General features: G+C 48.6%; 78 protein-coding genes, 1 tRNA gene and 1 pseudogene (1 of these 80 only partly in view). 49 read left to right on the forward strand and 31 right to left on the reverse strand.

Features of this window, described 5'->3' with window-relative positions:
- The 3 genes from IC229_RS12000 to IC229_RS12010 all read right to left on the reverse strand — a co-directional run.
- Window positions 1–2,150, reverse strand: the 5' portion of a protein-coding gene (locus tag IC229_RS12000) for a hypothetical protein (protein ID WP_190887220.1). It extends 322 nt beyond the left edge of the window; only the first 2,150 of its 2,472 coding nucleotides appear in the window; the start codon lies at window positions 2,148–2,150; the stop codon falls past the left edge of the window.
- Window positions 2,151–2,248: 98 nt separating this feature from the next.
- Window positions 2,249–3,928 carry a RagB/SusD family nutrient uptake outer membrane protein gene (locus tag IC229_RS12005; RefSeq protein WP_190887221.1) on the reverse strand — a complete coding sequence of 560 codons (1,680 nt, stop codon included), beginning with the start codon at window positions 3,926–3,928 and terminating at the stop codon, window positions 2,249–2,251.
- 38 nt (window positions 3,929–3,966) lie between these two features.
- Window positions 3,967–7,029 (reverse strand): SusC/RagA family TonB-linked outer membrane protein, encoded by a 3,063-nt coding sequence (locus IC229_RS12010; protein ID WP_190887222.1) that lies wholly within the window; start codon window positions 7,027–7,029, stop codon window positions 3,967–3,969.
- 175 nt (window positions 7,030–7,204) lie between these two features.
- Between IC229_RS12010 and IC229_RS12015 the strand changes: the two genes are divergently transcribed.
- Both IC229_RS12015 and IC229_RS12020 read left to right on the forward strand, forming a co-directional pair.
- A complete protein-coding gene (locus IC229_RS12015; protein ID WP_190887223.1) occupies window positions 7,205–8,533 on the forward strand; it encodes a hypothetical protein in 1,329 nt (442 codons plus the stop codon).
- A gap of 18 nt (window positions 8,534–8,551) precedes the next feature.
- Window positions 8,552–8,893: a hypothetical protein gene (locus tag IC229_RS12020; RefSeq protein WP_190887224.1), complete on the forward strand. Its 342-nt coding sequence runs from the start codon at window positions 8,552–8,554 to the stop codon at window positions 8,891–8,893.
- A 26-nt stretch (window positions 8,894–8,919) separates the two neighbouring features.
- Here the strand turns inward: IC229_RS12020 and IC229_RS12025 are convergent, their stop codons facing one another.
- From IC229_RS12025 to IC229_RS12060, 8 genes are all read right to left on the reverse strand, one after another.
- Window positions 8,920–9,117, reverse strand: coding sequence for a hypothetical protein (locus IC229_RS12025; RefSeq protein WP_190887225.1), 198 nt, complete (start codon window positions 9,115–9,117; stop codon window positions 8,920–8,922).
- Between the two features lie 287 nt (window positions 9,118–9,404).
- Entirely contained in the window at window positions 9,405–10,319 is a 915-nt protein-coding gene (locus IC229_RS12030) for a sugar phosphate isomerase/epimerase family protein (RefSeq protein WP_190887226.1), read from the reverse strand.
- 116 nt (window positions 10,320–10,435) lie between these two features.
- Window positions 10,436–11,194, reverse strand: coding sequence for a deoxyribose-phosphate aldolase (deoC, locus tag IC229_RS12035; protein WP_190887227.1), 759 nt, complete (start codon window positions 11,192–11,194; stop codon window positions 10,436–10,438).
- A 94-nt stretch (window positions 11,195–11,288) separates the two neighbouring features.
- Entirely contained in the window at window positions 11,289–12,251 is a 963-nt protein-coding gene (locus IC229_RS12040; protein ID WP_190887228.1) for a Kelch repeat-containing protein, read from the reverse strand.
- Window positions 12,252–12,352: 101 nt separating this feature from the next.
- On the reverse strand, window positions 12,353–15,028 hold the full coding sequence (locus IC229_RS12045) for a choice-of-anchor Q domain-containing protein (RefSeq protein ID WP_190887229.1): 2,676 nt from the start codon (window positions 15,026–15,028) through the stop codon (window positions 12,353–12,355).
- 188 nt (window positions 15,029–15,216) lie between these two features.
- Window positions 15,217–15,939, reverse strand: a complete 723-nt coding sequence (locus tag IC229_RS12050) for a DsbA family oxidoreductase (protein WP_190887230.1) — start codon at window positions 15,937–15,939, stop codon at window positions 15,217–15,219.
- A 250-nt stretch (window positions 15,940–16,189) separates the two neighbouring features.
- Window positions 16,190–16,552 (reverse strand): hypothetical protein, encoded by a 363-nt coding sequence (locus IC229_RS12055; protein ID WP_190887231.1) that lies wholly within the window; start codon window positions 16,550–16,552, stop codon window positions 16,190–16,192.
- A 140-nt stretch (window positions 16,553–16,692) separates the two neighbouring features.
- Window positions 16,693–17,157, reverse strand: a complete 465-nt coding sequence (locus IC229_RS12060; RefSeq protein ID WP_190887232.1) for an Lrp/AsnC family transcriptional regulator — start codon at window positions 17,155–17,157, stop codon at window positions 16,693–16,695.
- A 175-nt stretch (window positions 17,158–17,332) separates the two neighbouring features.
- Between IC229_RS12060 and ald the strand changes: the two genes are divergently transcribed.
- From ald to IC229_RS12085, 5 genes are all read left to right on the forward strand, one after another.
- Entirely contained in the window at window positions 17,333–18,466 is a 1,134-nt protein-coding gene (ald, locus tag IC229_RS12065; protein WP_190887233.1) for an alanine dehydrogenase, read from the forward strand.
- A 120-nt stretch (window positions 18,467–18,586) separates the two neighbouring features.
- Entirely contained in the window at window positions 18,587–19,165 is a 579-nt protein-coding gene (locus tag IC229_RS12070) for a phosphatase PAP2 family protein (RefSeq protein WP_190887234.1), read from the forward strand.
- A gap of 70 nt (window positions 19,166–19,235) precedes the next feature.
- Window positions 19,236–20,177, forward strand: a complete 942-nt coding sequence (locus tag IC229_RS12075) for a ribose-phosphate pyrophosphokinase (RefSeq protein WP_190887235.1) — start codon at window positions 19,236–19,238, stop codon at window positions 20,175–20,177.
- Window positions 20,178–20,278: 101 nt separating this feature from the next.
- On the forward strand, window positions 20,279–20,848 hold the full coding sequence (locus tag IC229_RS12080; RefSeq protein WP_190887236.1) for a 50S ribosomal protein L25/general stress protein Ctc: 570 nt from the start codon (window positions 20,279–20,281) through the stop codon (window positions 20,846–20,848).
- Between the two features lie 231 nt (window positions 20,849–21,079).
- On the forward strand, window positions 21,080–23,086 hold the full coding sequence (locus IC229_RS12085; protein WP_190887341.1) for a glycoside hydrolase family 3 protein: 2,007 nt from the start codon (window positions 21,080–21,082) through the stop codon (window positions 23,084–23,086).
- Window positions 23,087–23,252: 166 nt separating this feature from the next.
- Here the strand turns inward: IC229_RS12085 and IC229_RS12090 are convergent, their stop codons facing one another.
- The 3 genes from IC229_RS12090 to IC229_RS12100 form a co-directional block, all read right to left on the reverse strand.
- Complete coding sequence (locus tag IC229_RS12090) at window positions 23,253–23,693, reverse strand: hypothetical protein (RefSeq protein WP_190887237.1); 441 nt, start codon at window positions 23,691–23,693, stop codon at window positions 23,253–23,255.
- Window positions 23,694–23,933: 240 nt separating this feature from the next.
- Window positions 23,934–24,494 carry an aminoacyl-tRNA hydrolase gene (gene pth, locus IC229_RS12095; protein WP_190887238.1) on the reverse strand — a complete coding sequence of 187 codons (561 nt, stop codon included), beginning with the start codon at window positions 24,492–24,494 and terminating at the stop codon, window positions 23,934–23,936.
- 146 nt (window positions 24,495–24,640) lie between these two features.
- Window positions 24,641–26,503 carry a T9SS type B sorting domain-containing protein gene (locus IC229_RS12100; protein ID WP_190887239.1) on the reverse strand — a complete coding sequence of 621 codons (1,863 nt, stop codon included), beginning with the start codon at window positions 26,501–26,503 and terminating at the stop codon, window positions 24,641–24,643.
- Window positions 26,504–26,636: 133 nt separating this feature from the next.
- Between IC229_RS12100 and pyrR the strand changes: the two genes are divergently transcribed.
- The 3 genes from pyrR to fdhD all read left to right on the forward strand — a co-directional run bounded on the left by pyrR (window position 26,637) and on the right by fdhD (window position 30,830).
- Window positions 26,637–27,176: a bifunctional pyr operon transcriptional regulator/uracil phosphoribosyltransferase PyrR gene (gene pyrR, locus IC229_RS12105; protein WP_190887240.1), complete on the forward strand. Its 540-nt coding sequence runs from the start codon at window positions 26,637–26,639 to the stop codon at window positions 27,174–27,176.
- 122 nt (window positions 27,177–27,298) lie between these two features.
- The gene (locus IC229_RS12110) at window positions 27,299–29,872 is read left to right on the forward strand and encodes a DUF5686 and carboxypeptidase-like regulatory domain-containing protein (RefSeq protein WP_190887241.1); all 2,574 of its coding nucleotides are present in this window, start codon (window positions 27,299–27,301) and stop codon (window positions 29,870–29,872) included.
- Between the two features lie 109 nt (window positions 29,873–29,981).
- Complete coding sequence (gene fdhD, locus IC229_RS12115; protein WP_190887242.1) at window positions 29,982–30,830, forward strand: formate dehydrogenase accessory sulfurtransferase FdhD; 849 nt, start codon at window positions 29,982–29,984, stop codon at window positions 30,828–30,830.
- 45 nt (window positions 30,831–30,875) lie between these two features.
- Here fdhD and IC229_RS12120 read toward each other — a convergent pair whose 3' ends face one another.
- Complete coding sequence (locus IC229_RS12120) at window positions 30,876–31,748, reverse strand: diacylglycerol/lipid kinase family protein (protein WP_190887243.1); 873 nt, start codon at window positions 31,746–31,748, stop codon at window positions 30,876–30,878.
- Between the two features lie 47 nt (window positions 31,749–31,795).
- On the opposite strand from IC229_RS12120, the gene IC229_RS12125 reads away from it, so the two are divergent.
- Entirely contained in the window at window positions 31,796–32,863 is a 1,068-nt protein-coding gene (locus IC229_RS12125) for an App1 family protein (RefSeq protein ID WP_190887244.1), read from the forward strand.
- A 54-nt stretch (window positions 32,864–32,917) separates the two neighbouring features.
- Here the strand turns inward: IC229_RS12125 and IC229_RS12130 are convergent, their stop codons facing one another.
- Complete coding sequence (locus IC229_RS12130; RefSeq protein WP_190887245.1) at window positions 32,918–36,346, reverse strand: HEAT repeat domain-containing protein; 3,429 nt, start codon at window positions 36,344–36,346, stop codon at window positions 32,918–32,920.
- 211 nt (window positions 36,347–36,557) lie between these two features.
- Between IC229_RS12130 and IC229_RS12135 the strand changes: the two genes are divergently transcribed.
- The 4 genes from IC229_RS12135 to IC229_RS12150 all read left to right on the forward strand — a co-directional run bounded on the left by IC229_RS12135 (window position 36,558) and on the right by IC229_RS12150 (window position 43,648).
- The gene (locus IC229_RS12135; RefSeq protein WP_190887246.1) at window positions 36,558–38,129 is read left to right on the forward strand and encodes a carboxylesterase/lipase family protein; all 1,572 of its coding nucleotides are present in this window, start codon (window positions 36,558–36,560) and stop codon (window positions 38,127–38,129) included.
- An 80-nt stretch (window positions 38,130–38,209) separates the two neighbouring features.
- Entirely contained in the window at window positions 38,210–39,847 is a 1,638-nt protein-coding gene (locus IC229_RS12140; RefSeq protein WP_190887247.1) for a carboxylesterase/lipase family protein, read from the forward strand.
- A gap of 325 nt (window positions 39,848–40,172) precedes the next feature.
- Window positions 40,173–41,159, forward strand: coding sequence for an amidohydrolase family protein (locus IC229_RS12145; protein ID WP_190887248.1), 987 nt, complete (start codon window positions 40,173–40,175; stop codon window positions 41,157–41,159).
- 194 nt (window positions 41,160–41,353) lie between these two features.
- The gene (locus IC229_RS12150) at window positions 41,354–43,648 is read left to right on the forward strand and encodes an FdhF/YdeP family oxidoreductase (protein WP_190887249.1); all 2,295 of its coding nucleotides are present in this window, start codon (window positions 41,354–41,356) and stop codon (window positions 43,646–43,648) included.
- A 27-nt stretch (window positions 43,649–43,675) separates the two neighbouring features.
- Here IC229_RS12150 and IC229_RS12155 read toward each other — a convergent pair whose 3' ends face one another.
- Together IC229_RS12155 and IC229_RS12160 are read right to left on the reverse strand one after the other, a co-directional pair.
- The gene (locus IC229_RS12155; protein ID WP_190887250.1) at window positions 43,676–44,137 is read right to left on the reverse strand and encodes a GNAT family N-acetyltransferase; all 462 of its coding nucleotides are present in this window, start codon (window positions 44,135–44,137) and stop codon (window positions 43,676–43,678) included.
- Between the two features lie 247 nt (window positions 44,138–44,384).
- Window positions 44,385–45,152 (reverse strand): class I SAM-dependent methyltransferase, encoded by a 768-nt coding sequence (locus IC229_RS12160; RefSeq protein ID WP_190887251.1) that lies wholly within the window; start codon window positions 45,150–45,152, stop codon window positions 44,385–44,387.
- 137 nt (window positions 45,153–45,289) lie between these two features.
- Between IC229_RS12160 and IC229_RS12165 the strand changes: the two genes are divergently transcribed.
- Both IC229_RS12165 and rlmB read left to right on the forward strand, forming a co-directional pair.
- Entirely contained in the window at window positions 45,290–46,702 is a 1,413-nt protein-coding gene (locus IC229_RS12165) for a GWxTD domain-containing protein (RefSeq protein WP_190887252.1), read from the forward strand.
- 77 nt (window positions 46,703–46,779) lie between these two features.
- Complete coding sequence (gene rlmB / locus IC229_RS12170) at window positions 46,780–47,574, forward strand: 23S rRNA (guanosine(2251)-2'-O)-methyltransferase RlmB (RefSeq protein ID WP_190887253.1); 795 nt, start codon at window positions 46,780–46,782, stop codon at window positions 47,572–47,574.
- 8 nt (window positions 47,575–47,582) lie between these two features.
- Here rlmB and IC229_RS12175 read toward each other — a convergent pair whose 3' ends face one another.
- The gene (locus IC229_RS12175; protein ID WP_190887254.1) at window positions 47,583–49,040 is read right to left on the reverse strand and encodes a BNR-4 repeat-containing protein; all 1,458 of its coding nucleotides are present in this window, start codon (window positions 49,038–49,040) and stop codon (window positions 47,583–47,585) included.
- Between the two features lie 234 nt (window positions 49,041–49,274).
- Between IC229_RS12175 and IC229_RS12180 the strand changes: the two genes are divergently transcribed.
- Both IC229_RS12180 and IC229_RS12185 read left to right on the forward strand, forming a co-directional pair.
- A complete protein-coding gene (locus IC229_RS12180) occupies window positions 49,275–52,097 on the forward strand; it encodes an ATP-binding protein (protein ID WP_190887255.1) in 2,823 nt (940 codons plus the stop codon).
- 260 nt (window positions 52,098–52,357) lie between these two features.
- Window positions 52,358–57,520: an NHL domain-containing protein gene (locus IC229_RS12185; RefSeq protein ID WP_190887256.1), complete on the forward strand. Its 5,163-nt coding sequence runs from the start codon at window positions 52,358–52,360 to the stop codon at window positions 57,518–57,520.
- A 205-nt stretch (window positions 57,521–57,725) separates the two neighbouring features.
- On the opposite strand, the gene IC229_RS12190 is transcribed toward IC229_RS12185, so the two are convergent.
- The 4 genes from IC229_RS12190 to IC229_RS12205 form a co-directional block, all read right to left on the reverse strand.
- Window positions 57,726–58,262, reverse strand: coding sequence for a hypothetical protein (locus IC229_RS12190; RefSeq protein ID WP_190887257.1), 537 nt, complete (start codon window positions 58,260–58,262; stop codon window positions 57,726–57,728).
- The gene (locus tag IC229_RS12195; RefSeq protein ID WP_190887258.1) at window positions 58,259–59,398 is read right to left on the reverse strand and encodes an efflux RND transporter periplasmic adaptor subunit; all 1,140 of its coding nucleotides are present in this window, start codon (window positions 59,396–59,398) and stop codon (window positions 58,259–58,261) included. The genes IC229_RS12190 and IC229_RS12195 overlap by 4 nt, the downstream gene beginning before the upstream one ends.
- Window positions 59,399–59,504: 106 nt before the next feature.
- Window positions 59,505–62,735, reverse strand: coding sequence for an efflux RND transporter permease subunit (locus IC229_RS12200; protein WP_190887259.1), 3,231 nt, complete (start codon window positions 62,733–62,735; stop codon window positions 59,505–59,507).
- Window positions 62,736–62,883: 148 nt separating this feature from the next.
- A complete protein-coding gene (locus tag IC229_RS12205) occupies window positions 62,884–64,278 on the reverse strand; it encodes a TolC family protein (RefSeq protein ID WP_190887260.1) in 1,395 nt (464 codons plus the stop codon).
- Window positions 64,279–64,462: 184 nt separating this feature from the next.
- Between IC229_RS12205 and IC229_RS12210 the strand changes: the two genes are divergently transcribed.
- Both IC229_RS12210 and IC229_RS12215 read left to right on the forward strand, forming a co-directional pair.
- Entirely contained in the window at window positions 64,463–65,140 is a 678-nt protein-coding gene (locus tag IC229_RS12210) for a response regulator transcription factor (protein ID WP_190887261.1), read from the forward strand.
- Window positions 65,137–66,408, forward strand: coding sequence for a sensor histidine kinase (locus IC229_RS12215; RefSeq protein WP_190887262.1), 1,272 nt, complete (start codon window positions 65,137–65,139; stop codon window positions 66,406–66,408). Before IC229_RS12210 ends, IC229_RS12215 begins: the two co-directional genes overlap by 4 nt.
- 126 nt (window positions 66,409–66,534) lie before the next feature.
- Here IC229_RS12215 and IC229_RS12220 read toward each other — a convergent pair whose 3' ends face one another.
- Window positions 66,535–71,217, reverse strand: a complete 4,683-nt coding sequence (locus tag IC229_RS12220; protein WP_190887263.1) for a translocation/assembly module TamB domain-containing protein — start codon at window positions 71,215–71,217, stop codon at window positions 66,535–66,537.
- A gap of 211 nt (window positions 71,218–71,428) precedes the next feature.
- Between IC229_RS12220 and tsaD the strand changes: the two genes are divergently transcribed.
- From tsaD to IC229_RS12240, 4 genes are all read left to right on the forward strand, one after another.
- Entirely contained in the window at window positions 71,429–72,427 is a 999-nt protein-coding gene (gene tsaD, locus IC229_RS12225) for a tRNA (adenosine(37)-N6)-threonylcarbamoyltransferase complex transferase subunit TsaD (RefSeq protein WP_190887264.1), read from the forward strand.
- A gap of 105 nt (window positions 72,428–72,532) precedes the next feature.
- Window positions 72,533–73,402 (forward strand): MOSC domain-containing protein, encoded by an 870-nt coding sequence (locus tag IC229_RS12230; RefSeq protein WP_190887265.1) that lies wholly within the window; start codon window positions 72,533–72,535, stop codon window positions 73,400–73,402.
- Between the two features lie 177 nt (window positions 73,403–73,579).
- Entirely contained in the window at window positions 73,580–74,350 is a 771-nt protein-coding gene (locus IC229_RS12235) for a UbiA prenyltransferase family protein (RefSeq protein WP_223833967.1), read from the forward strand.
- A gap of 85 nt (window positions 74,351–74,435) precedes the next feature.
- Complete coding sequence (locus IC229_RS12240; RefSeq protein ID WP_190887267.1) at window positions 74,436–74,828, forward strand: VOC family protein; 393 nt, start codon at window positions 74,436–74,438, stop codon at window positions 74,826–74,828.
- A 53-nt stretch (window positions 74,829–74,881) separates the two neighbouring features.
- On the opposite strand, the gene IC229_RS12245 is transcribed toward IC229_RS12240, so the two are convergent.
- Window positions 74,882–75,862 (reverse strand): alpha/beta fold hydrolase, encoded by a 981-nt coding sequence (locus IC229_RS12245; RefSeq protein ID WP_190887268.1) that lies wholly within the window; start codon window positions 75,860–75,862, stop codon window positions 74,882–74,884.
- A gap of 301 nt (window positions 75,863–76,163) precedes the next feature.
- Here IC229_RS12245 and IC229_RS12250 point away from each other — a divergent pair.
- Window positions 76,164–76,237 (forward strand) — tRNA-Asp (locus tag IC229_RS12250).
- Between the two features lie 972 nt (window positions 76,238–77,209).
- Window positions 77,210–80,938, forward strand: a complete 3,729-nt coding sequence (locus IC229_RS12255; protein WP_190887269.1) for a right-handed parallel beta-helix repeat-containing protein — start codon at window positions 77,210–77,212, stop codon at window positions 80,936–80,938.
- Between the two features lie 208 nt (window positions 80,939–81,146).
- On the opposite strand, the gene IC229_RS12260 is transcribed toward IC229_RS12255, so the two are convergent.
- From IC229_RS12260 to IC229_RS12275, 4 genes are read right to left on the reverse strand one after another with little or no spacing between them, the layout of a single operon-like run.
- Entirely contained in the window at window positions 81,147–84,278 is a 3,132-nt protein-coding gene (locus IC229_RS12260; RefSeq protein WP_190887270.1) for a right-handed parallel beta-helix repeat-containing protein, read from the reverse strand.
- 26 nt (window positions 84,279–84,304) lie between these two features.
- Entirely contained in the window at window positions 84,305–84,772 is a 468-nt protein-coding gene (locus IC229_RS12265) for a response regulator (protein WP_190887271.1), read from the reverse strand.
- A gap of 38 nt (window positions 84,773–84,810) precedes the next feature.
- Window positions 84,811–86,268, reverse strand: a complete 1,458-nt coding sequence (locus tag IC229_RS12270; RefSeq protein ID WP_190887272.1) for a tetratricopeptide repeat protein — start codon at window positions 86,266–86,268, stop codon at window positions 84,811–84,813.
- Between the two features lie 16 nt (window positions 86,269–86,284).
- The gene (locus tag IC229_RS12275) at window positions 86,285–87,457 is read right to left on the reverse strand and encodes a hypothetical protein (RefSeq protein WP_190887273.1); all 1,173 of its coding nucleotides are present in this window, start codon (window positions 87,455–87,457) and stop codon (window positions 86,285–86,287) included.
- 243 nt (window positions 87,458–87,700) lie between these two features.
- Here IC229_RS12275 and IC229_RS12280 point away from each other — a divergent pair, with 243 nt between their 5' ends.
- From IC229_RS12280 to IC229_RS12385, 22 genes are all read left to right on the forward strand, one after another.
- Entirely contained in the window at window positions 87,701–88,036 is a 336-nt protein-coding gene (locus tag IC229_RS12280; RefSeq protein WP_190887274.1) for a LytR/AlgR family response regulator transcription factor, read from the forward strand.
- A gap of 412 nt (window positions 88,037–88,448) precedes the next feature.
- On the forward strand, window positions 88,449–89,492 hold the full coding sequence (locus IC229_RS12285) for a glycosyltransferase family protein (protein WP_317171558.1): 1,044 nt from the start codon (window positions 88,449–88,451) through the stop codon (window positions 89,490–89,492).
- An 81-nt stretch (window positions 89,493–89,573) separates the two neighbouring features.
- Entirely contained in the window at window positions 89,574–91,031 is a 1,458-nt protein-coding gene (locus tag IC229_RS12290) for a right-handed parallel beta-helix repeat-containing protein (RefSeq protein WP_190887275.1), read from the forward strand.
- 666 nt (window positions 91,032–91,697) lie between these two features.
- The gene (locus IC229_RS12295; protein WP_190887276.1) at window positions 91,698–92,357 is read left to right on the forward strand and encodes a polysaccharide biosynthesis/export family protein; all 660 of its coding nucleotides are present in this window, start codon (window positions 91,698–91,700) and stop codon (window positions 92,355–92,357) included.
- A gap of 38 nt (window positions 92,358–92,395) precedes the next feature.
- A complete protein-coding gene (locus IC229_RS12300; protein ID WP_190887277.1) occupies window positions 92,396–94,696 on the forward strand; it encodes a GumC family protein in 2,301 nt (766 codons plus the stop codon).
- A 79-nt stretch (window positions 94,697–94,775) separates the two neighbouring features.
- Window positions 94,776–95,453: a sugar transferase gene (locus IC229_RS12305; RefSeq protein WP_190887278.1), complete on the forward strand. Its 678-nt coding sequence runs from the start codon at window positions 94,776–94,778 to the stop codon at window positions 95,451–95,453.
- A gap of 29 nt (window positions 95,454–95,482) precedes the next feature.
- Window positions 95,483–96,235: a WecB/TagA/CpsF family glycosyltransferase gene (locus tag IC229_RS12310; RefSeq protein WP_190887279.1), complete on the forward strand. Its 753-nt coding sequence runs from the start codon at window positions 95,483–95,485 to the stop codon at window positions 96,233–96,235.
- A gap of 9 nt (window positions 96,236–96,244) precedes the next feature.
- Window positions 96,245–97,228, forward strand: a complete 984-nt coding sequence (locus IC229_RS12315) for an NAD-dependent epimerase/dehydratase family protein (protein WP_190887280.1) — start codon at window positions 96,245–96,247, stop codon at window positions 97,226–97,228.
- The gene (locus IC229_RS12320; RefSeq protein ID WP_190887281.1) at window positions 97,228–97,572 is read left to right on the forward strand and encodes a cupin domain-containing protein; all 345 of its coding nucleotides are present in this window, start codon (window positions 97,228–97,230) and stop codon (window positions 97,570–97,572) included. Before IC229_RS12315 ends, IC229_RS12320 begins: the two co-directional genes overlap by 1 nt.
- Window positions 97,573–97,605: 33 nt before the next feature.
- Window positions 97,606–99,075 carry a flippase gene (locus IC229_RS12325; protein ID WP_223833968.1) on the forward strand — a complete coding sequence of 490 codons (1,470 nt, stop codon included), beginning with the start codon at window positions 97,606–97,608 and terminating at the stop codon, window positions 99,073–99,075.
- The gene (locus tag IC229_RS12330; protein ID WP_190887282.1) at window positions 99,063–99,971 is read left to right on the forward strand and encodes a glycosyltransferase; all 909 of its coding nucleotides are present in this window, start codon (window positions 99,063–99,065) and stop codon (window positions 99,969–99,971) included. Before IC229_RS12325 ends, IC229_RS12330 begins: the two co-directional genes overlap by 13 nt.
- An 8-nt stretch (window positions 99,972–99,979) precedes the next feature.
- Window positions 99,980–101,152: a glycosyltransferase family 4 protein gene (locus IC229_RS12335; protein WP_190887283.1), complete on the forward strand. Its 1,173-nt coding sequence runs from the start codon at window positions 99,980–99,982 to the stop codon at window positions 101,150–101,152.
- Window positions 101,149–102,411, forward strand: coding sequence for an O-antigen ligase family protein (locus IC229_RS12340; RefSeq protein ID WP_190887284.1), 1,263 nt, complete (start codon window positions 101,149–101,151; stop codon window positions 102,409–102,411). The genes IC229_RS12335 and IC229_RS12340 overlap by 4 nt, the downstream gene beginning before the upstream one ends.
- The gene (locus IC229_RS12345) at window positions 102,404–103,288 is read left to right on the forward strand and encodes a glycosyltransferase family 2 protein (protein WP_190887285.1); all 885 of its coding nucleotides are present in this window, start codon (window positions 102,404–102,406) and stop codon (window positions 103,286–103,288) included. The genes IC229_RS12340 and IC229_RS12345 overlap by 8 nt, the downstream gene beginning before the upstream one ends.
- A 4-nt stretch (window positions 103,289–103,292) precedes the next feature.
- Complete coding sequence (locus IC229_RS12350) at window positions 103,293–104,561, forward strand: glycosyltransferase family 4 protein (RefSeq protein WP_190887286.1); 1,269 nt, start codon at window positions 103,293–103,295, stop codon at window positions 104,559–104,561.
- Window positions 104,562–104,609: 48 nt separating this feature from the next.
- Entirely contained in the window at window positions 104,610–105,497 is an 888-nt protein-coding gene (locus tag IC229_RS12355) for an aldo/keto reductase (protein WP_190887287.1), read from the forward strand.
- The gene (locus IC229_RS12360; RefSeq protein ID WP_190887288.1) at window positions 105,494–107,182 is read left to right on the forward strand and encodes a GMC oxidoreductase; all 1,689 of its coding nucleotides are present in this window, start codon (window positions 105,494–105,496) and stop codon (window positions 107,180–107,182) included. Before IC229_RS12355 ends, IC229_RS12360 begins: the two co-directional genes overlap by 4 nt.
- A gap of 55 nt (window positions 107,183–107,237) precedes the next feature.
- Window positions 107,238–108,506, forward strand: a complete 1,269-nt coding sequence (locus IC229_RS12365; protein ID WP_190887289.1) for a glycosyltransferase family 4 protein — start codon at window positions 107,238–107,240, stop codon at window positions 108,504–108,506.
- Window positions 108,507–108,532: 26 nt separating this feature from the next.
- On the forward strand, window positions 108,533–109,786 hold the full coding sequence (locus IC229_RS12370; protein WP_190887290.1) for a glycosyltransferase family 4 protein: 1,254 nt from the start codon (window positions 108,533–108,535) through the stop codon (window positions 109,784–109,786).
- Between the two features lie 116 nt (window positions 109,787–109,902).
- The gene (locus tag IC229_RS12375; protein ID WP_190887291.1) at window positions 109,903–110,874 is read left to right on the forward strand and encodes a hypothetical protein; all 972 of its coding nucleotides are present in this window, start codon (window positions 109,903–109,905) and stop codon (window positions 110,872–110,874) included.
- A 127-nt stretch (window positions 110,875–111,001) separates the two neighbouring features.
- The gene (locus tag IC229_RS12380) at window positions 111,002–112,705 is read left to right on the forward strand and encodes an IPT/TIG domain-containing protein (RefSeq protein ID WP_190887292.1); all 1,704 of its coding nucleotides are present in this window, start codon (window positions 111,002–111,004) and stop codon (window positions 112,703–112,705) included.
- A 455-nt stretch (window positions 112,706–113,160) separates the two neighbouring features.
- A complete protein-coding gene (locus tag IC229_RS12385) occupies window positions 113,161–113,478 on the forward strand; it encodes a hypothetical protein (protein ID WP_190887293.1) in 318 nt (105 codons plus the stop codon).
- Between the two features lie 83 nt (window positions 113,479–113,561).
- On the opposite strand, the pseudogene IC229_RS12390 reads toward IC229_RS12385, so the two are convergent.
- Both IC229_RS12390 and IC229_RS12395 read right to left on the reverse strand, forming a co-directional pair.
- Window positions 113,562–113,741: pseudogene (locus IC229_RS12390) on the reverse strand (ribonuclease BN); the annotation flags it as partial.
- A 254-nt stretch (window positions 113,742–113,995) separates the two neighbouring features.
- Window positions 113,996–115,255, reverse strand: coding sequence for an OmpA family protein (locus IC229_RS12395; RefSeq protein ID WP_190887294.1), 1,260 nt, complete (start codon window positions 115,253–115,255; stop codon window positions 113,996–113,998).
- Window positions 115,256–115,343: the final 88 nt, after the last annotated feature.

Genomic DNA, 115,343 nt, shown 5'->3' on the forward strand with positions numbered 1-115,343 from the left:
TCATCGATGGCACCGGCCCAGATGGCAGCTTTTTTGTCATCCGATACGATAACGTGCTCATTTTTAGCAGCTACGTTCAGATCGACACCCGTCATGACCAGCAGTCCACGATAGGAAGCGTAGTCGTTGATACGTAGGTTGTGCGACGAAACCGGCCGGATTTTGGCGTAGCCATCAGCATTTTCGGCGGGTAATTCATAGAACGTACCATGGCAATTGAGCAGGTCGCGCTCGGTAGCCACTTCCCGACAGATACGTAATGCCGCCTGATTCGTAAGTTCCGTAAACGAGTTGTTACCTAACGGAAGACGCCAGCGACGGCCTTTGTCATCAACAATCAGCACACTCGATTTATCAATCGTCACTACGTTTTGCGGAATGGCGAATTTGCTCTTAATAAAACTCTGATCCTCAGAACTTTCTTTCCGGACCAGTTTCATATCACTACTCAATTCATAGTAGCCAACATCAGTCGATTTTCCGTCCTGATACGTCTGCGCAGCCAATGCAAGCGCTCGGCGATTTTTTCCGAGCCCATACATTAACCCGCCCAACGTATTGGACGACGCTACGTTACTAAGACCAGCAAATATAGAGTTGGACGTAGTACTGCGTGTATCATTGGCCGAATATGTAAACTGAGCCGATACGTTGGTGGCCTTGTCCGATTTGACGCGAATCCACTCACCCGGTGCGTTTGCGGGAAAAGCGATAAAAGCTGATTTGTTTGCACCAACGCTCGTGGTTTGTAACGTAGTCCAGTCGCCTTTGCCAATTTTGTCAACTTCGAACGTAATGGTTACGTCGGATTCACCATTGTTCTGAACCCAGGCCGACCGATTGGCCCAACCCGCAAACAGGAATGGCTCCGATGGCTCCGCTGCTTTAACATTTTCCTTCAGCCAGACAGCACCTTCAGCCGTGTTAGGACCAAGTTGATCAGGCAGATTAAGCGGGGTAAACCAGAGATTTGAATTCGACTGGCCGGGGCCTTCAATATTGCCTTTCGTTTTCCGTTTATTCAGGAATTCTTTCTGCGCCGAATCGTCGCAGCCAAACACGAGTTGGTTATTCCAGCGCGTAAAATCACCGATTACTTTCAGATACGATGTTCGGGGGCGAATGCCAGCCGTATTTGATGCTGTGAACGTACCAGGAAATTGCCAGAACATTCCGTGCATCGTCATCAGATAATCAGGTTTTTGTTCGGAACCAATGTCACGTATACGCGGCCATTCTGTATTCCAGCCGTGTGCGCCATCGTAGCTATGACTGGCTTTAGGAAGTCGAAAAAAATGCCAGCCAGTTGCCTTATTACGTACGCCCAGCAACACTGATTTGTGGTCCCAGCCGGTAGCCCAGATAGGGTCGGTTTCGGGATTTTTGTTGCCATAAATACCGCCTGGACCCGTCACTTCCACAAACTGATTCCGACGTACCACTTTCCAATCTTTCCCGTCCCATTCCGACAACGAGCCAGCATCAATGTCGAACTGTACCAGTGCCTGAGAACCCGGTTCGCCATTGTTCGAATACACCATAACGCCCTGGCTCGAATACACACCTTTGCCATGGGCCCCCGGTAGTAAGGAGTTTTGTTGGTTATTCGTTACGTCGTCCTCTTTTTTATGGCGAACATTCCCGTCTTCATACAACATAGTCGGTGTCAGACTAGTAACGTCGACTTCATAAAAGCCTTCTTCCATCGTACCGTAATAGATTTTCCCTTTTGGGTCAGTCAGATGGCGGGCGTTTCCGGTGTGTCGACCTGGCATCGTTTTGTACGGAATCGTCCGAACTTGGGCCTGAGCATCAATGGCATAGGGGCCAATAAACAACTGACTACTTTCCGGATGAACCATCCGATTGGCGGGTGTTCCACCAACGCTTTCACTACGAACAATCTGCTTTAAATCGGGAGTGATTTCGTATAACTTATCCGACGATCCGAACGGCAAATGCGGCCCGTACGTAACAACCCAGAGTTTACCTGCCCAGGGAACCACCGCCCCTGTACCGCACTCACCCTCATTGTTATACATGGCCAACTGCGGGTAAATGCCACTGTAGGAAGGCGTTTTTTTTGATTGGGCCTGCACACAACCCAGCAGCCAGCCAACCAGCGAGGCCGTAAGAATATATTTTTTCATCCGAAAATCAGTTGTATAAGTATGATGTAAGGTATAGGATATATAATGCAGGATGTCAATAGGCGTACTACGTCATACTTCCTACATCATACATCTAATCAATAACCGGGATTCTGGGTAATATTGGTATTAACCCGTCGTTCGACGGCGGGAATTGGCCAAAGGTACTGGCGACTTTTATCGAATTTACGGTCAATCAGGTTTTTTACGTCGACCCCGAAGCCCGTGTAACTGGCGATACCGTCATCATCAATCGGTGTAACGCCGGGGAATGGCCATTTGGCGCGATTCTGAGCAGCCGGATCTGGCAGGCCGATTACAGGTGTCACAAGTGCTTTTTCAGCCAGTTGCCAACGTATCAAATCCATGTAACGTAGTCCTTCCCGCACGAACTCAACCCGCCGTTCGCGCCGTACAATCTGACGTAACGTAGCAGCATTTGTCGACGTAACAGCCGGATACGCAGTGGTTTGCCCGATAGCCACACCGTACGCCCGTGCTCTGACCTGATTAATTGCACTCAGCACACTGGCATCCGTTTCGCCCAGCTCGATCTTGGCTTCTGCGTACGTGAGCAATATTTCGGCGTACCGAAAAATGATGGCGTCGTTATCTTCCACCCGGCGGTCTGCCCAGGTTTGGTCAATACCTTTTTTCCAGACAAACCCTGTATAGCTGGCAAACGCGGCTACTGCACGACTATCGTTGTTCGTTACACGTCGCCCCAATTTTGAACTAAAAATCATCAGTGAATCAGGATGTGGCGTGTAATTGTAACCGAGCCACTGCGTATTGAACTCAACCACCGTAGCGGTAAGCCGGGGATCACGATTTCTGAACGGCGCTTTCGGGTCATACAAAGGTGACTCGTCAATGGGCTTCCCGTCCGTACATTCAAATGCATCGACAAGTTCGCGGGTCGGCAGTTGCGCGCCAAAACCGCCCGCATTTCGGGTAATATTATCCTGAACATAAGCGGCTGCACCAAATACCTGTAGTTTTTCATCGCGAGGTATGCTGATAATCAGTTCCCGGCTGGTTTCGCCATCTTTTAGAAATAGCTGTGCAAAGCTGCTGTGCAGGCTATAACCCGACGCACCTAACTGCATAACGGCGTTAGCAGATTCTTTGGCAATCGCCCATTTGCCCATGTAGAGCGCGGTACGGGCTTTAATAGCCAGCGCAGCACCTTTTGTCAGTCGCTTTATGTCGGCGGCAGCGTACGATACGGGCAAATTCGTGGCGGCAAAATCCAGCTCTTTGAACACGAAATCCAGAATTTCGTCTTTACTGGTACGTTTAACGCCGTACGACTCTTCCAACAGAATCGGCTCAGTCAGAAATGGTACGTCGCCAAAATGCGTGATCAATCGCGAATACTGATATGCCCGAATCAGTCGCATTTCAGCTTCCAGACGTAGCAAAATAGTGGCGGGTGTGTTGGCAGCTGCCTTGTCTTTATTTGCCAGAAAAGAGTTGGCGCGGGCGATGGCTTTGTACGAATTGAGCCAGAATGTCTGTACAGAGCTGTCATCCGCATTCATGGTGCCGCCAATAACGGCGTTGGTAAGCTGGCCTCGGTGCCATTCGTTGTCGCTGAACAGTTCGTTGTCATTGCCCCAGAATGCCAGACGATACAAGTCATTCACGGCCAGTTCAAGCTCGGTCTGGTTAGAATAGAACGTACCAGTCGAAGCTTCGGAAGGGGGATTCAAATCCAGCGTATGGCAGGCCGATAATCCGGCCGATAAGGCTAGTAGATAAACAAGTTTTTTCATGTGTGATAAGATCGCAGTAAGTGATACGTAGCGGTTCATTAGAACTTAATCGTAGCCCCGGCCAGCAGGGTCGTCACAATTGGGTAGGCGTAGTTACCAGACTCAGGATCAAGGTATTTAGGAAATTTACTAACCGAGAACAGATCATTGGCCGATACGTAGAGACGTAGCGTTTGTACGCCTGCCCGTTTCATAAGATCGTTTTTCAGCGTATACCCTAACGTAATGTTTTTCGTCCGGAAATAAGAACCATTGATCAGCCAGTAATCCGATAAGGCGTAGTTCGACGCATTGGAGGTACGCGAGAGCCGGGGAAACGTAGCAAGCCGATTTTGCTCGGCTGTGTTGTTCAGGCTCCAGAACTTCCCGACCATGTCGGCGGGCATATTTCCGAAAGCTTCTGCAAACGGTTGGTTGACTTCAGCTGGCAGCCGCGACTGGCGTTTTCCGACGCCCTGAAACGCTACCGAAAAATCGAAGCCCTGATAGTCAAGTCGGATATTTCCGCCATACAGATAGCGGGGCAGCGAGCCGCCAAGCAGTACTTTATCGTCGGTTGTAATCTTACCGTCTTTGTTTGTATCAACGTAACGCACATCGCCGGGTTTGGTCGTTGCCGTCAGCACGGGGGCGCCGGAAAGTTCGTCCTGTGTTTGAAAAAGCCCCGCCGACCGATACCCAAACCATTCGTTGTATTCACTGCCATTTCGCGTAACCATATCGCCCAGAAATTCAGTGCCTTTCAAATCGCCGACAGTCGAGCGAGCGTCCGATAAATTAGCTGCTACCGAATACGTCAGTTTGCCAACCCGGTCGCGCCAGCCCAGTTCCAGCTCCCAACCGCGCACGTTCATGACGCCCGCGTTCTGGTTGGGTTTATCATAGCCGATATAGAGCGGAATGTCGAGAGGCAGCAGAATATTTCGGGTTTGTTTCTGGTAATAATCTGCGGTAACTGTCAGTCGATTATTCAGGAAAGCAGCGTCAAGTCCTACGTCTGTAGTCCGGCTGGTTTCCCAGGTAATGTTTTCAACCGCGTAGACTTGCTGCCCCGCGCCGGTTAGTGGCACTACGCTACCGTTCTGGTAAAACAGTGCCTGCGAAAAATCGACGGTGGCCTGATAGGGATAGTAAGCCGGATTGTTATTCCGGTCAAGCAGCCGTTCGTTACCGGCTTCTCCCCAGGACCCACGCAGTTTCAGGAACGACAGCCAGTTGTTATTCTTCAGAAAACTTTCTTCCGATAACGTCCAGCCGACCGACACCGACGGAAACACCGCCTGCCGATATTGGGAAGCAAAACGCGACGAGCGGTCAGAACGTAAATTTCCCTGAATGAAGTACTTGTCTTTAAAATTGTATTGCAGTCGGCCAAAGAAAGAATGCAATCCCGAAGCATCAGCGCTACCCAAATTGTCCCGCAATTCCGTCGAACCGGCGTTTAAATAAGGGAAATCGGTCAGCGCAAAACCGCCCCGCGACGCGTTTAGCGATTCATACGAGCGGTAGTTTTCTTCAAAGCCAACCAATACGTCCACTGAGTGTACACCCTTGATTTCTCTGGCATAATTGGCCAGTAATTGCCCGTTCACCGAAAAGCCTTCGGTACGTCCTTCCGACAACGTAGTGCGGGCCTGATTGACCACTGTGCTCAACGTACCGTTTGGGTTGGTAAAGCGAATCTGCTTCGAGAAATATTTGCTCTTGTCCAGATCAAAAACAGGTGCGACCAGTGCCGTCAGCGTCAGCCCATTGATGGGTTTGTAGTTAAACAACATCCGACCGCCAATCTGGTTCGAGCGGGTTTGCGAGAAGCCCCCATCCCGAATCTGAGCCAGCGGATTGCGACCATCTTTCCCCAGCGCCAGTCGCCCATCTGAATAAACATCGTCGTAAATCGGTGGCATTACCCGTGCTTCGTAAATGGGGTTAAACGCGTTGCTGGATAAAAGCTCATTCGCGTTGCCATCGTTGTTGGTACGTTTGAAAAATACGTCGAGGTTCACATTTACTTTATCATTTACCTGCAAATCGTTGTTGACCCGAAACAGGTAGCGTTCATACTTCCGGTTGTCATAAAACGCGCCCGCATTCGAATAACCCAGCGAGGCTTTTGTCTTGATTTTTCCCGTACCCATCGTAAAAACCAGATCGTGACGGATACGGGGTGCGGTGCTACGTGTCAGGATTGCTTTCTGCCAGTCGGTATTCGGAAATCGATCAGGGCTGACCCGGTTGCTGTCGAGATACGACGTAATGAGCGCCTGCGAATAGGGACCGGTGCTGGCTCCGTCGTTGGTCGATTGCTCGTTAAAGTACCGCATGTAGTCCTGCACACCGACGTAGCTTGGCTGAGCCGTTGGTCGCTGAATGCCATATTCGTAATTATACTCCAGACTGCTTTGGCCATTTTTGGCCCGTTTCGTCGTTACCAGAATAACGCCTGCTGCGCCCCGTGAGCCGTAAATAGCGGCCGATGACGCATCTTTCAACACCGTAATATTCTCTACGTCGTTCGGGTTTACATTGTCGATGCTGCTCACCGGCACGCCGTCCACAATCACCAGCGGACTATTGGTACCGATGGTGGTAATGCCCCGAATCAGAATGCTGGAGCTGGAACCCGGCGCGGCACTGCTACGTGTCACCGACACTCCGGCGATACTTCCCTGCAAGGCTTCGGAAATCTGAATAGTCTGTCGGCCAGCCACTTCCTGAGAGCCAATGGTGGAGATAGCTCCCGTCAGGTCTTTTTTCTTCTGCGTACCGTAGCCGACTACCACGACTTCTTCCAGCGAATTGTCGTTGGGCTTCAAACTGACGTTTAAAGTGGCCTGATCAGCAACGTTAACTTCCTGAGTTTGATAGCCAACGAAGGAGAACGTAACGGCTACGGGTCCCGCATCCGGAATGGCCAGTTTGTACTGCCCGCTGGCATCGGTGACGGTTCCGCGCTGGGTTCCTTTCACCACAATACTAACGCCCGGTAAATCCTTGGTCGCTTCATCGGTCACCTTACCGGAAATCTGACGCGTCTGCGCCCACGAAGTCGATAAGTTGTACAGAAAAAGCGCACAGAATAATAAAAGTTTGTGTCGCATAATTTTTCGATATTTATGATTTCTTGCTCTCCCGAAATGAAAAGCAATCGAGGAAAAATTGGAGATGACAAATTTAAAATTGGATTATGCCTTGTTCCAGCGAGCCATCCTGACCATTTGTTTAATCAAAATTCTGGACAAGCAAACTAGTTGATAGACAGACTTTTAGAACCTGATGATCGCGGAAAATGGACAAGGTAAAGCGGACTATTACGAGTACCTCGACCGCTGTTGCCAGTTAATCAGTGAGACGTACGGGAAGCCCAATCGGGCTGAATGGACCAACAGCGACTACGTCCGGCTGAGCAATATTCTTTTCCGGACCACCAAAGTGCAGATTAGCCCCAATACGTTGAAGCGTATTTTTGGCAAGATCAAGACCGACTCGCGCTATTATCCGCAAAAAGCCACCCGCGATGCCATGGCCAGCTACGTCGGTTATTCTGGTTGGGATCACTACGTTCAGGTGCAGGAATTAGCCGAGAAAACGGTGGCCCGAATCCCAAAACCGTCCGTCGAAATCGCCATCCCGGCTCTTCCGGCAATTCCATCACGGCAGCCCGTTCGCAGGAGAAATTGGCTTGTGCTGGTATTGATCACTGCTACGTTGGCCGTGGCGCTGGCGATTATTCTGACCATGCAGCAAACCGAGTCGGACGTATCAGCGCAACTCATTTGCCGAAACCCACTGGGCGAAAATCCGCACTCGGCAGTTTTCGAAATTCGCCGGTCTGCTCCGGATGAGTCGGCGACGTACCGAATTCAATTTGGCGATGGGAAACGTCGGAATATGGACGTAGCAGATAGCGTATATACACATTATTACGAGCGCCCTGGTCGCTATTTTGCCATCCTGGAACGTAATGGAAAGCCTATGGACACGGCGACCGTTTATTTGCAGACAAAAGGCTGGACGGTGACCGCCAATATGATGCACGACAGCAGCCGGGTTTATCCGATTGAGGTTCATAACCTTTTTACCAACGGCCAACGTAGCGTGAGTGCGCAGGAAGCCGCCCACGCCGGCGTCGATACCAACCGCACGTTTTTTATGGAGTTTATCAATAGCCAGCCGACAGGTATCGACGGTGATAATTTCGAGTTAATCACCCACGTAAAAACCTCGCCCGACCGAGCAGGCGTTAGGTGTTCGCAGGTTGGTATTACGGTTTGGGGAGAATCATCGCAGCATATGTTCGATGTCATGAAACCCGGCTGTGTACACTGGATCGATCTGCAAACCTCCGAAGTGTTCAAGAGCGGTCAACGTGACGATTTAAATTTTCTAGGTGCTGATTTACGTACGGGCGGAATGATACGTCTGAAAGTCGTCGATAAAAAAGCCCGGATTTTCATCAACAATCGTAAAATTTACGAAGCTCGTTACCAAAAATCACTACGTCGCGTTTACGGCGTTCGGATTCAGTTCGCGGGTATCGGGACGGTGGATTCGTTTGAATTGAGGAATTTGAAAACGAAAGAAGCGTTCCCGGGAAATTTTTAAGCAATCAATTCACTACGTATGAATCTTCCCGAAGACGTTTGCAAATGCCACAAACCGCCCATTTATTACGGTGACTATACCAGTACGTTCGTGGGCGTCGATGAGACCAATGAGCGCTTCGCCGACGTAGCGATTGAAACCTGTCGGCATTGTGGTACGGCCTGGATAACGTATCAAGTGGAATCAGAAGCGTTCGAACGGTCGGGCCGGTGGTTCAGAGGGATATTAACGGCTGCAAAGCAGGAAATTCGACCGGAGGACGTAGTGACCTATCTCGAACAGTTAGATTGGTACATCTACGGCGGCTCCTATTTTGGTTCGTCGGGAACGTATGATCACGGCAAAGTGTGGGTCGATTGAACGTATCACTAGCCTTTATCGGGCAACTATATAGGCTCTCCTTTTAGAATTAATACTACGTAGTGTCCCTCGTCGTCTTTCCCATACATGACGTAATCGACCGTATACGTCATTCCATAGATGGTAGCCCATTGTTTCTCTGTAAACTTCGAAAATGGGAGCGCAAATGGATCCATTAATTCTTCAATACGTACCTGTTCCCGCTCACGGGGTACAAATGGCATAGGTTCAACCCAAAAATCGGGTAGTTCCTCATACTCTGGATTAGACTTTATGTACTCAGAGAAAGTACTAATATTTGTCCGTATCAGGTTCATCAAGTTGTAGAGTTGTAGCTATTTCGCCTTTTCTTTAAGAGCCATTTTTGTCATGCTGAGGCAGGAAGCATCTTAAAATACCCCTACTAGTTTGTCTGGATACATTAAGATGCTTCCTGCCTCAGCATGACAAAAACGCTCATTTTAGTCTTGTGCTTGAAAGTTCAAATATTCTCGAACATAACCTTACAACCCTACAACACCAAAAACTGGCTCAGGTAATTTCGGGCGGTTAGAATAGCTGTTTGCACATCGTCCGGGCTTCCCTCAAAAGCTTTGTCTTCTACTTCAATGCAGACGGGGCCACGGTAACGAACATCAGTCAGCGCTGCGAAGAAATCACGCCAGCGCACGTCGCCCAGGCCGGGAAGCTTGGGCGAGTGATACTCCAGCGGATTCGCCATACTACCAACTCGATTTAGTTTATCGCGATATAGCTTAACGTCTTTTAGGTGGATGTGGTGCAGCCTATCCCGGTACTGGTAAATAGGTTGAATTTCATCCATTATTTGCCAGATCAGGTGGCTGGGGTCGTAGTTGAGGCCCAAAACGCGCGACGGAATAATCTCGAACATTTTATCCCAGATGGCGGGTGTTGTCGCCAGGTTTTTACCGCCCGGCCATTCGTCATCCGTGAACCACATGGGGCAGTTTTCGATGCCGATTTTCACATTACACTCTTCCGCAACTTTCACAATGCCAGGCCAATGCTCGGCGTAGAGTTTCAAATTATCGGCGATGCTCAGCGTTGGATTTCGGCCAATAAATGTATTGACTACCGGAACGCCAAGTTTGGCAGCACCGCGAATCACTTTCTTGATATGTTCCCGGTAAAATTCAGCCTGCTCAGGGTTTGGGTCGAGCGGATTGGGGTAGTAACCCAAACCCGAAATACTGATGTGATGCAGTCGGGTTAGCGTATGAATCTGGTCGATATTCAGGTTATCGACGTCAATGTGCGTTACGCCAGCGTAGCGTCGGGCGTCGGCGTTGCCCGTTGGCCAGCACATGATTTCAACGCATTTAAATCGATGTTCTGCTGCAAATGTGAGAACGCCATTCAGGTCATAATCGGCCAGAATTGCCGATACAAAGCCAAGGTTAAGCATGATTTTAGAAAATTTGCGGATGCAAGGTAAAAGCTATTTCGATAACGTAGCGGTTCGGAATAGTCATTCCCGTTACGTTCATTTTCTGGTTTAATACGTTATAGCCGGACTGATAATCAGTACCCTTTGGTATCGAAAACAGGAGCACCGGAAGCACCGGCACCAAAGCGTCGATACGCTTCTTCCATAATTGCTGCCGTAGACGAAGTTCCCACGCGTAATACACCCATCTCCTTGCCTTTCAGCAACTCATCGAGCGTACGAACGCCACCAGATGCTTTCACCTTTACGTTCGGACCAGTGTGATCGAGCATGAGCCGCAAATCATGTTCGGTAGCGCCCCTGTAGTCGTATTTGCTATCACTGCCTTTCACAAATCCGAAACCCGTCGACGTTTTGACAAACTCCGCTCCTACTTCCGTACAGATTTGACAGAGCTTGATTTTATGAGCATCATCGGGCAAAAAATCGTTCTCGAAAATCACTTTCAGAATCACTACGTTCGCTTTGCAGGCGTCGTGAATCGCCTGAATTTCATCCTGTACAAAACCCCAGTTTTCGCCCAAAACTTTACCAATATTTACGACCATATCGATTTCAACGGCTCCATCCCGGCAAGCCTGTACGGTCTCGGCTACTTTGATGGCGGTTGCGTTACTGCCATGCGGAAAGCCAATTACTGTACCTACCATTACGTCGGAACCCGCCAGCAATTCGGCCGCCAACGGAACAGCGTATGGCTTAATGCAAACCGACGCTACGTTGTATTTCAGCGCCAGTTCGCAACCCTCGCGCAGTTCGTCGTCGGTCAGAGTTGGGTGAAGCAGCGCATGGTCAATCATTTTGGCAATCTCACGAATCAACGTTGCACTCATTGTAGACGTTATAAAGTTGTACGGTTATAAGGTTGTAAAGTTAACGGACGCGCCAGCCAACTCTATAACTTTATAACCATACAACTTTATAACTCTATTTTAAGACTTCAACCGTATTCAGTTCCGGGCCTCCGCCGTGATTGGCGGAACCGGCTACGATGTAGATTTTATTGTCGTAAACGACGGCCTGCGTACCGTGACGCCCCTCTAACATTCTCGGACCTGATGTCCAGCGGTTGGTTTTAGGATCGAGGGCTTCGGCTTCGTTATGCGCTTTTAGCTGAACGGTTTCGCCCCCAATAATCCAGACTTTTCCGCCCTGCGTAACGGCAGTAGCACCGGCCCGTTGCGTAGGTATATTAGACGTAGCAGGTAACGTAGTCCATTTGCCCGTTTTGAAGTCGTAGACATCAACTTCGGCGATGGTCGTTTCCAGCACTTTGTTGATACGTGCCGTCGAGTTACGTCCGCCCGCCAGATACAATTTGTCGTCAACAATGGCTGCGCTGATGTGGTCGCGAGTGCGGGGCGCGTCGGGCAGGCGTTTCCAGGTATTGGTTTTCGGATCGTATTCGTCGAGCCACGCTACGTGTCCGTCGTAATGCCCGTCGGTGATACCACAGGCCACGTAAATTTTGTCTTTATACACCACAACGCCCGCCGAGCCACGTAGCCGCTCTTTCGGAATTTCTGGCCCTTTCCGCCAATTTCCTTGTTTTGGATTGTAGATATAAATGTTTGGAATGGGCGTTTCGTGCGGATATTTGCCCTCAAACGCACACATTACGTATAATTCGCCATTGTACGTAATGGCCTGAAAGTGATTCATTTCGACGGGGGGCGTCGGCAAAACCCGCCACATAAGCGTTTTCAGATTGAGTGCTTCCAGGGGCTTCATGCCCCGTCCGCCAACAGCGTAGAGGCTATCGCCAATCAACGTAGCAGCATTTTCATGACGTGTCGAACAGGAATTTTGAGGTGTAACAGCCTGCCAGGTTTGCGCCTGTATGCCAAAGCTAACAGTCATACCCAGGCAAAAAAGGGAAGTAAATTTCATGGATGTATAAGAGCAAATGTGAACGTACTGTAAACCCGAACCGTTGCCGATATTACTCTATTTCTTTCCTATTTCGCCCAATCATTTTAGTATTTATGCAACTAGGGCTCTATTTGCAGTTTCGCTGCCGAATTAACAGTCAATTTACCGCCCGAATCATACAGTAACGTACCAACCTGCGCCTGATAGCTGGCGGGTATGGTTACTACGTGCTTTAACCGAACGTAGTCATAGAGTGCCGGTAGCTGATTGCCCGACCAGACAGTAGGGTCATTCCACAGCCCGTTCTTCAACGTATAAATTTCGGCTGGCAACTCATAAGCCCCTAAATCAATCTGACCCACAAAACGGGGGCGCCCTAGTAGGTCAACGGGACCTGTTTCAAATGTACTGGTACCAGGATCACCCGCATTGACGGCTGGCGAATTGGCCTTAAGCCGCAAACTACCCGCCGTACCTAAGCCGATTGGTGGCTGATTGACAAAGAGTGGGTTAGTGATACCATTAAATATTCCCGCCCCCAGCGCCATATTTTGTATCAACGTAAACTTATAGTTAAAAAAACTTTCTGCATCGTTATAAATCCCTGTAGAATTTCCCCAGAGTATGCAGTTCAAAAACTCAGACGAAGAATTTAGATTCGCCACCCCCCCTCCATTTGTGGCCGAATTACCCGACAGGCTACAGTTGGTGAAACTCCCAGTAGAATTGGTTTCGTTGCAAACACCTCCACCCTGACTGGCCGTGTTTCCTAAAAATATACTATTATTAATAAAAGAAATGGAGAAGGAAAAATTCAGAATCCCCCCGCCCAGCGACCCTGCCGAATTGCCCTTAAACGTACAGTTATTAATAATGGGTGAGGAAGTCCAGTTGCGCATCCCTCCCCCAAAACTGGCCGAATTACTCTCAAATTCTGTAGTTCTAAAATACAGCCACAATAGCTGGCAATTTAGCGAGTAAACGCCCCCTCCCTGACTGGATGCCGTATTCCCTTTGAACCTGCATCCGTCAACCTCTACCCTACAGGCCTCATTATCCATGGCTCCTCCAACCCCACTTGCCGAATTATTCTGGAACACACACCCGGCAAACTTTGTACTTTCAGTGGAGGAGGAGAAATTATAAACGCCCCCTCCGTTCGTAGCTTTATTGTTAATAAACAGGCAATTCCTAATATCAGGAGTTCCATTTGAATACATACCCCCGCCCATATTGTTGGGGCTACTCCCATTGGCATTCCCTCCCGTAATGACAAAGCCGTCCAACCAGAAAGATTCTCCCGTCAGCATACGTATCACATGGTACGTATTGTCGGTAATGTCGCCTGCGGTTCCGATGTCTCCCGAAAGCGTAGTGGCCGATGGCGTAGTCAGATTTATGGTAGGTCGTTGACTGAGTACGCTTTCATTACCCACAAATCCCCCAATGATACGTACGTTGGGACTCATTGAAAAACTAATGGTGCGGTCGGTGGTCGATGTGGGTTTATACGTACCTCCAGCTACCCAAATCTCTTCGAGATTGCAGGTCTTCGAAACGTAGTTGAGTGCCGATTGCAGATCGGGGAAGGCATTCGTCCAGTTCAGGCCGGTATTGGCCCCTGTTGCCGAAGCCCGAACGTAAAGTCGCGTGGTGGGATCACAATATTCGTAGGCACCCATATCGATGCGGCCTTTAAAACGGTCCGAACCGGCCAAGTCGATTGTGCCTACTGTAGCGGTAGTAGTGTTCGGATCGCCGACGTCAATAGCTGCAGACCCGGCCAGTAGTTGGGTGTTGGTGGAGGTAAGAAAGGGCGAAGTGGTTGTTGTTGCGTTGCCCGAGCCGTTATTATAGCCGATTACTGAGGGTTCAAACAGGCTATAGTTCGCGGAGATAACCGTGCCATTATTCGAGAATGTATTGGCTCCGCCGTTGCCAAAGAAGACACAATTGGTCAGTGTCAGGTTAATAATGCTAAACGAAGTGCCCTCATTCCGAAACGCCCCGCCCGTTCCATTAACTGTATAACTGTTGTTCAGGAAAGAACAGTTGATTACCACCAGATTGACAGTACCAAAATTACGACTATCGCTGTAAATAGCTCCGCCCTGAAACGCCGAGTTATTCACAAACGAACAGTTGATGAGTACCGGGCTGCTGGTGCCATTCGAACTGCTGGCATCTAAATTTGCATCGTTATAAATCGCTCCCCCATACGAAGCGGAATTGTTAATAAAATGGCAATTACGAATAGTAGGACTACAGACGTTACCTGCCCCACTGCCATTGTTGTACATACCGCCCCCCTGATTGTTGGGTTCACCACTAGGGGGAAATGCGACCCCATCCCGAATAACGAAGCCATCCAGAATAGCCGAATTGGTCAACCCAGGCGGATTACTGATAACGTGATACGAATTATCATTTGAGCTGCCTACTACCCCAATATCCCCCGACAGAATCGAATTAATTACCGTCAATCGTCCATTCAGGGAGGTTTCATTCCCGGCAAAGCCGCCGTAAATAGCCACCCCATTTTTCATCGAAAAGCTGATGCCTTTGTTGGTGGTTGTCGTCGGTTTATACGTGCCTCCAGCCACCCAGACTTGATTGCCCGATGCGCTTGCGTTAATTATCGCCTGCAAATTGGATGAAGCATTATCCCAGGAACTGCCGTCGCCAGTACCGGTGGATGTGGGTTTAACGTAGCGAATGGTCTGAGCGAAGGCCGCAACGCTGGTTAACGAAATCAGTAGATATAGTCCAATAAGTCGGGTAGAGGAAAATTTCATAAGAAAGGGTTAGGTACGAGGAATGTTCCAATGTTAATCGCCTGCTACGTTAAGTTCAGGGTCTACAGGGATAAGAAATTGTGTGACCAAGTTAATTAAATACCATTAACCTACTCATTATGAGCACAAAGAATTATTCATCTTACACCAATTCAAGTCGTATCAGTGCGTACTGATACGTTATCCAATTACTTGCTATCCGGCAATACGCATCCTTCCTCTTGTGTACACGTAGCATCGCTCTCGTTGGCAGACACCAGCGTTGCATTTTGTTGTGCCCATTCCGCCCAGGCCGTCTCAAGAGCGCCCTGAAACGTTTCCGGTTGTTGCGCCCCCGAAACGGCGTAACGTCGGTTTATCACAAAAAACGGGACGCCCCGAACACCAAGTTGCTGCGCTTCGTACACATCCTGACGTACCGCGTCTGTATAATCGTCAGAAACTAACATCGCTTCTATTTCCGACGTATCAAGGCCGATCCCTTCCCCCAGTTCAACCAACGTAGCGTGATCGGCGGTGTTTTTTCCTTCGGTGAAATAAGCCCGAAACAAACGTTCTTCAGCGGCATCCCCCAGCCCGTGTTTTTTCGCCAATTGAATGAACCGGTGCGCATCCCATGAATTGGCCACAATTGCCTGATCGAAATGGTAATCCAACCCGACTTCGCGCGCTATATCGGTCACGCGAGCGTTCATTTGCTCGGCTTGTTCCAGACTCCAGCCTTTTATATCGGCCAGGTACTGATTGATATTTTTCGATGGGTCAGTTTCCATAGCCGGGTTAAGCTGAAAACTTTTCCAAGTAATTGTTACGTCCTCTTTATGCGCAAACTGGGCTAATCCAGCTTCAAATTTCCGCTTACCGATGTAGCAGAATGGGCACATAACGTCACTCCATATTTCAACTTCCATAGTAAAATCTAATCGTAGTTCACTACGTAAACACCGATCAGCCGAAATTCATTTTCAAGCCGTCATCAAATGCCCGGTTTCGTTTTTATCATGCTGACGAAGGAAGCATCTTAATGTTTCCTGAATGGCATGTTTGGATGTTTTGAGATGCTTCCTTCGTCAGCATGACAAAAACGAAACGCTTCGGTAAAATTGGTCAAAGCCATTTTACCGAAGCGTTTACTACGTATTGGGAGAACCTGTTACGTCTCTAGCTGACCAAAAAATTTAGCGCCTGTTTCAAGGTGCGTTCATTATGCGTTTCCGGGTCCGTATAGGATCGTTCGCCCACATTTATTGTCAGATTCTTACCGATGAGTTGTTTCGTATCCAGGTCCTTTCCCTCACTTACGGCTATATCAGCCATGTCAAACAAGCTCACAATGGCAGGCATACCTGCCGGTGACTGATAAAAACGTTGCGAAATATACCCCTCGTCGTTCTCAAACCGGACGGCAAAGAATGGAATGCCTTTGTATTCACTTTTCCCTTCTTCGATGTGGGTAATCGTCACGTTTTGCTGCCCATCGGGCAATAGCGTTTTGCTCTGTCCTTCCTCTACTGCAATTTTCATAACAATGAGTTTTATATTTTACTTATATTATTAAACTACAGCAGAAGACAATTGTTTTAAACCCTAGCACTTAGTTTTAGCGCTAAAATGCGTATTCTTCGCTTCCATATAGTTACTTTATATAATATTTATATCATAAACTAAAGTATGGGAATTGCCGTCGAGTTTTTTACCTCGGCCATCACGAAAAAACTGTTGATGTGCATAGCGCCGGGCAGCACCGACAGTTTTTCCTGATAAAAACGGTTGTAGGTTTCCATATCGTGGCTAATCACTTTCAGCAGATAATCGAACGTACCGGACACCCGATTGCACTCCAGCACTTCGGGCAGGTAACGTACCGATTCATCAAACCGGGTAAACGTATCGCGGGTCTGTCGGTCGAGTGTTACCTGGCAATAAACCATCAGTTTAAGCCCTATTTTTTTTCGGTTTACAATGGTTACGTAGCGTTCAACTATGCCCTCGCGTTCGAGCCGTTTGATACGTTCGTGCACGGGCGTTTTCGACAGATTAATCTGCTTACCAATCTCCTGAATAGTAAGTTGTGCATTCTCCTGGAGCGCATGTAAGATTTTAAGATCGGTGTTGTCAACAAATTCCATAACAGAAATTTTTACGGTCTCCTCTTCCTCAGAGGAATACGAATAGGATATTTTCCGATTAAATAGCCAAAATCTATCCGAATTTCCTAAAAAAAATGGTTCTCTTAGAAAACAATATCGTTACTTATAGCTTTGTACTGTTGATAGCGTACTCATCCAACGTCATTCAGGTAATATGGTCATTGGTGTTCCCAAAGAAATCAAAAACAACGAAAACCGCGTAGCCCTGACACCCGCCGGTGTTACGGAACTTCGCAAGTATGGCCACACGGTATACGTGCAGGTAAATGCGGGCGAAGGCAGTGGCTTTGAAGATGAGGAATACATCAATGCCGGTGCCATTATGCTGCCTACTATTGAGGAAGTGTATGGCATTGCCGAGATGATTATGAAGGTTAAGGAGCCTATTACTTCTGAGTATGACCTGATTAAAGAGAACCAGCTTCTATTTACCTACTTCCACTTTGCTTCGTCAGAAGAGTTGACGCAGGCCATGCTGGCGAAAGGAGCTGTTTGTCTGGCCTACGAAACCGTTGAACGGCCCGACCGTAGTTTGCCGTTGCTGGTTCCCATGTCGGAAGTGGCGGGCCGGATGGCGGTTCAGGAAGGTGCTAAGTACCTCGAAAAACCATTAAAAGGTCGTGGCATTCTGCTGGGTGGGGTTCCGGGCGTAAAACCTGCCAACGTACTGATTTTAGGCGGTGGCATCGTCGGAACGCAGGCTGCTAAAATGGCGGCTGGCCTGGGCGCACACGTAACGATTATGGACGTTAGCCTGGCCCGGTTACGGTACCTGTCTGACATTATGCCGCCGAACGTACAGACCATGATGTCGAACGAATACAACATTCGGGAGATGATTAAAGTCTGCGACCTGATTATCGGAGCTGTACTGATTCCGGGTGCCAAAGCACCGCACCTCATCACGCGCGAAATGCTTCAGATGATGCGGACTGGTACGGTGCTTGTCGACGTAGCGGTAGATCAGGGCGGTTGTATTGAAACCTGCCACCCCACCACGCACGAAAATCCAACCTTTATTATTGATGGCGTAGTACACTACTGCGTAGCCAATATGCCGGGTGCTGTACCATATACGAGTACGCTTGCCTTAACCAATGCTACGTTACCCTACGCTCTGCAACTGGCTAATAAAGGCTGGCAGCAGGCTTGCCGCGACAATACCGACCTGAAACTGGGTCTGAACGTAGTGGAAGGAAAGGTAGTCTACAAAGGAGTTGCCGACGCCTTCGGATTGCCCCTGACCGACGTGAGCGAAGTGCTTACGCAGGAAGAGCTATCTGAATAAAAATATTACTAATTCATCGACAGACGGGGCCGCGCTTGAAAGAGTGCGGCTTTTTTATGTTCTTTTCTTTAACCGCATCGCCTACGCGATTAAATTGCTCCAACGTATTAAGTCTCAATCGTGATTAAAAGTCTCAACAAACTCGACACCGACCTGTTCTTGTGGCTCAATAGCCTTTATACCCCCTGGCTCGATCCGATCATGCTCTGGATTACGGAACGTAACAGTTGGTTTCCGTTCTACGTTTTGTTGATTGGCTGGCTCATTTATCGCTATCGCAAACAGTCGATAGGTATCTTATTAACCATCATTGCATCCGTAGCACTGGGTGACCAGATCTGTTCATCGGTGTTGAAACCCCTCACCCATCGGCTTCGGCCCTGTCATGAATTTTCCCTGCAAAAACTAATTCATCCGGTTGCTGAATGTGGCGGTCAATATGGTTTTGCGTCCTCGCATGCGGCTACTACGTTTGCACTGGCAGCCAGTCTATGGTTTTTGTTCAGCAAACATCATCCCTGGCTTCGTCTGGTGTTTTTGTGGGCAGCTATTGTGTCGTACAGCCGCATCTACGTAGCAGCTCACTACCCCCTCGACGTACTGGCCGGTACAGGTATTGGCGTATTATCGGCCTTGCTTTGTGTCACTATTTACAGACGGGTGAAAGAACGCTCGGGCAATTCTCGCTACGTTGCCTAAAGAAACCTGAATCTCTTACTGCGTTTGGCCTATTTTTTCCGTACCTTTGCGGGAAATTTGTCCGGTACCCATGGCTTCGTTTAATCCGGTTAAGATTTTTTCGGGTAGTCAATCCACTTATCTGGCCGAAAAAATTGCGCACTATTACGGCAAAGATTTAGGTGGTTATACCTGTCGTCATTTCAGCGATGGGGAAATGTCACCTAGCTTTGAAGAATCGGTACGTGGCTGTGACGTGTTTTTGATTCAGTCGACACCCCCGCCCGGCGATAATTTGCTGGAGTTACTGTTGATGGTCGATGCGGCCCGTCGGGCTTCGGCTCACTACGTAACGGTGGTGATTCCGTACTTCGGATATGCCCGGCAGGATCGGAAAGACAAACCGAGGGTATCGATTGCTGCCAAGCTGGTTGCCAACATGCTGGAAGCATCGGGAGCCGACCGGTTGATGACGATTGATTTGCATGCCGGTCAGATTCAGGGTTTTTTCGACTTTCCGGTCGACCATCTGGAAGGAACGTCGGTGTTTGTGCCGTACATTAAAAGCCTGAATCTGGAAAATCTGGTGATTGCTTCGCCCGACGTGGGGGGAGCCAACCGCGCCCGTACGTTTGCCAAGCACTTCAACGCCGATATCGTTCTGTGCGACAAACACCGGAAACGGGCCAACGAAATTGCGTCGATGCAGGTCATTGGCGACGTAGAAGGAGCCAACGTAGTACTGGTCGATGACTTAATCGACACAGGTGGTACGATGTGTAAAGCGGCTCAGATTATTCTGGAAAAAGGCGCACAGTCGGTACGTGCGGTGTGTACGCACCCGGTTATGTCGGGGAAGGCGCACGAAAACATTGCGAATTCGGTACTTGAGGAACTGGTTGTTGCTGATACGTTGCCGATGAAGCAAACAAACGACAAAATAAGAGTGCTTTCGGTGGCTGAGTTATTTGCCAAAGCTATCGGCCGCATTCGGGATCATGAATCTATTAGTTCACTGTTTATAAAAAATTAAAGAGCGGAAGAGAAAAAGAGTGAAAGAGCGAAAGACAATACGTCAAACTCTTTTTCACTCTTTCGCTCATTCGCTCTTTCACTCTTTAAATTTTTACACAAATGAAAAAAATCGAGATTGTAGGGTATCAACGAGCGAATCTCGGCCGCGCGGAATCACAGGCGATTCGGGCCGAGGGCAATGTTCCGTGTGTGTTGTATGGGGGAGATGAGCAGGTTCATTTTTATGCACCCGCCATTCTGTTCCGCGAATTGATTTATTCGCCTAATATTTATGAAGTGGCGCTAAACATCGAAGGCGCTGAATACCGGGCTATTCTTCAGGAAGCTCAATTCCACCCAGTTAGCGACTCGCTTCTCCATGCCGATTTCCTTTTGGTAACCGACAAAAAACAGGTTAAAATAGCTGTTCCGGTTCGGCTGGTTGGCACGGCTCCGGGTGTTCAGAAAGGGGGTAAGCTGGTAACGCGCGTTCGGAAACTGCGGGTGAAAGGTTCTATTGACAATATTCCTGACTTTATCGATGTCGACGTATCAGGTCTTGACCTGGGCAAGTCGGTTCGGGTTGGTCAGATTCCCGTTAAAAATATCGAAATGCTGGAGCAGGCGTCAAACCCGGTAGCCAGCATCGAAATCCCACGGGCACTCCGTGGTACGGTTTCGGCCAAGTAATATTGAATACACTAATAGATGTAAAAATCCCGACCATGTTCATGGTCGGGATTTTTATTTACTACGTACTGCAATGCTACGTCCACATGCGTTTTATCATACGAATCAATTCAGTATGATAACCCAGGTCATTTCTTTCTAATCATATCTCCACCGGTGGAGAGAAATTTTCCAGACATCAGATTTTTGACTTCGATGAATCAAACAATTAATATGTGGCTCAGGATAAACATGTTTTTGTTGGGGTGGCTATACGTTACAGGTACGGCCTCAGCCCAGAAACAACAGCAACCCACTTTAGGATACCGCTCCGTGAAGGCGCTGACACAGAATGGGTTAACATTTAAAGACCTCAATAAAAACGGTAAACTGGACCGCTACGAAGATTGGCGCTTACCTACAGAAACGCGCGTGCAGGATTTGCTTTCGCAGATGACGCTGGAAGAAAAAGTGGGCTTTATGCTTATCAGCACGACTCGAATGGCGGGCGATAATGCTTTTCAGCCGAACGCGGCCCGGCCCAATGCGCCCAGAACCGAAATCACAGCCGATTTTAACGAAGAAGACCTGGTTCAATCCAACAATATATTCACCCGCAAACCGCTTCCTGTTCCGATCATGTCAGCAGTTGGAACGACTAAAGGCGTTAATCAGTATCACCTACGCCACTTCATTCTGCGGGCTAATCCACCAGCACGTATCATTGCCGAATGGGCCAATAAGCTTCAGGAACTTTGCGAAACGTCGCGCTTAGGCATACCGGCTATTGTGGCTTCTAATCCCCGAAATCACGTCACGATTGATGCTGCGGTTGGGTTAAGTGTGGGCACAACCGCTTTCTCCAAATGGCCTGGCGAACTAGGTCTGGCTGCTATGCGCGATTATAAACTCGTACACGAATTTGCCGATATTGCCCGACAGGAGTGGGCCGCTGTTGGCCTGCGCAAGGCGTATATGTACATGGCCGACCTGGCAACTGAACCTCGTTGGCAACGTATTGAAGGCACCTTTGGCGAAGATGCCGACGTAGCGTCCAACATGGTTCGCGAAATTATTCTGGGTTTTCAGGGTAAGCAATTAGGTGGTACGTCGGTGGCTATGACAACCAAACATTTTCCGGGTGGCGGGCCGCAGGAGAACGGGCTGGATTCCCATTTCGACTGGGGCAAATGGGCTCATTATCCCGGCGGCATGTTCGACTATCACCTGAAGCCATTCAAAGCAGCCATCGAAGCCGGAACTTCGGCCATTATGCCTTACTATTCCAGCCCGAAAGGAAAGGAGTTTGAAGAGGTCGGTTTTTCGTATAATAAAGCCATTATCCAGGATTTACTGCGGAAGAAGCTGGGCTTCAAAGGCATTATCAATTCCGATACGGGTCCAATTGAAATGATGCCCTGGGGCGTTGAAAACCTTACGCTTCACCAGCGTTATCAGAAAGCTTTATCAGCAGGTGTAGACCTTTTTTCCGGGACGGCTGACCCCACCATTTTACTGGAAACGGTAAAACAGGGACTGGTTAACGAAGCACGTATCAATGAGTCGGTAGCGCGGCTGCTAAAGGAGAAATTCATCCTAGGACTGTTCGAAAATCCGTATGTGGATGCCCAAAAGGCCCAACAACTGGTTGGCAATGCTCAATTCCAGCAGAAAGCGGATTTAGCTCATCGAAAGTCGATTGTGCTGTTACGTAACGTAGCAAAACAGCTTCCGTTACGTCCTAAAACCAAAGTATACTTTGAAACCTATTACGACAACGGCCGGTCAGCCAACCCGATAACGGTTCATAAGTCGGCTCAATCAACCGGCTCGTTTGAATTTGTATCTACCAAAGAGGAAGCAGATGCAATTCTGCTATGGCTTATCCCTGGTACGGGCGGCTTATTTGGGTCAGCTGGAAAACCTATTGAGCTGAACTTATCCAAAAATAAAATTGATGTAGGACACGTCAACGAGTTAATCAAAAGTAAACCGACCATTCTGGCGATCAATTTTACAAATCCGTGGGTGCTGGATGAACTGGATCAGGCTGCGGCTAAAACAATCCTTGCTACGTTCGGAACAACCCCCGAAGCACTACTGGATGTTGTCAGTGGCGTATATAATCCGACTGGGAAATTACCGTTCACCATTCCAGCTTCGCAGCAGGCTGTAGTTGACAACAAGTCGGATGTGCCTGGTTTTCAGGAGGGAAAAAACTATGCCCTGTTTAATTTCAACCACGGGTTGAGTTATTAGGCAACGGAGCGATAAGACTTCAAAACATCCCCTAAAAAAGATAAGGTTCCCCGAAGCGGGGAACCTTATGCTGACTATTCCTAAACCCTTAACCTTTTCTACATGAAAAACTAACTTTTACTCTTTTCTGTTCCAAATACTCGACTAAATCGGTATTTATTTTAAACTACTGAATGTCAAGCGTTTCACTCATCGAATTGTCCACATTCCAGACGTAATTAATCATTCTGGCTGTGTAATTCACTTGATTCATCCAGCGGCTGGCAGCAGCATTTTTCTGGTTTGCCAGTTTATTCGTCACCTGAACTACAGCTTCGTTGAACTTGGTCCGGTCGGTAGCGCTGAAGTTCAGCAGGCTAGCCGGATGTTGGTTATACAACGAGACTACGCTCATAAAGTTTTGCCAGTTGGTAGTGTGCGCAAACTTGGCAACATTTTGTTCGACATAGGCAGTCAACTGCTTTTGCGAACCATTGACAAGCAGGGCACTTGCCGGCTTGTTGGCTGCCGGGCTATCATCAGTGTTGGTGGTGGTAGCCGCGTCTGCCTGAGAAATCGTCAATCCTAATCCAAGAATCAACGATGCAAAGATAACACGCGTTTTCATTGTTTTGTTATATTATGTTCTGTTTATTGAACGCACAAATGTCTATAGAAATTCCTAATCTGCAAAACGCCTTTATGGCCCATTTCAGAATATTATTCCGAATATATTGCTGTATTTATGCCTAAAATCCGCTCAAAACATAATATTTTCACGAACTGCAAAATATTATTTTACACAACTGCTTATTAATATACACAAAATATGGCTTAAAATAATTCAAAAATTCTTTAAAAAGTTATATCATTGGTTGTAATTGTTCATGGCTGTCTGTATTCCCAAAGTACAAAAAGTGAGTACAGCATTACCGGCCTTGTCTAAATAGTCTGGCAATTGAATTAATTCATCCTCTGGAAACTCGCCCAGCACGAAATCAATCTGTCGTCCTCTGGAGAAATTATTACCAATTCCGACCCGTAATCTTGCGTATTCCTGTGTGCCCAGAACCTCATCAATATTCCGCAATCCATTATGCCCTCCCGGCGATCCTTTTGGTTTTAGTCGAAGTTTACCAAACGGCAAATCTTTATCGTCCGTTACCACCAGCACATTCTCAATAGGGATATTTTCCTGCTTCAGGTAATAGTGCAACGCCCGACCGCTCAGGTTCATGTAGGTCGTTGGTTTCACAAAAAAAAGTTGTTTGCCTTTGTATTGCCATTTGGCGGTATAGGCCAGCCGGGTCATCGAAAAATTAAATCCATGCTGAGCCGCCAGCCTGTCCACTACCATAAAACCAGCGTTATGGCGAGTCAATGCGTATTCAGGGCCAATGTTACCCAGCCCGACAATCAAAAATTTCATAGATACTTTCAGGAACGTAGTTGCTGCAAAACTACTTTTTTAGCCACAGAGATGCACCAAGACATACGGAGACGCACAGAGAAATTGTATACTCTGTGCGTCTCCGTACGTCTTGGTGCATCTCTGTGGCTAAAAAAATTTTACTACTAACGTATCACAGTTACATCCTGTCGATATGAGGTTTGACTACCGTCGGGAAAGAGGCAATCGAGTCGATAGACGTACATACCTTCGGGGGCAGAAGTGCCGTTAATTTGGCCATCCCAGAGCGCATCGCCACTGGTCAGCGAAAAATTTGTACGATTATACAATACGTTCCCCCATCGGTCATATACTGTAAACGCTGCTACGTTCAGCGAAGGGAAGCCGAAACGTACCGTCAGTCCATCATTCTGCTGGTCGGCGTTGGGCGAAAAAGCGGTAGGCAGGTGAATCAGATTGGCGCAATCGACTTGAATAGCAACGGATTGCGTAAGTACGCATTTATTGTCGTCGCGCATGGTTAGTGTATACGTACCACCCGTCAGGGCCGAAAACGATTCAGTACGTTGGAAGGTCTGCCCATCGATGGCGTACTCAACCACAGTTGAATTGGGGTTGGGCGTAATGCTCATCGAACCATTTTTCAGTCCACATCCTTCCATTGTGGTTTCAACCGTAACGAGTTGTGGCCCTTTACTGGCAGCTACACTCACGGACTGACTGACCGTACAGCCTGTACTATCACGCGCCACTAATGTGTAATTTCCGCCAGCCAGGCCCGTAAATCGCTCACTCGTCTGGAAGGTCTGATTATCGATGCTGTATCGAATGGGTTTGGTTCCCCCGGCCATTGTCATGGAAGCCTCTCCGTTTGGTTTCCCACATGAAGTCGGGGTTGAATAGGCTCCGAGCACGGCCATCGGCTGCCAGTTCGGAAGGCTGAATGCCCGGTTCACTTCACAACCGTTGGCATCGCGTACCCGAACGGTATAACTCCCTCCCGACAGCTTGGAAAAGACGGGGTTATTTTGAAAAGTTTTTCCGTAATCGATTGAATATGTCAGCGGGGATTTACCACCCGACGTCTGCACACGAACTTCACCATTCGCAGTGGCACAACGGGGTGGAGTACTGGTCAGGTTAGTAATGGTAGGGCCGGCATCGGTCGTGATGGTCACTAACTGCGAACTCTGACAGCCTGCTACGTCTTTGGCCACAACCGTGTAGGAACCCGGCGCCAGCCCCGCAAACGAGGGTGCATCCTGAAACGTACCGTTGTTGAGACTATACTTCCATCCCGCTGCCCCCGTTGCTGTTACTTCGATGGAACCACTGGCTTTATCGCAGCCCGAATTGTTTGACCGGGCCGTGAAGTTTGGTTCAACAACTTCAATCGTAATCGGTATGGTCGGGCTTTCGTTTTTGTAAAGCGTTTGCGTAATATAGAACGTAGTAGTTTTCGTAATAGAGGGATTGAACGTATTACCTCTGCCCAGCAAACTGGTTTTAGCCGCCGACGAATACCAGCGAATATCCTTTCCCGTTACAGTCAGATTTATCGGTGTTCCTTTACAGAATTTAGTACCCGATTTGAGCACAATCCGATACAACTCAACCTTACCGCTACCTTCCTCAGTACACGTAGTCTGATTGGTAATATTTTCGTACGTACCAATCAGGCTCTCGTCGGCTGCATTATAGGTCATCTGCCCACGCCAGTAGCAAAGTTCCTTTTGCGTATCGGTCTTGCCGTTTTTATCGGCTTCGCTGAATGTAACGGTAGTTCCCGATACCCGTCCGGTCACATAAGCTACCCCGGCGAATGGTACGTTCGGATTGGCTGTTTGGGCCGTCCCTCCCAACGTAGTGCCCGTTTGCGTCAGGTCCATGCTATAATTAAAAATCTTCTGATTAGGGTTAGTTGGATACGTAACACCTAACCAGTAACCAGCCACATTCTGTGCGTTACTTTCTGTATAAATACTCACCAGCAGGCTGATAACTCCGAACGTACACCCAATCTTCATCGCTCACAGGGGTCCTGATTCTGCTACCAAAGCTACACATACAGTAAAGCCTTCACAATACTGCATTTGTATGATTTACGGAATGGTCGTCATCAGATGTCTATTATATTTACATTGCCGTTATTTTTACCGTATGAACCAACAGCGTTTAATCCTATCCAGTCCCCTACTTGAAATTGTGATTAGCCGTTTGGCACAGCAATTGATTGAAACTCACCAGAATTTTGCCGAAACCGTGTTGTTAGGTATGCAACCGCGCGGAATTTATTTTGCCGAACGGGTTGCCCGGGAATTGAATCGCACGCTGGGGCATTCGGTGCCACTGGGCTATCTGGATGCTACGTTCTACCGCGACGATTTCCGCCGACGCGATTCTCCGCTACGTGCGAATACAACCCATGTACCGTTTATCATTGAAAATAAACGGGTTATCTTAATTGACGACGTACTGGCAACGGGTCGTATGGTACGAGCTGCGCTCGACGCCATGACGGCTTTTGGCCGACCGCGAAAAGTGGAATTGCTGGTGCTCATCGACCGACGCTATAACCGCGATCTGCCTATTAAGCCGGACTACACCGGCAAGCGCGTCAATACGTTAGAATCGCAACGAGTACTGGTGGAATGGACGGAACAGGGAGCCGATGCCGACCGGATATGGCTGGTTGGCTAAAAAAGTTTCGCGATTTACATCAAACAATTGACAATTAGGGGTTTAATAAATTCATTTTAAGAAGTTTTTAATGTGATAAGTCTAAGTAATTTCCCTATTTTCGTTGTCTGGAAATACCTAAAATGAGACCTCTTTATACCGTAATCTGTACTTTCTTAATTTTCACTTCATTCAGCATCAATGGATTCGGCCAGGGGCAGACTACGTACACCGTTACTGGTCTTATAACTGACTCGAACACAGGTGAACCTATTCCATTTGCCAGCGTGGCGTTGGTCGGACGTAAAAACGGTACGTTAACTGACGAGCGCGGTCGTTACACGCTTACGGTTAAACTGTTGACTGATTCGCTGGCGGTCAGCTCGATGGGCTATAAAACTCTTCGCAAGTTTATCGACAAAGAGCGTGCCTCGCAGGCCGTCGACTTTAAACTGACCTCAGTTGGCACCGCTTTGCAGGAGGTAACCGTTCGGGCGGGCGAAAATCCGGCCTGGCGCGTGCTACGTCAGCTCCGTAAAAACCGATCCATCAACGACCGAACCCGACTGTCGGCCTACGAATATGACAGTTACGTTAAGACCGACATTGGCCTCACACACGTAACCGACAGAATGCGCAAGAACCCACTGATTAAGAAAATTAATCAGGCGATGAGTAAGCACGATTCAATCGTCGACGACGAAGGGCACCGGGTACTTCCTCTGCTGGCTTCTGAATCGGTTTCCCGCTATTATTATCGTGATAATCCGTCGCGGAAGCGGGAGGATATCCGCAAGACACGTATCCGGGGCGTAGCGGTCGATGATGCCGGACTTAGTTCGCAGTTGCTGGGCGGTACAAATCTGGTGAACCAGAACTTTTACGATAACTACATCCCAATTCTGGGGAAAGATTTTGCTTCACCTATTGGCGATAACTGGAGAAACTGGTACGAATTTTACCTAGCCGATACTACTCAAATCGGTGATCACGTCTGCTACGAAATTCAGTTCGATCCAAAACGTCCTGAAGACCTGGTTTTCAAAGGTAAAGCCTGGATCGATACCACTACGTTTGCGCTGTGCATGATCGAAACCAAAATTGGTAGCGGGGCTAACCTTAACTACGTTAAAGGGCTGACCATAGAGCAGGAACTTGAGGCTACTTACGATTCAACGTCCAACAAATCCGTTACTGCCGGCTGGTTGCCCATCAGTATTCACTTAACAGCCGATTTAACCGGTGTAGGTAAACAGTCGCTGGGGTTACGGGCCAACGTAACGCTACGTAACAACAACATCATTGTGAATCGCCCAAAGCCGATGTTGTTTTACGAACAGCCCATCGAACCAAGCGATACGGCGGCTACGGCCAACGATGCCTATTGGGCCAGTGTTCAGAAGAACCTCGCCGGGTCCGATTCACTGAACAAAGAAGATTTAAAAACGCGCGAAATAATCGGTAAGCTCCGGGCCGTACCGGCCGTAAAAGCCGCCGAATCGGTAGGACAAGTGCTGATTACGGGCTTCTACAAAATGGGAATTATTGATCTGGGCCCTTATCCGTACCTGTTTGCGGTTAACAGCATCGAAGGACTGCGCACCCGGATTGGTTTCCGAACGAACGAGTCGTTCAGTCGTAACTGGATTTTTCGGGGTTATCTGGCCTACGGTACGCTCGACAATCGGTTTAAATACGGAGCCGAAATTAACTATGTGTTTTCCCGCCAGAAATGGACGATTGCCGGTGTAACCATCAACCGCGATCTGGAGCGACTTGGACTGACTCCCGAACTGATTGGCGGGAACCGGATTTTTTATGCGCTCAGCCGGTTTGGGCGTTATCGGGGAACATACGATAATTTTCAGAAGGAAGCTTTCTTCAAAACCGAGCCCATTCGGGGTATTTTGCTAACCGCCACCATCGGAAGCCGCGCATTCGATCCGCTGTTTCCGTTCCACTACCGGGAACAGCCTGATATGGGAGATGCCTCGCCGTTACGTTCCGACATATTCGACGCATATTGGTCGATTGAAGCGCGACTGGCCCGGAAAGAAAAATACCTGATGGACGGTAACGAACGTATTACGTTGGGTACCAAACGAGCTCCTATCCTAACGATACGTTATACCCGTGGCGCTAAATCGCTGGGTGGTCAGTTTAATTACGACCGGCTTACGCTGCGGGCACAGCAGTCGCTACGTATCGGCGTATTGGGTCGTATGAACTACTTGTTATCAGCGGGTTATATCCCTTCGACGCTACCTGCTCCGTTACTGTTTCCACACATTGGCAACCCAACTCCTCTGCTTACAACCAATACGTTCAACCGGATGCAGTACTACGAGTTTGTGAGCGACCGTTTTGTGGCCTTACATTTACAGCATCGGTTTGAGGGCCTGTTATTCAACCGATTACCGGGCATCCGTAAGCTAAACTGGCGCTTGATTGCCAATTTCGATGCATTGTGGGGTAGCCAATCTGAAGCGAACAAATCATTGGAAACATCGAAACCGCTGCCAAATGGGGCCCGCTCCATTCGGTTCGGCTCGCTCGACCCCGACACACCTTATATGGAAGTGGGTTATGGCATCGACAACATTTTCAAGCTGATTCGGATTCAGGCCATTCACCGGCTCAATTACCTCAATAACAACATGAATGGCATCCCAACGGATAAATTTGCTCTCAAAGCATCTGCTACGTTGAGTTTTTAATGGCAAAGGGGCAAGGGCATGGGCAGAGGGTAATAGTCGGAACAGAAGACCCTGATCTCTGGTTAAGGAAATGGACGTAGTTCTATTTTAGTAACTGCCCTTTGCTCCTATGTCGTTCGTTTCTCCCGTTACGATTCAGAAAGTTTCCGGCGAAAGCCTGATCGAAACACCTGATTTATTGGCCGTTGAAGAACCGCTTGAAATCCGGCTGGGCTTTGGTCCGACTGATGATCGCCAGCAACGTTCGGTATCAGTAACGATGCGAACACCGGGTGAAGAAACGGGACGTAACGACGAAGAACTGGCTTTAGGCTTTCTGTTTACCGAGGGTATCATACACAAATCTACCGACGTTATTTCGTGCCGTCATTGTGTTCAGGACGCCCAGAAAACAGGCAACGTAATACGGGTAGAACTCCAGCCTGAAGTCGACATCGACTGGTCGCGCCTGACACGTAATACGTTTACTTCATCGAGTTGTGGACTGTGTGGAAAAGCGACTATCGAAGCCGTTACGTCGCTGACGGCGGGGCCCGTTACGTCCGATTTTGCAGTTACTCCTGAAATACTTTATGCGCTGCCCGAACGCGTTCGTATCATGCAAAGTACCTTTGCTTACACGGGTGGCATTCACGCAGCCGCACTGTTCGACGCCACAGGCAAAGTGCCTCTCATTCGCGAAGATATTGGTCGGCATAACGCTCTGGACAAACTCATTGGCGCTACTTTCTGGCAAAATGGGCTTCCGCTTACGCAATTCGGCGTGTTTTTAAGTGGTCGTATTGGAGTCGAACTAGTGCAGAAAAGCTGGATGGCCGGTATCCCATTGCTGGCCGCTGTCGGTGCTCCTTCCAGTCTGGCCGTACAAATGGCCAAAGAAGCGGGTATCACGCTGATTGGCTTCGTCCGCGACCATCGGTTTAATGTGTATAGTGAGGGGCATAGGGCATGGGGGTAAGGGCATAGAGTAAAGCCGACACCAACCCCTTATACCCCTAATGCCCTATGCATTTGGAACCAGCATCGTCAGCGCACCTGGTTCAACGCTGGCTTTAAGCGAAGTGATACGTCCGCAGTATTCGCCGTCTACCTGAAAATAAGCTTTGCGTTGCGTTTCTATGGTGACCGACGTAGCAGGAAGAATTTCGATTTTCTTTGGGTCGAATGGCTTGAAACGCCAGAAGAGTTTGAGGATTTCCCCAAAGGATAATTGTCGGAAAATAACTACTTCAAACTGACCGTCTGACAAATCACCATCGGGGTTGATGACCGCACCGGTACCATACATCCGGGCGTTAGCCAGGACTACCATAAAAGCCGCCCGCGAAACACACGTATCCCCAACATTGATGGATACACGTAACAAACGTGTTTTCCGTAACACCTTAATCACGCTACGTAGATAGCCAAGCTTACCCCGCAGGTTGTTTTGTTCGTAGTGTTTCACCAGTTGGGCATTCAGGCCAATATCGCCCAGATGCAAACAGATATCGTTGTCGTTGATTTTAATAACGTCTACTTTTTTTTGTTTCCCTTCGGTCAGTACCGCCAGACTTCCTCCAACATCTGCCGGAATAGCTAATTCCCGCGCCATTCCATTAGCCGAACCAGCAGGAAGCACACCTAACGTAACGCCTTTTTTAGTAAGCAGTTGTTCGGCCACAATCTTGAGGGTTCCGTCGCCCCCAACGGCTACCACGCAGTCAGGTTTGTACTGGTCGATTTGCTGACGTATCGTTTCGGCATCGGTCTTGCCATCGAGTTGAAGAAGATGGATTTTGTGGGAAAGACTTTTGAAATGTTCTTTGATAGCGTCTTCCCAATTGGATTTGGTTGTTCCACCCGAAACGGGATTGATGGCAAATAAAAAGATCAACTTCTGCGCGTTTTAAAAGTTATACAGGCGAGTATTGTTTACACACTATGGAAACCAGTGAATCGCTCTCTGCCTATAAACAAAATAAAAGCGTAAAGGATAGATTACGTCATCATTTCTTAACGTGGCTCCGGCTGACAAACCAACCCGTTGTGAAACTTTACCGGGGTTTTGGCACCAATGCCAGCCTCACGGTTCATGGCAGCGTTTTCCGCCGAAGCGCCTTACCTCGGAAAACGTATCGCAACAGCATTTTCCTGAATCTCTTCGGGTTACTACGTCTGTTTCTGGTACGTCCGTATCCACACGCAACGGTTCGCATCCTGGCGGGCGATCAACTTGCAGAAACCCAATCGGATACGGATGGTTATTTTCGGGTCGATGTTCCGCTAACAAAATCGCTGTCTTGTGGTTGGCATACCGTTCATGCGCAACTCATCGCAGCTTCATCAGAAAACGTACTGAATGAATGCGAAGGACAGGTATTAGTCCCTCCACATACCGAATTTGGCTGTATTTCCGATATTGATGATACGTTTCTGGTTTCGCACTCGGCAACTATTCTCAAACGACTTAAAGTCATACTAACCCGTAACGCCCATAGCCGCCAACCGTTCGAAGGCGTGGTGGCCCATTATCAGCTTCTGGCCGAAGCGAATAGCGGTAGCAATGCGACAAATCCATTTTTCTACGTATCGAGTAGTGAATGGAATCTGTATGATTATATTCTTGAATTTTCGAAAAAGAACGGTCTACCCGAAGGCGTTTACCTACTCAGCCCACTAAAACAATTTTCGGAGGTTTTTAAAACGGGCCAGGGCAAGCACATGACGAAATTCGCCCGGATCGTACGTATTCTGGAAGCTTATCCCAACCAGCGATTTATCCTGCTTGGCGATGATACGCAGGAAGATCCGAACATTTACGCAGCCCTCGTCAGGCACTTTCCGGAACGTATTGTGGCTGTATATATCCGACAGGTTCATGGCAAAAACGAACCCAAAACCCGCGACATCCTTCGCGAAGTTGAAGTTGCTGGCGTACCCATCTGTTACTTCGCCCACAGCGCCGACGCGAGAAAGCATTCGCTGGAGTTGGGCTTGATAGCGACATAATTGCAGCCTGGACGGGCGTGGACGCTGGTACACCAGCCCGGCCAGGCTACATTTTTACTTATCTTCCTTCAACGTTGCCAGGAAACTAACCACATCACGGATTTCGCGTTTGGTGAGCAGGTATTTCATTTCGGGCATACTCGATGGCGCCGTAGTTCGCTTCGCAATCTGGGTTTTCGGAATGGCCACATCCGGCTGATCGCCCACTTTTACCTTGACTTCAGTTGGTGTTTCCTCCTGAAGAATACCGTTGACGGTTTTACCATTTTTCAGTTTTAGTTCGACCGTACCAAAACCCGGTGCCAGCCGAGCACTCGGATTAACCAGGGCTTCCAGCAGTTGTTCCCGCGTAAGGCGACTGGCAACACCATTCAGGCGTGGACCAGCATTACCCCCCAGATCATCGTAGGCATGACAACGGATGCACTGTGCCGTCTGATGTCGGAAAAAGATGCGACGTCCCTGGTCTGGAACCCCGCCTTGTAAGCTTCCTTTATACGAAGCGGCCAATGCATCGGGCGACAATTTGGACGTAATGGCTTTGTAACGAGCCGTCAGCGGGGCCGAATGTGCACTTTCGATCGACTCCTCCAACTCTAGCTGAAGTTCGGGAGACAACGTACCGGCTGACAGTTTTTTGAGCAAATCATCGAAAACAACCTGCGAATTAGCAATGGGCAATTTCCCCAGTGTCAGCAAAGCAGCCTGTTTTTCTTCAGTTGTACGCGTATTTATCACTTCTGATAGCAGCGACACCATTTTGGCTTTCGGCATGTCAGACTTTGCCAGCAAATCCAGACCGGCAACACGTACCGTTTTTTCATTGTCAGCCAGGGCCGTTTCAATAGCTTTACTCACCTGTTTATCAGACATAGCAGCCAGCGAGCGTAACGCAGACACCCGCACAGCAGCCTCTTTGTCGGTAGTTAATCGGGCAAACAAAGCATCCGATGCCTCGCCCAGATTCAACCGCGTGATGGCTTTGGTCGCTGCCTGCCGTAGAGTCAGTTCGGAATGATTCAGCAGCTGCGCATACATAGCGCCCGACTTCGCTTTCACCACGGCCGGATCTCGCTCGACAGCACCTCGGTAACGCCCATCCACCCGGTCGAGCACCGACGGTTTCGCCCACGTACTGAGCGCATCCATTGCTTCGGCGCGCATGGCAACCGGAGCGCCTTCTTTCTGTGCATAATCGATCAGATTCTGCATAGCTTCGGACGTACCGGCCCGCAAATTGGCGTTGATGGCGCGACGTACCAGCGCTTCATTCGTGAAACTGGTTGATTTTAATACGTTACCCAACTGAGGTAAAGCGCCCGGAATAGACAAGTCATCGTTGATGCCACGAGCGGCTTCGGTAACAATAAATTCATCTTTATCGGCCAGGAAAGACGCAATGCCAGGGTCGCTCATGCGACGTAGCGCCACTACTGCTGCGATACGTACCGCCCGCGACGGATGACTGGACAGGGCAACCACAGGAGCCGGTTTGCCGATACGTGCCAGCGCCAGACTAGCCGCGTGGCGGAGATAAACGTCTTCGTCGTTGTTAGCTTCCAGGAGTTGAATCAGCGGTTGAGTAGCTGGTTCGTACGCGATACGCCCCAACGCTTCAGCAGCAAAGAAACGAGCGCGACTGTTCGCATCTTTCAGCAACGGAAGCAGCGCCGAGCCAGCATCAACGTAGCGAACATCGCCCAGCCACTTAGCCGCCTGCGCCCGAATTTCGGGATCATAATCAGTCAATAATGGCATCAGTAATTGGCCATACTGTTTATTCTGACGTATTAACTGGCTAATACCCCAGATACCGTGAACCCGCGCCAGTTGGTTATCCGTTTGTTTGGTGGAAGCCGTCAATACGTCGACTCCCTTGGCACCCCGTTTCACCAATTCGAATTGGGCTTTCTGTCGAACGCGCATATCAGGATTTTTCAATAATTCCCCTAAATCGGTTTCTGAACGAGCGGTGAATTTTTCGGCCAGCAGGGTTTTGGTACGTTGGCGGTCGGCCCAGTTTGCACCGGCCTGGTCGTCTAGTTTCCAGATACGACCGAAATCTTTTGTGTCCCATCCGTTAATCCAGTCTGCTACGTAGAGGGCGCCATCTGGCCCGAAATCAATGCCAGTTGCCAATACGCCACCCAGAATTTTTTTCTGCTCACCCAGTTCGAATCCGGCACCTTTGGCTTTCAATTTAAATGCATGAATACCTGAACGAGCGGGATTTCCGACGAATTCGGCTAGAAAAAACGTGTTTTTGTAGGCTGGACTCAAAGCCGTTCCGGGATTGTATTTCATCCCCGCCGGTCCGCTGACGAAGTTGGCAATAGTAGGTGTGATGTAAGCAGCCTGACCCTCGAAACGGGGTTTATACATCTGCTCGTCCATCCAGACTTTGTACGTATTGTTGTTCGGATCGCGGTATTTTCCGTACTGCCAGTTGCTGCGCCAGCCTGTATCTGAGCCATTTACGATGTAAACCAGCCGTTCTTTTTCGCCCGGATGGTCACCGTCGTTGTCTTCACTGATCAGGTTACCGTATTCGTCAAATACAAATTCGTGCGTGTTTCGAACGCCGTGCGCAAATACTTCAAAATCGCTGCCATCGGGGTTGGAACGGACAATAACGCCACTGTTCGGATGCGACCATTGCTTGCCATCCTGCCCCTTTCCGTTGAAGCCAATATCCCCAATTTGCCAGTAAACTTTGCCATCCGGCCCCATCACAATGCCCGACATACCGTGACCGCTGAAGCCCACATGAATGCCGTAACCGTGTGAAATAGACGTCTTTGACTCAGCGATACCGTCACCGTCTTTATCCTGCATCCGCCACAAATCGGGGCCGACAGCTACAAACAGATCGTCGCCATATTTCATAACGCCCCCAGCTACATCGGTTACCTCATCGTTAAAATCCTCAACAACAAGTTGTGACAAATCGGCAACACCATCACCGGAAGTATCTTCAATACGGTAAACGTGTTCTTTCTCTATAGCCATATCACGCCAGTCGTGAGAGCCATCGCCATTGATGTCTTTCAGCCACTCATTTTTGGCGCTGTTTTCGGGCGACAGAACCCGGTGCAGGAAAGCTCGTTTATCTTCAATAGTTTGCAGTCGGTTCGACTCAATTTCCCAGTCCTGATGCCCGCGAATATCGAATTCAGAGTTTTTCTGCCGGTTGGTTCGGGTATAATAAAGTTTGCCATCGTCGCCGATATTGATGGCAATCGGATCGGCGACCAACGAATCGACACCCCACAATTTCAGGGTCAGACCGGACGCCATTTCGGGTTTTACGGTGGCTTCTATGGCCTGCGCCAGTTGGGCGGCCTTCGCCGGGTCCATGCGCTTGATTCGGCGGTTAATGGGGTCTTTATCATGTTGGTATCCGACCAGACCAACCACCGCTGCCAGCGCTCCTAGCCAGCCAACTTGCTTTTTTACAAACGTATTCACCTTATTTCTTTCCATGATCAATGATTAGTACGTATCGACGAAACGGTTGACCTCTCCGAAACGTACTGATTGGTACTGCCAACCTCTATACCGATACGTTCTAGTAAAGGCAATTTTTGCCCCATGTTACTTGCTTTTTCTCTGGATACGTATCGGTCAACATAGTACGTATAAGTAAGATTTGATACGTATTCCTTTAGAGTTATGGACTTGCAGATTCGCTCCTATGAAAACGCCGATACCTTTTCTCTCTTCCTCCTTACTGCTTTTGTTAGGCCTAGTTGCCTATACCCCTGCTCCCGTCAGGCTCGACGTAGTACGTGTCGAAGGCGGGCAGATTTCCGGTACGTCCAACAAAGATGGTGACGTAGCAATTTTCCGGGGAATTCCGTTCGCAGCCCCGCCAGTTGGTCCACTACGCTGGAAAGCTCCACAGCCCGTTACGCCCTGGAACGGTGTTCGAAAATGTGATGCTTTCGGGGCAAGTCCGATGCAGGGAAATCCGTCGCCTTTTGGGCCCTGGAGCGCTGAATACCTGATTCCGAAAGAGCCTATCAGTGAAGATTGTCTATATCTGAATGTTTGGACAGGAGCGAAATTGGCTGGCGAAAAGCGACCTCAGGAACGTCTGCCGGTTCTGGTATGGATTTACGGGGGTGGTTTTAATAGCGGAGGCACCGGCTGTGCTATCTACGATGGTGAAGCGACTGCCAAAAAAGGCGTCGTTTTTGTGAGTATCAATTACCGGGTTGGGCCGTTTGGCTTCTTCTCTCACCCCGAACTCACGGCGGAATCGGGTCACAAAGCTTCGGGAAATTATGGGCTGATGGATCAGGTTGCCGGTTTGCAATGGGTTAAAAAGAACATTGTGGCTTTCGGTGGCGACCCAAACAACGTAACGATTGCCGGCCAGTCGGCGGGTTCGATGAGCGTGAATTGTATGGTCGCTACGCCCTTGGCCAAAGGTCTGTTCAACAAAGCCATAGCCGAAAGTGGGGCTGGTTTCGCCAGACCTTATCCTAGCCTCCAGCAGGCCGAAGAAGCTGGTCAGAAAATGGCACAGACGCTGGGAGCGTCGTCTTTGGCAGAATTAAGGGCCAAACCAGCCGACGAGATTCTCAAAAAAGGTCAGGGACGCGGTCCCATCGTCGATGGCTACGTATTACCGAAATCTATAGCCGATATTTTTGCGGCTGGTCAGGAAAACGACGTTACGTTGCTTACTGGCTGGAATGAGGATGAAGGTATGAATTTCGGTCAGATGAAGAACGCGGAAGCCTACCGCAAACAAATTCAGGAGCAATATGGCGACAGAGCTACTGAATTTCTAAAATTTTATCCCGGCACAACCGATACCGAAGCTGCTACGTCACAACGTAACCTGTCGCGCGATATGATATTTGGCGCGCAGAATTATACCTGGGCGAATATTCAGAGCAAAAAGGGAAAGAAAGTTTACGTGTATCGGTTCGCCCGGAAAATACCGGCCACGGGTGAATACGCTAAATACGGCGCGTTCCATACGGGCGAAGTGCCCTATGCGTATGATAATCTGCAATTTATCGACAAAAACCTGCGTCCACTGGAACCTGTCGATCATGAACTGGCCAGGCAAATTTCGACATACTGGGCGAATTTCACCAAAACCGGGAATCCCAACAGAAAAGGACTTCCACAATGGCCGGTCTACGCCACCGGTTCCCGGCAGATTATGCTTTTCGGCGATCAGCCGAAAGCCACTCCCCTACCCGACGGCCCAGCGCTGGATTTCCTGTTCACGACGATGGGGAAACGTTGATTGCCTAATCTGCGGCCTTTTTTTTGTCATGCTGACAAAACCCTATCTAAAATATCGTGCATTATTAAAATCCTAATCCTATGAAAACTAACGTAGTACTACTCATACTATCCATCATTACGTTCCCACTGCTGTCGGTGGGACAGACGCCGAAGGCGGCCACTACGTCGCTCGTAACCGGCAAAGACGTAGCAGTTGTATCTACCGAATCCGGTAAAGTGCGGGGCTATATTCACAACACGGTTTACACGTTCAAAGGCATTCCCTACGCCAAAGCCGAACGCTTTATGGCGCCCACCAAACCCGATTCCTGGACGGGTGTACGTAGTTCACTAACATACGGCCCCGTTTGCCCGTTGATGGACCCTACTACGTCGGTGATGGATGAATCGGAGTTTGTTTTTCATCACGACTGGGGTTTTCCAAACGAGGATTGTTTGCGACTAAATATCTGGTCATCAGGCATCAACGACTCCAAAAAACGTCCAGTTATGGTGTGGCTACATGGTGGCGGACACGTAGCGGGCTCTTCACAGGAATTGCCTTCGTATGATGGTGAGAACATCAGCAAAAAAGGCGACGTAGTGTTGGTGTCGATCAACCACCGGTTGAACATTCTGGGATTCCTTGATTTATCGGCATACGGCGAAAAGTATAAATCCTCGTCCAATACCAGTATCATGGATATGGTGGCGGCTCTGCAATGGGTGAAAGCCAACATTGCCAATTTCGGAGGTGATCCGAACAACGTAACGATTTTCGGTCAGTCAGGCGGGGGCGGCAAGGTTAATACGTTGCTTTATACCCCATCGGCAAAAGGACTTTTCCAGAAAGCGATCATTCAAAGTGGCGGACTTGGGCTTAGTTTCCATGAGTCTGCGCTCACAAAACGCGTTGGAGCTGCTGTACTGGATGAATTGGGCATCAAAGCTAACCAGGTTGATGAAATTCAGAAAGTACCCTTTGAGAAACTAGCCGCTGCGGGTAAAAAAGCCGTACTGAAAGTGCAGGAGCAGGTGAAAGCGGAAGGCAGGCAAACAGGTGTTCTTGGCCTGATGTGGGGTCCCACGCTCGATGGCAGTTTCCTGCCGTATCAACCCACCGACCCGACTGCTCAATCTATTTCCGGCACAATTCCGCTGCTGATCGGGTCCACGAAAAATGAATTTATGGCTTCGCTACGTTTGCCCGACAGCAACGCGCTGACGATGGAAGAAGCTAAAAGTATGTTGCAAAAACAGTACGGCGATAAAACCGACGCCTTCATTGCGGCACTCAAAAAAGCGTATCCAAACGATACCAAACCATCTGATTTACTCGATGTAGACGGCATGTTCCGACGTAGCGCCATCAAAATGGCGAATATAAAAGCTACTTCGTCCGCGCCAGTATACATGTATCTGTTTACCTATCAATCGCCGGTGCTTGATGGACGTTATAAAGCGATGCACTGTACCGAAATCCCTTTCGCCTTCAACAACATAGCTCGTTGCGAAGAGATGACTGGCGGCACAAAAGCGGCATATGATCTGGCCGACAAAGTGAGTCAGGCGTGGGTTAGTTTCGCCCGAACGGGGAATCCAAATCACAAAGGATTACCCACCTGGCAGAAATACACACCCGCCAATGGAGCGACCATGTTGCTTGATAATCAGTCCGTAGAAAAATACCATCACGATAAAGAAGCGCTGGCCATTGGTCCGCAGGTATTGCTATAATTTTTGTCCTGCTGAGGCACGAAGTATCTTAAATCGTCCAAACAAGCTATCTGGGAGGCTTTAAGATGCTTCGTGCCTCAGCAGGACAAAATTCATGCACCGATTTCGTTGTTTAACGTGAATAATGGATTGGCTAATGACGTAACTGCTTATCAATTAGCTATTTAATGCCTTTTTTTGTCATCCTGACCAGCGGGAAGGATCTTAACGTTTCCTAACACTCAGTCAGGACGCTTTAAGATCCTTCCCGCTGGTCAGGATGACAAAAAGGTTCATTCTGGCAAGACGTTATTCACGTTTGTTTATATGCTTAACTAGTTGACCTATGAAAGCGCGTTTTCTTCTGATTGCCAGCCTGTTTCTTTCAGGCAGCGCATTAGCGCAAACTACCCCGCCGAAACGCCCGCTTCCGATCATCGACGTACACGTTCACGCGATGAAAGTGAATCCGAGTTTTGCCATAGAGATGTGTCCGTGGTTTTTACGAGATATGCCCGGTGGTGATCCAAACCAGCAGATGCGTGCGTTTCTAAACACGAGCTGCGTCGATCCATTACAGCCCGCCAAATCTGACCAGGAAATGCAGGACGCTGTGCTGGCTACAATGGAGCGGCTCAATATGACCATCGTAGCCTATGGTGACCCACAGATTTTACGGAAGTGGAAAAAAGCCGCACCTGATCGGGTTATTCCCGGCATTGGCGTCAGTGGGCCTAACGACATGAGCGTGCAGGCTTTTACTGATTCGCTTTCTGGAGGTTTCTACAAAGTGATGGGCGAGGTAGCCCCTCAATATCAGGGACTTTCGCCCAGCGACATGTCGCTTGATGGGTATTTTGCAGCAGCCGAGAAATTAAATATTCCGGTGGGCATTCACATGGGAACGGGTGGTAATGGTATGGCCAATATTTCGCAGGCTAAATACCGGGCGTCGCTGGGTCGGCCGTTTTTATTAGAAGACATGCTGGCGCGGCACCCCAAACTGAAAATATGGGTAATGCACGCCGGTTATCCGATGATCGATGAAATGATTGGGCTAATGGGTGCCAATGCCTACGTGTACGTCGATTTAGCCGGTTTTATCTGGAGCTATCCGCAGGAAGAAATTCACGCGTATCTCAAACGACTGGTGCGGGCTGGCTTTGGTAAACGGATTCTATACGGCACCGATTTCATGGTTTGGCCAAAGTTGTTCGAAGCCTCCATCAGCGTGATTGAGAACGCCGACTACCTTTCTTTCGACCAGAAACGCGATATTTTGTTTAATAACGCCGTTCGTTTTTTCCGGCTAGATCCTGAAAAATTCAAGTAAGCTTTATAATGTGATTTTTGTCATCCTGACGAAGCCGGGCCCGCAACGGCGGACCGTGCCGGAGCGGAAGGATGACAAAAATCAATAAGCCATAAGTCACGTTAAGCTATTGTAAAACCTCTTCCCTACTCAAGAAGTTACCTGAAACGTATCGTCGTGGATGAGCCGCACGATACATATTTCGTTTATATAAAATGGCACAGAACACGCCCCCCGAAACATTAACCGGTAATCTCGACGTAAAGGAGCCTTATGACGAAGCTGCTGGCTTAAAAGCTGTTGTTGAGTCGTTTAGGCATACACTACGTGGTACGGGAGTCGGGCGTGGCTGGAAAGCGCTTGTCAATCTGAACCAGAAAGACGGGTACGATTGTCCGTCCTGCGCCTGGCCTGATCCCGATGGACATCGTTCGGTAATTGCTGAATACTGCGAAAGTGGGGCCAAAGCGGTGGCCGATGAGGTCATGACTAAGCATACGGCCTCACCGGTGTTGTTTCAGCGGTATTCGGTGGCCGATTTACTCCAGAAAACAGACCTCTGGCTAGGGCAGCAGGGACGTTTAACACAGCCTCTCGTGCTACGTTCCGGAGCTACTAATTATGAGCCAATCAGTTGGGAAGATGCCTTCCAACTCATTGCCAATCAATTAAAAGCGCTGGATTCACCCGACGAAGCTATTTTCTATACGTCGGGACGTACCAGTAACGAAGCTGCATTTCTGTATCAGTTGTTTGTGCGACAATTTGGTACGAACAACATGCCCGACTGTTCCAATATGTGCCACGAATCGACCAGTGTGGCGCTGGCAGAATCCATCGGACTAGGGAAAGCGTCGGTCAAATACGACGATTACGAAAAAGCGGATGTCATTATGATCATGGGGCAAAATCCGGGAACAAACGCTCCCCGAATGATGACGCCCCTCGAAGCCGCCAAACGTAACGGCGCCAAAATTATCGCGGTCAATCCATTGCACGAAACTGGTCTGCTACGTTTCAAAGACCCGCAAAGTCCGCGCGATATGCTGTTTGGGGGCGAAAAACTAACCGATCTGTTTTTGCAGGTACGTATCAATTCTGACATGGCTTTCCTGAAAGCGATGTGTAAGCTGTTACTAGCTGAAGAGCAGAAAACACCCGGAAAAGTTTTTGATCAGTCTTTTATTCAAACCTATACATCAGGTTACAAAGAGTTTATCAAAAGCCTGGATAAGTTTGACCTGAGCGACCTCGTAGCTCAGTGTGGCCTGACGATTGAGCAGATTCAGGAAGCCGTTGATCTGATTAGATATACCCGCAAATTCATCATCTGCTGGGCAATGGGACTGACACAGCACCGAAACGCCGTTTCCACTATCAACGAAATCATTAATCTGCTTTTACTCAAAGGCAGTATCGGTATTGAAGGCGGAGGAGCCAGCCCAATTCGGGGGCACAGCAACGTACAGGGCGACCGCACAATGGGCATCTGGGAAAAACCAAAACCTGAATTTCTGGATGCGCTGAAAAAGGTGTTCAAGTTTGAGCCGCCCCGCGAGAATGGTTATGATACTGTTAAAGCCGTCAAGGCCATGCACGAAGGGAAAGCCAAGGTTTTCTTTGCACTGGGCGGTAACTTCGCGATGGCCGTTTCCGATACGAATTACACAGCCGAAGCGTTGAAGAAGTGTACACTCACGGTTCACGTATCGACCAAGCTGAATCGAAGCCATCTCATTCACGGCGAAACTGCACTGATTCTACCCTGCCTGGGACGTACTGACCGCGATATACAAGCCACGGGTGAGCAGTTTGTCAGTTGCGAGAGCACGACCGGCGTAGTGGCTCAATCGCACGGGGTAGTCGATCCGGTGGTTGATACGCTCAAAAGTGAAGTGGCTATTATTGCCGAATTGGCTAAAGCAACCCTGAATGAGAAATCGACCGTTGATTGGGATAGCCTCGTTGCCAACTACGACCGTATCCGCGATCTGATTGGGCAGGTTGTGCCCGGACATGAACACTATAATGAAAAAGTGCGGAAACCGGGCGGCTTTTACATTCCGAACGGACCGCGCGTGCGGGAGTTCAAAACCAAAGATGGAAAGGCACATTTTACCATCAATACGCCCTCGCACCATGACTTACAGACCGGCGAGCTGCTGCTGATGACCATCCGCAGCCACGACCAGTTCAACACCACAATTTACGGCAACGACGACCGCTACCGGGGTATTTACAACGAACGACGCGTGGTGTTTATGCACCGCGACGACATCGCAAATCTGAAATTACAGGAGAAACAGGTAGTGGATTTGCATAGCAAATACGATGGAAAACAACGTACCGCTCATCGCTTTATGGTGATTTCGTATGATATTCCGCGCGGTTGCTGTGCCGCTTATTTTCCGGAAACGAACGTACTGGTCCCTATCGATTCTATCGCCGAAAAGAGCAGTACGCCTACGTCCAAATCCATTGTGATTACGGTAACACCAGCGGAAAATTAATAACGTAGTGCCTCATACGACCGGGCATCACATTCTCAAACGCAACTCAAAGACAAGCTGATGTTTACATTGAATGCCATTTTCCCAAATGGGGTCGGAATATGCTTCCAGAAAATAATTGTAATTAACTCCTATTAAATCAAAACCCTGCTGCTGGTAAAGCGCAATCTGACCAATACCCGAATTCCCTGTTTTGATGAGCAATCGTTGCACACCCTGTCTACCGGCAGCGTCAATAACATGTGCCAGCAATGCCCGTCCAAGTCCTTTACCCTGGTAATCAGGCTCAACAGCAATGTTCATTATTTCGCCAATTTCTCCCCGGTATTGCAAAAGGCAAATGCCCAGACACGTAGTGTCAATACGTAGCAGATAGACCTGGCTCGATGGCAGATATGCATCAATCAATGCCTGATTTTCATCGGCCAGTAAAAGCAGATGATGCGGCAAATCGTCGTCTGGAGAAGCCTCGGTGATAATGTAATTCATTGGAAACGTGAATACTGGCTAGATCAACGTATTGCTGACGCATGGGGCTTCGACAGGCTCAGCCTGACAAACCAGCTTGAGTCAGCAAATTCTAGTGAACTGTCAGGCTGAACCTGTCGAAGCCCCATGCGTCAGCAACAGACTGAAATTTATAGTTAACTTATTATTCACGTTAACGTAGCAATCGTATTCAGGAGCGATTTTGAGAAACGATTCCTGAATACAACTGCCCATTTATGACACCATTTTACTTCGTCGCTACGTAGAAGAAATCAAGGCTACCGGCGGGGTTGGTGCTCACTACGTAGTCGGTGTAGTTGATTTCGGCAGCCAGTCCGTTGGCTTGCAGGAGTCGGTTACGGTTCAGGCGGTTCATCAACTCGTACGGCACCTGCAGCAGTCGACGGGGTAATCGATATTGCAGATTGAAAATATCGAAGCGGGTCAGTTTTTTCACCGACTCTTTATTCTGCTCGTAATACGTCATTACTTTCTCATTGCCGTGAATCCCTTTCGTATCGACTTTTGCAAAATAACGGCTCATCAACTTTCGCAACTCGTCGGCAACGTATTCACGCACGTGCCACGGATTTCGGGTAAGCGAGAACGTTTTATTGACCGTCGTGAGCAGCAGTTTACCACCGGGTTTCAACACGCGATGCGCTTCCCTGATAAACAGATCATCGTTTTCGATATGTTCGATCACCTGAAACGTTACGATAAAATCGAACGTATTATCTGCTAAACCGCTGAGTGGCGGAATATTAGCCGCGATGAACGTAGCATCTGGATACGCTTCGCCAAGTGCCTTGATGAGGGCTTCGTTTTTGTCGATACCGGTGTAGTGATCGGCGGCTTTGGTAAGTAACTCGAGACCCCGGCCCCAGCCGCAACCAATCTCCAGTACGTTGCCGTTTACCATTTTGGCCGCTTCGACGTAAGGAAAAAGAAGTCGTTGGTGAACCGGATTATCCGAAGCAATTTCGGCTGACGTAATTTCAGTTGTCTTGTACATGCGTTTGCAATTCAAACAACAAAATTACTCTTTTGTACAGGCAAAGAAAAATGAGCCACCCTGATAAGTCAATGCGAAGAATTTTTTCGTTATAACAAATAGTGTAGCTGTTCCATGCGAAGACAAGACTTGTTTTTATGCGTACCCTAATTGCTTTACTATTTATTGCGCTGTTATCGGGCTGTGCCAGCACCAAGAAAAAGGCACAGGATCGCATCAATGCGGCTTATGATGCCCGTACGGAAGCACAACGTAACCAACCAAACCGGCCGGCTACTCAGCCTGAACAGGCGCAGAATTCACCCCGTGCTACGTCAGAGCCATCTTCTTCGGCTCCAGTACGTAACGAGGGTACATCAGTAGGCTCTACACCTTCGTCGCCAAAGGGCGTGGGCGACTGGATGGTTACGTCCATCAAAGGAAAATTTCTGGCGATAGACACTACGTCGGTTCGGGTATTTATGAATCTGACGGCAAAAATGCCGGGCGGTCAGGCCGTACTGAGCCCTACCGAATTTGCGGAACATTTTATGATGGCCTACGTCATGTATCCCGATTATAACAGTCGCGAACGGCTGGGTTATGGTACGGTTCCGCTTAGCACACAGAACGTCAGGCAAGAAGGTGATCATCTGATGCTGACATTCGACGTAAAACGACCTAAAGATGCCACCAACGCGATCTTGCTGACCGAAATTACGGAGACAGGTAACGGTACGAAAGCACGTAACGATCTCTCATTACGGTTTAAACCGGCTAAATTTAGCGACCGTGTTACGTTGTTTTCGGCTAATGGGCAACCACAATTGCGCAACTACGTAAACGCTGGCGACACAATCATTCTGCGCGATGTCAACGGCACCAGTAAACCTCTGTTTGGGTTCCGTTACCGACATGATTTCGAAGCGGCATCGTCGCCTATGAATACGTCGCCAAGGGCTGTTTCCAAATCAATGTCGGTCGATTCAACGCTGACCATCGCCACCAACCAGCCATTTGTGATTCCCAAAGAAGGGCTTTACTACTTCATGGAAGACACAACTGACGCCAGTGGAATCGGTCTGGTGGTAACCGATAAACGTTTTCCTAAACTGACCCGTCCCGAAAAGCTTATCAAGCCGGTATTATACATGAGTACCAGTAGTGAAATTAACGAGATGGCGCAGGCGCAGGATACAAAAAAAGCGTTGGACCGTTACTGGCTCGGCCTGATGGCGGGCAACGAAGAGGTTGCCAGACGTACCATCAAATCGTATTACAACCGGGTTGAAGAAGCGAACCGGCTTTTTACCAGTTTTAAGGAAGGCTGGAAAACCGACAAAGGCATGATTTACATCGTACTGGGCCCCCCCGACCGCGTACAACGCAATCGGGAGCGGGAAGTGTGGGTCTACAACCGCCGGGCCAACGTATCAGAAATCAATTTCACGTTTACCAAAAAACCGAATCAATTCGTGGACGACCATTACGAACTGGTACGTTACATTGAGTACCAGCCCATCTGGTATCCGATTGTCGAAGCCTGGCGAACTGGCACCATCCGCGAATAGAGTTAAAGATGTATGGTGTATGATGTATTTTCGCGTCAGCCTTATATCATACATTATATACCATACATCGTTTAATAATGCCCCAACCATTCAATCGCCAACCTCGTCCACGCCCACAGTTTCGTCCCCAGCCCGACGAGATGGTATTTGGTATTCAGTCGGTTATCGAAACGCTACGTTCCGACCAGCAGATTGATAAATTATATATGGAAAAAGGGTTGAGCCACCCTGAAATACAGAATCTGGCTTTTCAGAACCGTGTAACGATTCAGCGCGTACCTGTCGAAAAACTTGATCGGCTGACGCGCAAGAACCATCAGGGAGTTGTTTGCCTGGTGGCGCAGGTTCAGTACGTTAAGTTATCCAACGTAGTAGCCGATGTGTACGAACGGGGCGAAACACCGTTTTTTCTACTTCTCGACCGCATTACCGATGTACGTAATTTCGGAGCTATTGCTCGAACAGCTGAGTGTACCGGTATTCAATGCATTGTGATTCCCGGACGAGGAGCGGCTGCCATCAATTCCGACGCCATGAAAACGTCGTCAGGAGCGCTGAACCACATTTCGGTCTGCCGCGAACCCGATTTAACCGAAACGGTGAAATATCTACAGGAATCAGGAATTACAGTTGTGGCCTGTACCGAAAAATCGAACCGTGACCTCTACGAACGTAGCACCGACCTGACCGGTCCTATCGCCGTCATCATGGGATCGGAAGAAGACGGTATCTCGCCCGAACTGCTACGTATGGCAGACAACCACGTAAAGATTCCTCTGTTGGGTTCCGTCGGTTCACTGAACGTATCAGTGGCTACGGGCGTAGTACTGTACGAAGCTGTCCGGCAACGTAGCATAAAGGTTGATAAGTGATAAACTTATCACTTATCAACCTTCACTCGTTCTGGCTTCGCCATCATTCCGTTCGTCTGACCCGGCAGCCGATATACTTCACCAGCTTTTGTGCTGAAATAGAACGAAGAAGGCGACGGTTCTCGACCGTTGCCATCGGCCCAGAATGCATAAAAGCCTTCATGTGCTCGCACAGGCCGACGTGGGTAGCTGTGATTACGAGGGCTGTTTCGGGTCAGTGAGCTGGTGTGCTGCCAATGTTTCCCTTTGTCGCGGCTAATCCAGACCGATAGTTCGCCACCTGTGTTATACGCCTGTGGTCCCGTGCCCGTCGGCCCGATGATTCGCCAGGTACCATCAGATTCTATGTATAGAGAGCCCATATCGTAGTTGTGGTCGGAAGTCGTTACGTCCAGAATATCCCAGGTTTTCCCCGTCCAGTGGGCGATGTGCCACTCATACGGACCACTTTCAGGACCAGGTTCGGGACCTTTGCTGGTGATATACAGAATGGCTGGATGGCCATGTGCGTCATGTGCTACGTCGTTGATGTAAACGTTACGTCCCAGCGACCGGTATTCTTTCACCAACGCATTATTTTTTGATGCCCGGAGCGGCAATTGCACCGGCTGACCGTCGGCGGTATGCCAGCTTTGCCCGAAATCGGAAGTTTCAACGTAGTACAGATTGGTGCGATAGTCCAGCCCCGCGCCGATTTCAGTATCCGGGTGCATATTGAAAGCCGTACCAACTTTCTTTCCCTGTTGATGACTGGTCTGATAATGACCTTCTTCAATGGCCGCGATATCCTGAAGCGCAGACCAGTGAACACCGTCCCGGCTGGAAATATAACCAATGGTTCGACGGGGTTTGGTAGCTCCGTATTTCAGCATACCCCTCTCGTAATGGGTCATGAGGTGCAGGAATCCTTTTTCGGGGTGGTAGTGGCTCTGGAGATACGAAAAATTGTCGAATGGCACCGTGTTGTTACCCTGCATTCGGGTGGCCGGAATTCGGTCGAAAGCCGATATGTCGTAGGGTTTACGACTTTTATGAATAAACGACGGTCGGTCGGTACCGTGCGATGTAGAAAACAACCAGATATACCCCTGCCGGTCGATGTTCAGTACTGGATTGTCGTGCGCATCGTCGGTGCCTTTGTCCAGCAAGATTGTCGGGCGGGAGACTTGCCCCGTTCGGTGGTCAAAATAAGCGATTTCATGTAGTAAACTGGGCTTGGCATCTTTGGATGCTCCACCATAGCAAAAAAACGTTTTTTGTACGGCGGGCGCATAAACTGCAAATGGGTGATGATTAGCCGGGTAGGTTCCCAGTCCGCCACTGTATTTGAAAGCATATTCGGTTTTGGTCGGACCAATAAAATACCAGATTCCCCTGAAACCATCGTCGGGTTGGTTAAGTGTCTGTATCTGTGCACGGACCGTGCTAGTTGAAATCAAAAAAATGGCAAAAAGGCGAATTATCATTTTTGGAATAGTGAGTTATGACCTTTTCAATTGTTACCAATTTAAATAAAATACAAACTATTAATTTAGCAAGTGAAATTCCCTGAACTTGGCATTAAAAATGTAACTTATCACCTATTAAATCAACTCGTTCCGGTCAGGCTCTTGCGGGAGATATATGACAAATTCGGTTAGTGAATACATCAATAGTATACAAATACCCATACAATAGTAGTCGCTTCTAGTAAGGTAACAATGTTTAACTATTTATCTGTCGTCTGTTTATGGCTTTTGCTTTTATCCCGGGCCGGTGCTCAGGCTCCCACTAATAGGCTGCCTGGAAATCGCTTTACACAACCTGTTGATGTAAACTTTCAGTATTTGGTCGACTCCACGAACCGGTTAGCGCTTGGGAACGTAGTGAATCATCAAAGCGGCTGGCAGACAATCGCTGGACCAGCGCCAATGTTGATTCTGGGATTCACTACGCACCCTGTCTGGTGCAGATTTACGTTACAACAAGCTACCGATTCCACACACACGTATGCGTTCGAGTTAACGAACTTTTACGTCGACAGCCTAACGCTTTATCAACCCGACTCTGTTACAGGATGGCGCATTCAGCATACGGGCGATTTTATACCCTTCGTAAAAAGAAATCCTAAAACACGCTATCCTACTCTATACGTAACACTTTCGGGGAAAAAGCCCCAAACATGCTACGTTCGCGTTCTATCGTCACAGCATCATAGCTATAATCTTCGGGTTTGGGATCAGAACACGTTTGTGTCAAATCGGCTGCCGGATATGGACCGATACGTCCTGTTTACACTGGCGTTTATTATATCGCTGTTTCTGCTATCGTTACTACTCTTCATGCACCGATTTGCGGTGCTACGTGCCTATTCGCTCTGGGGCTTAGCAGTTTGTATGTGCAGCTTGTTTGCGAGCAGCTATTCAAGTATCATTTTCCCCACTTCACCCTATTGGGCACACACGAGTCATTATGTAACTGTAGGTCTACTTCTGCCAACTTTAGCGTATTATGTTATTCAAGCCTGCCAGCTCTCCCTGTATCTGCCTCGTTTAGTCTGGCTTTACAGGGGTTTTGGAGGAATAGGTTTGCTCTATGTAGGATTAAGTTTTTTTGTCCGTCATCCTTACATTACCTGGGGGTTAATAGCCTCACTCGCTATCATGATGGGGTTTACCCTGGCGCTGTTGATTGCTTTATATTCAGGGGGTCGCCGGCCTGCCATCTGGAACGTAATTGCTCTGCTGTTGCTATCACCAATCTATACCTATTTCTATGGACGTAATGCCGGTTTTTTTACCGGCTCATTCAGTGAAGAATCCCTTAGGTTTGTAATGTTGCTGAGTACGATAGCCGAACCGTTTTTTGTGGTGATGATGCTTTGGCAGGCTACCCGCGAACGGATTCGAACGGCTGACAACCTAAGCCTTGAACAAACCCAGCGCGAAAACATACAGGCGCTCGATAAGCTTAAAACCGATTTCTTCACCAATGTTTCTCATGAACTGCGTACCCCCGTTACGTTGCTGTTAGGTCCGCTCCAAACGTTGCACAGCCGCTTTCCTGACAATGAACTGTACGCACTGATGCACCGTAATGCCAGTCGCCTTCAGACACTTATCAATCAATTGCTCGATCTGGCGAAACTCGATGCCCGCCAGATGAAAAATCTGCTGGCACCGGGTAATCTGGCTAGTGATCTACGTACCTGGGTGGCTTTGTTCGATTCCCTGGCTGCCAGCCGCTCGATAACCTTGAGCCTGCACCAAAATCAGGATAGCTGGTCTGCTCAGTATGATGCCGACAAGGTTGAGAAAATTCTGACAAATCTGCTGAGTAATGCGATAAAAAATACATCGGCAGGTGGTTCGGTTAAGGTGGAGGCCATGTATAACTCAACTGGCGTAGTAGTTGAAGTACACGATACAGGTGTGGGCATTGCTTCCGAAGATTTGGGTCATCTGTTCGACCGGTTTTATCAGGGCGTGGGGGCTAATCGGCTCGAAGTAGGGACAGGTGTGGGACTCGCCCTTACGTATGAATTAGTCCAGTTGCTGGGTGGCATTATAACGGTACGTAGTCAATTGGGCGAGGGAACGACGTTTCGTGTATCATTACCAATTCAGGGCGAAGTTGGTCAGCCAGTGCCGAGCGAAAACGGCCAACGGGTGAATCATTACGCATCATCTCTGTCTGTTGATTCGGAACTCATGTATGAAAGTGCAACATTAATTGGTGATGCGCTTTATACTGAAGGCCAGATAAGTGCTGACAAACCACTATTACTGCTGGTCGAGGACAACGACGATCTTCGGACGTATATCCGCATGATTCTGGCACCGCACTATACGTTGCTCGAAGCTAAGGATGGCCAGCAAGGTCTGGCGATGGCGCTTGATACAATTCCTGAATTAATCGTAACCGACCTGATGATGCCCCGGCTCGATGGTCTGGATCTGTGCCGTGCGCTACGTACCGATATCCGCACCGACCATATTTCGGTTATCATGCTAACCGCCAGAGCCGCCATTGAAGACCGACTTGCGGGACTGGAAACAGGTGCCGACGATTACCTGACCAAGCCGTTCCTCCCAGCCGAGTTGCTGCTACGTTTGCAGAATTTACGCCGTAGACAAGCCGCCTTACGAACGTACTGGCAACGAACGCTCATCAATCCACTAAGCGAAAGCATACCAGCTTTTTACGAGGTGCCTGAACAGGAACGCCCTGAAACGCCCGCTTTCCTGAAGCAACTATATGCAGTTCTGGAACAGCATCTCGATGAACCCGAGTTTGAAGTCGAGCAGTTGGCTGATGAACTGGCGCTTAGCAGCCGCACACTCACCCGCAAGCTTAAGGGTCTGCTGAACGTAACAACCCGTGACGTTATACGGGATTACCGACTTCGGCGTGGCAACGACATGCTTGACGAAGGCATTCAGCCTACCCAGGTTGCTTACGCGGTTGGTTTCGGAAGTTTATCCGCTTTTGGGAGAGCCTACAAAGAACAATACGGGCACGCTCCCTCAACCCGGAAAGGGTAAGTAGCTTGAAAATAGCTTAAGATTAGCCCCCCTACCTTCACGTAGTAATTATATCATCTGCGACCCGTCCACCATGACCGGGGATTTATTTTTACAATAAGTTTATTAAAAGGTCGATTTGTTGCCTAGAATATACCTCTGGTCATTTCAGTAGAGTTTTTGTCCGATTCGGTAGAGTCTATTCACTTGGAAAAACTGAGTTTTGAGTCACTGTCAAACCCATAAAGTTTACATGTTTTAACCCCCCAGTTGTACCACTTATGAATAGACTATTACGTACGCTAATCTCTGTTTACTTCTACACACCCTTTCTTGGATTCTTTTTCCTAGTAGTGGCTTCTACAGGAGTATCTGCACAAATTATTACTACAGTAACCGGAACTACTTCAATAGGCGATGGAGGCCCAGCTACTGACGCTAACATTAATACGCCTAACGGTGTAGCAGTCGACGGATTGGGCAATATCTATGTAAGTGATACTGAAAACAACCGCATTCGCAAGGTAAATGTAGCCAATGGCACTATCAGTACTATAGCAGGTACTGGTACGTACGGCTACAGTGGCGATGGCGGAGCGGCCATCAATGCCAAACTCAATTCTCCGAGTGGTTTAGCGTTGGATTTATCCGGGAACCTATATATCGCTGATCGAGGTAACCACCGTATCCGTAAAATAAGTGCTGCCAACGGCACCATCAGTACCGTAGCCGGGACGGGTACAGGAGGCTACAATGGAGATGGAATCCTCGCCATAAATGCTCAAATAAATATCCCTTATGGGGTATACGTGGACGCTTCGGACAATATTTTCATCCCTGATCGGGGAAATCATCGCATCCGTATGGTAAGTGCAGCTAATGGAACTATCAGTACTGTGGCCGGGACGGGTACAGGGGGGTTCAGCGGAGACGAAGGAGCGGCCACCATTGCCCAAATAAATTTCCCTATGGGTGTATACGTAGATGGGTCAGGTAATATATACATTGCCGATCAAGCAAACCATCGCATTCGTAAGGTAACTGCGGCCAATGGTAAAATTAGTACGTTGGCAGGAACAGGTATAGAGGGCTATAGTGGAAATGGCGGAGCGGCCACTAGTGCTACGTTTAGCTATCCTGATGGGGTATGGGGAGATGGGACAGGTAATATTTTTGTCGCTGATCACCATAACCACGCTGTTCGTAAGATAATTGCGGCTAATGGTACCATCAGCACCGTAGCAGGGACGAGTGCACAGGGATACAATGGTGATGGCGGAGCACCCACTGGCGCTCAACTAAATTTCCCCATTAATATATGTATTGATGGGTCAAACAATCTCTACATCGCCGACAAGGAAAATCACCGTATCCGAAAAGTAAGCGCAACCAATGGCACCATTAGCACTGTGGTAGGAACTGGTTCAAGGACTTACAGAGGAGACGGCGGGGCAGCCACTAATGCCCGTCTAAATGAACCCTCGGGTGTGGCGGTGGATGGATCGGGGAATATCTACATCGCCGATCAGTATAATCATCGTATCCGCAAAATAAATGCTGCTAATGGCATTATCAGTACCATAGCTGGTACTACTACGTATGGCTTTAGTGGTGACGGCGGAGCAGCCACCAATGCCCGTCTAACTCAACCTACAGGTGTGGCATTGGATGCAGCAGGGAACCTCTACATTGCAGATCAGTATAATCATCGTATCCGCAAGGTAAATGCGACTAATGGCAACATCAGTACGGTGGCTGGTAATGGTTCAGCCAACTACAGTGGCGATGGCGGAGCAGCTACATCTGCAAGTCTGAATTATCCTACAGGTGTGGCAATTGATGCAGCAGGAAACCTCTATATCGCCGACAAGATGAATCACCGTATTCGCAAGGTACTTGCTGTAAATGGTACGATCAGTACTATAGCAGGTAACGGTTCAGGCGGCTTCAGTGGCGATTACGGAGCGGCTACTAGTGCCCGGCTGAATAACCCAATGGATGTATCTGTCGATGCAGCAGGGAATCTCTACATTGCGGATAAAGACAATCACCGTATCCGAAAAGTGAATGCATCCGACGGTACTATTAGTACTGTGGCGGGCAATTCCACTATCTCTGAAGCCCCCCCCGGTGGTGGAACGCCCGGTGGTGGCCCCCCTGGTCCCGGTGAACCTCCCGGTCCCGGTGGTGGGATGCCCAGTGGTGGTTATAGGGGTGATGGCGGAGCAGCCACTATGGCTGAATTAAATAGCCCGACGGGGGTGTGGGTGGATGGCGCAGGCAATCTTTATATTGCCGACCAGTCTAACCACCGCATCCGTAAGGTGAACGCAACCAATAGCATCATCAGCACCGTAGTGGGTAATGGTTCAAGCGGTTACAGTGGCGATGGCGGAGCAGCAACGGCTGCAATGTTATATAAGCCCGCAGATGTAGTGCTCGATGGGTCGGGTAATCTCTACATTGCCGACCAGTCTAACAGTCGCATCCGCAAAGTGGCTCCGCTTGCTACTAATGTGAATCCTGTCAATCCTCCTGCAATATGCGCAGCCAGTGACTTGAGCCTAACAGCTATTGCCTCTAATTTTAGCCCGACTTCCTTTAACTGGAGCAGTGAACCTGCCGGAATCTCGGCTAGTGGTGCTATTACTCTGTTGACGGCTCCAACGGTGAGTGTTCCTACCATTTTTACGATCACTGTCAACGCTAGCGATGGTCAGTTGAGTGCTGCAACCAGTTTTACGTTAACAGTCAATCCAGTACCTTCCGTTAGTATCAATCCATCAAGTACTACGTTAACCTGTACCATTCCAATGGTAAGTCTAAGTGCAGTGAGTAGTGGAACATATGGCTGGAGTACCGGTGAGAATACCGAGACTATTTCAGCTACTTCCGCAGGCACTTATTCCGTAACAGTGACAAATGTTAACGGCTGCACGGCTACGACCAGCGTCGAAATATTGGTTGACAACAATTCACCTGTAGCAAGTATTAATCCTTCCAGTGCTACGTTAACCTGCGCCAATCCCAGTGCTACGTTAACAGCCAGTGGTGGGGGAACGTATCAATGGAGTACAGGAGAATCTACCGCATCCATTTCAGCCACCGCCGGAGGTACTTATTCAGTGACAGCAACGGGTGTGAATGGCTGCACGGCCAGTGCTAGTGAGGAAGTTATGGAGGATGTAAGTATACCTTCGGCAAACATTACTCCCGGTAGCGCTACGTTGACCTGTGCCAACCCAACGGTCACACTAACGGCCAACGGTAGTGGAACGTATCAATGGAGCACGGGCGAAACTACCGCCCAAATCAGTGTAACGTCCATTGGCACTTACTCGGTGACAGTCACAGGCAGCAACGGTTGTACGGCCACAACCAGTGCGCTTATCGAACAGGACAACAGTGCACCTTCAGTCAGCATTAACGCATCTACCACGCTCCTGACCTGCGCCACGCCGACCATAAGTCTAAGCGCAACAGGCAGCGGAACGTATCACTGGAGCACGGGGGCAACTTCCTCAACTATCGATGTGAGCACAGCCGACATCTACTCGGTGACAGTGACCGGAGCCAACGGCTGTACGGCCAGCACCAGTATCAAACTAATGGAAGATAGTACCCCTCCCGTAGCTAGTATCTCGCCCTCCAGCGCTACGTTGACCTGTGCCATTCCCAGTATTACCTTGACAGCGGGTGGCGCAGGAACGTATCACTGGAGCACGGGCGAGAATACGGGCCAAATCAGTGCCACGGCTATGGGCACCTACTCCGTGACGGTGACAGGAGAAAATGGTTGCACGGCCAGTGCTGGTGCTGAAGTGGTTCAGGACAACACTAAGCCCTCGGCGTTCATCACGCCCTCCAGCGCTACGTTGACCTGTGCCAACCCCAGTATTACCTTGACAGCCGACAGTGGAGGGACGTATCAGTGGAGTACGGGAGAGAGCACAACTGCCATTTCAGCCACGGTCATCGGTACGTATTCCGTGACAGTAACCGGCGCTAACGGTTGTACAGCCAGCGCCAGTGTGGTTATTTCACAGGACATTAATGCAGCTTCGATCAGTATAAGCCCATCTATCGGAACACCGACCGGCGCTACGTTGACCTGTACTAATCCGACCGTGAGTTTGAGCGCAGTAGGCAGCGGAACGTATCGGTGGAGTACAGGCGCTACGTCTCAAGTTATCAGTGTGAGCACAGCAAACACCTACTCGGTGACGGTAACTGGAACCAACGGCTGTACGGCCAGTTCCTCGATTCAGGTTAGTCAGGATAACAGCGCCCCTTCGGTGAACATCACACCTTCCAGTGCTACGTTGACCTGCGCTAACACCAGTTCTACGTTGACGGCGGGTGGTAGCAGCGGTACGTATCGCTGGAACACAGGAGCAACCTCTTCCACCATTAGTGTGAGCGTAGCAAACATCTACTCATTTACACTCACGGGAACCAACGGCTGTACGGCTAGTGCCAGTGCCCAGGTGTTCAACAATGTCAATCCACCTTCGGTAAATATCGCACCTTCGAGCGCTACGTTGACCTGCGCAAGTCCCAGTACAACGTTAGTTGCGAGTGGTGGGGGAACGTATCGATGGAGCACAGGCGAAACCACTGCATCCATTTCAGCCACGGCCATCGGTACGTATTCGGTGACGGTTACAGGCGCCAATGGCTGCACAGCAACGCAGACCGCCAGTGTATTCGCCAACACCGCTACGCCGACTGTAAGTTTGGTATCAAGTGGTACGTTAAGTTGCTCAATTTCCAGCGTTACGTTAACAGCTGGTGGCGGTGTTACGTATCTCTTTAGTGGGCCCGGTGTTGTGAGTCAGTCGGCGAATAAAGCGGTCGTAAACCTGGCAGGAACCTATGCTGTTACTGCTACCGCAGCGAATGGTTGTACGTCTTCTACTACGGCATTGGTTAGTTACCGGAACTGTCCGCCAACCGTTTCGAACGCAATTCCTCCTCAATCGGCGACAATTCTTGTACCGTTTTCGTATACCATTCCGGCCAATACGTTCAGTGATTCTGAAACGCCCAATGACCTGATCATTACTACGTATAGTTTGCCTAAGGGTTTGACGTTTACCGCTCCGGCAACCATTTCAGGAACGCCTTTAACCGAATCAGGGACTATTTTTACGATCCTCGTAACAGCCTTCGATCCGAGTGGATCGTATGTCCAGACCACGCTTAAATTGTCTGTCTACCCCGGAGCGTCCGCCTGTGATATGTCTACAGTCAAAGATGGGGCCTGGAGCGATACGAGTGTATGGTCGTGTGGTCGACTTCCAGTCAGTACGGATGTGCTTACCTTAAAACATGCGGTATCAATCCCAGCAAATTACGTAGGTCAGGCACTGCGAATTCAGTATAATACTGGCGGGAAAATCATATTTAACACAGGAAGCCGAATCAAGCAGGGCATCTTTTAGTTATCCGTTTCTATCCACTAAACGTATCGAGGCTTCAGTCAACTGAAGCCTCGATACGTTTAGAAACTGTCTGCAAACCCCTAAATCCCCTAAAAGGGACTTTGTTCGAGTGCGAGCGAAGTCCCTTTTAGGGGATTTAGGGGTTTGCAGACAGTTTCTAAGAACAAAAAATCAGGCGAAAGAAGAGAGTCTGGAATTGGTCAGATTATTTCAGGCTAAGGCAACTGTCGCAGGCTTCCAGGAGTTGAAAATAGCCTTTATTGTTGATCTTAAACCAGTCGTTTCGGGGTAAGTGGCTCACTACGTTCTGCATACAGGTTTCTCCGGAAAACGCCATGATCAGATTCCGGCGGCTCAGGTAGAGAATGTCGCTATCGGGATTTTTGCTGAAATAATAATGATCGCTGGATGATCCATCGAAGTCAGCCTGACGATAAATCACTACGTTTTTTTCCTGAACGACTTCATAAAAATTGCCCAGATACAGCCGACGCCGGGCTCCACCCGTTTCCTGGCATCCCCAGAGTCCATTCAGTGATGCGGTTTCCAGGCGGCCTAAATCCGTCTTGACCAGCACTTTGTATGGATTACGATGAACGCGAATGGTACGTACTTTCGCTGATTCTACGCGGTAAATACCCGCGTTATCCCGATAGACGAGCTGGTACTGTTTTCGGGTGGTTTGGCAGCCTGTTAACAGGATTAGTGCTATCGGCAGGTAACGTAGTGAGGGCGATTTCATTTTTGTGCGGTGGTTACAGCCTGACCATCCCGAATTTCTTCCGACGCCGACCGAACAATTGGCATACCGGGCTGGAGCTCACCAAAAACTTCGACCAGGCTATCCACTACGTTACCCTTCTGCACCGAAATCCACTGTGCCCTGTTGTCGATTACACGTATCACGAACATTTTTTCGCTGGAATTTACCACGGCTGTCGACGGTACGAACATCGTTTTGCTTGTACGGATCATTGGCATTTGCACCTCGGCATACATACCGGCCTTCAGTTCATGACCGGTATTTGCTACGTCGAACTCGGCCATCATGGAGCGATTTGCTTCGACTAAACTCTGCGCCGAACGGGCTAATTTCGCGTTGAAACGACGTTCTGGCAGGGCCGCTACGGTAAAGGCAACCGAACTCTTTGGGGGTAACTGATTGGCAAATGTCTCAGGAACAGCTACGGTAAGCCGTAGAGTACGACTATCTTCCAGCACGAACAGAGGTTTTCCACTTTCGCCCGCACCAACCAGTGCGCCGGGACTGATGTTCCGCTCAATGACGATGCCATCGAAGGGAGCCGTGATTGTCAGATATTGCCGGAATTGTGATTTGGCCTGCAAATTGGATTGTGAAGCCTGCACCGTGCCACGCGCCACCGCGACCATCGCACTATCCGCCTGCATTCGGGCCTGTACCTGGTCGATTTCGTTGGCGGAAACGGCCCCTTCGGTTTTCGCCGTTTGCAGAATTCGCTGGTAAATGAGTCGGCTGGCGCGAGCGCGGGTGGTTTGTTCTACCAATGTAGCCTGTTGCGCCTGTAATTGTGCCTGTGCCTGATTCAGTTCCGACAGCACTTCGGGGGCATCGAGTTGCGCCAGTACCTGCCCTTTACGCACGGGAGTTCCTCGATCGACGGTAATATCCCGCACGAAGCCTTTTACTTTGGCATAGATACTCACCCGGTTCCAGGGCTTCAGTTCACCGGGTAGTGTTACGTGCTTATTGGGCTGAAGCGATTGCACCGTTGTTGTGACAACCTGCTGAATAGTAGGCTCTTTGCTGGCGGGTTTATCATCGCTGTTTGCCGTTGAACAAGCCGCCATGCCGAAAGCGATTCCCACCGGTATGATAAGCGTTAAAATCGGTTTCATAAGGAAAGTAGTTGAATCTCTTGGTTATCGAATTTTGTAATGTTAAATCTTATATGATACCCGATTCACCCCTAAATCCCCTTCAGGGGATTTAGGGGTGAAGGTTTTATAGACTATGATTTAATTCCTGAGCCTCCTCACGATAGTACTGACTTTCAGGATCTTCCGGGTCAAGCGATATGGACTGGGTCGATGCTTTGCCCTGCAATTGCGTGAATACACACGGCAGTACGAGCAAAGCCGCCAACGTAGAAGCAATCAATCCACCAATAACGGCCTGACCCAGCGGGGCAATCTGATCGCCACCCTCTCCTAGTCCCGATGCCATAGGAACCATACCGGCAATCATGGCAATACTGGTCATGAGAATCGGGCGAATCCGGCTGTTGGCCGCCAACATAGCCGCTTTCCGAGGGTTCTTAATGTCCAGGCGGAGGTTTTCGGCATTCGTCACCATCAGAATGGCGTTCGCTACTGATACACCCACCGACATGATCAGACCCATGTACGATTGCAGGTTCAACGTAGCACCACACGCCAGCAGCATCAGCAGTGCGCCCGCCACCACGGCCGGAATAGCCGCCAGAATGACGAGAGACAACTTAAACGATTGATAGTTAGCGGCCAGCAATAAGAAAATAATCACAATAGCTACCAGCAGGCCCGTTTGCAGGCTGCTCAACGTATCGGCCAGCAGGCTGGTTTGTCCACCCATTTCGACCAGCACACCACGCGGAGGCTCGCCAGCTTCTTTAATGGCGTTCTCAACGGCTTTCTGCGCAGAACCAAGGTCTTTTTTCTGCAGATTCGCCGTGATCGTCACCAGCCGGTTCGGGCCAGCGCGGTCATATTCACCGGGGGCTGTTCCTTCTGAGAACGTAGCAACATCGGACAATAGCGGGCGCATTTCGCCACTTTTCAACGGGATATTACCAATGTCGCTGGCACTGCTCATCTGGTATTCAGGAATTTGTACCTGCACCTGATACGCCAGCCCTTTCGACTCATCGAGCCATAAATTTTTGTCTGTAAACCGGCTCGACGACGTAGCAGCCACCATCGAACGAGCTACCTGCGTGGACGTAACGCCGAGCTGACCGGCCCGTTCCCGGTTCAGCGTTACGTTCAGAATGGGGTATTTCAGCGGCTGAGCAATCTGAACGTCGCGCAGGAAGTCAATTTTCGCCATCCGTTCCCGAATCTTGTTCGCAAACCGACCGGCTTCGTTCAGGTCTTTAGCGGCTACTGTCACCTCGATCGGCGTGGAAGCGCCCTGACTCATGATTTTGTCGGTCAGTTCGATCGGTTCGAATGAGATGCTGGCCGTTGGTAAGGCTTTGGCGATACGTTGCCGAAGCTCCTCCTTCAAGTCATCCATTTTTACATGATGCTCTTCGCTCAGCGACACCTGCAAAACGGCTTCGTGCGGTCCGCTGTTGAACACGAAAATATTGGACGTACCGTAGCTGGATGGAACCGTACCGACGTAGGCCGACGAAATTTCGACACCGTCTTTTCCAACGGCTTCTTTAATAATATCCAGCACTTTCAGCGTGGCCACCTCGGTACGTTCGACCCGCGTTCCGTCGGGAATACGAAGGCGCATTTGAAATTGGTGGCTATTTCCATGCGGCAGAATATCCGTACCAATCACCATAAAACACACGACAATAATCGCCAGACTACCAATCAGATAACCGCCCACTACCAGCCCACGTCGATCCAGAATTTTTTCGAGCGTGGCGGTATATCGCTGCTTGAATCGCTCAAATCCTTTGGCGTTTTCAACCGGTTTCTCGTCCTCTATCATGTGGAGTTCGCGGTCATCGAGGGCCAGTGTGGGCGCTTCGTGTTCGGGGTGGCTTTTGAGTAGCCAGTTTGCCAATACCGGAACGAACGTCTGCGAGAGCAGGAACGACGCAATCATGGCGAAACCTACTGAGAGTGAGAGTGGTAGAAACATCGAACGCGGTACGCCGTTCATTACAAAAGCGGGCGCGAACACGGCCAGAATTGCCAGTAGAATCAGGAATTCAGGGAACACAATTTCCTTACACGCATCCCAGATGGCCGTAGCTTTAGGCTTGCCCATTTCCAGGTGCTGGTGAATGTTTTCGATAGTCACCGTGGCCTGGTCGACCAGAATCCCAATGGCAAGGGCCAGCCCCGACAAGGTCATGATGTTGATGGTTTGCCCGAACAGATTGAGCATAATCACCGCCGACAAAATAGAAATCGGGATGGTCACGACCACGATAATCACACTACGCCAATCGCGCAGGAAAAGCAGCACCATAAGTCCGGTTAAAATAGCTCCCAGAATTCCCTCTGTGACCAGACTTTTGAGGGCGTTTGTTACGTAGACAGACTGGTCAAATTCGTAGGAAATCTTTACGTCTTCTGGTACGGCTGCCTGCAATTCGGGCAGGGCTTTCCGAAGGTTATTCACTACGTCAAGGGTCGATGCGTCAGATTTTTTAACGACCGGGATATACACTGCCCGCCGACCATTTACCAGGGCATAGCTTACCGTTACGTCGGCGCCGTCTTCTACCGTACCAATATCCCGAACAAACACCGTAGGGCCAGAACCAACACGTATTGGAATATTCAGGAAATCTTCGGGGCGTTTCACCAGCGAGTTTACGGGTGTCATCAGCGTTTTCTCCCCAATCCGGATGTTACCGGCTGGCGAAGGCTGGTTATTGGTGACAATCGAACGTATCACTTCTTCGGGCGTAAGCTGGTAACTACGTACCCGTTGCGGATCGACCCGGACAATTACCGTCCGTTGGTTACCACCGAACGGCGGAGGACTGGAAACGCCGGGAATGCGCGAGAACATGGGCCGCACCCGGGACGACGCAAAATCCTGAATTTCATTCAGCGAACGCGTTTGACTTTCAAAAACCAGTTGCCCCACCGGCACCGAACTGGCATCGAACCGGACCACCTGCGGAGGGACAGTTCCTTCCGGCATGTACGCTTTGGCGCGTGATACGTTGTTGGCCACTTCGGCTGCTGCCTGCGCCATATCGGTGCCGGGGTAAAACGAGAGTTTGATCAGCGACAATCCCTGAATCGTTTTTACGTCGATGTCGCGAATTCCCGATACGTAGAGAAAGTGGTCCTGATAGCGCGTGGCAATGAAACCATCCATCTGGTCGGGCGCCATACCACCGTATGGCTGTACTACGTAAATGGTCGGTAAATCGAGGCTGGGGAAAATATCGACCGGAATGGTAAATAGTGACAGGATGGAGAAGAAGAGAATTCCCATCACAGCTACTACCACCGATATGGGTTTCCGAAGCGCAGAACGAATGATGTTGTACATAGGTTTTTACAGGTTTCTATTGTCGTAGGGACCGGTCCGCCGTTGCGGAGGCATGCCTTGTCTCATATGCGTCAGCAACGAACCGTTCGGACTAATAAACTATCCGGGTCAATTGACCATCCGGTCTGAGACAAGGTATGCCTTGTCTCTACAATGCATTCATAAACAGGGATAAATCACCTTCTGCGGCTGCTTTCAGCAATAGAAATCGCCAGACGTTACTGGTGGTAACGTAGCCATCGACTTCGGCGCGATTGAGGGTTACGACACTTTGCAACAGCGTCGGCAAATCGGTCAGGCCACTCTCGTAGCGAGATTTGGCCTGGTTGTACGCTTGTCGGGCGGCTCGTAGCTGAATAGGTGCCTGTCGGGCTTGCTCCAACGCCAACTGATATTGAATGTCGGCTTCCTGATATTGGCGGCTGATCTGGAGCCGTTGCGTGTTGAATACCTGCCGGGCGCGCTCAACTTGAAATTGCTCGGCCTGGAAATCATGGCGGGTACGTAGCATACCAGTTATATTCCAGCGAGCAACCACGCCAAGCAGGTAATTACCAACCTGATAGCCTAAGCCACCCAGTTGATTGGGGAGGAAAACATCGCCCTGATTCGAAAATCCTGAACCTCGCGCATTACCAACACCAACCAGCGAAATCATAGGCAGCCCCGCCCGCTGACTGGCTATGCTACGTGCCGCAGACAGGTTTATTTGTGACTGAAACAGACGTAACGTTGGATTTTTGGGAGACAGTGAATCCGACTTGAAATCGCCCAAAGGCAGAGCGGTATAGAAACGCATGCTATCCAGTTGCAGATCGGGCTGGAGCTGGCCGGTCAGTTCGGAGAGTTGTAAGCGCTGCACCTGTTCGCGCTGACGACTTTCGAGCAGCAGCAGTCGTGCCCGAACGGCTTCGGCAGTAGCGAGAGAACTGTCTACACCCGCCCGCATCCCCGAACGAACACCTGCATCGACAATGCGCTTGAACGCCTGCGCCCGCTCCAGATTGCTCTGCTGAATTTGTACTAATTTCTGACCTATCAGTGTTAGCACATAGGCATCGATGGTACGTACCTGATGCTGAAAAATTTCGTTTTCGTATTCAGCCTGACTACGTTGGTAATCGGCTTTTGCTACGTTCACGTTCGCCCGAACGCGCCCGAACGTAACGGCCCGCCATTCGATGGATGCGCTGGTAAAACTGCCAAAACTTGCCTGCGAAAGAGCCGTTTGGCGAACCCCACCTGACGTAGAGATGTTGATGCTCTCGTTTGGAAAAAAAGAACCGTTGAGGCTGTTGCTGGTCGCGTAATTATACTGATGCTGCGCCAGCATAATCGGCAGAAATTCCACCTCACTAGCCTGAATTCGGCGTTGGGCGCTATTTATATTAGCTTGTCGGGCCTTTAGCAAGGGATACTGCCGAACACTCTGATCGAGAAGCTGATTTAGATTCTGGCGCTGCCCTGCTGCCAGTTGCGGTAAAATAACCGCAATAAAAAATAGCAAACGTAGCGTTACGGAAGTTATGCGTGCAATCATCATAGCTGAGTATCGAGCCCGTCGGAGCTGATTCGTGGTCAACGATGGTCGCAAAGCAAAAGACCAATTCTGGAAACATTTAGGAATTTCCCCGATTGGGTTAATTTTCAGTTAATAACGACGAAAAATCCCTTCCTAAATGTTTCCAGAATTGGGCAATACTTTCGTTTTTATTTGGGAGCGATGTATGAAAGTATTAATTGTCGAAGATGAGCAGGGGCTGGCCGAAAGCATTACCGATTATATGGCCAAAGAAGGTTATGTCTGCGAAGTAAGTGCTACGTTTCGGGATGCTGACGAACGTATTTATCTCTATAATTACGATTGCGTCATCGTCGATCTAACCCTTCCGGATGGCGATGGACTTCAACTGATTCAGAATCTGAAACGGCTAATTGCGACTACCGGAGTTATTATCATTTCGGCACGTAACGCACTGGAAGACAAACTCAAAGGTCTAGAAATCGGCTCTGATGATTACCTGAGTAAACCGTTTCATTTGTCGGAATTGAACGCGCGGGTGAAATCATTGCTACGTCGTCGGCAGTTTGGCGGACATACCGAAATTCGATTTGGTAACATTCAGGTAGTACCAAATACTCGAATGGTCTATATAAATGGTCAGCCGACACCATTATCGCGGAAAGAATATGATTTACTGCTGTATTTTTTGTCGAACGTAGATATTGTATTAACTAAAGCGTCCATTGCTGAACATCTGTGGGGCGATAACATCGATTCAGCCGATTCGTTAGACATGGTATACTCACACATTAAAAACCTACGCCGAAAACTGTTGAGTAAGGGAGCCGATGATTATGTGCAATCTGTTTACGGCATCGGTTATAAATTTGGCTTACGTTGAAACTATTGGCCCAAACCAACCGGATTTACTTCATTTTCTCGCTGGTACTTTACCTGCTGACGGCCTTTGCCATTTACCAGATTGTCCGATTATTGATTTATGACGAAGTCGAGAGCCGTCTGAAGGTTGAAAAACGGGATTTTGAAGCGTATATACGTACCCATAATAATTGGTCAAGTATTCCCTATTTTGTCGAGAATAAAATTGAGGTTACGCGTGCGGAGCCAACAACGCAGGTTAAGGAAGTTTTCAGTGATACGTTGATTCTTAATCGATACGACAACGAATTAATACCCTTTCGTCAGCTTACTTTCTACGAATCCATCGACGGCGTGATACATCGGGTAGCCATCCGAAAGTCGCTCATTCAATCATATCGGCTCATCGAAGCGGTATCGCTGACGATGGTGCTCTTTTTAGGCGTATTGCTGCTTGGCATGTTTTGGTTTCAGGGAAAGTTGTCGGAACGTATCTGGCGTCCATTTTACAATACGTTAGCACGTATCAAGCAATTTGACTTAAGTCATAACGCATCTCTGAACCTCGAACAGCCGACGATCAATGAGTTTCGGGAGTTAAACCAAGTGTTGCAGAAAATGGCCGATAAAATGCAGCACGACTATCGGAATCTGAAAGAATTCACGGAAAATGCCTCGCACGAGATGCAGACTCCCCTTGCGCTGATCAATGCTAAAGTCGAACAATTAATTCAGTCGGAGAAGTTAACGAACCAGCAGACGCATTGGATTGACGGGATTTATCAGGCTTCCCGACGGATGTCGCGGTTAAATCAGGGGTTATTGTTGCTGGCTAAAATTGAAAACAGGCAGTTTGCTGACGTTCAGCCTGTTGACCTGACAGATGAGCTAATTCAGCGGCTTATGGACGTAGAGGAAATTCTACTGCACAAGCACATCAAAACAACTATCGAATTAGAAGCACCGTTTCAAACCCTGCTCCCTCCCCTACTGGCTGAAAGTCTGCTTAACAATCTGGTTAGCAACGCCATACGGCACAATCAATCAGGAGGTTGCATCCAGGTACGTTCGTCTGCGCACCAGCTTCAATTAAGTAACACAGGTCTTGAGTTGCAGACCGATCCTGAAACGTTATTCAAGCGTTTTAAAAAGGAGTCTGGTGAACATGAGTCGGTTGGCTTAGGGCTCGCCATCGTGAAGCTGATTTGTGATACGTATCAGTTATCTGTTACGTATCAGTACGAGGCAGGAATGCACACGCTTACGCTCGAAAAGGTTCATCAGGTGTGAAGAGTTGATTGAGGTATTGCTGGCGCGAAGGGCTTCGACAGGCTCAGCCTGACAGTCTACTTAACTTTATTGACTCAAGCGTCTTGTCAGGCTGAGCCTGTCGAAGCCCTTCGCGCCAGCAATTCGTTACAAAGCACTACGCCCAGGTGCTACGTTGCCCGATACGGGAACAGGAACAACGATAGGTGCCGGTTCTTCGTTAGTTTTGGCAGGAACTAAGCCGGGCGTGCTACGTTTGCCACCAAATAATCGATTAAACGAACGGGTGTAAAGGAAACTTAATCCGCCCCCGGTGGTGATTGTACTGTTCAGACTCGCCTGATTCAGAATGCTTTGCTGATTGCGATTGTAAGCTTTTACGCGAAAACGCCCGTCGGGAGTCACGAAATACTCCAATGTCCATTCGCCCAGCAAACTAGCCGCATTGTACTGACTTTGTCCATACGTGAAACCACCGTCACGACTGATACGTAGCCGGTCGTTCAGCAGTCGATACGAGAAGCGCAGTTGCAGATTATTGAGCAGGTTTTCGTTCTGATTGCTGTTCGTAAATCCACCAATCGACACGCCGATGTCCAGATTCTCGTCCAGATTCGATGCCATCCGGCTAATCTGATTCGACAGCAATTCGCTCACACTGTTAAACACCCCTGTATTGACTTGCCCCTGTTCGAACAACCCAGCCCCTTCGGGCAATAACTGATTGAATAACAGAATACTACTTACCTGGCGAGTCAATTCCTGATCATTGCTTTGCAAGCGCGACTCAAACGCCGTAACCGCCTGCCGGAACGTAGCAGATGCCGGATATTCCTTCACATCCAGATCGTAACTAACCGCTGGCGAGCCTAAATCACCGTTCAGCTTTATGAGAAGATCAACGGGATATCGACGAGTCTGGTCGGCGCCGGGTGTCGACGTACCAGTCTGCGGCAGCAACGGCGCCAGCGACGTGTATTGCGTATAAGCCGCTGTTACGTCCAGCAGTGCGCTGTATGGATCGCCCGTCCACGTAATGCGGCTATTTGGCTGAATCTGAAAGCGTTTATTCAGAATATTCTGGAACGTAAACGTGTAATCACCCCGCTGGATTGCGTAATTACCCGTCATGGTGAAATCGCCTTTGGTATCGACTTTCATCGCCAGTCGTCCTTCTCCATAAGCGCTAATAATATCGCCAGACTGCCGGTCGAGCTGGATTTCGCAATACGCATCGGGCGTAATATCGAAGTTGAAATCCATCTGAATCCGGGAGAGATCCAGTATCGGCTGGTCGGTCTGTTTGGTCGTCTGGCTGTTCGGTTTCGACAGGGCGAGTCGGTCAACAAAACGAATCTGGTCGTCGGTGGCTACGGACGTAGCACCATCGAGGGGGATGTAGATTCGGGTTCCTTTGTTACTCGCTACGTTGGCGCGGATGGTCAGATCATCGGTTGGGCCATAGAGTTCCGCTTTACCGGTAACAACGGCCTGTCCGTAAAAAGCATCGTTGTCTTTGGCCTGCGTATTCATGATTTTGAAGTTCTTAAAATCCGCATCGAAGCCGAGCGTAAAGAACTTGAAGCGGTCGTGATAGACGCCACCGCGTATTAAAGCGGTATTACCTTCCGGGTCGCGAAGAGTGAGTTGCCGGGCGATGATGTCGTTTTCACCAAAATAGATTTTATCCTCGAACGAAAAATCGGCTTTGAGATAATCGAATCGACCACGACCATTTTTAATCGCAACTTCTCCTTTCAATATCGGCGTAGCTGGCGTACCCGAAACCGTAACGATGCCATACGCTGTCCCACCAAGATTTGAAAACAGATCAACCGTAAAGGGTTCCAGCAATTTCAAATCAGCATTATTGACCGTCGCTTTCAGGGCGAGCGGATTGGTTTTTAGCTGAGGAGTGTACGTTCCCGTTATCGTTACTACGTCGTTTCCACTGCGACTTACGTGGGCATCGACATTCAATCGCTGAGCCTGCTGATCCCAAATACCATCTCCCCGAACATCGCCGATTAGTGCATTCTGAAACGATAATGCACTGACCGACAGAACACTTTCCAGAATAGGCAGCGAATACACGTTACGTACCGCAAGGTTGCCATTAAGCGTTCCACCCAACGTAGTGTTCAGGACTGAATTGAGCGAAGAAAGCAAAAAATTACGGGCTTCGACCGTCAAATGTTCCACAGAATCGGCCGAGATTTTGCCGGATGCCTGCACCAATTGATTCTGGTTCACCAGCGAAAGATTCCGTACGGTGTATTCGCTGCCCACTTTTCGAATCAATCCCTGCGAGTTTAGAATCCAGTCGCTGTTCAGCACACGTAGTCTCGACTGGCGAAACGTAAGATCGATGGCATCGCCTTTGAACCGCAGTTCACCATTCAAATCAGCTCGGTTTAGATTCCGGCCACTGCTGTCGACCTGTTCAATGCCACTGGTAAAGTCAATATGATCAACATCCCAGGAGGCTTCGGCCTGCAGGCTTCGGGTAGGCAGCATCGTATTGAACGCCTGCCATTTCGACGAAATGACTGCCGAGGCCAGCACTTCCTTGTTGAATACGAATTTAGACGTTGTCAAATCCAGGTCGCTGGGGCCGAACGTAACGGTACCAAATCGAAGCGAGTCGGTTTTGACAGTAGCTGTCAGAAATGACGTATTGTCGACCATAAACCGGCCTTCCATCCGGGTCAACGGCGCTACGTATACAGCCGAATTAAAAAACGTCAGTAACGGTTTCGTATTCTTCGTGATAAGCTGATAATCAACCCCATATCGTCGAACAGGTCCTCCACCCTGCTGGCGAGCCTGACGCACAAACTGGCGCTGCTTCTGGCTGTAATAAGCATCCATTCCAGCCGCATCGCCTTTAAAATAAAGCTCATACTCCCGAGCCAGCCGGGTCAGGTCGTCGATGGTACGTTGCGGCTGAAAATCACCCTGAAAACGGGACGTCAGAAAATCAGAATCCAGGTCGAAATAGCGCTGACTTCCCGCTGAATCACGTACTGAATTCCGTTCAATCGACGATACCAGCGTCAGTTTATTGATGGCAAGCTGCCGCCGGTTGCGAGTCAGATTTGTGTTTGTGAACGTAGCACTACCTACTACGTCATCGAGTTTGCTGCCTTCGAGTTGTACGTCTAGATCGGTTTTAACGATAAGAGAGTCAGACAAATATCCCATCGCCAACATATCGGCGTGCTGCACCGTACCGCGCAAATCATAGTGTTTACGCGGATTGCTCAGGTTAAATTCACCGTCGAGGCTGAACGCAATATTGGGGTCGTCGATATTTAGCGAACCCACAAAAAGCGCCTTTTGTAAATTACCGTTGGCCGATACGTTCCGGTATTCGTAGCCCTGCCAGCCAAACCGCCCGAACGTACCGTTGAGGTCAATAGTGGCGCGTTCCAGACTGGTGCCATGCCCTACCACGTTCCCCTGTCCATCGAGTTTGCCGAACTGTTCCGGCTGGTTGATGAGCTGCCCCAGTTCCAGGTTTTCAGCCCGCAGGTTAGCTTTGTAGGTGGTCTGGTCAGGATTATCGGCGAGTTTAAGAGCCAGATCACCTGTTACATTGCCAATGGCCGTCCGGAAATTTCCTTTCGTCTTAAAATCATCGAACGCGCCCACAAACGTAGCGTTGAACGTAGCGGTACCCAGTTTCTGAATGGTGTGATTGAACGATGAATCAGGGTAGTATTGCCGGATATCGGCCATATTGACCGTCGAAGGTGTAAACGCAAAATCGACCGTTGTGTGGTCAATGTCGGGCAGTCCTTTCCAAGCCACCTCACCCGATAGTTCACTACGTCCTTTCGGCCCGAATTTCAGGTTCATGTTACGTAGTCGAAATTCTTCTACGGTACCCGTAAAATGCCCGGTCAGCCACCAGGTTTCGTTCAATCCGCGCAGGTAATCCGAAAAATAGCCCAAATCTTTCGACTGAATTTCAGTGTCGCGGAAGCGAGCCTGCATCAGTACCCGGCTGTTAAAATCACCAAACGCAGATGGCTTATCATATAAAAACGTCAGTTCGTTACGTATGATCGAATTGCCGATGTGGGCGTATAATCGCCCCAATTCGAGCTTGGTATTGCAGTATAAAAATTGCGTATCGAGCCGCTTGATTTTCAATCGGGAGCCTTTATCTATGCCTGATAAGCCATCGGCATGAAAGGCAATTGTATCGCCCAGCACCAGAAAATCCGTGACTTCGGCGTTGAGATTATTGAATGTAAAGTGGTTATAATCAAAGCTATTCTTATCGTTCATGAACGGCTCACGCGGATCTTCCAGCGTGTACATTCCGTCGACCAGGTGAATGTGCGCTATTGTGAATGGTACGTTCTGATTCGGAACACTGGGCTTAGTAGGGTCGGAAGTCAGCTCTTCGATACGCGTAATGAAATCATCGAGATTTGTGTCGCCATTGCTTGGGTTTTTTATCATCCGAACATCAGGACGATACAGCACCACTTCATCAAGGTGAATATTGTGCGCCGACGAGTCGATCAGGTTCTGAAGATTGTAATTGGCATCGAGTCGCCCAACCACGATAAACGGGCGACCTTGCAGGTCTTTGATGGTTAAATTCTTTAGTGTCAGCGAATCGAACCACTTGATCGAAACGGACTCAATATCGACGGGGAAGCACAGTTTTTCGGAGAGCCAGATAGCCCCTTCCTTCGCCAGTTTGGTCTGTACGGCCGGTATTTGCAGTCCCATCAGCACACCCAGCGACAGGCCCAATACCGTCAGTACGACGTAGAGCAGTGTTTTAAGGAATATGGCGAAAAACGAACGCATCCAGCACGGAAATGCCTAATATACAACGAATAACCTATAAAACTTTCACTTGGACCACTAACTGAGGGAACGGTTTAGTCACAACTTCCATTGTTTCGGTGTAGAAAAATCATTTTCCGGGACCTTTTCCTGAACGAATAACGTAGCGGTTTTAACTCCTGACCATTCCAACTTAAACTCAACCTACTCCGTAATCCATTAGTTTTGTACAGTGAATATTTTAGCCATCGAATCTTCCTGCGACGAAACGTCGGCGGCCGTTTTAGCCGACGGCCATATCCGGTCGAACATAATTGCTACCCAGTTAATTCACGAAAAATACGGGGGCGTAGTTCCCGAACTTGCGTCACGGGCGCATCAGCAGCATATTCTGCCCGTAGTCGAGCGGGCTTTACTGGACGCAAAAGTATCGAAAAACGAGCTAAATGCCGTTGCTTTTACCCGTGGACCGGGTTTATTGGGTTCTTTATTGGTTGGTGCATCGTTCGCCAAAGCGCTGGCGCTGGGGCTGAATATTCCACTTATCGAAGTCAATCACATGCAGGCGCACGTACTAGCTCACTTCCTGGAAAGCCCGGCGCCTTCGTTTCCGTTTCTATGTCTGACGGTCAGTGGGGGGCATACCCAATTGGTACGTATCGACGGGCCGCTAGCTATGACAGTTATTGGGCAAACGCAGGATGATGCTGTGGGTGAGGCATTTGACAAATCGGCAAAATTGCTGGGTCTCCCCTATCCCGGCGGCCCGCTTATCGATAAATACGCTAAAACTGGCAATCCGCTGGCATTCAGATTTCCGATGGGCGACATGCCAAATCTGGATTTTTCGTTTAGCGGCATTAAAACGGCCATCATGTATTTTTTGCGCGATAACACCAAAACAAATCCCGATTTTATTCAGGAGCGCCTTCCCGATATTTGCGCCAGTATTCAACACACATTAGTGCAGATGTTACTGACCAAACTGAAACGTGCCGCCAGCGAAACCGGTATCCGCGATATTGCTATTGCCGGGGGCGTATCGGCCAACAGCGTGCTACGTAGCATGCTCCTTCAACTCGGCAACGAGCTGGGTTGGCATGTATTTATTCCAAAATTTGAATATTGTACCGATAATGCCGCTATGATTGCGATAGCGGCTCAGTTTAAATATGAGCAGGGCGATTTCACCGATCAACTGGTTAGCCCGCTGCCGAGAATGAGTTTTTAAGTAGGCCACGACAGGCTCCGGCTGTAGAGACGCGATAGCGACTAATGAGGTAGTTATAACGTAGCTAACGGCCTGTTGGAGAGCCACTAATACCTATCGACGACCATGACTATTTCCGAACTACACATTTACCCAATTAAATCGCTTGGTGGCCTTTCGGTAACAAACGTAGTGGTTGAAGCTAAAGGGTTTCGGCACGACCGGCGATTCATGATTGTGTCGATCGAAGGCGAGTGCATGACCCAGCGAACGAACCACGTAATGGCCCTCATCGACGTAGCAATCGAAGGCGACGTACTACGTGTCTGGCATCGCCACCACCCGGACAACGTACTGACGCTGCCTCTGGAACCACCTGTTGATACGTTGTCGGGTGAGCGAGAAATCATGCCAGTCAACATTTGGGATAGTAAGGACGTACCAGCCTTGACAGTTGGTGCAGAAGTGGATAGTTGGTTCTCAACCATACTTGGAAAACCCTGTCGATTGGTTTACATGCCCGACACTACGTATCGCGCCGTTGACCCTAACTATGCACTCGCGGATGATGCGGTTAGCTTTGCCGACGGATACCCGTATCTGCTCATTGGGCAAGCTTCGCTCGATTATCTAAACCAGAAGCTTCCACAACCATTGGCCATGAAGCGTTTTCGACCGAATATAGTTGTGAATGACAGTCTGCCTTATGAAGAAGATGGCTGGCAACATTTTCGGGTGGGCAGCCTGGATTTTTACGGCGTTAAACCCTGTGCGCGTTGTGTGCTGACAACCATTGATCCAGAAACCGCCCAGTTGGGTAAAGAGCCGCTACGTACCCTAAAGACGTATCGCCAATGGAAAACCAAGATTCTGTTTGGCCAGAACGTATTAGCTCAGTCGACAGGAGCTTCGATACTGGGTTCGCTACGTGTCGGTCAGCCTATCGAGGTAGTTAGTCGGCAGGAGCCCTGGCTGGCACCACCCGTTATGATTTAGTTGGAAAGGTTGTGAGGTCGTAAAGTTTGACTGGATGTGGAGCAACTTTATAACCCTATAACTTTACAACTTTATGACTCTATAACTCAAATCGCTTCCTGGCCCTTGCTTAGTTATCTACGTCCCCTTCATTACTTAAGTTTCCCTGTCGTTATAGGAGCGGTACTGTCGAATCGGATGGCCACGCGCCTGTCCGACGTAACACCTGTGGATTGGCGCACTCCGATCGTACTGGCATTGGCGGTCTTTATCATTTATACTATCGACCGACTGCTTGACGTCCGACGTTATGAAGACAAGAAGACTAAGCTGCCCTTAACGGCGCGCCATCGCTTTCATTATCAATACGCACCATTGCTCTGGCGAGTGGTTATTGGTGCAGGGGTATTAGCCCTCATTCTGACGTATTATTTGCCCACCAGTGTCGTTAAATTTGGTATCGGGCTAGGAGGTATTTGTGCCGCTTACGTAGGCGCGGTTTTCAGGTTACCCGAACGTCACCCGGCGTTGTTACTAAAAGAACCGCTGGTAGCGCTTTTGTATGCCGCAGGTATTTGGGGAAGTGTGTGGGTTCAACGTCCACTAGTCCGTGGTATTGAAGTAGCCGAAGGCCTGATGTTTTTGGGAATTGCTTTCCAGAATCTGCTTCTGTTCGCGGTGATGGAACAGCGCGAAAGCCCCAATCAACCGTTGTTTTCATTGGCAACTGTCTTAGGACGGGAACGCTGCGACACCATTCTTCGCTGGCTGACATTTCTGGTCGTGGCGACCGGACTCACGCTTTGTTTCGTAACCGATGACCGTTTTGCCCAGCGGTCGGCGCTGATGCTCGCCATCATGAGCCTTACGTTGTACGCAATTCAACGTTACCCCAACTATTTTGTCAAAAGCGAACGCTACCGCTGGTTAGGCGACGGCGTTTTCTGGATGCCCGCGCTGGTGCTTTAAAATGTATGCTGTATGGTATATGATATATTACTGCTACGTTACTACATTAAGCATTTCATAGTCAACACACATACATCCTTTCCTCATGCATATTGAACACATTGCCATCTGGGTTCGGGATCTGGAACGCATGCGCAAATTTTACGAAATGTATTTCGGCGCTACGTCCAACGATAAATACGTTAATAGCAGCAAAGGTTTTTCTTCCTATTTCCTTACTTTCCCGCAAGGTGGCCCTCGCCTGGAACTTATGCAGATGCCTGGTATCACCGACCTAGCTAATCAGGGCTTTACGCAGTATATAGGGCTGGCCCATCTAGCCCTATCGGTTGGCAGCGAAGACGTAGTTGATACGTTGACAAATCGATTACGCAGTGATGGCAACGTAGTGATCGGTGAACCCCGCCGAACGGGCGATGGCTACTACGAAAGCGTGATACTCGACCCTGAACAAAACCGAGTTGAAATAACCGTGTAAGAGCAGTTATAAGGCTATAGTGTTGTAACGTTTTTCGGCATATGGAATCAACTTTACAACTTTATAACTTCTTTGTGGTCAGCTTTAACCTGTTTTACCGCCATTGCTTTCATGTTAACGGTTTCTTTTACGTCGCGTCGGGTGAGAATGTCGAGGATGATTTGCGTCATGTACTCGCGCTTATTGAATACGATGTCGTGTCGGTTTTCGGGTAATAAAAACTGTTTTACCTGCGCATTAACCAGATGATGTTGGGCGAACGTAACATTCGTGGGATACACCAGTTCATCGCGTTGACCGTGCAGCATGGTGATATTTGCCCTAATCTTGGGCCAATCGGGCAGTATAGCTTCAAGTGCCTGTCGATGAGCTAGTTTTTCATCATTAGCCAACCGTAGCAACGGGGGTACCCCCCATCGAATGAGCGGGCTATTGGCAAAATAACTGATCGGGTACGTTCGTTCCAGCCCCGGGCCCAGCGCTGACGACACAAAAACAACATGGTTGATACGTTCGGGATTTGTCATAGCTAGCCGCGCCGATACTGACCCGCCATACGACGATCCGACCACCATCAGAAAAGGTGCTTTTCGATACCGTTCGATCAGTGGCTGAAGCAATTCTGCTTGTCTAATGATAGACGTTTCAACAGAACCAAAATCTGAATACCCATACCCAGGCCGGTCGACAGCTACCAGTTGCGCCCTATTAAGTAAGGTTGTATCCTTAAAAAATTCATTGAAGAACGACAGTGAGCTAGGAGCTCCATGAATAAAAAGCACTACCGGCAACGTAGTGTCGCCAGATGTTCGGGGCGTTTCCATAAACCGAATGGTCCGCAGTTGCTTTTCACTACGCCGTGAGTTGGCATGGTAATAGTGAACTACTGGCTTAGTACGTAACGTACTGAATTCTTCGGCCAGTTCTGCATCCGTTTGTCGTCCATCGATAAACCAGGCTACTACTACCGTTCCGGCAGCCAGGAATAAAATGGCAAAAAATATCCAGCGGAGCGTTCGTAAAACCCGTTTCATTGAGGAGTGCCTGGTGGTGTCAACAATAGGATAACTACAAAATATTAGCCAAAGGTTTACAGCAGGTTATTTTTTTACCAACCGTGTATTGAGTGCAACTAATTTATTGCCAGCCTAACGAACCTTTGGCGCCAATATGAAAATATTTTCACTTCGAATGAGCTGATTTACAATGAACACAAGGGCAACAGGAGAATTCTTATATAAAGTTTTTCGGGATGGCCTTGCGCGGAATTGCGTAAACTCCTACTTTTGTGCCACGATTTAGGAAAGCGGCAACGATTCATCTAGATCGGCAGTTGGTTCGGTAGTTCAGTTGGTTAGAATACCTGCCTGTCACGCAGGGGGTCGCGGGTTCGAGCCCCGTCCGGACCGCTCAGAAGATTAAGCACTTACGATGTAAAAATCGTAAGTGCTTTTTTGTTGGTATACATTTTAGTGTACAAAAGTGAATGAATTACTCAGCGGTTATTATTGAAGAGTAAACCTCTAACCATCCAGAAGAAGTATTATCACTCATATACGATCTGCCGAAGTCAAATGTGTGAAACACTACGCTAATGGGTCACCTTTAGTAGCGTCCCCTAAATAGTTGGATGGGTTTCTTCCGCTTTTGATAGTAACCAATACCATTATTGCTATCAGCACCTATCAGCACGGTGACGAGCAAACACAGGCTCGAAGTTTACGCAGTCTATCGGAATGTTGAAAGCAAGCCTGTCTCAATTGGCTACTGGAAAAAGATGATACCAGTAGAGTTAACGGCCGGTGATCGCTCTCCTTTCGGAAAAATTGACTCCATGTCCGTCACACTTTTGTCGTATTTAGGAATTTTCCACAAAATCCCTTAAACTGATTAGTAAAACGGCAAGGATTAACGTGATAGATTTGTTTTTCATCTGTAAAGATTAACACTTCTATTACCCCAATTATTCATTACCTTCCCGACGCTCTAACTTACCTTAAATCCATTTTCCAGATTCAGGTACCAGTTAAGACATTTCTATTTTATGAACGTGCACAGCTTTGTGTACGGAATCCATCGAAGAACGTACGGAAAATAGGTTCGAATTTATCAGGAAGCGCATTACGTTTTGTCATAAGAAAGTAGTTGTCTCATCAGCATCCATTTATCAGAAATTAGTTCTGAGTTAATCTCATAAGTAAGCAAATAACTAAGTAGGGTTGAGGCAACTTAGTCATAATGGCTGCTTGCGCTTACTGTTTATAGTAATATGAAAAAATATAAATACTATCAATTTTTCTATTTATAACTGTTGATATGAGCTACCTTCAACAATGAAAGTAACATTATGATTTTTCAAAAAGATAAACTTGTACTTTACTATGAGTAATTTGTGTAACCTAAAGAAAGGCAGGAGAGTTTGGGGTTGGATGGTGTGCGGTGTCCTGTTTTCATTTGTTGGGCTACCCTGGCAAGTTACTTGGGGGCAAACAAACTACTATGTTGCCAGCAATGGGAATGATGCCAATGATGGCCGATCAACAGCCAGCCCATTTCAAAGTCTGGCAAAAGTCAACAGTCTCTCCCTACGGGCAGGTGATGGAATTCTGTTTCGCCGGGGCGATACGTTTCAGGGTACTTTACTAATCAGGCAATCTGGTTCAGCAAATGCGCCGATCGTTGTTGATGCCTACGGCAATGGGAATAAACCGGTGCTGGCCGGGTCGGTATCGGTTAGTGGTTGGTCTAGTTCGGGGGGCAATATCTGGCAGGCTTCGTGCCCAACCTGCGGAAGCCGGGTTTCGGGTGTATATAGTAATGGGTCGCCACTACCGCTGGGTCGTTATCCCAATTTAAACACAGCCAATAAAGGCTATTTAACGGTTCAGTCACATTCGGGGAAAACCCAATTAATCAGCCAGCAGGGTTTATCCACAAACTGGACTGGTGGAGAGGTAGTTGTCCGCCCGCAAAAGTGGATTATTGACCGGGCCGCAATCACAGCACAAAACGGAAATACGCTCACCATCAGCAATTCATCTATCTATGACATTTCTGATGGATGGGGTTTCTTTATTCAGAATCATCCGGCCACGCTGGATCAGTCAGGCGAGTGGTATTATAATCCGGCGACCAAAATCATACAACTCTATAGTCAGAATAACCCCAGCGGTCAAACCATTACAGCCACCGCTTTTGACGAAGCCATTCGGATTGAGAATGCTGCGTATGTTACAATTCAGAACGTGACCATTACCCAGGCCCGCGTAACGAACCTGTACGCAATTAACGCATCGAACCTGACAGTCTCAGCCAACGACATTACCCGCGCTGGGGAAGATGCCATCCGAATAGACGGTTCAGGCTCGAACGTATTGGTTCAGAATAACATACTGTATAATGCGAATAATAATGGGTTCACCATTAGCCCCTATCAGAATCTGACCTTCCGGGGCAATACCGTCCGAAATGTAGGCCTAACGCGAGGCAGGAGCCGGAGTGGTGATGGGCAGTCGATAGCCTTCCTGGCTCATACCACTGCCAACACGTTGATTGAGAACAATATAATCGACAGTATTGGCTACCATGGCATTAATTTCTGGATTAATTCGACAATCCAGCGGAATACCGTATCAAATTATTGCCTCACCAAAAGTGATGGGGGCGGGCTGTACATCCGGAATGGAAATAAGCAGTCTATGGGTGGTATTAATATCTTGTCGAATATCGTTTACAATGCCGTTGGCTCACCGGAGGGAGCTCCTTACGACGCATATTCGGGTGCGAACGGCATTTATCTGGATGATTGCATGCAAAACGCGACCGTGCAGGGCAATACGGTGTTCAATTGTACGGGGATTGGTATTTATCTGCACGCGACGAACAACATTACGTTGCAGGGAAATACCAGCTTTAATAATGGCGAAGGCCAACTGATGATCGGTTCGAATCACGGTATGTGCCTGGCTCGAACGAACCAGTTGAGGGATAATATTTTCGTCAGTAAACCCGCCAACCAGTTAGTAGCCCGGTATGAATCCGATCAGGATGACCTGACCAGCTACGGTACGTTCGACAATAATTACTACGTCCGTCCTTTCAATGACGTATCAACGATTCGGGCCGTCAACAAAAGCGGCTCGTCTGTCGTTGGGAACGATCTGGCGTTGAGCGAGTGGCAATCGCGCTATCAGAAAGACCCTAACTCAAAGAGTAGTCCCGTTACGTATAAATCGTCAACGATTACGGGAACAGGCGCGAGTCGGCTGAACAATACGTTCACAACCAACGCTGAAAACTGGTCGAGCTGGAGTTCGTATGGTAACGGGAACGTAGCGCAAGTGGCAGGGAGTCAATCCAGTACCAGTCCATTGGATGGCGGGAGCTTACAGGTTAGCTTTCCCACAAATTCCGGACGTAGTGACTCCTACGCCATTGTGACTAATAACATCGGTGCTGTCGGACGTGCCAAAACCTACCGGCTTCAATTTGACGCCGTTGCTTTGGGGACGAACAAACGACTTGAGGTTTACATTCGCCAGCAAAATGCCCCCTGGCAGGATATCTCCACGCGTTCGATCTTGTCAGTGGGCCCCACGCGCCAGCATTATGACCTTAACTTAACGTCTACCGCCGATGAGGCTAATACCTTTGTTACGTTTCAGGTTTTTGAAGACGGGAAAACGATCTGGTTTGATAACGTCAGCCTGCAGGAAGTTGGAGCGGCCAAAGTAGCCAATACGTTCACGGCCAACAGCGAGGGCTGGTCAACGTGGAGTCTGTATGGCAATAGTCAGGTTAGTCAGCTTCCCAGTGGCCAACTGGATGGCGGGAGCTTACAGGTGAACTTTCCTACGAGTTCCGGACGTAGTGATTCCTACGCTATTGTTACCAATTACATCAACGCTGTGGTACGTACCCGAACGTATCGGGTTCAGTTTGATGCCATTGCGTCAGGAGCGGGCAAGCGGCTTCTGGTCTACCTTCGTCAACGCGACTCTCCCTGGCAGGACGTATCGGCCCGTACTACGTTAACCATCGGTACTACCCGCCAGAAATACGACCTGACACTTACAGCTACCGCCGATGAAGCCAATACGTTCGCTCTCTTTCAGGTCGATGAAGACGGCAAAACAGTCTGGTTTGATAATGTCACGATACAGGAGGTAACAGCCGGTGCCCAGCGTTTGAGTAACACCTTTACATCGGGCACGGAGGGCTGGTCAAGCTGGGGGCCGTATGGCAACAGTCAGGCGATTCAGACTATTGGAGGACAGGCGTCTACTGGACAATTAGACGGTGGAAGCCTGCGAATTAGTTTTCCTTCGAGCTCAGGACGTAGTGATTCTTATGTACTCGCTACGAACTACATCGGTACGGTTAACAATGCCAGGAGTTACCGAATTCAGTTCGACGCAATCGCTTCAGGAGCCAACAAACGACTCCAGATTTATATTCGTCAGCGGGATTCCCCGTGGCAGGATTTAGCTATACGCACTACGTTGCTCATTGGCACGACTCGTCAAAGCTATGAGGCAATCCTGACAGCGACTGCCGATCAGGCAAATACGCTAGCCATTTTTCAGGTTGATGAAGACGGCAAAACCCTTTGGATCGACAACGTAAGAATGCAGGAAGTGACCACGACCCAAAAGAATCCGGACGATTATATCCGGCTCGTTTACAATGCAACCTCCCAAAACAGCAACGTATCCTTAACTGGAACGTACCGGGATGCTAAGAATCAGGTGTATAGTGGACAAATTACGTTAACACCCTTTACGTCGGCCGTTTTATTTAAAGAAGAAGCTGGCGGTCGTCAGTCGGCGGATGCTTCGGAATCGCTACAAAATAACGGTAGCCGAAAAAGTGAATTCAGAATTGTTTACCCAATACCTACGTATGATGAGTTTATGTTCGTAGCCGACGATGAGGTGCAGACCATGCAGGTAATTGATTTGATGGGTCGGGATCGGCTAAAGCGTCAAGACATTCATCAGGGGCAATCACTACTATTTGGCAGTGAATTACCCGCTGGTCAGTATCTATTGCACGTTCGCTATTCGGATGGGTCCCAGCGGGTAGAGAAGCTGTTAAAAGTCGGCCGGTAGCTCATAACGTATTTAACGTGAATAATGGATTGCCTAAGACGTAACTGCTTATTAATTGGGCTTTTTAATGCCTTTTGTGTCATCCTGACCAGCGGGAAGGATCTTAAAGCGTCCTGACCTGATTGTTAGGAAACGTTAAGATCCTTCCCGCTGGTCAGGATGACAAAAAGGACCATTATGGCAAGACGTTATTCACGTTATTTAGTTACTATCGACTTTGTTTAATTAGTTTCACCGCCCGTTGTTCACCAGTTTTGTACTTGATAATCAACAGATAATACGCATCCGGCAAGGCTTGACCAAATCGAACGGTTTGTCCTTGCCGGATGGTATCCAGAGTAAACCGTTCACGACCTAGTATATCCATCAGCCGAACGTTTACAATGTCATCTTCAGCGACATATGTGAATTCGTCAGGTGTTGGGTTTGGATAAATCCGGCTTGGTTCAATCAGCGCGTTCGGCAAGGTAATAGCTGTAACAAGTCCAGCGACTGGCGTGTCAATGACCAACGTATTATCAACCTGTAAGACTACAGAAGCCTGATCGTCTTCGCCATCCTCCGTCCCGGAATCTGGGGTACTGCTGGGGTCTGCATACGTACTGGCTACTACTTGAGCCGCCAGAATATACTGGCCTGATTTGATGGGTTTAACCCGAAAAACGAACGTAGTATCGGTTAGTAATTGCTGGGCCATACCGGTTAAAACGCTATCTATAATTGGTACACCTACCTGATTTACAGCAATCAGATTGGCTGGTAATTGACAACTCCATTTTACCTGATTGGCAAGCGACGTACGATTGGTCGATACGTTATGCAAAGTAAGAGAAACAGAAGTAACCTCGCCCAGGTGTAATGAAGGCTTTGCCGAACGTAGTGAAAGACGAATATCGACGGGGGGTAAGGTATCCCGCAAAAGAACAGCCGACGCAAACGGCTTTAACGTGATTTGGCGGGCATAGTAATGATTTTTAACATCCCGATAAGGCTCATGAAGAACGACGATGCTATCGGCTTGAGTAGGATTAAACGCTAACCGGATATAATCGTCGGGATTAACGCGCTCGATGGTAGCCTCCTGGAAATGAATATTATACAACCAAACAGGCTGTTCATCCTCACTCACCTGAAACGTTAGTAAAGCATCCGCTTCGTCGGCCAGGGCAGTAAACGCAAATTCATAATGTTTACGGGTCGAACCAGCCAGAAACTCATAACGTTTGGATAAATCCTTGTACGGAGCCTTTCGTTGCCGAATAAACACAACAAGGTTTTTATCAGCAGGAGCTGCTACGTCAAACTGAACCAGATAATTTCTCGATTTGGTAACGCTCTGGATACCTTTATAGACCAAGGCATAGGAATCGGAATGGCCCGATGAATTGGCAAATTTAACCGTTAGGCTACTACTGCTCGTATTCCAGTTTACCCGACCGTTATTATATACACTCCAGGTATCCCAACCATCTGGGTCTGTTATGGGTGAACTGCCGATACGAAACGAATTACTTAAATGTTTGACAACGTAATCCTTATAGGTAATTGGACTGGGCCAGGAGGTAAGATCTTCACTAAACTGCTTCTGCCACTGACTGACGTTTAAATCACTTACTACAGACTGGTTATAAACGGCTCGAATCGTCGACAAATCATTAAATGGCCGGGCGTAGTAATTGTGATTCATACTACCGAAACTCCTTAAATCATCCTCGCCCGATATATAGGCAACAACCGGCTGTGCAGCGGTTTTCGCCAGGAAAATATTCTGATTAAATGTGTTGTTGCGGGGCTTGCAGGGAATGTCATAATTATATAGAATAAGCTGACCCACCGCATTGTTGAAACAAGTATTGCGGATCAGATTGACATGGTTAACGGAGTGCAGATAAATACCCAACCCCTGACAGTCAGTAATGGTATTTTCCACCAAATCCACCCCTGTAACGCAGTCGTCCAGAAAAATGCCGTGTGCCCCACCAATTACAGTACTGGATAAGCCGCCCGGAGTTCCAATTCCTTTACTGATAATATTCGATTCGATACGCGTGCTATCCGAGGGTAATTGCGGGCCATTCCAGAGGTAAATCCCCCCTCCGTCCGTTTTCGTCATACAGAAATTGGCAATTAGATTCTGGCGGATTATGGACTTGCTTTGAACCGATATGCCGATGTACCCAACACTATCTATAGTGTTGTTTTCAATGAGCGTACCTCGTTTAGCAAAGGATTGAAACGCAATAAATTGCCCATCGCCACTTTTACCCTGACCCGGCAATAAGCCCGTCCGGCGGATACTGTTTTTTCGGAAGATAACATCCTGGTAACTACCAATGTAGAACCCATTGTTATTGCTATTGATAATCCGACAATTCTCGACGCGAATATGGCTGCCCTCACCCTGAATGACTACGCCATCTTCGCCCGAGTCCGTAAAATCATTGTCGTTTACTACAAGATTTGAGGTATTCAGTGCCTTTAAATTATACGAGCGAGCCTGGGTGATCCGTAGATTCTGAATACGTATAAATTTTACATTCGTTACGTCAATAACCTGATCCTGAACCGTTGCGGTGATCAGTTGCTGATTCGGATTTCCCTGATTGCTGTAAAGCTGCAAACTAGAATTGGCTGGATTATAATACCACTCGCCCGGCCGATCCAACGTAGCAGGGTGTTTCTGCATAAAGAACCCCCACCCATCGGTCAGGTTGTATGAAGAAGAATTGTTGAGTAAAAGCGTATTCCCAGTCTGCTTGGTTACTGTGGCCCGGTCAATAATCCAATACGTAGGACGTACTACCACTTCTGCACCTGTCCAGTCTGTCGTTAGATTTTCCTGGCTGGTTAGTTGATTCATCCCTACGTGTGTCTGTACCGTAAGGCTTCCACGATTTGAGTCATCAGCATTCGGGTACCGTCCCAGGGGTTGGGCCAGTCCATTCAGATAAACTCCCGTTACCCTGTTACCACAGGCTGCGCATTGGGCCTGCCAGACATTTCCTCTGACTTGTATCCAATTTTGAACGGGTACTGAACCAGCTAGAACAGGCTTTGGACCATTGCCATAAGCATCGAAACGTATCGGCTTACCTAAACTTCCTGATTGTTTAATCTGCAAAGTACCCCGGAACGTATCGCCCCGACGAAATAGAACCGCATCATCAGCCCCTAAAACTAAGCTGTTTACCCGACCAAGACTCTGAAACGGACGGTCGATTGAACGACCGTCGTTGGTATCATTTCCATTGCTGGCAACGTAGTAGGTCGTTTGGGCCCGGCTACTAAACGTCCCTACAACAAATGCAACCAGCAGTCCGTAACGAATTAACTGTTTCATGGACTCATACACGATTGCTGTCATAATTACTGGGGAAGTAAAGGAAGCGTAACAATTTCCCACCAGTAGCGCCGGAAGGTATAAAAGTAGTTGAGCCATTCGTGGTAGCTTCCCGGTTTAATAATGTAGGAAGCTGCATTTAAGGCATAAGCCGCTGAAATTATTTCTACGTCCTCCGATGCACTTAGCATGATGACGGGCGGCTTTCGATAAAACTGGTGCTGTTTAATAAACTCCAGCAGCGCAAACCCATCTTCCTTACGGGGCAGATACAAATCAGACAAAATCATCCTGGGCACTTTAGCAACATCCATGGCCTGCATTTCCAGATAGGCGATGGCCTGCGCTGTGTTATTAATCCAGATTGGCTCTACTTCGGGAAAACACTGCTTCAGAACAGCGCGAATAATGAGCCATTGATCAGCGTTATCTTCGACGATCAAAATAGGAACCTGAAGTCCCTTTCGGCGCCGTGGGGTTGGAAGCTTAGCCATTAATTTTTATGCGTTTTCAAGAATTCGACTTGTATTGTTTATCGGGTATACATTGCCCCTTTGGCAATGGTTGATTCGTACTCATAATTTATTGTCTCCAGAAACTTTCCGGTCACCCAGCTAATCCCGGCGTTGCGCACAAAAACAAACCGTTTTGGGCTTGCCTCCGAATGATAGGCCGTCACCAAAGCAGATAGCCACAGTGCACCCGTAATCAATTGTTTTTCATTGAGTTGATTTTGTGCCGTTGTTACGTCTTTCTCCGCCCGATTCCGTAAATCAGGGTTTGTAATGCTACGTAGATCCGGTTGAATGAGGCTTTTGTAGTCCGTCAGCACAGCGCGTTTGAATCGCTCAACATCTTCTATCGAAATCGGAACCGCAGCCAGATTGGCTTTATCGGGGTACAAATAGGCCACTAATGCCTGGGTGATATCACCGCCTAAGCCCACCGTGCTACGTTGTTGCAGGCTCAAATCCCGGTTACTCTGATAAGGGCTAAGTACCGAGTCCGCTACGTTCTTAACGATACGTTGTGCTTCCCGGCGGAAAGCATCCATATTCGAAGACCGTTTGCCTTCGATGCGGCTCACCAACGTAGTAATGCCAATCGGAATCGTAACAGCATGAAAAGATTTGTTGGCCCCCGTATAATTCCGGCGACTTGCCTCGCGGTCAAAATAGCCGCCCATGGTTTGCGTACTCCCCAGATTCAGCGCCGACGTAGTAGGCCATACTTTACGAGGCAAGGTACCAATCGTAAACAGTTCGGCTTCACGGGCGGGCGTCAACGTAGTATCTATACGTAACGTTGTGTTGGGCAATACGCGCGATAGTTGCTGATAAAGCGCCTGTTGTCGTAAAGGCGTCTGACCTAAATCGTCGTCAAGGTCACTACTAAACACGATGAAAATACGTTCGCTGGGAATGTTATAGCGACTAATCGAATCCAGACCGACACGTAGCGCATCCCGACCGGGTGTGATTGCATTCGACGCATTGGCATAAAGCAGCGGACTGTTCGGAATGTCGAACGTTGTTTTAATCTCCTTTTCGTAAAAGTCACTTTCGTACTTCGTTTTGAAGATCGCTACCCGAACCGCAGTTTTACTGACCTGAATGCCAGCATATACGTTTTTGCCGGATATATTCCGGATGATTTCATTGACTCCCCAGCCGCTGGCCACATACTTGAGCTTTGTGTATTGGGTCCGGGCTAATTCCAGGTAACGTATCGCGGTAGCTGTGTCTTTTATGTCATTATAAGAGAGCCCTAATAGCTCGTTGGCTACAGCTTCCCAGTATAGATTCTTCGACTGAACAGCGGGCATGGCACGTAGTAACAGGCTAATTGATTCCTGCGATTTGTCGACCTCCCGGAGGGTATTGGCCAGTTTGATATAGTGTACGGCCTGTAGGGCACTCTTTGCCTGTTGTGCAAATAAAGGCGTAAGACAAAAAATAGCCAGCACCAATGAGATAATGATGTGTTTCATAGTATCGAGTAATTATTTAATTAAAGGAGGGGCTGTTCAGTACCCGTTCTAGTTCACTTTCCTGATTTGAGGGAATAGTAGTTTGTCGGTTAGACTGCACAACAACTGGCTTACTGCCGTCTTTATCAGAAGTGGACACTGGCTTTTTTACCTCACGGGAATCAACCACCGCCTGCTGTTCGCTCGACGTAGTGACCATAAGCTCATCGGCTTCTGCCCGGTTCGATGATGAGCGCGTTTCGGTTGGGGCCGCTTTCTTACTTTTTTTCTGCACCCGTGCTGGCTTACTCAGTGAATTGCCGGATGCTGCTGCAACCTTGGTTGGACTCAACTGCCAATCAGGCGTCTTGACACGTTCCTGATTTATAGCCACTTCCTGACAAAGAGAAGGAAAGTACTGGCACCGTTTGCTATACCCTGCAAGGGCCAAACTGCCTACCAATACCAATGAACCTAACCCCACCCAAAGTCTTTTCAGAGCCGATTGATTGGGACGTTGCAGCATACCCGGCAGAAGTCCGGTTGTACGCGCCGTTAGCGTAACCGATCTTGTTTCCGAATCACTTTGAAGCAGCAACTGCCCACTGTGCGTGCCGGGTTTACTGGATACGTAGCGTACATGGACATACGTACCGGTGGTTGAGGGAGTGAAGGTTAAAGCCGATCCGAATTTGGGGCGACTATCACTGGCTATCTGGAAAACGTCAGGTGCATCGGTAGTAAGCGTCACCGTCTCCCCGGCCTGTTGCGGGGTAATGGTAACAATCAAAAAACTGGGTTTGCCGGATGGCGTTGGCGCAAAAGTTAGCGTAGGTTGATCACCCATTAACGCAGCCGTTTTCGAACGCTCCACAGCGGTTGAGGTAGCCGCTATCGTCAGGATAACCGATTCATCCACTGAGTTTTGAATAACAATTTTACCGTCGGCAGATTGGTCGTCGCGGCTCATTACGGTCACGGTACCATTCGCCAGCCAACTGCCGTTTGCCTGCTGTTTATACTCAAACGTATGCTCGCGCCCGACCTGATTCGTCAGCGACGTAGTTAACAGATAGCCCGCCGATGCACTAACAACCAACCAGCCAGGCGCTACGTTGGTAGTAAGTACCGATTCAATCGAAAAGGTATACGCCTTATTTCGAAAATCGCTGGTACTGATCGTTGTTTGAATCGGTTTGGAAATGGGCATCGTATTGTAATTATTTAAAGAAAGTAAACGCTGAATCGAGGGAGTTGCACCAAACAGTAAACAATTATCATTGTAGATCTATCTAGTAACTAGTTCTTAATTCATTGACTGTTAAACCATATCTACTGTATACTGTAAAGAAGTGCTTAGGTAATGTTAGCTAGTGGGGCCCGGCCATGCTACGTACTATCAAAACTATAAGTGATCTGACCTCGTACATAGCTACTTATTCAACAACTCTATATGGAAAGTATTCATCTAATCGGGCATCCAAATCCAGTTCTTATCAGTTCAATAGTATGGCTGGAAGGCGAAGCGAATTATACACGCGTCCATTATCAAAGTGGCGGATTCTCAATCGTTACGCAGTCGTTACATTGGTTTGAGCAGCATCTCAATTTTGTACGAATCCATCGCTCTGCGATCATTAACCCAATCTATGTTCAGGAATTTGTTCAGAAACGGGGACGGTCAGGCTGGGTCCGGCTAGTAGACGATCGGGTTATGCCTGTATCCCGGAACCGACTTGAACATACGGCTTCCCGACTCATTCAGGAAACTAATTTTTTAACTTCCTGAGTCTGCTGCCAGGCCAACGTAATACGTTTACTAAGTAGTACGTTGGCCTGTTTACTATGCCACGATTCGTGCTGATGTTATCAGCGTAGTGGAAACCTACTTTACCCCAGATCAATAGTGAATTTACTGTCATTGATTGCATGACAAATATACTTTAACCACTATGAGTATGTTTTAGTAAATTTCCTATTGGGTAATACACGGAATGGTGCAAATGAATGCCTAATTAATTCAATATATTTGTTACCTTTTCAGTATATTTATCAATCAAAAAGATTCAATAACTCTTCAATGAACACATAATTAATGTTCATGTTAAAAATTGAATTGCCTTAGTAGCTTTCACAAAAGTCATTTTTTAAAACTACCGTCCCATATTTATTGTAGAAATAGTAGCGAATACAAACTTGAAATGAGGGTATTTTATCAACCTTCATACGTAGTGCTACGTCAGGAGAATCAGCTTTTTCCGCCTGTATTTTGCGAATTAAGTCCTAACCTGTCCGACCCATTTATCAAACTACTGGAAGCACTACGTAGTAATTTAATTGCTCAATCTATGAATGCACCCGTGCTGCTTTTTGCTTACAAACGTCCTGTCGAACTTCAGGCAACGCTTCGTGCCCTACAGGCTAATCATTTAGCGTCACAAAGTGATTTATATATTTTTGTGGATGCCCCTAAGCGTCCGGACGATGAACCCAAGGTGGCCCAGGTTCGACAAATGCTGGATGAAGTTACCGGGTTTCGGTCCATTCAGCGAGATTATGCTTCCACGAATATTGGCTGTGCGGACTCAATTATCCGCGGTATATCGCAGGTGCTTACTGAGCATCCATCGGCGATTATTGTGGAAGATGATTTAATTACAGCGCCGAATTTTCTCGACTTTATGAATCAGTGTCTGGAACAATACGCTGATAACCCCAGAATTTATTCAATTGCGGGGTATACAATGCCTTTTCAAAAACCAGCCAACCATACTACAGATGCTTATTGTATTCCGCGCCACAGTCCGTGGGGATGGGCTACCTGGGCGAATCGCTGGCAATCTGTGGATTGGGACATGACTGATTATCCAGAATTCTCGCTGGATAAGTGGCAGCAAAAAGAATTTATGCGGGGTGGTTCTGATCTGTTGGGCATGCTACGTGATCAGATGGAAGGGCGTGCCGACGCCTGGGATATCCGTTTCTGTTACAATCGTTTCAAAGCCGATGGATTAACGGTTTATCCTACCATATCGAAAGTTGAGAACATTGGTTTCGGTAAAGACGCTACCCACACGGATATCTACAATCGCTACAAAACCTCTTTAGACAAGGGCGATCAGCGGACTTTTGACCTGCCCATAATGCAGGGCCCAACGCCTTATTACCATCGGCAAACGGTGGAGCATTACAGCGTTCCTACCCGGATTTACAATCGCTTAAAAACGTTGGCCGGTATGCGCTAACGTTTCCTTATCCCTACCTCCCATTAAGCCGCCAACTGTTTTTGAGCGGGCTAGTCAGGTCATTTTTATTTTTTTATCGTTATGAAGCAATCAATTTTGCTCCAGTTGAGCGCGTTTGTCCTCGCACTAACTGGACTATCTTACTGTAAACCCGCTGATCCAGAGCCCGATACCATTGTGCAACGGCAGGATACGCTGACCATCAATCAGGTACGTGGCCTCAATAGCACACCGATTCCCAGCAGCGTCCGGATTACCGACGCAGGCAGTGAAGGTATATTTGAACTGGACCAGGCCGACCTTAGTAGCGCCGACAATACCGGTATTACGCTGGTAACCATCAAAGGACACCGCTATAAACGCGCATTCACCGGCTCGGCCAATCTGACGTGGTTTGGCGTAAAAACGTCAGACGTTGATATCGGACCAATGCTGCAAACCGCTGTAGATGCTACAGATGATCTGTTTATTCCAGATGGGACCTACACCCAGCAAACTCCCGTTCACTTAAAAAGTAACCTGGCACTTCGGGCCAATGCGGGCAAAACACTCATTACGTTAAACAAGTCTTACGTATCGCTAATCGGCCAGAATGATCCATCCATCCCGCTCACTCACGTCCTGATCGACGGGCTGGCCTGGAACGTAACGTCTCGGGAAACCGGCACCTTTGGCACCATCTACCTCGATGGGCCCAACGTATCGGACCTGACGGTTCAGAATTGTAGCAGTACCGACGTAGCGGCCAAAGACAGCACGAACTGGTTCACCCTAAAAATTCAGGCCGGAAAAACAGCCAGTAACATTACGGTACGTAACAATACCGTTCAGGCAAAACGGATGGCGTGTGAGATTTTCAATCATGATAACTTCAATACGTATGCGGGTACCACGATTCTTGTCAGCGGTAATACGTTTCAGAATTGTCGCTTCGGCCTTTCTTTATCTGGTCCATTGTCCAAGCTTTCAGTCGATAACAACTACGTAAAAAATTGCAGTCTGTTTGGTATTGAAATCGCCGGAGCTGCGAGAGAAGTTGTTATTACTAACAATCGGTTTGAAGGGATATTCGATAAATTCCTGGAAGGTTCCAATGATGGTGGCGGCAACGGCACCATCATTGGCGGGATGGTAATTACGGGTAACTCAACTGTGGGTTTATGCCAGGGTGGCGTACAACTCTATAATGGTGGAGCCGTTACGTTCAGTAAAAATAACTTCCGCATGTCAGGAACACTGGAGATAATGCACTCAACGGCGGGCGGTACGTTCACCGAAAACGTGATTGAAAGTTCGTCGAACAAGGCCATTATTTGTGATAACTCACCTAACAATACGTTTACGGGAAATACTATTTCTAATAAGGCCAACTCCATAAATCAGGCGACGTTTCTATCGTATGGTAGTAAGGCAACGAATAACAAACTCACCAATAACAGGATAATTCAGGGCACAGGTGGTAAACCTTATGACGCAATTTTAGGCGGTACTGTTCTGGCATCCATGAATGTTGATGAAGCGGGTAATCCAATACCCTGATACGTAGCTACTGGCCAAGTGGCACTTCTTGGCTAAAATGGTAAAGTCCAACTATGACCCGATCTCCAATGAGTAAGTAGCTCACTGGGGATCGGGTCATAGTTGGACTTTACCATTTTGGACCTTATGCACATAGAGACCGTTGGATTGCTACGTTAATCCTTTCTAAATATCGGTAATTGACCCAAATAAACCAGTTAATTTCTAAACAGGTATTTCTTCGAATTCTTTCATTTAATAAGAGTTTATTGGTAGACATATGTTACTATATATTAATTTTAATAAACTTATAATTTAATATTAGCTCATAACTGGACAATAATTCAATTTAAAGTTTTACGCAAATAACCATACTGGCTACTGTAGAAAAGCGATTATTGAAACTCACCACCTAGATTTAGAGTAGATAAGGGGTGAGTACTGAATAGAATTTATCCATTATAAATCAGTTGTTCAGCAGCTCGTCTTTGCCTTTACTATTAATCTCAGTAGAGTGAATTTATCAACGTTAAAGAAAGAATAGTGATCAGGAAAATAGTAAAAAACCAAGGCCTTAAAAATATCAGCTTCGCCATAATTGCCCTCGGTATTGTGTTTTTAGAGGGCTGTACATCAGCGAAGAAACTGGTCTACTTCCAGGGCACAACAACGAGGGAGGATACTGTGATGCTACCAGAACCATTCATTCCGACGATTAAAAAAGGGGATGTACTTTCGGTACAGGTGAGTAGTCTCAATGCGGAAGCATCGGCCTATTTCAATCCATCGGCTACGGCCGATGCTAGTCAGGGAAACACAGCGGCTAATCCACTGAGCCGGACTTCGGGTTACCTGGTCGACACGGATGGAACCATTAAACTACCCCTGGTTGGCCAGGTAGCAGTTACAAACCTGACCAATGCTAAGGCGGGTGAACTGATTGGTAGCAAGCTTAAATCTTACCTGAAAGAACCTACCGTAACGGTTCGCAATCTGAATTTTAGAATTTCGGTGTTGGGCGAAGTCAACCGACCAGCGCTCTATACGATTCCGAATGAACAAGTAACGCTTCCAGAAGCGCTGGGGCTGGCGGGTGATCTGACCATTTACGGTCGACGTGACAACGTAATGATTATCCGGGAGGAAGGTAACCAACGGATTTTTACCCGCCTTGATTTGACCCGACGCGACGCGTTTATGTCGCCTTATTATTCGCTCCATCCAAACGATGTAGTGTACGTAGAGCCAGGTAAGGTTCGGGCTACCACTGTAGCCAGATCGTACTTACTAGCACCTATAGTGACCGGTATTTTATCACTGATCGCCATCATAGCGACCCGCCGATAACCAGGAATACAACCACTACTCAACATTACTCTATTAATATGGCTGTTCATTCTGCCCATTCGTACGTTCCGTATCAGGTTGTCGGGTCCGACAACAGCGTACTACGTACCCATTTGCTGCCTTATTTACGCTACTGGCCCTGGTTCATCGTATCGTTGGGGCTGGCTCTGGCGGGTGCCTACGTCTACCTGAAATACAAACAGCCCGTTTATCGTATTCAAGCCAGTTTACTGCTTCAGGACGAAAAACGAGGAAATGTCCAAACCAATCCGCTCAAGGAATTGGAAGCCTATTCGCCCAAAAAAGTGGTTGAAAATGAACTGGAAGTGCTTCGGTCGTCCAGTTTGATGGATCAGGTAGTGACCAGCCTTCATTTAGACACCAAATACTACCGGGAAACCTCCTTCGGAAAGCGTGAAATTTACATGGATTCCCCGGTTTGGATACAGGTCGAGTCGGGAAATCCGGCGCTGTACAAAAAGCCGCTGACCTTAGCGTTTCTGGAGAATCAATCAGTACGTATCAACGGCGGGCAGGTGTATCCACTCAACCAACGTCTTCAGACGCCTTACGGCAACTTACGGATTATGACCCGTCAGCCCGTTACGGCGAAATCTCTGCCCGTCCTGGTTCAGGTAATGCCCCAGGCTTCGGCCGTAGGTATGTACCTCGATAACCTGAAGGTGGAGCCTACCAGCAAAACGTCGACGGTGATCCGGTTGACGCTTGAAGATGCCGTTCCGCAGAAAGGAGAAGCTATCCTGAATAGTTTGATTAATGCCTACAATCAGGCTGCCGTTACGGATAAAAATAAAATGGCCGCCAGTACCCTCCAGTTTGTCGAAAAACGCTTGCGAATGGTATCTGGTGAATTGGCCGGAGTTGAAAAGAACGTAGAACAGTACAAATCAGGACTTGGAATCACGGACTTAAGTACACAAGCGCAATCGTTCCTACAGACAACCCAACAGAATGATACCCAGCTCAGTCAGGTGAATATTCAGTTAGCAGCCCTGAATGAATTGCAGGAATTTATCACAAACCAGTCCGACAAACGGGGCAGTACTCCCGCTACGGTTGGTCTGAACGACGCCGTTTTGCTGGGAGAAATCAACAAACTGGCAGATCTCGAACTAAAACGGGATGCCCTGACGCAGACTACATCTGAGGACAATCCATTGTTGCAAACTGTTGATAATCAGATTAAGGCTACACGTAACAACATCGGTCAGAACATCAAAACGATGAAAGCCATGCTGACCTCTTCGAAAGAGGAATACGTAGCGAAAAATGAAAAATTAGAAAAGAACATTCGTTCCATTCCGCAACAGGAACGCGCGCTGATGGACATTGCGCGTCAGCAAACGATCAAGAATAACCTCTACACGTATCTGCTTCAGAAGCGCGAAGAAATGGCCGTTACGTTTGCCGCTTCGGTTGCCGACAGTCGCATACTGGATGCTGCAACAAGTAGTGGAAGTCCCGTTAAACCCGTTGGCGTCGTAATTTATTCACTGTTCGGTCTGCTGGGTTTATTGCTGCCGACAGCCGCTATTGCGGGTAAACAGGCGTTGAACACCCGCGTTACGCGTCGGTTTGACGTAGAAAATAGTACGCAGGTTCCAATTCTGGGTGAGGTGATGAACAAACGGCATCGCGACGTACTGGTGGTCGCTCCGCATCAACGCTCCGTTATTGCGGAACAGATTCGCTCGATACGTACCAATTTGCAGGGATGGGCTAGCGACGTCACTCCGAAGCAGGTAATGTTGTTTACGTCTAGCATGAGTGGTGAGGGCAAATCGTTCGTTTCGCTGAATTTGGGAGCGAGTATGGCGATGATGGGCCAGCCGACAGTGATTCTGGAAATGGACATGCGTATGCCCCGGCTGCACCAACTATTCGGGATTGATAATTCCGTCGGGCTTAGTTCGTATTTAAACGGCGACGCTACGTTGGCGGAGATTCTTAAGCCCGTTCCAGGCCACCCGAATTACTTCATTATTCCCTGTGGTCCGTTACCCCCCGATCCTTCAGAATTATTGGGCGGTCGCCACGTAAAGCAGTTGATCGACTTACTACGTGATCAGTTTCGGTACGTTCTACTTGATGCACCTCCAATTGGTATTGTTACTGATGCTCAGGTTATTGCCCCATTTGCGGATACAACGCTCTACGTCATTCGGCACGGTGTAACCCCCAAACATAGTCTTAAATTACTCGATACGTTGTATCGGGAAAATCGTTTCCAGAACCTGCAAATCATCCTGAATGCAGTTGGAGGGAGTGAAGCTTACCATTACAGCGACCAAATTAAAAACGGCTATTCCTACCGTTAAATCGCTTAATCAGCGACTACTTCAACCAGCTGAATAAGCTGGCCTTACTCAACTTCAATGCAGGCTATCAGTAACCGTCATGCAGGCATCAACCAACGAAAAAACGTTTCACTTGTTACTGGACTCAGGTGTTCAGCCAAGGGTTTACACACCAAAATGGCTGCTCTCTGGCTTTGCAAAGCGCGCATTCGACGTGCTTGTAGCCGGCTTAGTAACAATTTTTATATTGATTTGGCTTATTCCCCTACTTTCTCTATTGATTAAGTTAGGATCAAAAGGACCCGCTCTATTTGTTCAACTGCGCACAGGCCGAAATGGCCGGGTGTTCCCGTGTTTGAAATTCCGGACGATGACGTACGAGTCTAGTGCCACTTTCATTCAGGCGACTCATAATGATCGGCGTGTCACTCGGCTTGGGCGGTTTCTACGCAAGTCGAGTCTTGATGAAATGCCCCAATTCCTGAACGTACTGGCTGGCCACATGAGTGTTGTGGGGCCTCGTCCGCACCCACTTCAGTTGGATGCTCAACACTGGGATACGTTACCCGGCTATCGCGAACGCTACACGGTACGTCCCGGTATTACGGGACTGGCGCAGGCGCGGGGAGCCCGTGGTGAAACCGACGAACTGTACAAAATGCAGATTCGGGTACGCTACGACCACCTGTATATCCGACGTCAATCGACCCGCCTGGATGCAACAATCTGCTGGTGGACGGTTAAAGCGGCTGTAAATGGCAATAAGAACGCCTGGTAAGAATTTAAAAATCAGCGAATTAAAAAACTATGACCAAAGTACTGGACGTCACTCTTTACGATGCTGGGCTGGAAGCGGCTGTAAATGGCCTGTTGTGGCGTTGCGATTCAAGCTGGCCACGCGATAACAAGTGCATCAGTGCGACCGGTGCGCATGGTTTGGTCACGGCATTTAAAGAGCCCGACTTCAAACAAGTGCTCGATTCGTTCTACTGGAACCTGCCAGATGGCATGCCCGGCGTCTGGATTGGGAAATTGAAAGGTGCCAAACGCATGACGCGTTGTTACGGCCCAGATGTTTTCAAACAGGTATTTGAAGACAGCGCGAATTCATCCATCAAGCACTTTCTCTGCGGAGGAAAAGAGGGAGTTGCCGATGAATTGAAAGCGGCCGTAGGTCGGAAGTTTGGCAATCATGGTGTAGTCGGTACGTATTGCCCCCCCTTTCGGGACATGACCGACAGCGAGTTTCAGCAACTGGCCGAAACCATTAACCGCTCCGGCGCCAACATCGTTTGGATCGGGCTTAGCACCCCCAAACAGGAACGGTTTGCCCGGCGACTGGCAAAGTGGACCGAGGTAAATTTTATCGTGACGGTCGGTGCCGCTTTCGACTTCCATACGGATCGGGTTATTCAGGCCCCCGGTTGGATGCAGAAGCTCTCGCTAGAGTGGTTTTTCCGGCTCATGACCGAGCCTAAGCGTCTGTACAAACGCTATTTAGAGGTAATACCTCTGTTTATTTTCCTCAACCTGAAAGAAGTTTTCTCAACAGTCAAATAAAAATAATTTATGAAAAAAGCGCTTGTCTGTGGTGGTGGTGGTTTCATTGGAGGCCATTTGATTAACCGGCTTAAGTCGGAAGGATATTGGGTCCGTGGAGTCGACATTAAAGAAAATGAGTACGATAACAACAACGCCGACGAGTTCATCATCGGCGATTTGAGAGACCCGAACGTAGCGGACGAAGTCGTTACGGATGATCTTGATGAGATTTACCAGTTGGCCGCCGACATGGGGGGCGCGGGGTTTGTGTTCACGGGTACGAACGACGCATCCATCATGCACAATTCGGTGCTTTGCAACCTGAACGTTCTGGAAGCGGCCAAAAACAAAGGTGTCCGACGCATTTTTTATTCGTCGTCGGCCTGTATGTATCCTGAATATAATCAACTTGACGCTGACAATCCGAAATGTTCAGAGGATTCAGCCTATCCGGCGGCTCCCGACAGTGAGTACGGTTGGGAGAAACTTTTCTCGGAAAGACTATTTCTGGCTTACCAGAAGAACCACGGTCTCGAAGTTCGTATTGCCCGTTTTCACAACATCTTCGGACCTCAGGGAACGTGGGATGGTGGCCGTGAAAAAGCACCAGCTGCCGTATGTCGTAAAGTGGCGAATGCCAGTGATGGTGATGCCATTGAAATTTGGGGAGATGGCAAGCAAACTCGCTCGTTCCTGATTGTGAATGAGTGCGTTGAAGGTATCCGACGCCTGATGAATTCCGATTTTTCGGGTCCGGTCAACATTGGCTCTGAAGAGATGATTTCGCTGAATGATTTCGCGAAAATGGTCATCGATATTTCCGGTAAAAACTTGACGATCAATAACATTCCGGGTCCATTGGGCGTGCGGGGCCGTAATTCCGACAATCATTTGATTCAGGAAAAACTGGGCTGGGCACCATCTATTCCGCTACGTAAGGGAGTTGAAAAAACATACGCCTGGATTTTTGAACAGATCCAGCAAAAAGTTCTGGAGCCTGTAGAAGCGTAATGGAACGTATCACGGCCTCCCTAAAACACCTTGAGCGCGAGTTAACGGCTCACGCTCAAGGTAGTAAGCAAGTTTTTCTTCGGAACGACGATACACCCACCAACGTAACACAGGTGGCTTATGGGCAATTTTCGTCGACAGATTATTGTGAATTACATGCCCACCCGACGATGGAAGAATGTTTTTTCTTTCTGAAAGGCACAGGCATTTATACGGTTGGTAACCAGGCCATTCTCTTGCAGCAAGGCGTTTTTGTCCGCATACCGGCGGGCGTATTACACCGGCTGGAAGCTACGGGAATAGAACCCTTGGAGTGCGTCTACTTTGGCGTGGCAACAGCCTGAACGCTACCACATTAAACCTAATACGTTCGATTTATGCTGAGTAAAGAGGTAGCTGCAGTAGAGGAAATGGAATCGGGCCTGTTCGACGTATCGAAAGACTCGCTTCGAGAGGCTAGTACGTCCATCAAGGCAGCGGACGTAACGGCTTCTACTAATAAGCAGTCAGCGTTGTCGAAGCCCATCATGAAGCGGTTCGCCATCAATGTGGCTTCGCTGTTCAGTGTGCATGTGGTCAACATGCTGCTTCCTCTGCTTACGGTTCCCTACGTAGTACGTATCATCGGACCGGAACGGCTGGGACTGCTCAACTTCTCGCTGGCTTTCGTCGCGTATTTCACATTGTTGATCAATTACGGTTTCGATATGGCTGCTGTACGTGCCATTGCGGCTGACCGGACCAATCAGGACGTAACGAATCGGGTTTTCAGTGAAGTAATTGTTGGCAAAGCGCTGCTCTGGGTGTTATCAACGCTCATTTTTGGGAGTATCGCATCCTTTGTGCCTGAGTTTCGGTCACATCTCTGGCTACACATCTGCACCTACGTTGGTAGCATTGGCATCGTATTCTTCCCCGTCTGGCTGTATCAGGCAATGGAAAAACTGGGCCGGGTTGCGCTATTTAACACGATTATCAAAGTCCTGCTGACACTGACGGTTTTTGTTTTCATCCGAAAACCCGACGATTACATCTACCAGAATCTGTCGCTTAGCCTGTCGCAGGTGGCTGTTAGCTTCGTAGCTTTTTTCGTAGCGGTCAAGTGGTTTCGTATTACGTTTAGTTTGCCAACAGTTGCTCAGATGCTAAAGCGTTTTCGCGACGATAGCACGCTATTTTTTACTTCTGTTGTCGCAACCGTTTACGCTGGGTCGAATATTTTTCTACTCGGCATTTTCAGCTCGGCTTATAACGTCGGCATTTTTTCGGCAGGAACCCGCATTGTAGGAATCGCCCAGGCGTTTGTATCACTGGCTTTAAATCAGGCTTTTTTCCCGATTGTCGCGAATGCGTTTGGGCAAGGCGAAGACAAGGGGCTGACGGTTGTGCGGACTATCTTTTTTCCGGTTTCCGTATTGATGATACTGATATCGGCGGGACTGTGGCTGATTGCTCCCCTATTCATTTCCCTGTTCTACGGCACCCGATTCGATGATGCTGTTATTGTACTGCGGATTGTTTCCTTACTACCTATTACACTGGGGCTTAACAACTTATTTGGCGTTCATACCATGCTTAGCCTACGTATGGACAAAGCTTTTTTTCGCATTTCAGCCATTGGGGCTGTTGTGAGCCTGTCGCTCAACGCTTTACTCATTCAACGCTTTAGCTACGTTGGCGTGGCCAGTTCGTGGGTCATCACAGAGGCTTTCGTCGTTTTTTCTCTTTATGCTTACCTGCGTTACAAAGGCGTGGAAGTAGTCAAACTCTCTTACCTACGGGAAGCTATTCGATTTAGCAAAAGTCGGTTATCAACTCTGTTCAAACCGAAATTATGGAACGTATAGCCACGTTGATCGTGACATATAACCGCCTTAGCGACCTGAAAAAATGTCTGGGGAGTCTGCATGCGCAAACGCACCAGTCCGATGCAATCTATGTGATTAATAATGGGAGCACGGACGGCACGCACGAATGGCTCAATGAACGATCGGACGTAATAGTTGTGACACAGCCCAATCTGGGCGGAGCGGGTGGATTTGCAACCGGAATTGCCAGGACGTTCGATGACGGGTACGACCGAATCTGGTGCATGGACGATGATTGTCTTCCTGAGCCACAAGCCCTTGAGAACTTGCTCGCGTCACCTAACCTGGGGCCCTGCATTAAGAATTGCGTCTCTATCAATATCGAAGATAAAGCCGAACTGGCTTTTTATGTGGATAGACCCAATCAATTGTATCGTCAGGTGGCCGACATCACCAAAGTTGATTTGGTTTACGGAGTGGCCTCGTTTTTCAACGGGACCCTGATTAGTTCGGAAGTGGTCCGGGCTATCGGAATTCCTGACGAGAAACTGTTTATCTGGGGAGACGAGCTTGAGTACATGACCCGCGCTTTGAAGATGAACTTCCCGGTGGTTACTGTATCGACCGCCTTACTGTTTCACCCACCTTCGGTAGATCGGGATGGTATCCCGTGGCCAGGTGCCTGGAAAAATTATTACCGGGTACGTAACGAACGACGTGTCTTTCAAAACAACCACGGCGACAAATACGGCTTTATCATGTTCCTGGTCTGGTCCATGCGAGCCACGCTAGAGCAACTGACCTCGAAACGTAAGAATCGATTCTACAACTTCCTGCTGTATGCGGAAGCCGCGCTGGATAGTCTGGTGAACAATTTCCGCAAACGGCCCGAGACGATTTTAACGCTCCGGCTTTACCGATACATGCATAAATAAACGACTCTATGAACGTACTGATTGCTACCTATCTGGTTCCTGCTTCACCTTCGGGTGTGGTTACCTACTGCCGAACGCTGGCCAGTGATCTGGTGGGTGCCGGTATGGGGGTTCATACCGTCGATGCATCACATACACCTACAATATGGCGTAAAAGTCTGGGGGTATTGAAACGTATCATGCGACCAATGGGTGGCGCTTTTCACGTAGCGTACGATGAGTTTGCGTACTTCACGGGGTTGTACCTATCCGTTCGAAAGCTTCGCCAATCCAACATCGATATCATTCACGCGCAGGACCCTCGGTCGGGCGTAGCGGCTTATCTGGCGCTACGTGGTCGTGTACCCATTCTACTAACCTGCCATTTTAACGATGATCCGGTTCGGGAGTTGGTTGAGCAGTTTGCCTTAAAACCGGCATTCACCAAACGGCTGACAGACTGGTACACGTATCTGTTTTCCTTCATCCATAACTACGTATTCGTATCGAACTACACGTATACAAAATCGAAACATCTGTTACCGACACGTATCAACAAAGAAATTCTACGTAACACCGTACGACTGGGGGTATTCAATCGCCAGGAAGACGCGGGCGGTTTAACGTCGACCAAGCTGGTCATTACCAACGTCGGCTACATGGACGAACGTAAAAACCAGAAACTTCTCCTTCAGATTGGTCACGAACTCCACGCAAGAGGTATTAACAATTTTCACCTGTGCCTGATTGGCGACGGACCAAAACTAGCCGAGTACAAACAACTGGCCGAGCAACTGAAATTGACGGACTACGTTACGTTCCTCGGTCGGCAGGAAGCTCCCTGGAAATTTGTGGGTCAGAGTGATCTATACATTCACACTGCCCTTAATGACAACTGTCCCTACTCCATTGTCGAAGCCTTTGCCGTTGGCACTCCCGTACTGGCTTTGCCCGTAGGTGGCATTCCTGAAATGTTGCCGGAAGGATTTGGTACGTTGCAGGGAACAACCGTCGAAGAACTGACCAGCGAAGTGGCCCGCTATTTCGAGGCAGACCAGCGGGAACAATTAGCCAAAGCACAGGCTACCCACGCAGCTTCGTCGTTCAACCACCAGGCTAACCTGGAAAAATTGATTTCATTCTATAGTCAAACTGTCTGGGAGCCAGCTCCTGCGGTTGCCATTTTAACCCCAACTACATGATAATCTGGAGCTATCGAATTGCTTTGTTTATCCTGTTGTTCGGGATGAGCGCCCTGATCTACGGGGGAAATGCCCTGAATCAGCTGTTCGACAAAGCGGTCAGCGGTGTTACGTTGATCGGCATTGTTTCCCTGTTTATTTTTTACTTCCGGCAGCCTCCTATTTATAAGGTAGCAGCCTGGTTAGTAGCGCTGGGCGTTATTGGGCTGGTACTCGAATCCAGGCACGAATACGGGCAGTTCGTGTATTCGTATTTCGTCATCAAACGATTTGCGTACTGCGGTCTGGCCTTGCTGGGATACGTAGTGGCTTCGCGGGCTGGTATCCTAAAAATCAAGTATGCAGTCTACCTGATTTTTGCCTTCTACGTGATCAATCAATTGTTTCTGGGGCAGATTTTTAGCTATAACCTGACCTCTGAAAGCCGTTCGGTTACCTCGAACGAAGCGCTGTATCTGGTCATTCCATTCCTGTACTATTTGGTGTCATACCTGAAGGAGCGCCGAATTATGGATTTCCTGTTGATGCTGTTCACCTTCGTGTTCATCGTGTTTCTGTTGCACCGATCTGTGATTTCAGCGGCTGTGGTGACCATCGGAGTCGTCGCTGGCCTGTCGTTGATGGGCAAACTCTCAACGGGTGGATTTCCGCTTGGAAAGACGGTTGCTACGTTAACGGTGCTACTGATTTTGCTGGCTCCGCTGCTGGCGATGTTACCCGGCAATAAAATGAACGCGCTCTGGGAAAACATCAGTGGTATTCTCGATCCTAAAGAAGATAACACGGGTAGCTGGCGGCTGGAGCAATCGGAATATTACCTCAGTCTGATTCCGGACAAACCCGTGCTGGGCTGGCGCTACGTAGGCTATGACCGGGGCGAGATCATGGAGAATGAAGATTTTCCTGAGAAGGGCACCATTATCCACTCGCAATATATCGACATGTTGTACAACTACGGCGCGGTCGGTCTAGCTATCAATCTGCTGATTTTACTGGGTACACTATGGGTGATGTACCGTCGAAACGCTACGTTCTCTCTGGAACAGACCGTTCTATTTGGTTTCATTGTCAGCGGATTAGTCTACGCCGTTTCCTACCAGCTACCGGTTTTTTTCTGGGGATTTGTGGGCGTAGGGATGTATTACGCCTACAAAAAGCCGGACGTCAATCAATTAGAAACCGAGGAAGTTCTCGAACTGGATAACTACGAAAGCACTCCAGAATTACCCATTTATAAATCCACACATCGCTATGATTAATATCGTCATTCCCGTTCATAACCGGAGAGAATACACCCGCCAATGCCTGGCCTGTTTAGCGGCTCAGACGTATCGGAATGTTAAAGTAATTGTGGTGGACGACGGCTCGACCGACGGCACTGATCTGATGATTGAGGAAGAGTTTCCGAACGTAGTGGTGTTGAAAGGAGATGGCAATCTATGGTGGACTGAAGCCACCAACTGGGGAATTCGCTACGTACAGAAATCGCAGGATAAACGGCAGGAAAACTTCGTGCTGACCCTCAACGATGATACGCGTGTGGCTCCCGATTATTTGCAAACCATGCTGGATGCTTACCGCAAACACAAGCCGTGTTTGATCGGCTCGCCCAGTGTCGATAGCGATAATCCTGATAAACTGGAATATGCCGGTGCCGTTTTTGAATTGTATACCGCTGGCGGACACCACCTATCGGAAGATTATCACAGCAGCTACCGCGAACTGGCCACCCGAACGTCTTTTCTTGAATCGCATTCGCTTCCGGGTCGTGGAACACTTATTCCAATGGAAGTTTTTGATAAGATTGGTCTGTACGATTCAAAAAATTACATCCACTACATGTCCGACATTGAGTTTTCGGTTCGGGCACGAAAGGCGGGTTATCGCTTGATTGTCAACGTACCGAGCGTAGTATATGAATACGTTCAGGCAACTGGTATTCAGGTAGAAAAGCAAATCAGTCTGCGGGATTTTATTAAAGGATTTACGTCCATTAAGTCGCCAACGAACCTCAAAGTTCGCTACCGATTTGCCATCGACCATTCCAAGACTAAAGTGCTTTATTTCTGCTTCGATGTCGCTCGAATCTGCACGGGTTTTCTCCTGCGCAAGGTCCGGATAATGAAACCGCTCTAATCTCATGAGAAAAGTATTGCTCTCGGCCTACGCCTGCATACCCAACCACGGCTCTGAAGAAGGGACGGGCTGGACGTACGCCACTACCCTGAGTACGAACAATCTGGAGGTGCACTGCCTAACCAAAAAGGATGGCAAAACATCTATTGACGGTATTCTGGCCAACGGCTTCTTCCCAAACCTGACGGTCCACTACGTAACGGTGCCCGAGTGGGTAGATCGGTTCTGTCACGCCAACCTGATTGGGATGTATTTCCACTACGTGTATTGGCAATGGGCTGCTCTGAAACGGGCTCGCAAACTGAATCAGCGGCTGGATTTCGATCTTGTGCATCACGTTACGTATGGAAGCATTCAACTCGGCAGTTTTCTCTACAAACTTCGTAAACCGTTCATTTTTGGTCCGGTTGGCGGTGGACAGCGTGCCCCCGAAGCACTGAAAAGTTATTTCGGCGTGTATTGGTCCAGGGAGTTGATGCGCGACCGAATCAGTACGTTGCTCCAGTACGTCAATCCGGGTTTTTACAAATCCGTAAAGACAGCGGACCGACTGGTTGTGACCAACTTAGATACGTTTGCGCTGGCACGTAAACTACGCCCGAATCTCCCCATCGACCGGATTTGGGATGCGGGCTTGAGTCGTTCTTTTTTACCCGATACATCCCTTCCGCATTACCCCGGTAAAGTTTTAAAGCTACTATGGGTAGGGCGGCTATTGCCTCGTAAAGCACTGGAACTGACAATCGAAGCCTTGGGTCAAGTTGATCCCCGGTTAGCCGTTGAGCTAACCATCGTGGGCGGAAAAGGAGAAATGGCCGATCAGGTTCCCCAATACATTGAAAAATACAATGTAAAAGACCGGGTCAATTGGGTTGGGCACGTATCGTATCAGGAAGTGAAAGACTATTACGAGCAATCGGATGTGTTCTTTTTCACGAGTCTGCGCGATTCCTGTCCGCATCAGTTGCTGGAAGCAATGGCTTATTCGTTGCCCATCGTGACGCTGGATTTGCACGGACAAGCTGAATTAGTCAATGACAAAACCGGTATTCGGGTGGCCGTAAAGACCAAAGAACAGGTCGTATCGGATTTAGCAGGAGCTATCGAATGGATGTGGGCGCATCCTGACGAACGATTGGCGATGGGTCAGGCGGGTTACGCTTTTGCCCAGACGCAGTTGTGGGATACGAAAGTTCGCCAGTTTATTGATGAGTTATACCCGGCTGTACTCGGAGATATTTCCGAGGAGCCAGTCGCCCTGAAACGGGCGTGACTACCTGACTACCAACCTAATCTGAACGTAACGTAAACGCTTTATCACATGATTACAGTAGACCAGCTATCGCAGGTAGGTATCGGAACCAGTCGAGTTGCCTCGCTGGGTAGCCGAATGTCGTCTGATACGTTTATGGACTTTCTGACGATAGCAAATGCGCGGGGCATTAACCTGATCGACACCGCTGATTTCTACGGCTCCGGTGATTCCGAACGGCTGATTAGCAAGTGTCTGAAAGAGACGGGCTTTCCCTTCTTTGTCATGACGAAAGCCGGATTACCTTGTGTGCATACGCCCGGCTGGCTTTCTCCGTTGAACCAGATTGGCAAAAAAATAAAGCAGCGTGCAGGCGCTAAAAGCAATTACACAGCAGCCTATCTGATTGACAGTGTCCAGAAAAGCAACAAACGGCTGGGTGTCGAAGCTGCCGACGCGCTGTTGCTGCACGAACCAAGCTGGGATGATCTCGCTGATGCCGATTCCTGGGATGGGCTGGCGAGGATTAAGCAGCAAGGATTGGCTCGTTATACGGGTGTATCGACCAACGATGTTCGGGTTGTCGAAGCGGGCATACGTAGTGGACAGGTTGATCTGGTGCAAACGGCTATTACGTGGAAAGACAATGCATCTGACGCGATAATCGCCCTGTGCCGCGCCAACCGTATTCCGGTGGTTGCCAATCAGGCACTGCAATCTTACAAATCATTGCAATCAGTTTTTGATCGTCAGGCAGACGCTATTCGGCAACTCACTGGGCTAGCCGATATGACATTGGTGCAGCTACTGATTGCGGCTGTACTGGCTCAGAAGAAAGCCGACGTCGTGCTGTTTGGCACGAGTAACCCCGTGCACCTGGCCCATAACGCCGAGTCATTACGCTACGTATCCAGCCTGGCTTCGGCTTTGCCTAAAATTAACCAATTACTATCATGATCATCACGAAACATACGTTCCAGGAGGGAGAAACACTGACAGCGGACATTTGTATCGTTGGTAGCGGTCCGGCGGCTATTTCGATGGCGCTCAGTCTGGATGGCTCACCGCTACGTGTATTGATGCTGACCGGTGGTAGTTGGACAGAAACCATCGCTAACCAGGATTTATACCGGGGAAGCGTCTCACCAGCAGGCTCGCATGAGTCTTTGGAAGAGAACCGCAGACGGCAATTCGGGGGCACCTCATCGGCTTGGGGCGGACGTTGTATCCCGTTCGAACCTATTGATTTCAAGGCCCGTTCCTGGGTACCGGATAGTGGCTGGCCTATCTCTTACGATGACCTGCTTCCTCACTACCAGAAGGCCGCTGAACTATGCCAGATTGGCCGTTATGAGTTCGATGCGCAAGCCGCCTTTCCCCACAGCAAACGGGAAATACTGGAAGGACTGGATTCGGAATCTCTAGTATCTTATCCGCTGGAACGCTGGAGTCCGCCCGTTCATTTCGGCAAAACATACCGGGCAGCTTTGGAAAATAGTGCTAACATCCATGTTTTGATGGATGCGCACGTACTAGCTCTCAAAACGGAAAATGATAGCAGTACAGTTAGCCACGTAACGGTGTCATTGGGCGGTATTACGCTATCGGTCAAGGCCAACAAATTTGTGCTGGCAACAGGTGGGATCGAAAACGCCCGTCTATTACTAGCCTCTACAACTGACCGCTATCCAACCGGCCTTGGCAATCAGCACGATAATGTCGGGCGGTATTACATGGTGCATTTCAGCGGTGTTTATGCGGAAGTCAAATTGTATGATAAAGCCAAATTAATGGCCGATTTTGAGCGAGATAACGGTGGCGTGTATTGCCGCAGACGCTGGTGGTTTCCCGAACCGACTCAGGAAGCACATAAACTTCTGAACACCATATTTTTCCTGTATCACGCCAATACAACCAACGGCCACCGGGACGTACTGTTTTCATCTCGTTTCGTGGCGAAATCTGTTCTGTCTATTCTGAGCCAAAAGTCAATAAACCGCGTCGTCAGTAAGGGAAAAGAGCTCTTGCCTTCATTAAAGGAACATGCCGTTAACGTAGCAAAAAACGGGTTTTTCGAGATTCCCGACCTGATTAAGCTGGGTTTGCAACGCATGGCGAAACGTCGGTTACCTTACCTGCTTCCCTCCAAACGTAACGACTACTGGGGGTTGTACTTTCAGGCGGAACAGGCCCCCAATCGGGAGAGCCGGATTTGCTTATCCAGTTCACAGAAAGACGCGTTCGGGATGCCCAGAGCCGAGGCACAACTAGCGTTTCTGGAAGCCGATATCGAGTCCATTGTGGACACACATACACTGTTTGTTCAGGAATTCAGGACGAAGAATTTGGGGGAGATTCGCTACGTGGAAGCCGACCTGCGCCAATACCTGAAGGAACGTATTGATACGTATAATTCGGCATCGCATCACATCGGTACGACTCGAATGTCCGACGATCCTCAAACGGGTGTTGTCGATCGGCACGCCAAAGTATATGGACTGACCAATCTGTACGTAGCTGGCTCCTCTATTTTCCCAACCGGTGGACATGCCAATCCTACATTGACCATCGTAGCGCATGCTTTATTCCTGGCTAATCATTTGAAAGTCAATCATAAGAATAAAGAAATGAGCTATTCATGAATACCCGTTTCGTTGCTCCATTGCTCAAAGCGTGGATTTATTACTCCCTAACGTTATGAAAAAAATACTGATCTCTGCCTATGCCTGCGTCCCGAATTTAGGGTCCGAGGAAGGGAATGGCTGGCATTACGCTACTATCGTCAGTAAGCAGGATTATCAGGTCTGGTGCTTGACCCGAACGATTGGTAAGGCAGAAATTGAGAAGGCTCTAAAAGCGTCTCCGCAACCCAACCTGACGTTTGTGTATGTCACAGTACCCGGCTGGATTGATAAGGCTGTTAAATGGGGCCTTTTGGGTATGTATTTTCATTACCTGTATTGGCAATGGGCTACGTTACAGGTAGCGTTGACTTTGAGCAAAGAACAGCCCTTCGATTTAGTTCACCACGTCAGTTACACCAGTCTTCAACTCGGTAGTTTTCTGTACCGCCTGAAGCGCCCGTTCATTTACGGGCCGGTGGGCGGTGGTCAGGAGGCCCCCGAATCCATGCGTCATTATTTTAAAAACTATTGGATAAAGGAAAAAATGCGATCCTGGGTGAGCGGGCTTATGCTACATTTCAATCCCGGTTGCTATCAGTCGGTGCGCCACGCCAACTACGTACTGGCCTGGAATGAAGACACCCTCCAGATGATTCATGCGCTGGGCCGGAAAAAGGCTGTTGAGAAAGAATTTGGTGGAATTGGCCGGAGCTTTATCCCAAGCCAACCGATTTACCGTGCCCCTCATGCTACGTTAGAATTAGTGTGGGTGGGTCGCTTGATGCCTCGTAAAGCACTTGAGCTTTCCTTACATGGATTGAGCAAAGTTGATGCCCAATTACCTATTCATTTAACCATTGTAGGCGATGGAGAAATGGGACAGTACGTGCCCGAATACATCGACAAATACAACCTGGCAGATCGCGTTACCTGGGTCGGTAAAGTCAATTACGAACAGGTGAAAAATTACTATACCAAAGCCGACGTCTTTCTGTTTACAAGCCTGCGCGATACCGGCCCCGCTCAGTTAATGGAAGCCATGGCGTTTACACTGCCTGTTGTGACGCTGGATTTACACGGACAAGCCGAATTAGTCGACGAGACAACCGGCATTCGGGTGCCCGTTACCGAACCAGAAGAGGTGGCTTTACAACTGGCGAAGGCAATAACCTGGATGTATCAAAATGAGGATGAGCGAATTGAAATGGGGCAGAATGCCTACCGATTTGCCCAGCATCAGAATTGGGAATCCAAGATTAACCGCATCATTCAGAAATATTACTATCCAGTGCTCGAGCAGAGTGCCCGTCTGGCTTTCACCGCCAGCTTGCTCATCGACTGACTCAACCATTTTAATCAAAAGTAGCCATGTACATTGCCGTTTTAGGTGCCATTGCCACAAATGAGATACTGTCGGAATCCACCCGGCAGCGGCTCACTACGTATCCCAAAGGCCGTGAAGGCGCCCCCCTGATTACGAACCTCATTCATGAATACGTAGCACGGGGTCACAAAGTACTGGCGATTACTACTGACCCTAAACTCGCTGACGATGAGCCGCCTTTTGTGTACGAAGATGAGCAGCTAACCTACGTAGTGGTCCCGAGCCGTAAACATACCTTTCGCCCGAATGGCAAACGCCCCGGTCGGACGGCTGACTTTTATCGGTTTGAGCGCAAGCAGATATTGGCCGTGCTTCAGCAATACAAACCCAATGTAGTGCACGCGCACTGGACGTATGAGTTTGCCCTGGCCGCATTGGCTTATACTCCCGATGCGCTCATCACCGTACACGATAATGCACAAACCATTTTTAGCTATGTGCGAACCCTGGAGCGGTTTTTCATGCTGCTCATGGCTCGGTACGCGTTTCGGCGGGGACGGTGGTTTACGGCCGTTTCGCCCTACATGGCAGAGTCGGTTCAGAAATGGGTGAAGGAGCCAGTAACGGTTGTTCCAAACCCAGTATTTACCCCGGCTAAAGCTGACAACGTAGCACCGCCGAAGCAACCAATCATTAGTATGGTGGTGAACGGTTGGGATGACCGAAAAAACAGTAAAAACGCGCTGCTGGCTTTTAAGAAAATTCAGCAGCTTCATCCAGATACCCTCTTGTGGGCCTTTGGAACCGCCTTTGAGCCGGGAGCCGAAGCCGATGCTTTCTGTCAGCAACATAGTGTTCCGAACGTAGTGCTTTTTGGCCAAACGCCCCATGCGGAGGTACTGAAGAACGTCGCGCAAAGTACCCTATTGCTGCATACATCGTTGGAAGAATCGTTCGGAATGGTTTTAGCCGAGGCCATGAGCTACGGCGTTCCGGTCGTAGCAGGCAAGGCTAGTGGCGCAGTTCCCTGGGTTGTTGAAGACGGGGGCCTGCTCGTCGACGTGACCGAAATTGATGCTATTGTTGGTGGAGTCGATAAACTCCTTTCGGACCAGACGCTGTATAAACGGCTATCAACCAATGCGGTCCGAATCGTGAAAACGAGATTCCCAATCGAACGTATTGCTGATCAATACCTTGAACTGTGCCGAAAATGCAGCTCGTCAACAGAACGAAATCATAAGCCGCTTCCCTACGCCCAATCCGTACTTACGGCATCCGCCAAAAGCGATGGTTGATTCGATACGTTGAGGAATTGTGCTACGTGCTTTTATCAACCTAAACTTTTGCCAACGTAGTGATTTAATTAAATGCTGATATAATTATGACTGTACGCCATACATCCATCGATTACATGAAATCCTTTCTGGTGATCGGGATGATCCTGGCCCATTCTATTCAATTATTAAGCCAGCCCAAAGGAATGTTCTGGTTATTTTCAGTCGGTGTAAACCTCATCACTTTTTCAGGATTCTTTTTCTGTTTTGGCTATGTTTTTTATGGTGCTTACCTGGTAAATAAATCAGAAGCGGTTCGCAAGAAAATAGCTAAAACTGCTTTAAAAACGCTAGTTGGATATTATCTATCGGCTATTGCTTCTTTACTATTCCTAAGCGAACATTTTAGCGGATACCCTTACGTGTTTTCGTGGGCTAATCTACTAAAACTTGTTTTCTTTATAGAAATCCCTTTTTATTCAGAATTTTTGCTCGCCTTTTTCTTGATTACGGTTCTCGTTCTTTTATTTCTTCCTTTCTTTCGAAAGCTAGTCGATTCAATAACTCTTGCTGTTATTACAGTATGTATTTGTGTAGCCATCCTGTTATTTCTCCCTCGTACCCTGGCAGTCCCCTATCCGCTTGATTTATTTATTGGCGATAGAGACCGCATTATTTTTCCGGTTGTTCAATACCTGCCCGCTTTTTTAATTGGTCTTTATTTCGCGAAATACAGGATTGATTTTCAGTGGTTTATTTTTCTGTTAAGTGTACTTGGCAGTGGAATGTTTGTCATTTACTACGTAACAAACCACGAGATTCCTTTACGATTTTTACCTTCTATCTATTGGATAGTAGGCTCCTCAGGAATATTGTACGTATACTTTTTAGCCACAAACTGGCTCGAAAAAAAATCAATCGTCATTACGTCATTGCTGCCTATTGGTATGAATACGTTATTCTACTTACTGGTAAGCAATTTTATTTTATTCGCATTAAGCATCAATTTAAAAACAACTCCAGTGCTTGCCTTGTGCATTGGCATTGGCATAATTAGTACAATTGGATTTCTAATAAATCTAGTTCAGAAGTATCGCTTCGTTACGTAAATCTGTACAATTACCAAAAAAAGCAATCTTGATCGAAACTCTTTACTTATACGGATCTGAATTAACTGTTTTTTATTTCTAATGATACGTATTGATTTATTAACAACATTTTTTCTAAAAACAACGTATGAAAACATTCAAACATTTGCTCATCGCGTTTCTCTTTTTGGGAAGCATATCGGCGGGAATTGTCGCCTGTAAAAAAACAACCGACGATTCGATCGTTACGCCGGTTCCTGTAACCAGCATCACTAGTATTGACCCGGCTTCTGCTCCGGTTGGTAGTACAATGGCCATCACGGGAACCAACTTCAGCACCGATCCGGGTAGTAATACAATTACCATTGGGGGTGTTACAGCCACTATTGTATCGGCTACAGATACGCGCATCGTGGTGGTTGTACCGGCTGGAGCCGTTAGTGGTCCCGTTTCGGTGACAGCCAGTGGTCAGACGGCTCAAAGTCAGGGTTCGTTTACGGTTAGTCTTCCTAATATAAAGCCAGTGAAGGAGGTGCGCGGAACAACCTTTGCCAACCTGACATGGAAAAAGGATACGGTTTACCTGCTCCGTGGAATGGTTTACATTCCGGCTAAATATACCCTGACCATCGAGCCAGGAACGGTTATTAAAGGAGCAGGGCCCGAGCTGGACCCGTTAGGCACCAATCAGGCAGGTACGTTGATTATTGAGCGTTTAGGAAAAATAGTGGCCGCAGGTACAGCCGCGCAACCCATTGTGTTTACGTCGGCCAAACCGGTTAACCAACGTAACTACGGCGATTGGGGTGGCTTATTCCTGATTGGCAAAGGGCCTATTAACCAGTTGGGTACAACGGCTAATCCCAATGGCGTGCGCGGCACGGTTGAAACCTATGCTGAGCCTTTGGATAACTCAGGTACATTGCAATACGTACGGATTGAATACGCGGGCGCGCTACAGCCTACCACGCCAGCATCTCGGTTTAGCGGCTTGACCTTGTATGGCGTAGGATCGGGTACGATCATCGATCATATTCAGGTTTCGTACAGCGGTGGGGACGCGTTTTCCTGGTTCGGCGGTTCGGCTAATCTGAAAAATCTGTTTGCCTACCGCAGTTTCGACGACAACTGGAGTGTCGATTGGGGATACGTTGGCAATGTCCAGTTTGGTGTTTCCCTACGTGATCCGGACGTAGCAGATGTATCGGGTTCCAATGGATTTGAGGTGGAAAATTTCACGCCGAGCGTCGCTACCGATGTTTCCGCTGTTGTGTTAGCGAATGCCCTGACGCAAACGGCGCCTGTTTTTACCAATATCAGTGATTTTGCGTTCAGTGCTACGCCTGTTACAACCGCTACGTCTAAAGGAACAGGTGCTTATAAGTCAGCAGTATACCTGCGCCGGAACAGTGCAATCAGCATTTACAATTCTCTGTTTTATGGCTATCCGGAAGGATTGCGACTGGAATCAATGGGCACTGGCTCCGGTTTGACCGGTGGCACCATCGATCTCAGAGGGGTGGTGTTTGCCAATACGTTAACGCCGACAATAGGGGCTGGTGTGCTTACATCCGACCAGGTTACAACCTACTTTACCGGTAGTGGACGTAGCAATCAAATCAGTCAACCCACTGACCTGCCAGCTCTGTTGCTGAACGGTTCTACGTTCAGCCTGACCACACCTACATTTCTGCCACAGGCTTCATCACCCTTGTTAGCTGGGAGTGTAACAGGAAATAAACTAACCAGTTCATTCTTGACCTCCGTTGCGTATCGGGGTGCCTTTGGAGCAGATAACTGGTTATCGGGCTGGACAAATACGAATCCACAAGCTACTGATTATGACCGCTAACGAATTCTCTTTTTGGGCCTGCAAGATTCCTGAAAACAGTCCTCGTACTTAGGAATTTTGTGTGGTTTTATAACAATTTATTATCTGCTCTGATTTTGATCTTTGCAAGAAGAGACAAAATCAGAGCAGATGATGTTTGTGTGACGTTACATATTAGCTATTGTCTATAGCAGTACCGATCAGTGAATACTTTAAAAACGACTACAATTACGTATGGAAACTACTATTGAACCACAAAAACCGGCGGTTGACGTACCGGCAACACAGCCCAAACCGAAACGTACCAAACGGCCACGCATTCAAAAGGACAAGTGAGTGTGTCCAGCTATAGACTTCTTACTTTTCACGCCAGGAGATGCACGCCTAATTTGCCTCAGCACCCCTTAGCTAATTTCCCTGAACTGTATGTGTTCGCCTGAGTTTAAGGAAGTAGTATTTACTCAACGCCCGATAAGATGAACCGATTTTCAGTACTCTATTTGCACCACGATGCTTACAGTCATGTTGGCTGTGCTACTCTGGCTGAAGCAGATAATCTCCTGGGCCAGGTTTTCAGTACGACGGGCGATACACCAGTGGGTATTTATGATGCTAAAACTGAGCTATTCTCTTGGGAGCCAGTACTCCAGCAGCAGTATAACCAGATGAGTCTGGAGGAGCAGGGACGACTGGGTCATGAGATGATTGCGATTGTTCAATCGCTTCGAGACGTCCCGATTTCAGTGCCTGAACAAGAATACAGTCTTGACGTCTACGAGTCTGAAAGCCGTTAATTCCCAGATGCACTCGAACGAAGTAATTGCCCATTGGGAAATTTAGTAGTCCACAGCTAAATCGGTGAACTTACAAACAAGAATTACTGATTCGCTTGCGCCACTTTTTGTCCTGTTGGAATAACGCCTACTGAAATCTTCCGTTCGGTTTGTTCCAGGTAAACAGCATTATCAGCCGGTTCGATTCGAATGCCCATGTGGTTGGCGTAGGTCAGGGTAAACTCCGCGCCAAAATATAAAATAGCAGCTATGTAATAGATCCAGGCCGGATACCTTTTGTGCTTAGTGAGCAGGCTTCAGCCCTTTGATAAAGGTTAAGATCAACCTGCTTAACGATTCGTACTCAACGAAAGAGAGAATGAGCAGGAACGTAACAATTCCAACACCAATACTGATTGTCGTTCGTAATGACGGCTGAGATTTATTCATTGCACTTAGTTGTAAACGGTAACTACGTACCTACTTGTTACTACCCGATCACCTCTTGACGTAACGACAATCGGGTAGTACGTGAAGATTATAACTTGGTGACGACTATATCGATACGTCGATTCTGTTGTCGACCGGCCTCAGTCTGATTCGAAGCGACTGGCTTAGTATCGCCCCGTTCCCGCGTCGAAATTCGGGGCCCTTCAATCCCGGCGTTCACTAAAGCCGCTTTGACCGCATCGGCTCGCTCGGCAGACAGTGGATCATTGATCGCATCGTCGCCGGTACTGTCGGTGTTACCCTCAATGCCGATGGCCAGCGTTGGATATGCCTGCATAATCTGGATCAGATCATCGACGTTCGGTTGGGCTGCCGACGTAATGCGGGCAGAATTGGTCTCGAAGGTCAGGTTATCGAAGGTGAAGACCTTGGGGACTTGTCCGCCTTTGGTGGCTAAAAATTGCGCGAGTGTGTAATTGAATGAATTCTCCGCTACGTTCAGCTTGCGCCCACCCGGCAGATCGACGCCTACGCGTACTTGAGGAGTGGCCTCGCTCCCATCCAGATCGCTGGCAATTGTATCCGTTGCCGTGCTCATGGAGCTAGTTGAGTCAGCCCCGGTCGTTGTCGTTTTTTCATCTTTACGATTACAACCTCGCAGCAGCAAAAACAACAGGATCAGCAAGCCTAACCCAATGAGTAACCAACGTAACAGAGGGAATCCAGCGGCTTTCGTCTCTGTTTCGCGGTCCGTTGGGCCGATCGCGGGAGCCGGTGATACGTTAGCTGAAGTTGTCGCACCTGTATCACTTCCAATCAACCAGCCGATAGATCCGGCCAGGGCAGCGGGAATCAACCCACGTACCGTATCACTTTCACTCGCCAGTAAGGCAACCAGTTGCGCGCGTGTCAGATTTCGGGCTTTTACCTGTTTGTGCAGATAACCCATTAGTATCGACATTACTAACCCCGTCAACGTAGTAGCTGATTCCAGGCTAATGCCACTGTATTGAGCTGTCGACTCTGCCAACCTCCCCGATTGATTGGGTATCAGTTCACTTAATAGCTGATTACCCGTTTCAGCCGCTTTTTGTCGATGAGTGCCGTTTTCGGCTAATTTCTTTAAACTGGGGTCCGTATCGAAAGGCGTACTCGTCAGCAGACGGTTCAACGTAGCGGCACCATCATCGCTTTGAGCTCTGTTGACAACTCCGCTAACGATAGCGGGTAATAACCCATCGACTGCTTTTTGAACTGGTGCATTGGCTTCATTCAGCAAGCGAGCCAAATCAGCGACAGAGGGGGTTGTGAAGATTGACCGCAGTTGGTCAAGTAAAGTAGTAGCCATTAGAAAGTTGGGAGAAGGATGTTAAAAAAAGTGCCGACAATGGACAGAAAACCGGTTTGGCTTGCTATCCGTTGTCGGCAGCTACTTC

This window comes from Spirosoma profusum, assembly GCF_014699005.1.
Lineage (GTDB): Bacteria > Bacteroidota > Bacteroidia > Cytophagales > Spirosomataceae > Spirosoma > Spirosoma profusum.

Bases quoted from the DNA above. Each gene is read 5' to 3' on its own strand.
- IC229_RS12255 (WP_190887269.1), top strand. From the start codon at position 77,210: ATGAGTAATTTGTGTAACCTAAAGAAAGGCAGGAGAGTTTGGGGTTGG.
- IC229_RS12350 (WP_190887286.1), top strand. From the start codon at position 103,293: ATGAGAAAAGTATTGCTCTCGGCCTACGCCTGCATACCCAACCACGGC.
- IC229_RS12240 (WP_190887267.1), top strand. From the start codon at position 74,436: ATGCATATTGAACACATTGCCATCTGGGTTCGGGATCTGGAACGCATG.
- IC229_RS12055 (WP_190887231.1), bottom strand. From the start codon at position 16,552: ATGAAAATTGCAGTAGAGGAAGGACAGAGCAAAACGCTATTGCCCGAT.
- IC229_RS12025 (WP_190887225.1), bottom strand. From the start codon at position 9,117: ATGCCATTTGTACCCCGTGAGCGGGAACAGGTACGTATTGAAGAATTA.
- IC229_RS12190 (WP_190887257.1), bottom strand. From the start codon at position 58,262: ATGAAATCGCCCTCACTACGTTACCTGCCGATAGCACTAATCCTGTTA.
- IC229_RS12045 (WP_190887229.1), bottom strand. From the start codon at position 15,028: ATGAAATTTTCCTCTACCCGACTTATTGGACTATATCTACTGATTTCG.
- IC229_RS12110 (WP_190887241.1), top strand. From the start codon at position 27,299: ATGAGACCTCTTTATACCGTAATCTGTACTTTCTTAATTTTCACTTCA.
- IC229_RS12125 (WP_190887244.1), top strand. From the start codon at position 31,796: ATGGAAACCAGTGAATCGCTCTCTGCCTATAAACAAAATAAAAGCGTA.
- fdhD (WP_190887242.1), top strand. From the start codon at position 29,982: ATGTCGTTCGTTTCTCCCGTTACGATTCAGAAAGTTTCCGGCGAAAGC.
- IC229_RS12130 (WP_190887245.1), bottom strand. From the start codon at position 36,346: ATGGAAAGAAATAAGGTGAATACGTTTGTAAAAAAGCAAGTTGGCTGG.
- IC229_RS12360 (WP_190887288.1), top strand. From the start codon at position 105,494: ATGATCATCACGAAACATACGTTCCAGGAGGGAGAAACACTGACAGCG.
- IC229_RS12275 (WP_190887273.1), bottom strand. From the start codon at position 87,457: ATGCCCATTTCCAAACCGATTCAAACAACGATCAGTACCAGCGATTTT.
- IC229_RS12235 (WP_223833967.1), top strand. From the start codon at position 73,580: ATGGCCACGCGCCTGTCCGACGTAACACCTGTGGATTGGCGCACTCCG.
- IC229_RS12180 (WP_190887255.1), top strand. From the start codon at position 49,275: ATGTTTAACTATTTATCTGTCGTCTGTTTATGGCTTTTGCTTTTATCC.
- IC229_RS12290 (WP_190887275.1), top strand. From the start codon at position 89,574: ATGAAGCAATCAATTTTGCTCCAGTTGAGCGCGTTTGTCCTCGCACTA.
- IC229_RS12230 (WP_190887265.1), top strand. From the start codon at position 72,533: ATGACTATTTCCGAACTACACATTTACCCAATTAAATCGCTTGGTGGC.
- IC229_RS12300 (WP_190887277.1), top strand. From the start codon at position 92,396: ATGGCTGTTCATTCTGCCCATTCGTACGTTCCGTATCAGGTTGTCGGG.
- IC229_RS12150 (WP_190887249.1), top strand. From the start codon at position 41,354: ATGGCACAGAACACGCCCCCCGAAACATTAACCGGTAATCTCGACGTA.
- IC229_RS12335 (WP_190887283.1), top strand. From the start codon at position 99,980: ATGAACGTACTGATTGCTACCTATCTGGTTCCTGCTTCACCTTCGGGT.
- IC229_RS12205 (WP_190887260.1), bottom strand. From the start codon at position 64,278: ATGATGATTGCACGCATAACTTCCGTAACGCTACGTTTGCTATTTTTT.
- IC229_RS12020 (WP_190887224.1), top strand. From the start codon at position 8,552: ATGAATCTTCCCGAAGACGTTTGCAAATGCCACAAACCGCCCATTTAT.
- IC229_RS12260 (WP_190887270.1), bottom strand. From the start codon at position 84,278: ATGAAACAGTTAATTCGTTACGGACTGCTGGTTGCATTTGTTGTAGGG.
- IC229_RS12100 (WP_190887239.1), bottom strand. From the start codon at position 26,503: ATGAAGATTGGGTGTACGTTCGGAGTTATCAGCCTGCTGGTGAGTATT.
- IC229_RS12060 (WP_190887232.1), bottom strand. From the start codon at position 17,157: ATGGAATTTGTTGACAACACCGATCTTAAAATCTTACATGCGCTCCAG.
- IC229_RS12140 (WP_190887247.1), top strand. From the start codon at position 38,210: ATGAAAACTAACGTAGTACTACTCATACTATCCATCATTACGTTCCCA.
- IC229_RS12285 (WP_317171558.1), top strand. From the start codon at position 88,449: ATGAGGGTATTTTATCAACCTTCATACGTAGTGCTACGTCAGGAGAAT.
- IC229_RS12005 (WP_190887221.1), bottom strand. From the start codon at position 3,928: ATGAAAAAACTTGTTTATCTACTAGCCTTATCGGCCGGATTATCGGCC.
- pyrR (WP_190887240.1), top strand. From the start codon at position 26,637: ATGAACCAACAGCGTTTAATCCTATCCAGTCCCCTACTTGAAATTGTG.
- IC229_RS12395 (WP_190887294.1), bottom strand. From the start codon at position 115,255: ATGGCTACTACTTTACTTGACCAACTGCGGTCAATCTTCACAACCCCC.
- IC229_RS12030 (WP_190887226.1), bottom strand. From the start codon at position 10,319: ATGCTTAACCTTGGCTTTGTATCGGCAATTCTGGCCGATTATGACCTG.
- IC229_RS12050 (WP_190887230.1), bottom strand. From the start codon at position 15,939: ATGGAAGTTGAAATATGGAGTGACGTTATGTGCCCATTCTGCTACATC.
- IC229_RS12375 (WP_190887291.1), top strand. From the start codon at position 109,903: ATGAAATCCTTTCTGGTGATCGGGATGATCCTGGCCCATTCTATTCAA.
- IC229_RS12365 (WP_190887289.1), top strand. From the start codon at position 107,238: ATGAAAAAAATACTGATCTCTGCCTATGCCTGCGTCCCGAATTTAGGG.
- IC229_RS12315 (WP_190887280.1), top strand. From the start codon at position 96,245: ATGAAAAAAGCGCTTGTCTGTGGTGGTGGTGGTTTCATTGGAGGCCAT.
- IC229_RS12370 (WP_190887290.1), top strand. From the start codon at position 108,533: ATGTACATTGCCGTTTTAGGTGCCATTGCCACAAATGAGATACTGTCG.
- rlmB (WP_190887253.1), top strand. From the start codon at position 46,780: ATGCCCCAACCATTCAATCGCCAACCTCGTCCACGCCCACAGTTTCGT.
- IC229_RS12040 (WP_190887228.1), bottom strand. From the start codon at position 12,251: ATGAAATTTACTTCCCTTTTTTGCCTGGGTATGACTGTTAGCTTTGGC.
- IC229_RS12075 (WP_190887235.1), top strand. From the start codon at position 19,236: ATGGCTTCGTTTAATCCGGTTAAGATTTTTTCGGGTAGTCAATCCACT.
- IC229_RS12195 (WP_190887258.1), bottom strand. From the start codon at position 59,398: ATGAAACCGATTTTAACGCTTATCATACCGGTGGGAATCGCTTTCGGC.
- IC229_RS12280 (WP_190887274.1), top strand. From the start codon at position 87,701: ATGGAAAGTATTCATCTAATCGGGCATCCAAATCCAGTTCTTATCAGT.
- IC229_RS12155 (WP_190887250.1), bottom strand. From the start codon at position 44,137: ATGAATTACATTATCACCGAGGCTTCTCCAGACGACGATTTGCCGCAT.
- IC229_RS12160 (WP_190887251.1), bottom strand. From the start codon at position 45,152: ATGTACAAGACAACTGAAATTACGTCAGCCGAAATTGCTTCGGATAAT.
- IC229_RS12185 (WP_190887256.1), top strand. From the start codon at position 52,358: ATGAATAGACTATTACGTACGCTAATCTCTGTTTACTTCTACACACCC.
- IC229_RS12200 (WP_190887259.1), bottom strand. From the start codon at position 62,735: ATGTACAACATCATTCGTTCTGCGCTTCGGAAACCCATATCGGTGGTA.
- IC229_RS12090 (WP_190887237.1), bottom strand. From the start codon at position 23,693: ATGAAAACGCGTGTTATCTTTGCATCGTTGATTCTTGGATTAGGATTG.
- IC229_RS12015 (WP_190887223.1), top strand. From the start codon at position 7,205: ATGATCGCGGAAAATGGACAAGGTAAAGCGGACTATTACGAGTACCTC.
- IC229_RS12270 (WP_190887272.1), bottom strand. From the start codon at position 86,268: ATGAAACACATCATTATCTCATTGGTGCTGGCTATTTTTTGTCTTACG.
- IC229_RS12210 (WP_190887261.1), top strand. From the start codon at position 64,463: ATGAAAGTATTAATTGTCGAAGATGAGCAGGGGCTGGCCGAAAGCATT.
- IC229_RS12320 (WP_190887281.1), top strand. From the start codon at position 97,228: ATGGAACGTATCACGGCCTCCCTAAAACACCTTGAGCGCGAGTTAACG.
- IC229_RS12085 (WP_190887341.1), top strand. From the start codon at position 21,080: ATGTTTTTGTTGGGGTGGCTATACGTTACAGGTACGGCCTCAGCCCAG.
- IC229_RS12325 (WP_223833968.1), top strand. From the start codon at position 97,606: ATGCTGAGTAAAGAGGTAGCTGCAGTAGAGGAAATGGAATCGGGCCTG.
- pth (WP_190887238.1), bottom strand. From the start codon at position 24,494: ATGAAATTTTTGATTGTCGGGCTGGGTAACATTGGCCCTGAATACGCA.
- IC229_RS12245 (WP_190887268.1), bottom strand. From the start codon at position 75,862: ATGAAACGGGTTTTACGAACGCTCCGCTGGATATTTTTTGCCATTTTA.
- IC229_RS12135 (WP_190887246.1), top strand. From the start codon at position 36,558: ATGAAAACGCCGATACCTTTTCTCTCTTCCTCCTTACTGCTTTTGTTA.
- IC229_RS12305 (WP_190887278.1), top strand. From the start codon at position 94,776: ATGCAGGCATCAACCAACGAAAAAACGTTTCACTTGTTACTGGACTCA.
- IC229_RS12265 (WP_190887271.1), bottom strand. From the start codon at position 84,772: ATGGCTAAGCTTCCAACCCCACGGCGCCGAAAGGGACTTCAGGTTCCT.
- IC229_RS12330 (WP_190887282.1), top strand. From the start codon at position 99,063: ATGGAACGTATAGCCACGTTGATCGTGACATATAACCGCCTTAGCGAC.
- IC229_RS12310 (WP_190887279.1), top strand. From the start codon at position 95,483: ATGACCAAAGTACTGGACGTCACTCTTTACGATGCTGGGCTGGAAGCG.
- ald (WP_190887233.1), top strand. From the start codon at position 17,333: ATGGTCATTGGTGTTCCCAAAGAAATCAAAAACAACGAAAACCGCGTA.
- IC229_RS12380 (WP_190887292.1), top strand. From the start codon at position 111,002: ATGAAAACATTCAAACATTTGCTCATCGCGTTTCTCTTTTTGGGAAGC.
- IC229_RS12145 (WP_190887248.1), top strand. From the start codon at position 40,173: ATGAAAGCGCGTTTTCTTCTGATTGCCAGCCTGTTTCTTTCAGGCAGC.
- IC229_RS12340 (WP_190887284.1), top strand. From the start codon at position 101,149: ATGATAATCTGGAGCTATCGAATTGCTTTGTTTATCCTGTTGTTCGGG.
- IC229_RS12295 (WP_190887276.1), top strand. From the start codon at position 91,698: ATGCTACCAGAACCATTCATTCCGACGATTAAAAAAGGGGATGTACTT.
- IC229_RS12175 (WP_190887254.1), bottom strand. From the start codon at position 49,040: ATGATAATTCGCCTTTTTGCCATTTTTTTGATTTCAACTAGCACGGTC.
- IC229_RS12355 (WP_190887287.1), top strand. From the start codon at position 104,610: ATGATTACAGTAGACCAGCTATCGCAGGTAGGTATCGGAACCAGTCGA.
- IC229_RS12080 (WP_190887236.1), top strand. From the start codon at position 20,279: ATGAAAAAAATCGAGATTGTAGGGTATCAACGAGCGAATCTCGGCCGC.
- IC229_RS12165 (WP_190887252.1), top strand. From the start codon at position 45,290: ATGCGTACCCTAATTGCTTTACTATTTATTGCGCTGTTATCGGGCTGT.
- IC229_RS12220 (WP_190887263.1), bottom strand. From the start codon at position 71,217: ATGCGTTCGTTTTTCGCCATATTCCTTAAAACACTGCTCTACGTCGTA.
- IC229_RS12010 (WP_190887222.1), bottom strand. From the start codon at position 7,029: ATGCGACACAAACTTTTATTATTCTGTGCGCTTTTTCTGTACAACTTA.
- IC229_RS12345 (WP_190887285.1), top strand. From the start codon at position 102,404: ATGATTAATATCGTCATTCCCGTTCATAACCGGAGAGAATACACCCGC.
- IC229_RS12385 (WP_190887293.1), top strand. From the start codon at position 113,161: ATGAACCGATTTTCAGTACTCTATTTGCACCACGATGCTTACAGTCAT.
- deoC (WP_190887227.1), bottom strand. From the start codon at position 11,194: ATGAGTGCAACGTTGATTCGTGAGATTGCCAAAATGATTGACCATGCG.